The organism is Sinorhizobium sp. BJ1, assembly GCF_002531555.1.
Classification (GTDB): Bacteria; Pseudomonadota; Alphaproteobacteria; order Rhizobiales; family Rhizobiaceae; genus Sinorhizobium; species Sinorhizobium fredii_B.
The window spans coordinates 1-112,479 of the sequence record NZ_NWTH01000022.1 but is presented as its reverse complement, the minus strand read 5'-3'; the positions used below and the strand labels follow the sequence as shown (position 1 = coordinate 112,479).

Here is a 112,479-nt window from a genome sequence, read left to right as displayed (position 1 = left end):
AATCCCCCGCTCAACTGGAGGTAGACTATCATGAGCGGGAGTTTTCACACAGCCTCCACCCGCAACCGAGACCTCGATGTCGGAGGCGTCGAGCCATGGGTCTTCGGTCAGCCGATCGTTGACGTCTTCCTCGATCCGCGAGTCTGATCGTTTGTACCCGCGCGGTCCTTTGCCCCGGAAGCGCCCCTCTTCGTCGCGGCCCCTGCGGGCGCCTGGCCAATCCTCCTGACCGGACCGGTTCCGGAACGGCGGCGCATTCTCGTAAGGATCGAAGGAACCGAGCTCCTCGATGCGGCGCTTTAGATCGGCGCGTCGGCCGCGAAAGTCGCGGCCACGATCCGAATGTCGCAGCGCGTCCGCGAACCAGGCGCCTTCGCCACTCTGGTCGCCGCTGCGAAGCCACCGCTCCTCGTCAGGCGCCCTGTCGCGGAACGGTCCACCCTGTCCGCCGTAGTCATGGTGGCGCCGCGGCTCCGCGCGCGTCGCGTTCCGCCTGTTGTGGCCATGCCAATCGTCTTTCATCCACCCTCCTCCATCTGTGTTCGAAAAGAGGCCCGCCGGACGATCCGGCGAGCCTAGTTCACGCTCAAATCGCTAGGCCAGGATGATGACGATCTTCAGCGACGACGGCTCGACGATGACGATCCGGCCGTCCGCCAAGACGAAGAACAGATAGCCCTCGTATCTCGGCACGATCTTGATGATGCGGGCCGGAACCGGCCTCAGCTTGACCTTTACGGTTTCGGGAACGGCAACGCCGACGGAAACGTCGAAATCAACGTCGATGGGCTCGATCTTCTCTTCCTTGATGATCTGAGTGATCTCGGTCTTCTGCTCCACCGTCACGTCGACATCCGTGGACGAGCCGGAGGCCTGACCCTCCTGGGTCTGCTGCGATTCGCCTTCGCCCGACTGCTGCTGGGTTTCGCCCTGCTGCGGCTCCGTCTCGGATTTGGATGCATCACCATCGGACTGCTGCTGATCGGAGCCATCCTGGCCTTGCTGCTGCTTCGGTTGTTGCTGGGTGCCGGTTTCCTCTTGCTGCTGCTGATCCGGCTGCTGCTGTTCGGTGCCGCCCTGCTCGGCCTGCGGCTGTTGCTCGCCTGACTGGCCCTGCTGGCCCTGGCCGGTCGCCTCGCCACCCTGTTGGGTTGCTCCACCCTGTGCGTCGGGCTGCTGACCCTGTTCGGCGCCGCCTTGCGGACATTCCGTGCCCTCCGGGCATTCCGTGGACTGACCTTGCGCCGGTTGCTCCGTCTGCGCGAGCGCCGGCCCATAGGCCACGCCCAGACTCAAGGCAAGGACACTCTTGATGAGGATACCTTTCATCGACTGTTCTCCAACCTAACAGTCCCTTCCGGTCGCCAACCACGAGGCGAAAGGTTTGTTCCCTAGAGGTTCCGCACCTGTCGTAATCCGTAAGGAGTAGGGCAGGTTATTTCGTTCCCGAACCGTTGCTCCGCTGTTCGTACTTATTTCAGCCATTCATTGTGGAGGCGGCGAGCCGCGTCGATGGCGCGGTTTCGCCCGGTTGGAACGTGCGCAGGCCGAGTTGAACGCCAGGCTCAAGACGGGAAGGAAAATGAGGTAAGATCTGGCGGCGATCGCTTCGGCATTGAAACGGCGGCATGCGGGACTATTCGTGTGCGCACTCTGCTCGTAGGCCGGCCGCTGCAATCCCGCGCCGACTCTTGCGCGGGCCCTTGCGCGAAGATGATTGGTCTTACACGGAGCGGGTCAGCCCGCCGTCGACACGGATATTCTGGCCGGTGATATAGCCGGCGCCCTCGGAGGCGAGGAAGGCGACGGTGGCGGCGATCTCCTCGCTCGTCCCGTAGCGCTTCATCGGCACGCTGTCGCGCCGGGATTCGGTTGCCGGCAGGCTGTCGATCCAGCCCGGCAGCACGTTGTTGATGCGGATGTTGTCCTTCGCATAGCTGTCCGCATAGATCTTCGTGTAGGCGGCGAGGCCGGCGCGGAAAACCGCCGAGGTCGGGAACATATCGGAGGGCTCGAAGGCCCAGGCCGTCGAAATGTTGATGATCGAACCCGAGCCTTGGCTCTGCATGACCGGGGTCACCAGCCGCACCGCGCGGATGACGTTCATCAAATAGGTCTCGAGGCCTCTGTGCCAGTCGTCGTCGCTGACTTCGATAATCGGCGCGCGCGGTCCATGGCCGGCGCTGTTGACGAGCACGTCGATCCGCCCCCAGGTGGAAACGGCAAGGTCGACGAGCGTCTTCAAGTCCTCGTTCGACTGGTTCGAGCCGGTGACGCCGACGCCGCCGAGTTCCTGCGCCAGCGCCTCGCCCTTGCCGGAGGAGGAGAGCACCGCAACCCTGTAGCCATCCGTGGCGAGCCGGCGCGCCGACGCCGCCCCCATGCCGCTGCCGCCTGCCGTGACGAGCGCCACTCTATTCTCTGCCATGTTCAACCCTTTCGCGAGAGATCGCCTGAAAATTCCGGCCGAGTTTGACATGGCGCGCGGTCCGGGTCTAAGCAGAAAAATGCTTTCGTGCCTGTAGGAAAACTACTGGATGGCTGGCCGACAAGGACCCTACACATTTCCCCCTCTGAACGCGCTCCGGATGTTCGAGAGCTCGGCGCGCCACCTGAATTTCCGCATCGCGTCGGAGGAGCTGGGCGTCACACAAGGGGCCGTCGCGCAGCAGGTGCGCGCTCTCGAGCAGCATCTGAACACCAGGCTCTTCGATCGCCGCGCCCGGGGTCTCGAACTGACCGAGGCAGGCCGGCGCTACATGAAGCCGCTGCAGCGTGCTCTGTCGCTGATCTCGGACGCCACGCAGGAACTGAAACCCGCAACGACCGTCGTGACGATCAGCGTGACGCCGTCCTTTGCGGCGAAATGGCTGATCCCGCGCCTCGGCAAATTCTCCGATTCGAACGCCGACACGCAGGTGCAGGTGCTTGCGGGCAACGGGCTTGCAAATTTCCAAAGCGACGGGGTCGATCTCGCCGTCCGCCAGACGAAGCCGCCCTTCGGGCCTGGGCTCACCGGCGAGTTGCTGTTTCCGATGCGCTTCATTGCGGTCTGCAACCCTACCATCGTCGCCGAAAGCCCGATCCGTACCGTCGAGGATCTGACGCGGCACGTGCTGCTCCACGACGCGCACGGTATGTGGCCGGTGTTCCTCGAGCGCGCCGGCGTTGCGGCGGACGTCAGGACCCTCAAGTCGCTCCGGTTTTCGCACAGCTCCTTGGCGATCGATGCCGCCGTGTCGGGCCAGGGCATCGCGCTCGCCACCGAGGCGCTCGTTGAGGATGACCTTGCCGCCGGGCGCCTATGCCGCCCCCTCGACTTTGCCGTGACCGACGAGCTCGGCTTCTACATCGTCCATCCGCGCAGTCCCCGCAAAGCCGAGCCTGTCCGATCGATGCGGGATTGGCTCCTCGCCCAAAGCCACGGCAGCCGCCAGACGCCATGAAGACCTGGACAAGGACTATTCCCGGTCGGCGCCGGCGACATCTGCGCAAATCGGATATTCCGGCGCGATCCGGTCATCGCCGACGCGTATTATTTACCGAAGTCTAATGTTTTCAATGGACCATAGGCTCGGTTCGGTCTTGCTCGCATTGCTGATGGGTTTGACAACAGATCGCTGCGGCCCTGCCGCGGAGCGGAGATCGGACCGGAATTTAAGGCCGCAGGTGAACCTCGCGTTGCCTTCTCGGTGCGGTGTTGTCCTGGGCATATAGATGAATACGCATTCGGTAGAGAGCCGCTTCATACTGATCGTTTCCAGCGCTCTCTTGCTGTTGATCGCGCCGCTCTTCGTGCTTTTTTTCTATCTATCGAATGAGCGCGCCTATCGCGACGTCATCGATCATGGGCAGGTGCTGCTCAAAGCCAATTCGCTGGCCCTTGGCAAGCCGCTTTGGGATTTCGACGAGGAGAGCGTCCGACAGATCGCCAGCACGATCCTCGCAGACCGTTCGGTGGTTTCCGTCCGTGTTTACGAGGTCGCCGGCGGGCTCAACGTCAGGCTGCCGGAGCGCTCCCGCGATATGGATCCGCCCGGGCAGATTCTCTCCACCCCCGTCCATTATCACTCGGTCGATGGAATCAAGACGGTCGGAAGTCTGGAGATTGCGCTGCGTCAGCGCGACCTGCGCTCGGATTTCGAGGTCGATGATGCCGTCTATATCGGCATTTTCCTGTTTGCGATCGTGATCATCACGGCGGCGGCAATCCTGGGCAACCGCATGATGGTTACGCGGCCGCTGCTCCGCCTGACACACGCTATCGACGCGACGCGCCGGCTCGGATCCCGCCATCTGGTGGACTGGGTATCCGCCGACGAAATGGGAATGCTGGCCGCCAACTTCAACGAGATGCAAGCGCGTCTCGCCCAGGAGGAAAACGATCTCAAGCGCGCCCACCAGAAGACGACGCGCATCTACAATCTAACGCCGGCGAAGCTCTATTCCATCGACGACGACGATCGCCTGACGGCGGTGAGCGACTATTGGCTGCTCGCCACCGGCTACGACCGCCAAACCGTTATCGGCCGCGCCTTCACCGATTTTCTCGACCCGGCGACGCGCGCCGCCTACGAGGACCGCAAGCGGCAGGCGAGCGAAGACGTGGAAGCCGCCACCGTTACTGTCAAGTTCCGATGCGCCGACGGCCGCCTGATCGACGTTCTGATCAAAGAGGTGCAGGCTCTGGAGGCGGGCGAAACCCTGTCGCTGGCCGTGATGACCGACGTTACGGAACTGAAGACGGCGGAACAACGCAACCATGTTCAGGCGATCACCGATCATCTGACCGGCCTCCTCAACCGCCCTGGCTTCGAGATGGCGCTCGATGCGGCGATCCGGCAGACCGCCGAAGACGGCGGAGAACTCGCCTGCCTGCTCATCGACCTCGACCGCTTCAAGCAGATCAACGACAATCTCGGCCATGCCGCCGGCGACGAAGTGCTGCGCCAGATCGCCGGCCGCATCCGGGCGCAGGTGCGCGGCGAGGATACGGTCGGGCGACTGGGCGGCGACGAATTCGTCGTGTTGATTCCGGCAAGCAAGGCGCAGAACGCCGCGCTGCAGATTTCCGAGCGCATCGCCGCCGCCTGCGCGGAGCCGGTCATCGTCGACGGCAACACGCTGTCGCTGAGCGCCAGCATCGGCATCGCGCTCTATCCGAGACAGGCGATAACCGCCGCCGAACTGCTGCAGAAGTCGGACATGGCGATGTATGCCCGCAAGCACAATGGCAAGAACGGCGCGAAACTGTTCGACCCGAGGATGGCAAGCCTTGCTCAGGAACGGCTGAAGATCGACACCTATATCGAGGAGGGGCTGCGGCAGGACTGGTTCGACGTGCATCTCCAGCCGATCGTCGATCTCAAAGTCGGGCGGATCGCCGGCTTCGAAGCGCTGATGCGCCTCAACCATCCCGAACACGGCGTGCTGCCGCCGGCGGATATCATACGGGTCGCCGAAGAAACCGGCGCGATCCTCAGGATCGGCGAGCGCATCTTCGAGAAGGCCGTCGCCCACCTGGCCCGCCTAACATCCGTTGCGGGCCTGGAAAATGCCTATCTGGCCGTCAACTTCTCGCCCCTGCAATTTTGCCCCAAACTGCCGGCGAGCACGGTTTCCACCTTGATGAAATGGGGGATCACCCCCAGCCGCATCGTAATCGAAATCACCGAAGCGGTGTTGATGCACCACAGCCCCGATATTCGCGACGTGCTCGGCGCCCTGAGCAGCGCCGGAATGAAGATCGCGCTCGACGATTTCGGCACGGGCTATTCCTCGCTCAGCTACCTCGTTCATTTCCCGGTCAACATCATCAAGATCGACCAGGCCTTCACCCGATCGCTGACGGACGAAAGCGAAACGGTCCGCCGGCGGGTCCGTAAGCTGGTCGCCGGCATTCACAGGGTGGCGAAGGAGCTGAACTGCCAGGTCGTCGCCGAGGGGATCGAAACCGAGGAGCAGCTGAACGCGCTCCTCTCCTTGGACGTGAACTCAGGGCAAGGTTATTTCCTCGGGCGCCCCCAGCCCGTCGGCGCAATTCTATCCGGACTCGAATGCGAGCAACGGCCGTTGCTGGCCGTGCCAAGGACCTGACAATGAAACAGCTCTTCTTCTGGATACCATTTCTCTTCCCGCTGGTCGCCCAATCGGCGGACGTGAAATTCGTGACCGAATCCTACCCGCCCTTCAATTTTCGCGAGGGCGAAGTCTATAAGGGCGCTTCCGTCGAGCAGGTCCGGCTTCTCATGGAGGATGCCGGCCTCCCATATACGATGGAGATGATGCCGTGGGCTCGGGCGCTTTTCCTGGCCGAGAATCGCGAGATGCATTGCGTCTTCACCACTGTCCATAACAAGGAGCGCCACGGCCGCTTCAAATGGGTGGAACCTTTGCTGAAGAGCCGCACGGTGCTGATCCGCAAGGCCGGTTCGCCCGCCAATCCGAAGTCGCTCGACGAGGCCAAAGCCTTCAAGGTCGGCACGCAGCGCGACGACTTCACCCAGACCATTCTCGAGGAAAACGGCTTTCAGCGGATCGACCTCGCCACGGACCTGGAATTGACACTCAAAAAGCTTCTGACCAGCCGCATTGACCTGATGCCGATCTCGGAGAAATACTTCGACAAGCTGAAGCGCGAGGGAACACCCATCGAATCGACGGTGGTCCTTGCCGAGGACATCTACTCGATCGCCTGCAATCCCTCTGTACCGGACGAATTGATCGGCCGCATGCAGAAGGGCCTCGACAAGGTCATTGCCGATGGAACGCAAGCGCGTCTTTTCGAGACATATGGCCTCGCGACCGACGAGCAGAAGTAAGCCGCTGTCTCAGCCTACACCGTCGTGCGTCGTTTCAGACGCACAACGCTTCAAGCACTCACCGCGCATGGACTGACGCTCCCGATTTTCGCCGGCATATCCGGCGATGTGCGATCGCTGGTGGCGTGGGTGAGCGCCGCCACCGCTGCCGTACCGACGGCAGTCTTGGTGAAACCCGACAAGCGATTTCTCGCTGCCGGATCAAATCCGGATCGTTCGCTTCGAATTTACTGTGCCTTGGAGGCTCTTTGTGCGAAAGTCGAAGTCTCATCAGCATATTGCATGGTAGCACGAAGGTTTCCCTGACGGCGGGACGAACATATCGAGCCGCAAGCGTATACGAAGTGCTCCTATCTGCCGCGATTGCGGTTCCCGCTCGTGATGAATGCTGAGCGTGGCGAACATCCAGTGACGAACGTCCAGTGATAATGATTTCGCGACAGCAATTGTGCCTCGGCCTTAGAACGCGTTCCGGTAATCCGAATTGGCTTGCAAGTTCGTGCAGGCCGCAAGTGGGATGACCCGTTCTCCTCTTCCAGCGGAATGGGTTCTCGACGGCGGAGGTTCCCATGGTTTCGCTTAACACGGCACGGCAGTCAAAGCTCGCACTCAAGGAGCGGTCGGAAACAGGCGGTCCGCTTTCTCAAGAAGAACTGCAGTCAATGGATGCTTACTGGCGGGCATCGAACTATCTTTCGGTGGGCCAGATCTATCTCCTCGATAATCCTCTCCTGAAGGAGCCGCTGAAGCGCGAGCACATAAAGCCGCGACTGCTCGGCCACTGGGGCACGTCGCCAGGCTTGAACCTGCTTTACGTCCATCTCAACCGCGTTATCAAACGCGACGACCTCAACATGATCTATATCATCGGACCGGGGCACGGCGGGCCTTCATTGGTTGCGCACGCCTATCTCGAAGGCACCTACAGCGAAGTCTATCCAAATATCGGCCAGGACGGGGAGGGCATGAAGCGGCTGTTCAAGCAGTTTAGCTTCCCCGGCGGCATTCCTAGCCATGTAGCGCCGGAAACGCCCGGCAGCATTCACGAAGGCGGCGAACTTGGCTATGCATTGAGCCACGCCTACGGGGCGGCGTTTGATAACCCGGATCTGATCGTCGCCTGTATTGTCGGCGACGGAGAAGCGGAGACAGGACCGCTGGCGACCGGTTGGCACGGCAACAAGTTCGTCAATCCGGCCCGCGACGGGTGCGTGCTCCCGATCCTCCATCTCAACGGGTACAAGATTGCCAACCCGTGCTTCCTCGCCCGCATCCCCAGGGACGAGCTGCAAAAATTTTTCGAGGGCATGGGCTACGCCCCGTATTTCGTCGAGGGCAGTGACCCGGAGAGCGTGCACCAGCAGTTGGCCGGTGTGCTCGATACCGCCGTGGCGGAAATTCGGAAAATCTGGACCGATGCGCGCAGCAACGGCAACGTGAAACGTCCCACCTGGCCGATGATCGTCTTCCGTACGCCGAAGGGCTGGACCTGCCCGCGGGAAATCGACGGCAAGAAGTGCGAGGACTACTGGCGCTCACACCAGGTGCCAATGGGCGATATGGACAAGGCCGAGCATATCCGAATTCTCGAAAAGTGGATGAAGAGCTATCGGCCAGAGAAACTGTTCGACGACGGCGGCCGCCTCAAGCCCGAACTGGAGGCGCTCGCGCCGACGGCCCGACGGCGGATGAGCGATAATCCGCACGCCAATGGCGGCCTATTGCTGCGCGACCTGAAGATGCCGGATTTCCGCGACTATGCGGTCTCCGTTCCCAAGCCCGGGGCGACGACGGCCGAGTCGGCACGGTTAATGGGCAAGTTTCTCCGGGACGTGATGAAATTGAACATGGAGAGCAAGAACTTCCGTCTGTTCAGCCCGGATGAGAACAATTCGAATCGCTGGCAGGATGTGCTCGAGGTCACCGATCGCTGCTACATGGCAGACATCTATCCGGAGGACGATCATCTGGCGCCGGACGGCCGGGTCATGGAAGTCCTCAGCGAGCATCAATGCCAGGGATGGCTGGAAGGCTATCTGCTCACCGGGCGCCACGGCTTCTTTTCCTGCTACGAGGCGTTCATTCACATCATCGACTCGATGTTCAACCAGCACGCCAAGTGGCTGAAGGTTTGTAACGAAATCCCGTGGCGACGTCCCATCGGCTCATTGAACTACTTTCTGAGTTCTCATGTCTGGCGCCAGGATCACAATGGTTTCAGCCATCAGGACCCGGGATTCATCGATCACGTGGTCAACAAGAAGGCGGACGTTATCCGGGTCTATCTGCCGCCGGATGCCAACACGCTTCTGTCGGTGACGGACCACTGCCTGCGCAGCCGCAACTATGTCAACGTCGTGGTCGCGGGCAAGCAGCCCGCGCCGCAATGGTTGACGATGGACGAGGCGATCAAGCATTGTACCGCGGGACTTGGCATCTGGGAGTGGGCAAGCAACGACAAGGGGGCCGAGCCTGATGTCGTGATGGCCTGTTGCGGTGACGTTCCGACCCTGGAAACACTGGCTGCCGTCGAATTGATCCGTGAGCACCTGCCGGAATTGAAAGTGCGGGTGATCAACGTGGTCAATCTCATGAAGCTCCAGCCGTCGGAAGAGCATCCGCACGGCCTGTCAAACCGCGACTTCGACGCATTCTTCACGAAGGACAAGCCGATAATCTTCGCCTTCCATGGTTATCCGTGGCTCATCCATCGGCTCACCTATCGTCGAACGAACCACGACAATTTGCACGTCCGCGGCTACAAGGAAGAGGGAACGACGAGCACCCCGTTCGACATGGTGGTCATGAACGAAGTCGACCGCTTCCATCTCATCGAGGACGTCATTGACCGGCTGCCGCAATTGGGTGCGCGCGCCGCTTATTTCAAGCAGGCAATCCACGAGAAACTCATCGCCCATAAGCTGTACATCGAGAAGCATGGCGAAGACATGCCCGAAATCGCCGGCTGGGCGTGGGGACAGGCGGCGGCCGTGGGTGGTCGGCGGGGTTCGACGGAAGCGGACAACGTCTGAGCCGGGAAGGCCTGGACGTGAACATATTCGTCATCAGGCATGGGGAGACCGAGCGGAGTCTGAGCGGGGCGACACACGGCAACGACAGACCTCCCCTTGACCGACAACGGACGACGGCAGGCGGAACGGATGCGGCCGGTGCTGGCCCGGCAAACCTTCGCCCTCGTGCTCGTAAGCCCGCTGCGGCGGGCACGGGAGACTTGCGACCTGGTGGGCCTCGGCGCCAAGACCATCGCCGACGGAAATTGATGGTGTGGAACTACGGCGAATACGAGGGGCTGACGCCCCAGCGGAAGCGCTGGAGGCTCACCAGGAGGACTTTCAGGGCTCGAACTTGACCGCCGCCGAAGTATCACTGTTCAACCAGCTTGCCGGGCGTATCCTGTTCGCAAATCCGCCATGCGGCTGGCGAGTGCATTCAAGAAAACCCGCCTGGATCGGGAAGCGCTCTGGTCACGTGGGATTTCCGGGTACCTTCCGATCGTTCTGGTTCGCGTCGATGGCGACAGGGACAATGCTCTCATTCGAGATGTGACAATGGCGCACGACTTTGCCCGTCGCCGCGGTTTGGAGCTCGACTCGTCTTGTATGACAAGCGTGGCGCTCATGTCCGAAATGATCGCGACTGCCCCCGAGCTCGATCGTTTACCGACGGACCAAGATCTGGCGCGGCTGCAATTCACCACCTTGTTGTACTATCTCCAATGTACGAACCCGGACAACGGCCTTGTCCGCGACAAGACCGAGCCGCATGCGCCGGCAAGCATCGCGGCAATCGGCATGGCGCTGGCGACGATCCCCGTCGTTGTCGAGCGGGGGGTGGTCATCCGCGAATTCGCTGCCAAGATCACCCGCAGGCGAATGCGTTTCCTGCTGGATTGCCGGCAGGGGCCGGAGCCCGATGCATCCGGGTACAAGGGCTTTTTCTATCATTTCCTGGATATCGAAACGGGCCGCCGGCCTGGCAATGCGAATTGTCCACCATCGACTCGGCTTTTCTGTTCGCCGGCGCTCTGACGGCAGCCACCTAGGGGCTGGCTTTTAGGTCGGATGCATCGTCTTGCGCGGAAACATGCAGTAGGCCATCGGCGGCAAGCCCTATATGATCCGTGCAGTCTTCGCTTTTCGCGAGCCCGGACAGGCACAGATGTCCCGTATCCTGATCATCATCGGCCTCATCATCGTCGCCGTCGGTATTCTCTGGCCCTGGCTCATGCGCATCGGCTTCGGCAGGTTGCCGGGCGACATTCTGATCGTGCGCGACAATTTCACCATCTACATCCCGATCACCACCGGCCTACTCGTCGGCATCCTCCTGACCGTGATCCTCTGGCTGGTTAACCGGTAGAGCTTCCTGAAGGGGAACCAATCCGATTTGGCTCGGTTAGCTTCAGGACGATAACATCCTGAATCCCAAGGGAGCTTTCCATGAGCGACCCGCTCCACACGAGTCCCGCAACAGCGCCCGCCGAGCCTCTGGTCGCCATCGCGCCCAACAAGCTTTCCTGGGCAGCGATCTTCGCCGGCGTTGCCTTGGCGCTGGCAGTCCAGCTTCTGCTCAATCTGCTCGGCGTCGGCCTCGGCGCGGCAGCCTTCGACCCCGGCAGCGGCGACAATCCCGGCCCCGGCACGTTCTCGATCGCGAGCGGTATCTGGTTCGCTCTTTCCGGGATCGTCTCGGCCTTTGCCGGCGGCTATCTGGCCAGCCGGCTTTCGGGGCGATCCGGTACGGCGACCGGAGCCTATCATGGGCTGACATCGTGGGCCGTCACGACGCTCATCGTCGTCTATCTGCTGACGACTTCCGTCGGTGCGCTGCTCGGGGGGGCGCTCAGCGGTCTCTCCTCTGTCGTCGGCGGCGCCGGGCGCACCGTCGCGACGGTCGCAACGACGGCGGCTCCCACGCTTGCAACGGCCGACGACCCTTTCGCAGATATCGAGCGGCAGATCCGCGAAACGATCGGAGGCAATGATCCGGCCGCGATGCGGGATGCGGCCGTCGCGTCGATCCGCGCTCTCGTCACCGGCGACGAGGCACAGGCGGAGGAAGCGCGTAACCGAGCAGCCGACGCCCTTGCGCGTGCTCAGAACATTCCCCCGGATCAGGCGCGCGCCCGCGTTGAAGACTACGAGCAGACCTACCGCAGGGCCGTTGAGGATGCGCAGCGGAGGGCCGCCGATGCGGCAGATACGGCCGCCACCCTCGTCTCCAGCGGCGCATTTCTGGGTTTCTTCTCGCTGCTGCTCGGGGCGGCTGCCGCCTGGCTTGGCGGCTGGTACGGCACGCGTCGCCTCGACGGGCTGTCGGACGTGTCGTAGGCCAGGTAGACCGGCGCCCCGCGGGACAAGCTCCAGATCATTCAGACGATCGCCCGATCCCAGCCGCCATAATGCTCCTCGCTGCGCGTCCCGCGCGGCAGGCTGAGGGCAATCAGACCCAGGCCGACCAGCACATCCGCTAAGCTTGCAACTGTGCCGCCGCCGGAAAGCAGGAACGGCGAGGCCGCGACCCAGGCGCCGAGCGCGACATTGAGGAAACGCACCGGTCGGGCGACCTCCGCCATCGCAGTGACTGCGATCATGATGACGAGGCAGCCGATCACATGGTCGCTGTAATAAAGCGGCGGAGCGCTGCCGAAGATGAGCGGCGTCGTCATCAGGACCGCACCGAGAACCACGCTCGCCACCAGCGTCCACGGGAAGTTCACGCCGCCGGTAATGAATTCCTTGATGAGTTCGGAAGCCGGCCGCTCGAGATCCGGCTCCGGTGACTGGTTTTCCGAAAGGGCTGGGCCGCCCCGCCAGAAGGTGCGCCAGAACGGCTCGCCAGCCTTTGTTGCCCGCCAGAGGTACTGGACGGCTGCCAGCACCTCGTCGATCGAATAGGGGATCAGCACGATGGTGACGGCCGCCTGGATGATGCAGAGCGTGCAGAGGGCGCCGATCAGCGGCGGCTGGATGATGATGAAGGAGACGCTGACTACGCCGAGCGGAATGATCAGCAGGCCGAAGAGTAGCACCATCCACGGCATGGTACGCCAGCGGCGCCGATCGCCGATCGCGCCGGCGAGGATGTCGAGTGCATAGGCGAAGGCGCCGAACCCGGCATCGGCGATCGGGAAGCCCTTCGATACCCAAGAGGTCACTACCGCTTCGCTGCCATTGCCGACGGCAGCCCCGCCGGGTCCGAAGAACGGGTCCCAGAGGCCATCGATATGCCCCATCTGGTAGGCGGCGAGATAGCGCGAGACGAACAGGCCGACAAAGGCGAGCGCCACGATCGGAATGCGTTGCGTGAAGGCGGAGGGGGAATAGCTCCAGCCGAGCGGCCGGTCGCCATCTGCCGCGAGCGCCCGCCTGCTGATGCCGGGCGTCGGCGGGATCATCACAGCGAAGGCCGGAATCAGCAGGCCGGCAAGCGTGTCGATGGCGTAGGCGGCAGCGCTGGTCGTCCAGAAGATCAGCGGCGCGAGCATGATCCAGACGCCGAGAGCCGCCGTGATCCATTGCGTCCAGGCCCAGCGGCGGTACATGCCGAGAAACGCAAACAGCACGACGAGCAATCCCGACGCGATCTCGCTCATGCCGAGACGCGTATTGCGGAAGGCGGCCGCCGCGATCTCGTGCCCGAGGGCAGGCGGTAGCGGCGCGACGACCGGATCGAAAAGGCCGAGCGTCAGCGGCGAGGCGACGAGCCACAGCCCCAGCGCGACATTGACCATCGGCGCCCAGAGGGTGCGAAGCCGCTGGCGCTCGATGGCGGCCTCGATCTGCCTGTTGCTGCGTTCCAGCGGCGCTTGGAGCCGTCTTTTGGCCTGCTCGATCTCCGGCTCCGAAGCTGCAACGGTGGCGGGTTCGAGCTTGTTCTTCTCGTACCAGTCGGTCGGATCGTCCTTGAGGCGCCGAATCATCTCCGGCAGGGTGCGGGTGAGGCTGTGCTTCGGCTCCCAGCCGATCAGGCTGCGGGCGCGGGAAATGTCGATCTCGAAATGGTCGTCGGAATTCTCAACCATCCACGGTTTTATGTCGCTCTCCTGATCGAGCACCTCCGTCTGCATCCACGACCCGGTCTTGGCCAGGCCCTTTGGCAGGACAAAGGTGCGCCAGTCCTCGCCATGGAGAAGCCGTCCGATGCGCTTCTGCAGATCCCCGTAGGAAGGCGTCTCCTCCTCGCCGACCAGCATCACGCTTTCGTCCGGCAGTTCGGCGCGGCGGTCGACCGTGCGTACGAAGGCCTCGACGAGATCGTCCTTGTGCAGATAAGGCTGTCCCGCCTCAAGATCGCCGGTGAACAGATAAGCGGTCGGCAGCCTTTCGAAGATGCGGGCAATCTGCTGGGCGATGAAGGCGGCCCGGCAATCCTCGTCATAGACGCCGGCGAGCCGCAGGATCACCGTCTTGATCTGCCCGCGCTCCTTGTCAATCACCGCTTCAGTCTTCGCCTTCGATTGCGGATAGACCCAGGAAGGCTCGAGCGGCGAGTCTTCATTGATCCTCACGCCCTTCTCAGGGCTCGGCGCATGCACCAGCAGAGTGCTGGAAAAGATGAACTGCTCGGTCTCAAGTCCTTTGAGTGCAGCGAGCAGCCGACGCGTCCCATGAACATTGACCGCATCATATTTCGGATCGTCCTTGCCGGTCGTATCGTAAAAGGCGGCGAGATGGATCACCGAGGCGACCTGCCCGCCGCTCCGCTTGCCCACCTCCTCCACCGCCTTTGTGACGCTTTCGTCGGAGGTAAGGTCGATCTCGATTGTCTCGAGGCGGTCCGACGAGCCTTTCGGTGCAGCCACATCCAAGCCGATGACGCGGTAGCCGTCCTTGAGGCCGCGCGCGATAGCCTGCCCGAGGAAACCACTCGAGCCAGTGATGAGAACAGTTGGTCTCTTCGTCTCGTCCGGCATCTTTAAACCTTCGCGGGAGTTTTGTTCGCAAACGTCCCTTCGAAGAGGAAGGTTCCAACCGATTGCCCGGACCGCTCGCAACACCTCGGAAGCTTGACACCGATCGGCGAAGTCACCTGCCGGAGGCGAGCTTCCAGGTCTTCTTGGCTCTCGACACAACCCTCTTGCGAAGCGAGCATCCCGTCTGCAGCCACAGGCAGCCAGCCTCTGCGCTTCGGGAACAAGAGCGGCTCTCGGCAATTGTTGCAGGTGAGATCGGCCTTGCCCTTCTGAGCGCACGCACCGCGCCGCTCCTTGGCGCGGTCACAGGAGTTTAGCAATGAAAGTTGCCCAGATCGCCCCGCTTGCAGAACGCGTTCCGCCGAAGCTTTACGGAGGAACGGAGCGGATTGTTTATTGCCTTACCGAAGAACTCGTCAGGCTCGGCCATGACGTCACGCTTTTTGCGAGCGGCGACTCGCTCACCTCTGCCGAGCTGGTACCCTGCTCGGACGTCGCCCTCAGGCTCAACCCGGATGTCACCGACTTCCTTCCCCACCACGTCGTCATGCTGGAGGAGGTCCGGCGTCGTGCGCGGGAATTCGACGTCCTGCACTTCCATATCGATCTTCTGCATTTTCCCCTGGTCAGGGATTTCGCCGACCGGACGGTGACGACACTTCATACACGTCTCGACCTAATGGACCTCCAGCCTTTCTATCGCCTCTTCACGGATATTCCCGTCGTGTCCATATCCGACGATCAGCGCCGGCCGATCCCGCCCATTAACTGGAGGGGCACCGTCTATCACGGCTTGGACGAGGCGGTGTTGCCGTTTACCGAAAAGCCCGCCGGCAATTATCTCGCCTTTCTGGGACGGATTTCGCCCGAGAAAGGTCCGGAGAGAGCAATCGATATTGCCACCCAAGCCGGCATGCGCTTGAAGATCGCCGCAAAAGTGGACAAGGCGGATCGGGCCTACTGGGAGAGCGTGGTCGAGCCGTTGGTGGCAAGCCATCCGAATGTCGAGTTCATCGGCGAGATCGATGAACACCAGAAGGCGGACTTCCTCGGCAACGCGGCCGCCCTCCTCTTTCCGATCAATTGGCCGGAACCCTTCGGCCTGGTGATGATCGAGGCCATGGCCTGCGGCACGCCGGTGCTCGGATTTCGGTACGGCTCCGCCCCGGAGGTGATCGAGGACGGCGTATCGGGGATTCTCGTGGATTGGGTAGAGGAGGCCGTCGGAAGGATGGATGAAGTCTTGAGCCTCGACAGGCGACTGGTGCGCGAGGCCTTCGAGCGACGCTTCACCACCGAGCGAATGACACGCGACTACCTGGAAATTTATCGTAAGCTTCCTGGCGTCCGGACCGAGACGAGCGCGACGCGCGCGGCGGCCAGCGATCGGATCGGCCTCGAGGTCGCGCAGCAACCCTGGCGGAACTCGGTGGAGCAGGTTCCGCGGCTGGGCGATCGGACCAACAGCAGTGATGCCATCCCGGTGGCCCTGGAAGGCTCCAAGACCATCGGCACGGAACGACCCGGCGGCGGACGGCCCGGTCAGTAAGACTTCTGCAGGTGTGAGAATGAGGCGACCTGTTCGCCGCCCTTTTCCGCCTGCCGTAGTGCCCGGTATTCTGCCATCGCGGCCAGACCGGCGTCGCGCAGCAGCGCCACGTCATGCGGGCCGGCGATGACGCGGTAGCCGCGGTCGATCAGTTCGGCGACGGAGGCGCCGGCATTCGGCACGCTGCCCATGATCTTGCCGGAGGCGAGAATCGCCTTCTCGGCGCGATGAACCAGTTCGCGCACCTCCGGATGGCCGGTCTGTTCGAGACGGCCGATCGAACCGGCGAGATCATTGACGCCGATGAAGATGATGTCGGCGCCTTCTGTTGCCGCGATCGCATCGGCATTGTCGACTGCCGTGTGGGACTCGATCTGCACGGCGATCAGCATGTTCTCGTTGGCCTTGTGGACATAGCCGGGCTCAAGTCCGAAGGTCGAGGCGCGCACCACGCCCGCCGCATAGCCACGGATGCCTTGCGGCGGATAGCGGCAGGCCCGAACGGCCGCCAGCGCCGCTTCTGCCGTATCGACGGAGGGGATCATCACCGATTGCACGCCCGCATCGAGCACCCGCTTCAGGAAAACATGGTCGTTCCAGGGGACCCGTACCAGAGCCGGCGAGGGCGTCGTTTCGATGGCGCGCAGCGTGTCGATGATCTCGCTGGTTTCGCCGACGCCATGCTCGTGATCGACGAGCAGGAAATCGAAGCCGGCATGGCCGAGGATTTCCGCATTGGTCGGCGAGCCGCCACCGACCCAGCATCCGAACGCGACATGACCGGCGGCGAGGTGGGCTTTCAGGCGGTTTTTTGTGTACATGGACAGTCAGCCTCGAATTGGAAAAGGGAGGAAGGCACGGGAGCTTGGCGCCCCATGCCAAGTTCAGATCTCAGTTTGCGGCGCGCACCCGCTCGATCGTTTCCATGAGCGCCTTGACGAGGTCCGGATTGGCGGAAGCCGCAAATTTATCGGCAACCGGCTTGGTCTTCTCGCGGAACCGGGCGATTTCCTCCGGCGGTAGCTTGGTGACCGTCATGCCCGAAGCGGCAAGCGCGTCGACCGCCTTCTGATCGGCATCGCGGGAGAGCTGGCGCTGGAAGGCGGCCGCCTCGCTTGCCGCTGCCTGCAACAGGTCCTTTTCGTCCTGGTCGAGCTTCTCCCAGAGGGGCTTCGAGAATAGCAGCACCATCGGATTATAGGTGTGGCGGGTCAGCGTGATGTATTTCTGCACCTCGTTGAGCTTTGCCGTCAGGATGCTCGGCGCCGGGTTCTCCTGGCCGTCGACCGTGCCGGTCTCGAGCGCCGTATAGACTTCCGGGAAGGGCATCGGCACCGCATTGGCGCCGAGCGCCTGGAACATTTCCAGATAGATCGGCGACTGCACGACGCGGATCTTCAGGCCTTCGATGTCGTCGACCTTCTCGACGGGGCGGCGGCTGTTGGTGAGGTTGCGGAAGCCGAGTTCCCAATAGGCGAGCACAACGAGGTTCTTGCCGTCAAGTTGCTTGGCGAAGGTCTTGCCGACCTCGCCATCCATCACCGCATCGGCTTCCTTGGTCGATTCGAACAGGAAAGGAAGGTCGAGCACGGCGAAGTCCGGCGCAAGGCTCGCCATCAGGCCGGCGTTCATGACGGACATCTGCAGAAGCCCACCCTGCAGCGCGGTCACTGACTGAAGGTCGCCGCCGAGCATGCCGGCCGGGAAGACCTTGACGTCGATCTTGCCGCCGCTCTTTTCCTTGACGATCTCGGCGAACTTGCGCTGGCCGATGACCAGCGGCGAGCCCTCGGCGCCGGCGCTAGCAAAGCGGAGCGTCTGCTCGTGGATCTCGGCGCTTGCCGAGAGCGGCGCGGCTGATGCCAGCATCAGACCGGTTATCACTGCCATCAATGTCTTACGCATGTCGTTTCCTCCTTGATACGATGCGATTTTTTCGGAAATCAGCGCCCCAGCCAGGCGGCGGGCCAGGTGACGAGTTCGGGGAAGGCGATCATCAGCGCCAGCACGACGAGCTGGGCGACCATGAAGGGCGTGACGCCCCGGATCACCGTTTCCATGTTGAGCCGCGAGACGCCGGCGACGACGTTCAGCACCGTGCCGACCGGCGGCGTGATGAGGCCGATGGAATTGTTGATGATGAACAGCACGCCGAAATAGATCGGATCGATGCCGGCTGCCTGCACCACCGGCACCAGCACCGGCGCAAGGATCAGAATGGTCGGCGCCATGTCCATCGCCGTGCCGACGATGACGACGAGGATCATGATCGCCAGCATCAAGAGCTTCGGGCTGTCCATGAAGGGCGACAGGAGTTCGATCACCTGCCCCGGCAGATCGGCGATGGTGATCAGCCAGGCCGAGACGAGCGCCGCCGCGACGAGAAAGATAACGACGCTCGTTACCTTGGCGGAGGAGACGAAGACGGCGTAGAGCTGGCCGAAGCTGAGCTCGCGATAGATGCAAGTGGCGACGAAGATCGAATAGACGGCGGCCACCACGGCGGCCTCGGTCGGCGTGAACAGACCGAATTTCAGCCCGAAGATGATGATCACCGGCAGGCCCAGAGCCCAAAGGCTTTCGCGAAGCGCCTTCAGCCGCTCGGCGCCGCTGGCGCGCGGCCGCAATTCGATCTCCTCCTTGCGCACCATCAGCCACCAGGCGACCGCGAGACCGGCACCGATCATCAGACCCGGCGCAATGCCGGCCATGAACAGCTTCGAGATCGAGAGGTTGGCGGTGACGCCGAACAGGATGAAGGCGATAGACGGCGGGATAATCGGTCCGATGACCGAGGCCGAGGCGACGAGGCCGGCGGAGCGCGCCTTGTCGTGGCCGGCCTTGACCATCATCGGCACGAGCAGCGCCCCGAGCGCTGCCGCGTCGGCGACGGCGGAACCGGAGAGTGCCGAGAGGACGCAGGCGGCGATGATCGCCACATAACCGAGCCCGCCGCGCACATGGCCCACGAGCGTCAGGGCGAGCGCCACGATCCGCTTCGAGAGCCCGCCGGCATTCATCACCTCGCCCGCCAGCATGAAGAAGGGAACGGCCAGCAGCGTGAAGCTGTCGGTGCCGCCGACGAGGTTCTGCGCCAGGATCTGCGGATCGAACATGGCAAGCTGGACCATCAGCGCCACGCCGCAGAGGAGCAGCGCATAGGCGATGGGCATGCCGATCGCCATGGCGGCGAGGAGGGCGGTGATGAAGACCAGAATTGTCATCGCGGACCAACCTTTGCCGCTGGTGCTGAAGGGGATCACGCCCCTCTGATCGCGGCTGCAACTTTCGGAAAGCGCCGGCGCGGCGCATCGAGACGGCTCGGCAACACCCTCAGCGCGGCGGCGCGCTACCAGGTGGCAATTGCGCGATATCGAAATCCTCCTCCGATTCCTTGACGCCGATCAGCTCCTCGTCGCTGATCCGGCCGCTCAGCGAACGCAGGAGCGAGAGGCAGAACCAGGTGGCCGCGAAGGCCGTGAAGATCAGCACCGGCACGAAGAACCAGACCTGGGAAATGCCCATGACCGGCGTCGTCATGCCTAGATTGATGCCGGCCTGCTGCCAGGTACCGGAAAAGATTAGCCATGTCGTATAGAGCATGAGCAGGTTGGAGAGCACAAAGCAGACGAGGCGGCCCTTGCGGGAAAGGCGCCTGATCAGCGTGTCGACGCCGAGATGCGCCTGCTCGAACAGCGTCACCGCGGCGCCGAGAAAGACCAGCCAGACGAAGAGCAGGCGCGACAGCTCCTCCGACACGGAAATGCCCGTGTTGAAGGCATAGCGCAGCACGACATTGCCGAAGACCAGAACCAGCATAGCCGCGAGACAGGCGGCGAGCAGGAACTGCACGGGGCTTAGCAGGAATTTCCGAATCGCGTGCATGGCGGCTCCTCCTCCGATGACGGCTTTCCCGATCATGCGCCTCGGCACATGACCGCCTCCGGAAGCCGGTCAGAATGTAAGCGCTTACATAGCACTTCCATGCGGCGTGTCAAACCGAAAGTAAAACTGTTGGAAAATGCGATGTAACCGTATACATACCTATCGATTGAGGAGAATCGGCCCCATGGGACGTGGAGGAAGAGAGCGGAACAGACAGGCGGGGGCACGCGCCCTCGACGTGGCGGCGCTGGCCGGCGTTTCGACCGCCACGGTGTCGCGGGCCTTCAATGCGCCGGAGAAGGTCGCGCCGGAAATTCGCGAAAAAGTGCTGAAGGCGGCGGCCGAGCTTGGCTGGATGCCGCATCCGGCCGGCGCGGCGCTCGCGAGCCGCCGCACCTGGCTTGCCGGCGTCCTCATTCCGACGCTCGACAACGACGTCTTTGCTTCGCAGGTCGGCGCCTTACAGACCCGCTTGTCCGGAGACGGCGTCACGGTGCTGATCGGCTGTTCGAACTACGACGCCGATCAGGCCGCAAACCAGGTCCGGACCATGCTGGCGCGCGGCGTTGAGGCGCTGGCGATCGTCGGGGAATCGCATCGCCCCGGCCTATTCGAGACGATCGCGGCGCGCGGCGTCCCCTACGTCGTCACCTATTCGCACCGGCCCGGCTCCCCTCACCCGAGCATCGGTTTCGACAATGCCGCCGCCTTCCGGCGGATCGCGCGCCATCTGCTCGATCTCGGCCATCGCGATTTCGGATTTATCCATCAGCCGTCGATCGACAACGACCGTGTAGTGGCCCGAATTGAAGGCCTGTGCGCAGCACTTGCCGAAGAAGGCGTGGCGCTGCGGCCCCAGCACGTACGCGAGGGGCCGGCGAGCATTGCCTTCGGCCGCCAGAGCCTGCGCTCGATCATCGAAGCCCCCGGGCCCCGCCCGACGGCAGTCGTCTGCGGCAACGACGCGCTGGCGATCGGCGCGCTCATCGAGGCGCGGGGGCTCGGCATCGACGTGCCGGGAGAGCTCTCCATCACCGGTTTCGACGACGTGGCGATGGCGGAACAGACCGACCCGCCGCTCACCACCATGCGCGTCGACAATTCCGAGATCGGACGGCGGGCGGCGGATTATCTGCTAGCTTGCCTTGCGGGTGAGCAACCGCCGCCGCCGCCGCCGCTCGAAAGCCGCCTGATCCTCAGAGGGTCGACGGGTGTCGCCCATTCCGCTGCCTGACCCCTCTCCCTCTCATTCCGGATGATTACCATGACAGACGCTGCAAGCACCTTCGATCCCGCTGAACTCGCCCAGCGCTTCGCGACCGCAAAGGATCGCATCGCCGCCGCGCAACTGCCGGGACCCGAGACCATTGCCGAGGCGATCGCCGTGCAGGCTTTGCTCGTCACGCCCGAGGAAGCGCCTGCCAGCGGATACAAGGTGGCCCGCTCGCCCGAAGGCGTCGGCGTCGCCGGCCGCCTCTCGCCGGTCGCGATCGCCGGGCCGGATGGGCAACCCGTGACCTTCCGCTGGCGGAAAGGCCTGCGCGTCGAGGCGGAGATCGGCTTCCGTCTCGCCTCGGACCTGCCGCCGCGACAGACCGGCTACAGCCGGGGCGAGGTGATCGCCGCGATCGGCGCGGTCCATCTCGGCGTCGAGGTGCTCGACAGCCGCATCGAGGAAGGCGGCAAGGCGCCGTACCTTCTCTTCCTCGCCGATCGTCTCGGCAATGCCGGCTATGCGCTCGGGCCCGAACTGCCGCGCAATCTTCTCGATGGCGCGGAGGGGCGGAGCCTCGAAGTGAGCCTCGACGGAGCGCCGCTCTTCGCCGGCGAGGCCCACCACCCGGCTGGCGACGTGCTCGCCTGGCTCGTCGGCTGGGCCAATGAAACGCAAAGGGCGGAAGACACACTCGCTACCGGAGAGATCGTCACCACCGGCAGCCTGTGCGGCGCCCTCGATGTCGCTGCACCCGGCCGCCTCGAAGTAAGGCTCGATGGCAGCTGGACCCTGCCGGTTCGGTTTGAATAGCTAGAACCGCATCCGATCGAATTGCAGCGGCGGATCGGGAGTGCGGATGTCGACACCCCCTCTGCCCTGCCGGGCGTCTCCCCCACGACGGGGGGAGATTCGACTAAAGCAAGCGGTCAAGCAGCCGAGCGCGGGCTGGGAGCCAACGACGTGTGCACCGATGCCGCGCCTGTGCCGATATCGAACTGGCGCAGCAGTTGGAACAGCGCGTCCGCCTCCCTGGCAAGACCGTGGGCGGCGGCCGTCGCTTCCTCGACCATAGCCGCGTTCTTCTGCGTCCCCTGGTCCATCGTGTTGACGGCCGTGTTGATCTCCTTCAAGCCCGTCGCCTGCTCCTTCGAAGCTTCGACGATGGCGCCGACATTGCCGTCGACCTGTTGGACCTGCTCGACGATTTCCCGCAGCGCCTTGCCGGTTTCCCCGACGAGGGCCACGCCATTCTTGACGTGGTCGTTCGAGGTGTTGATCAACTCCTTGATCTCCTTGGCGGCCTTGGCGGAACGCTGTGCCAGCTCGCGTACCTCCTGGGCAACGACGGCGAAGCCCTTGCCGGCCTCGCCGGCACGAGCCGCCTCGACGCCGGCATTCAGTGCCAAGAGGTTGGTCTGGAAGGCGATCTCGTCGATCACGCCGATGATATTGCCGATCTCGACCGCCGAGGCTTCGATCTTGCCCATGGCGTCGACCGCGTCTCGGACGACGCGTCCGGAACGCTCCGCACTATCCTTCGTCTTGCGAACGAGTTGCCCCGCCTCCTGAGCGCGGTTGCTGGAGTCGGCGACCGTGGTGGTGATCTCTTCGAGTGCGGCGGCCGTCTCCTCGACGGAAGCCGCCTGCTGTTCCGTCCGTTTGGAAAGATCGTCGGATGCCGATCGGATCTCCTGCGCGCCTCCTGCGATGGCGCTCGCATTCTCGGCAACCGCCTGCATCGCCTCGCGCAGCTTTTCGACCGCGGCGTTGAAATCGAGCCTGAGTTTGTCGAGCGACGGAATGAACGGCGTATCGATCCTCTGGGTCAGGTCGCCGTCGGCCAGATTTTGCAGCGCGGCGGCAAGCTGATGGACGGCCTCACCCGTCTGTTCTGCCAGGGCATCGCGCTGCTTCGCATCCTCTTCGAGCCGCTGGCGCGCCGTTATCGCCCGTGTCGCCTCTGCATCCGCCTCGCGCTCAGCCTTTGCGGAGATCGCATCCCGCAGCGCGGCGACCGCACGGGCCAACATCCCGATCTCGTCGTGGCGCGCCTCAAGGCGGCGGTCGCCGCTCAAGTCGCCCTCGGCCATCGCCTTCAGTGACAGTTGAAGCTTGGAAAGCGGGCCAATGATCGAGCGCGCCGTCAGCGCGGCGGCGACGATCGAAAGAAGCGCCGCGACACCGAGCGCCGTGAATGCCACGGATTCGAAACCGCTCACGGTGTCGCGCACGTCGCTGCCGATAGATTTGTTCAAGGCTTCCTGGTAGTCGATGAATTTGTTGATAGCGCCGAGCCAGGCCTCGAAAAGCGAGCTGGCGTGTTCTAGCAGGATGCGGCGCGCCGCCTCTCGGTCCCCCTTCTTCTGCAGCGCGATGATTTCTGCGACGAGCGGATTGGTCTTGGCCTGGATCGCGGCGATTTCGGCGAGGATGGTTCGCTCCTGTTCGGTCGCGCCGGCCGGAGAGGCGATCATTTCGGCCATCCGCTTTTCGTTTTCGGCGTAGGTGGCGGCGAGTTTCGCGATCGTGGCGACCGCCGTATTGTGGTCCTCATTGGAGGTCACCAGCGTGACGTCGCGGATAGCGATGGCCCGGTCATGGACGCTGCCGCGATAATTGATCGCAAAGCGTTGCTTCGCACTGTTCACGTCATTGATGGTGGCGAGATTGCCGTTGATCTCTTCGACCTCAACGGCGGAATAGATGGTCAAGCCGACCATCATGAGAAGCAGGAAACCGAAGCCGGTGGCGAGGCGTGCAGCGATCCCGAAGCTATTGAAATGGCTCATCGATGTTTCCTTGTCCCTGACGCTTCGCGATTGCCCACAGCCGGATCGCGCCGCTCGCCTGCCCTCGATATCCAATGAGATGAATACGTGCGATCTGCATGGCATGCAGGTGCTTCACCACATCTCGCCATGCCGACGCTGCCGCCGTCATCCGTCCGACGCAGTGAAAACCCAGTTCATGCGGGCGAGTTGCTCGTTGTTGGTCACCGCCTTCATGTCGGCTGAGACGCGCGTTGCGTCGCTCCGTTCAGCCTTAAGAAATGGCACCTCTTGGTTTCGAATTGGTGAAGAATTCGCGGCTGCTACAGAAGATAACACTAATATTAAGCGCGCAGCGATCACACCGCCTGTCCGGCTGTGACGAAGCGGACGAGCATCAGGCCGGCCACCAGCCCGAGAAGCGAAAAGGCCAGGGAGGCAGCGGCGTAGGTTGCCGCGCCTGTCCACTCGCCGCGCTCCCAGAGACTGATCGTGTCGAGCGAGAAGGCGGAGAAGGTCGTGAACCCGCCGAGCACGCCCGTCGCCAGGAACAGCCGCACATCCTGAGGCAGATGGCCGCGCAAGGCGAAATATTCGGCAAGGAGGCCCATCGCGAAGGAACCAGTGACGTTGACCGCCAGCGTGCCATAGGGGAAAGCGACACCCAGGACCTGGGTGGCCAACTGGTTAACGCCATGGCGCATCGCCCCGCCCAGTCCGGCACCGAGAAATACCAGCAGATAGGCCATCACTATGCGTTTTTCCTTCTACAGCGCCGCTCGTCTTATCAGACGCGCAAAGGCCGCTAGCACTTTGAATTGCTGCTTGTCTCCTTAGATCGAGGTCGATTTAAGGAGAACATGCAGAGTTCGGGACAATAGGCGGACAGGCCGCCGCCGGCAATCGCCCGAAGCGGCGACGTCCGCCGCGGCATTGCCGGCCGTTTGCACGGGGTGGGGCCGATGCGGCTTCGGAACGAAACACTGGTCCTATCCACTTTCTGCACGGACGTGTCCACTTTCCGCCGCGAACTGTTCGACATGCGTTGCATTTAAGCGTTTGTTTACTCAACACCGCTTGGGTGGTGATTGCGACGGCGATCGCCATGCAACCGGAGGACGGTGTCCGATTCCTCGGAGTCTCGATCTCCAAAAGGCTTCGGCCTTTCCTCCGTTCGCTCCTGCGGGATGAGCCCGCCGGATTTTCAAGACCGCATGATTTCGAGGATCGGCTGGCCGCGCTCGGCAAGGGGCGCGAGAGGACGGCTGCGTGCTCGGGCTCTGAAGCTGTCCCCGCTGCCTTCGAAGGACAATCCTCCCGTTGTCCTGGCTTCGAAGCGACCGGGCAAGCTATCGCGGCAAAATTCTCGACCACGCGGAGATTCGTCTCCCGAATACAGTTCAGAGGTAGTCATAGTGAAACGACCAAGTGTGAAATTGTCGCTGATAGGCTCGATTGCCGGTATGGTCCTGACGACCGCCGCTATCTCCTGGGTATCGATCAGCTCGCTCTCCACCATCGACGTCAAGAGCGATGAGATCGTCGATAATTGGTTGCCGAGCGTCGAGCGATCCAAGGAGATCGATACCGCTCTTTCCGACCTGAGGGTGGCCTTTAATCGCCATGTCCTGGCGACGACGGACGACGAGGAACAGGCGGCCGAAACGGCGATCGAGGAGGAGAAGAGCCGCTTCTTCAAGGCGATCGACGACTACGCGGCGCTCGTGACCGAGGCGAACGAACAGACCGAACTCGCGAAGATCAAGAACGCGGCCGGCCAACTGATCGACTCGGGCCGCCGGATGGTCGCTGCTTCGGCCGCAACCAAGGATGAGGAGGCCAAGCAGATCATTTCCAAGGAAATGGCGCCGCGCTTTGCCGAGATCGCCAAGTCGGTCGACGTCATCGTCGGCCTCAACAAGGAGGGCGCCGCCCGTTCCGGTGCGGACATCCAGAATCTCCTGGAAAATGCCCTGAAACTTATCTCCATTCTCTGTGCGATCGGGGTGCTTGCCGGCGGCGGCGTCATCGCCTTTGCCGTCTCTGGTATCGCCAATCCGATTTCCCGCATTACCGGCGCAATGCGCAATCTCGCCTCTGGCGACGCACAGTCACAGATCCCCTTCGCCGGCCGTCAGGACGAGATCGGTGCGATGGCCGAGGCCGTCGAGGTGTTCCGCCAGAACGCGCTCGCCAATCAGCGCCTCGAAGTGGAGGCGGCAGATTCGCGCAGCCGCCAGGAAGCCGAGCGCGCCGAGGTCCAGCGCCGCAACGAGCGCGGGGCCGAAGCGCTGCGCTTTGCCTCCGACAATCTCGCCGCCGGCCTGAAGCGGCTTGCAGCCGGCGACCTTGCCTTCCAGCTTAACGACGCCTTCGCGCCGGACTTCGAGCCGCTGCGTCACGACTTCAACCAGTCGGTCCGCCAGCTCGGCACAGCCTTGTCCTCCATCGCCGAAAGCATCGGCACGATGGAGAACGGCACCCGCGAGATCGCCTCCGGCGCCCAGGATCTCGCCAAGCGCACCGAACAGCAGGCCGCTTCGCTGGAGGAGACCGCCGCTGCCCTCGATCAAATCGTCGCCAATGTCGGCTCCTCGACGAAGCTGACCGAGGAAGCCCGCACGGTCGCGACCCAGGCCAACCACAGCGCGGCGAAATCCGCGGAGGTTGTGTCGTATGCCGAGGAGGCGATGCGCCGCATCGAGGAGAGCTCGCAGCAGATCTCCAACATCATCGGCGTCATCGACGAGATCGCCTTCCAGACCAACCTCCTGGCGCTCAACGCCGGCGTCGAGGCGGCCCGTGCAGGCGATGCCGGCAAGGGCTTCGCGGTCGTCGCCCAGGAGGTGCGCGAGCTTGCGCAGCGCTCCGCGCAGGCTGCCAAGGAAATCAAGGGGCTGATCCAGAACTCGACGACCGAAGTCGGAAGCGGCGTCAGGCTGGTGCGCGATACCGGTGAGGCGCTGAACGTGATTGGCGGCTTCATCGGCCAGATCAACAGCCACATGAACGCGATCGCCGTCTCCGCCAAGGAGCAGTCTACCGGGCTTGCCGAGATCAACACGGCGGTCAATTCGATGGACCAGAGCACCCAGCAGAATGCCGCGATGGTCGAACAGTCGACCGCAGCGGCCTCAAGCCTCGCCCTGGAAGCGGCCAAGCTGCGCGATCTTGTCGCCCGCTTCAAGCTCGGGGGAGCTACCGGCCCGCGTGCCGCCGGTGAAACGGCAAAGCCGGTCGCTTCCCCGGCACGTGCGCTCGGCAGCCGCATCGCCCGCGCCTTCGGCAGCAAGGCCGCGACCGCGGCCGCCGTCGACGAGTGGGAGGAGTTCTGAGCGCTTCCCCGGGATGGGGAGCTCGCCCCCTCATCCCGCTGCTGCGACCTTCTCCCCGGCGGGGCGAAGGGACTCGCCCTCCACGCCCCTCTCCCCGCCCGCGGGTAAAGGCCAGGGTGAGGGGCGGGTGTCGCCGCGCCGCCGTTCTAACAGCTCATGGAATTCCGAAATGTCAAATATCGCCGTTTTTTCGCCCAGAACCTCCGAAGACCGCGCCCGCGTGGCCGACCTCGTGAACGCCAGGGATCGCATGCTCTCGGTTGCCGACGAGCTCGACCGCATCATGACAGCCTTGTCACAGAAATCCGTGCGAGGGGCCTACGAACAGCCAGCAAGGACCAGCTCCTGACGGAGGCAAGGCGGGGGCGACAAAGGTAGGAGCGGAGGCAGGATGACGAGATGACTGGAAAACCGCTGAGCAAGCCGCGGCAATCGCTGGAGCAGTATATTCGGTCGATCGGCCGGCATTATCTCCATGCCGTCATCGTGATGACTCTGCTGATCGCTGCCACCTATCTGACCATGCTGGTCGCCCTCGACCGCCATTCGCTTCAACAGAAAATCAGTTTTCTCACCAGCAATCAGTTCATCCGCTTCCAGCAGCTCGCCAACCACACGCGCGCGCTGATGCGCGCCTCGGCTGATCCGAACCTGCCGGACTACATCATCGGTCCGATGCGCGACGACATCCATCGGGCGATCGGCGATATCCATGCGATCAGCGGAGAGTTGCACGAGCTGGATCGGAGCATCGGCGGCAATCTCCTGGAGCGGCTCAACCCGCGCGACGAGATTTCGGTTGAATTGCGCCACGAACTCAATGTCCGCCTCGAGGACTTTCTCGAGCGGGCGGCGCGGATTGCCGATACCAGCGCCGAGGACCGCCGGCAGCGCTATTCGTTCTGGGGGCCGATTGACTTCGCGGTCGCCGCCGACAGCATGCTGATGCGCCAGTTCGCCGACCTGATCAGCCACGCGCACGACCGCAGCGACGTCAGCATCGATAATGCCAAGCGTATCAGCACGGGTCTCCTCGCACTGATCGCCGCCACCGTTGTTCTGGCGAGCACCTTCCTCTTCAGTCCCCTCCTGAAGAAGCTGCGCAACGAGCAACGCCGGACGATGGCTTTCGAGCAACAGCTAACGATTCTTGCCCACACCGACGCTCTGACCGGTCTCAACAACCGCTCGTCCTTCAACGCCGCGCTCGGCGATCTCTTTGGCGAACTGGAGCGGACCGGCGCCGTCTTCTCCATGCTGCTGGTCGATCTCGACCGCTTCAAGAGCATCAATGACGGCCTCGGCCATCCGGCCGGCGATGCGGTGCTGTGCCACGTCGCGAGCGCCCTCCAGGAGACGTTGCGCGCGAGCGACTTCATCGCCCGGCTCGGCGGCGACGAGTTCGCCGTGCTGCTGCCTGGAATTGGCGATGCATCCGCGCTCGAATCGGTTGCCGAGCGGGCGATCGAGGCGATCGCCGCGGCCATTCCCTTCGAGGGACGCGACCTGCAGGTCTCGGCAAGCATTGGCGGTGCCATCGTGCCCGATCATGCCTCGGACGAGGCCGGATTGATGCGCATCGTGGACCTGGCGCTCTATACGGCGAAGGCCGGCCGCAACACCATGGTTATATTCGACGAGGCGGCGCTGGCGCGGCGGCTCGAAGAGAACCAGCTTTCGCTAGCCCTGGTCCTTGCGGCCGATCGCAACGAGTTCGTCGTGCACTACCAGCCGAAGGTCGATCTCATGACCGGGACGCATCTGGGCTTCGAGGCGCTCGTGCGGTGGCAGCACCCCGAACTCGGTCTGCTTCCGCCCGGGCGCTTCCTGCCCTTGATGGAAGGCACGCAGCTGATCCGCGGCATGACCCGCGCCGTGATCGCCGCTGTCGGCCGCGACCTCAAGACCTGGAAGAATGCCGGCCTTGTTCCCGGCCCCGTTTCGGTCAATCTTCCCGAGGTCCTTCTGGTCGGCGGCGAAGGCTACGAGTTTTTCGCCGCCACCGTCCGGGAGAACCGCCTGGAGTGGCAGGATTTCGCGGTCGAGATTACCGAGGACGTTTTTCTCAATCGCTCGGCCGACCAGATCCTGGCGACGGTGGCGCGCTTCCGCGAGCACGGCCTTTCGATCTCGCTCGACGATTTCGGCACCGGCTTCGCCTCGCTCGTGCATCTACGCGATTTCCCCTTCGACGAATTGAAGATCGACCGGAGCTTTGTCGACGGCATAGGCCGCGACGCCCGCAGCGAGCAGATCATCCGCGCCATGATCCATCTTGCCCAGAGCCTCGGCAAGCGCTGCGTCGCCGAGGGCATCGAGACGGATCAGCAGAGACGCTTCCTGATGGAGGCCGGCTGCGACGTCGGCCAGGGATACCATTTCGCCAGACCCGAGCCGGTCGCCCTTGCAGGCAAGCGGCTGCCGCAACAAGCCGCTGCCATCCACCGGCGCACGGACTCAGGACCTGCGACGGCGCTGCTCAGGCGGATCGCGCGGCGGTGACCTAGAAGGATGGAGGATGTTGTGAGAAAAGAAATCAAGGGTGCCTGGCTTGCGGCGGCACTCCTGCTGGCGACTTCCCTTCCCGCTGCGGCGGCCGATCAGCGCGGCGCCGTGGATGTCGTGCATTTCTGGATTTCGAAGAGCGAGTCGGCGGCACTTGACGTATTGCGGAAGGCATGGGCCGAAGCCGGCCATCAGTGGGTCGATCTTCCTGCGGAAAACAAAGTGGCGGTGCACAGGATCGTCAGCGATCGCATCGCCAACGGCTATGCGCCCGCCGTCATGCAATGGAACGCCAATGAGGGCTCCCGCGAGCTGCCGGAGATGGGCATCGTGCTCGACATCGAAGCGGTCGCCACGGCGGATGACTGGCGCCCCGTCCTGCCGGCAACTGTGCTCGATCGCATTACCTACAAGGACAAGGTCTTCTTCGCGCCGACCAGCATCCACGCGGAGAACTGGCTTTGGACCAGCGAGGCCATCTTCCGCGAGGCCGGCCTGAAAGCGCCCGAGACATGGGACGAGATCTTCGCCGCCGCCGAGAAGATCGAGGCCGCGGGCCACCTGCCCATCGCGCTCGGCGAAGGCCCGTGGGAGATCTCCTTGATCTTCAACGGCATCGTCTATTCGAAACTCGGTGCCGATGGCTACGCGCGGATCATCCGCGGCGACCCGGCGCTGGTCAAAGATCCGCGCATGGCAGAGGCGCTCGGCATGCTGCGGCGTCTGTCGCGCTATACGGAACCGGCGGCAGCTCGCCGGCACAGGACCTGGGCGGACGCCACGGCCGCCGTGGGAGCCGGCAAGGCGGGCATGCAGTTCATGGGGGACTGGGCAAAGGGTGAACTGGTGGCGCGCGGCTACGCCGTCGACAAGGATTTCGGCTGCAGCCTGATACCCGGCACCGAAATCGCCTATTTCATGGTCATCGACGCCTTCGCCTTTCCGCTGACCAACCGCGAAGGCGCCGCCGAAGCGCAGCGCGCCTTCGCGCGCATGGTGCTCGATCGCGACAATCAGGTTGCCTTCAGCCGTATCAAGGGTTCCCTGCCGGTCCGCACCGACGTCGATCCGAGCGGGCTCGACCGCTGCGGCCGGCTGGGCCTCGAGAAGATCGTCCGGAACAGCGGCGTCAGCGCCCAGTCGATGGCCATGCCCACGCAGATGTCCGACGGCTGGATCGGCGTACTGGCTGCATTCTTCAGCGACGAAAACATGTCCGTCGAGACCGCCCAGCAGCGCCTATATGACGTCGTGAACCACCAATGAGGTGGGTGAACTTAACAACTTGTTTCTGCGGCGCTTGAAACTTACCAATAGATTCGTTGGAGGCGTTGGGAGGCGTCATGCTGACTTTGCGACAGATCGAGGTGATTCGCGCTATCATGGTCACCGGCACAGTCGCCGGTGCGGCGAAGCTCCTCGGCGTCGCGGCACCCGGTGTCAGCCGGCTGATGAAGTATACGGAAGACAGTCTTCGGGTTCGTCTCTTCAACCGCAGCCACGGGCGATATGTGCCGACGCCCGAAGCGCGGCACATCTTCGGATTGCTCGACACCGTTTATCGACAGGTCGAGGATCTGCAGTTCGCGGTGCAGCGGCTGGAAAAAGGTGATGGGCTCGAGCTCAGCATCGGCTCCGTTCCGAGCATCGCCAATGTGATGGTGCCGCGAGCGATCGCCAAGCTGCGCCAGCAGTATCCGGGGCTCTATGTCGATATCAACATTCTTAAAATTGAGGAAGCGGTCGATTACCTGCTCGTCGGCCGCGGCGAGGTCGTTGCCATCAGCTCCTATCTCGAACATTCGATCATCCATTTCGAACCGCTCGCGACCGGCCGGCTGCTCTGCATCGTCCCGCAAAACAGCGAGCTCGCCGCGAAGGACACGATCGCACCGGCGGACATTGTCCGCCATACGTTGATCGGCATCGATCCGAACGATCCCTACGGGCGGGTGATGACCGAGATTTTCCGTCGTCAGAACCTCGCCTATGATATGAAGATCAAGGCGCGTTTCGGCACGACCGTCTGCGCCCTCGTCGCCGCAGATCTCGGCATCGCCATCATCGACGAGTTCACCGTCGCCGGAGGCAGGGTGCCAGGAATCAAATGCCTGGAGATCGAAGCGGACACGACCTTTCCGACCTTCGTCGCGTACCGCCGGGACGTGCCGCGATCGATCTTCGCGGAGCGCTTCATCGACACGCTGAGAGCCGAAATGGCCCGCGCCAAAAGATAACATGATGTTATTGACTCTACACAACTTGGTATTTGCCGTTATGCCGGAGATCGGACAGTATCACGAAGCTGGGCGGGGGAGGTTCGCCGCTCATAGAAGAATGGACTAAGGAGGAGAACATGACAAAGACAGCTATTGCGTCGATCGCGATCGCCATGGCGATATCGGCCGGTCTGCCGAACATATCCTGGGCCGATACGATAAAGATTGCGAACGTGATCGAGCTTTCGGGCGCCGGCGCCACCGTCGGAAGCAACTGGCGCGATGCGCTGAAGCTCGCCTTCGAGGAGATCAACGCTGCCGGCGGCATCCTCGGCGAACAGGTCGAGGTGACGGATTACGACACGCAGACCGATCCGACCACCTCGCGCGCCATGGTTCAGAAGGCGATCGACGACGGTGCCTATGTCATCATGGGCCCGATCTATTCCGGCTCGGTCAAGGTGAACATGATGGTCGCCCAGCAGAACGGCGTGCCGCAGCTGACCGGCGCCGAGGCCCCGTTCATTACCGACATGGGCAATCCCTATATTTTCCGCACCTCGTTTGGCGCCCAGCAGTCGATGCCGAAACTGGTCAAGTACCTGACCGAGGAAATGAAGGTGAAGTCGGTCGCCGTCGCCTGGGTCAATGACGATTTCGGCAAGGGCGGACGCGATTCCTTTGTCGCCGAGCTGGAGAAGAGCGGCATCGCGGTCAATGCCGACGTATCGAGCGAGGTGGGGCAGGCCGATTTCGCGGCCGACGTCATCAAGCTCAAGTCGAGCAATGCGGATGCGATCTTCGCCTATCTGCATGAAGAGGAAAGCGCCCGGCTTCTCAAAGAAATCCGCAAGCAGGGCGTGGCCCAGCCGGTCTTCGGCGAAACGACGCTGATGAACCAGAAGGTCGTCGACCTTGCCGGCGATGCGGTCAACGGCGTGCGCGGCCATGTGGGCCTCAGCGCCAATGCGCCAATCCCCGGCATCGAGGAATTCGCCAAGAAGTTCGAGGCGAAGTACAACTACAAACCCGATCACAATGCGATCAAGGCCTATATGGGCGCCTATGTGGTGAAGTACGTCACCACCAAGAACGGCAAGGTCGACCGGCAGGCCTTTGCGGATGCGCTGCACGGCATGACCATCAGCCCGGCTGACGAACCCGGCATCCTGATGGAGACCAGCTGGGACGACAAGGGCGAGGTCAACCGCGAAAGCTTCCTCGTCGAGGTCAAGGACGGCAAGCAGACCGTCGTGACCACGCTGCCGAAACTGTAAAAAACGGGCAGGCTTCCGGCCCGCTGGGAGCCCCCCTCTTTGGGACATCTTCAATGGACACGTTTTTCCAGTTGTTCGTCTCCGGACTGGCAACGGGGTCGATCTATGCGCTCGCGGCGATCGGCTTCACCCTGCTCTGGCAGGCGTCGCAGACGATCAATTTCGCCCAGGGCGAGTTCATCATGCTGCCCGCCTTCCTCGTTCTCGCCGGAACGCAGTTTCTCGACCTGAGCTTTCCGGTGGCGATGGCGATCGCGCTTGTTCTTTCGCTGCTGCTGCTCGGCCTCGGCTTCAAGCGCATCATCATCGATCCGCTGCTGCCGCACGGCGTCCTGCCGATCGTCATCGCCACGATCGCGCTCGGCATCCTGATGAAAGAAAGCGTCAAGCAGTTCTATACGGCCGAGGCGCAGCCATTCCCGGCGCTGTTTTCCGACCGCACCCTCAACGTCCTCGGCGCCGCCATTTCGGTACAGGACATCGCCGTTCTGCTGATCGCGCTCGGAGCGGTGGCGTTGCTGCAGCTCTTCCTGAACGGGACGAAGATCGGCCGCTGCATGCAGGCGACCGCGCAGAACCCGAACGTGGCCGAAATCCTCGGCGTCCCGGTCGGCCGGATGATCCTCTACACGTTCCTGATCAACGGTACCCTCGCCTTCCTCGCCTCCATCCTGATCTCGCCGATCTATCTGGCGAAGTTCTCGAACGGCGAGACGCTCGGCCTGATCGCCTTCATCGCGGCGATTGTCGGCGGCTTCAACCAGATCCGCGGCGCGCTTGCCGGCGGTCTCCTGATCGGCGTCATCGACAATCTCTCGGCAGCCTACGTTTCCGCGTCGTATCGCTCCGCGGTCCCGCTGATCCTGCTCATCATCATCATCCTCGTGCGGCCGCAAGGCCTGCTCGGAAAGGCCGAAGGACGCACCGTATGAGCAAGCACACTCTCGCTACACTGGTCGCCGGTCTCGCGATCCTGATCCTGCTCCCCTTCACCCAATCCAACTACGGCGTGTTCGTGCTGTGCTCGTGGCTGGTCTATTCGATCTCCGCCATGGGGCTCAACCTGACGCTCGGCTATGCCGGCCAGGTCTCGCTGGCCCAGGCCTCCTTCATGGGCATCGGCGCCTATATGACGGCGCTCATGACCATGGCCGGCGTGCCATGGCCGGTCGCGATGATCGCGGCGATGGTCTCATGCTTCGTCATCGGCTTTCTGCTCGGCTACCCGGCCCTGCGCGTCCAGCATCACTTCCTGGCCTTCATCACGCTGGCCTTCAACGCTCTCGTGGTGCTCGTGCTGCGCAACGAGGAATGGCTGACCGGCGGCACCTACGGCATCGTCGGCATTCCGCGGCCTGAGGTCCTCGGCTTGCCGACGCAGACGCCGGTGGCCTTCTACTTCTTCGTTCTTGCGCTCTTCGTGCTGATGGCGGCCGCGCTTTACGCCATCATCCGCTCGCCCTGGGGCCGCACCTTCAAGGCATTGAGGGAGAACCCCATTCGCGCCAACAGCCTTGGCGTCGACATCCGCAAGACGACGCTTCTCGCCTTCGCCATCGGCTCCTCCTATGGCGGGCTTGCCGGCAGCCTCCTCGCACAGCTCACCCAGTTCATCGATCCGCATTCTTTCGGCCTGACCGTCTCGCTCAAGGTCCTGCTGATGGTCATAGTCGGCGGCGCCGGCTTCTTCTTCGGCCCGATTCTGGGCGCGCTGCTGATCGTTCTCGCGCCGGAGTTCCTGCGCTTCACCGAGGGATACTACCTGATGATCTATGCCACGCTGGTCATCGTGCTGATGGTCTTCTGCCCGACCGGCCTACTCGGACTGGTCGAGCGTGCCCGCACGGCCCTGAAGCTTAAGCAGAACCCGAATGCCACGACCTGGGAGGCGGGACGATGACGCCGGTCCTTTCCGTACGCAATGTCAGCAAGTCCTTCGGGGGCCTGAGAGCCGTGGACGACGTGTCGTTCGATGTCCACCAGGGCGAGATCCTCGGGCTGATCGGCCCGAACGGCAGCGGCAAGTCGACCCTCTTCAACTGCGTCCTCGGGCAACTGCCCGCCTCGACGGGAACCGTGCTGGTCGATGGCAAGGAGGTCGCAGGCAAACGCCCCTGCGACCTCAACAAGCTCGGCGTCGGCCGCACCTTCCAGATGCTGCAGGTGTTTCCGGAGATGACGGTGCTCGACAACATCATCCTGGCCGGCCAGGAGCACAAGGGCACGATGCTCTCGCGCCTCTTCGGCAAGTCGGATGCGGGCCTCACCGAGGAGGCCTTGAGGATGATCGACTTCTTTCGGCTTGGGCACCAGACCCACGCAAAGGCGGGATCGCTCTCCTATGGCCAGCAGAAGCTGCTCGACGCCGCCATGGCGTTCATGGCGGGACCGAAGCTGGTGATGCTCGACGAGCCGGCCGGCGGCGTCAACCTCACCATGCTCGCCGACCTGAAGGAGCGCCTGAAGGCCTTCAACCAGGAACGCGGCGCCACCTTCGTCGTCATCGAACACAACATGGAATTCGTGATGTCGCTCTGCACGCGCATCATCGTGCTGGCGAACGGCAGGATCATCGCCGAAGGCGACCCGGAAACGGTGCGCAACGATCCGACCGTCATCGAAGCCTATCTCGGAGGTTGAGCCATGCTGGAACTCAAGCAGGTCTATGGCGGCTACGGCAAAATGACGATCCTGAACGGCACGTCCTTCAAGATCGACAAGGGTACGATCACCACGGTGATCGGTCCGAACGGGGCCGGCAAATCGACGGTCTTCAAGGCGATCTTCGGGCTCCTGAAGATCCGCTCGGGAACCGTGCTCCTGAACGGCGAGGACGTGACGTCCTTGCCGCCGGCGAAGATGCTCGCCAAGGGCGTCACCTATGTGCCCCAGGGACGCAACCTATTCCCGATGCTGTCGGTGCGCCATAATCTCGAGATCGGCGGCATTTCGTCCAATGATCAGTCGAGGATCGCACGGCGCATCGACGAGGTGATGGAGCAGTTCCCGATCCTGAAGGAGAAGGCGAAGGAACAGGCGATCACGCTTTCGGGCGGCCAGCAGAAGCAGCTCGAGATCGCCCGTGCACTGCTGCTCGATCCGTCGCTGATCCTCATCGACGAACCGTCGATCGGGCTCTCCCCGCAAATGATCAACGAGACCTTCCGCACGCTGATCCGGCTGCGTGACGAGGGCGTGACCATCCTGATGGTCGAGCAGAATGCCAAGGCGGCGCTCGCCATGTCCGACTACGGGCTCGTGCTCGAACAGGGCCGGAGCCGGATATACGACAAGGCCGACAAGCTGCTCGCCGATCCGCGCGTCGGCCAGCTCTTCCTCGGCGCCCATCTCGAGGAGGCGTGAATGCAGCCGGTCCCCGAGATTACCGGAAAGACCGTCTTCATTCCGCTGATCGGTCATCCGGTCGAGCAGGTGAAGTCGCCGAGGCCGGTGAACGCGTGGTTTTCCGACAATGATGTGGCTGCGGTGCTCATCCCGGTGGATATCCTGCCGGACAAGGTAGCATCTTTCCTCGACGCCATCCGCGGCACCGGGAACTGCCCCGGCCTTTCGGTGACGATGCCGCACAAACAGGCGGCCTATACCGGCGTGGACGCGCTGACGGATCGGGCCCGCCGGGCGGAGGCCGTCAACATCATCCACAGGAGGCCGGACGGCACGCTTCTCGGCGACATGGTCGACGGGGAAGCGATGGTCGCGGCGCTGGCGAAGAACGGCGTCAGCGTTCGCGGCAAGTGTGTGCTGGTCGTCGGTGCCGGCGGCGCCGGAACGGCGATCATCTACGCGCTTGCCGAGGCGGGAGCGGCAACCATCGTCGTCATCGAACGCGATCGGGCGAAATCGGACCGCCTGATCGGGCAGCTGCGCCGCGACTATCCGCAGCTTCAGGCACAGGACTCCCTGCCGGACGACATCGACGTCGACATCGCCATCAATGCCTCGCCGGCAGGCATGAACGCCGCTGATCCCCATCCCTTTCCGCTGGAACGGCTGACGCAGGCGGAAATCATTGCCGACGCCGTGACGAAGCCGCCGGTAACCCCCTGGCTCGAAGAGGCTCGGCGCCGCGGCATAGCAATCCAGGCCGGCGCCGAGATGACGCTGGCGCAACTGCCGACGCAGATCGCCTTCTGGGGCCTCGACAAGGCCGGCCGGGACGACGGAAAGGGACGATGAGGACCTCGATCGCAACAGTGTCGATCAGCGGCGAATTGCCGGACAAGCTCGCGGCGATTGCAGCGGCCGGCTTCGATGGCGTGGAAATCTTCGAGAACGATTTTCTCGCCTTCGACGGCAGCCCCGCGGATGTCGGACGGATGGTGCGTGACCATGGCCTGGAAATCACTCTCTTCCAGCCGTTCCGCGACTTCGAAGGCATGCCTGAACCGCACCGGACGCGCGTCTTCGACCGAGCCGAGCGCAAGTTCGACGTCATGCAGCAGCTCGGCACCGATCTCCTGTTGGTCTGCTCGAACGTCTCGCCAATCGCGCTCGGCGGCATCGACCGGGCGGCGGCCGATTTCCATGAACTCGGCGAACGCGCCGCCAAACGCGGCTTGCGCGTCGGCTATGAGGCGCTCGCCTGGGGCCGCCACATCTCGGATCACCGCGACGCCTGGGAGATCGTCCGGCGCGCCGATCATCCGCATATCGGCCTGATCCTCGACAGCTTCCACACGCTGTCGCGCAAGATCGAAGTGAATTCGATCCGCTCGATCCCCAAGGAGAAGATCTTCATCGTCCAACTCGCCGATGCGCCGCTGATCGACATGGACCTGCTCTATTGGAGCCGGCACTTCCGCAACATGCCCGGCGAAGGCGACCTCCCGGTCAGCGAGTTCACGCGCGCAATTGCCGAAACCGGCTACGATGGTTATTTCTCGCTGGAAATCTTCAACGATCAGTTTCGCGGCGGGGCCGCCAAACCGATCGCCGCCGACGGCCATCGATCGCTGGTCTATCTCGGCGATCAGGTGCGACGGCATCCGAATGCAGGCTCTCTCACCGTTGCGCCGATGCCGGGGCGGGCTCCGGTCCAGCGAGTCGGCTTCGTCGAATTCGCGGCTGCCGACGACGATGCCGCTGACCTGACCGCCATCCTGAGGACGCTGGGCTTCCGCAAGGCCGCTACGCACCGCTCGAAGAAAGTCGACGTTTACCAGCAGGCCGACATCCGCATTCTGATAAATACCGACGAAACCGGATTTGCCGGCTCCTCCTATGCCGTTCACGGCAGCTCCGCCTATGCAATGGGTGTCGTGGTCGACGACGCGAAGGAAACCATGGAACGCGCGCTGGCGCTCGACGCCGAGTCCTTCAGCCAGCCGGTCGCAAAGGGCGAGGTCGAGGTGCCGGCGATCCGCGGCGTCGGCGGCGGGCTCCTCTACCTCCTCGACGACAAGGGCGACCTCGGCCGCATCTGGGAGATCGACTTCGAGCCGTTCGAGGAGGAAGGCGCGGAGGAGGACGCCGGGCTCCGGCATGTCGACCACGTCGCCCAGACGGTCGCCTACGAGGAAATGCCGACCTGGCTGTTGTTCTACACCTCGATCTTCGCGGCGGAGAAAACGCCGATGGTCGATATCATTGATCCTGCCGGGGTGGTGCGCAGCCAGGTCGTAGAGAATGCCGCAGGCACGCTGCGCCTGACACTCAACGGGGCGGAAAACCGCCGCACGCTCGCGGGCCACTTCATCGCCGAGACATTCGGCTCCGGGGTCCAGCATCTCGCCTTCCATACGGATGACATCTTCACAACCGCGGCGGCGCTCCGGCGGAACGGCTTCCGCCCGCTGCAGATCTCGCCCAACTATTACGACGATGTGGAGGCGCGCTTCGGCCTGGAGCCGGACATGACCGAGCGGCTGAAGGCGGAAAACATCCTCTATGATCGCGACGAGCACGGCGAATTTTTTCAGCTCTACAGCCCCACCTACGGCGAAGGCTTCTTCTTCGAGATCGTCGAGCGGCGCAGCTATCGCGGCTATGGTGCGGCCAATGCCATCTTCCGCATCGCCGCGCTAAAGAAGCACCTCAGACCGGAGGGCCTGCCGAAGCAGTAGCGGGAGGGGAGGTCCCAGCACTCTTGAGAACGGCCTTAGTGATCGGCCAAGAGCCCACGCTGCCTATCCCGCATCGCGAGCGCTGGTCGACAGCAACCGTTCGCACATCACCGCCGCCTGGGTGCGGCTGACGACGCCGAGCTTCTTGAGGATTGCCGAGACGTGCACTTTCACCGTCTGCTCGGCGATGTCCATCTCGCCGGCGATCTGCTTGTTGAGCTTGCCCTCTATGATCTTCGTCAGAATGCGCAATTGCTGCGACGACAGCGAAGCGAGGCGGGCACTCATCGCCACATCCGGATCGGCCGTCTCCGCCCCGAAGCGCGGCGGCGTCCAGATCTCGCCGTCGAGGATTGCGCGGATCGCGCTCGCCATTTCCGGCAGGTCCAGCGATTTCGGGATATAGCCGGAAGCGCCGAAGGTGATCGCCTTCTGGATCGTCGCCGCGTCCTGCCTTGCCGAAACGATCGCCACCGGAAGGGTCGGATAATGGGCATGCAGCAGGAACAGGCCCGCAAAACCATCCGTGCCGGGCATGGTCAAATCGAGCAGGACGAGATCCACCTCATGCCGCTCGCTCGAGAGCACCTCGAGCACCTCGTCGACCGACCGGCAGGCGATCAGTTCGAGCTCCGGCAGCACCGCGACGAGAGCGCTGCGCAAGGCTGCCTGGACCATCGGATGGTCATCCGCGATGACGATGCGCGTGCTCATGTTCTTCCTCCCCCTGCAGCCCGGCGCCCTTGAGCAGGGCGACGGCATCCAGATATCGTCTCAAGGCGGCCGGCTTCACCGGCTTCGCCATGACCTCGCAGCCAAGCGCTTTCGCCTTTTTGCTGACCTCCTCGCTGCGATCCGCGGTGATCACCAGGCCCCTGACCTCCCGGCCCCAGTGCTTGCGCAGCCCGTCCAGCACTTCGATGCCGGTCGTGCCGTCGAGATGGTAATCCACGAGCGCCAAATCTGGCACCAGGCCGTTGCAATTGGCAAGCGCCGTCCTCTCGTCGCTCGCAACAATCGGCCGGTGTGCCCAGCGGGAGAGCAAGGCCGACAGCCCCTCCCGTATCGCCGCATCATTGTCGATGCAGAGCACGGTAAGCGCGGTGTGGCTTGCGACCGAGGCCCCCGTCGTCTTTTCCGAAGCGGCGACCGCGGCAGCTTGCGCCGCGAGCGGAACGGTAACGACGAAGCACGTTCCGTGGCCTGGTCGGGAGCGCACTTTTAAGGGAAGATCGAGCAAGCGGCAGATGCGCTCGACGATCGCCAGGCCGAGGCCGCTTCCCTTCTCCCGCTCCTCGCCCGTATCGAGCCGGCGGAACTCCTCGAAAATCTCCTTCTGGCGCTCCGGGGCAATGCCGATGCCGGTGTCGCGGACCTCGATGCGCAAGCCGTCCTTCCGACGCCGGCACCCCAGCAGAACCCTTCCCCTGGGCGTGTAGCGTATCGCGTTCGAGAGAAGATTCTGCAGCACACGACGCAGGAGCTGCGGGTCGGTGCGGACGAAACGCGTCGAGGCGACGACCTTGAGTATCAGGCCGCGCTGACGCGCCAGCGCGGAGAATTCCAGCTCGAGTTGGGCGAGAAGCGAGCCGACCGAAAAATCGACGGGCTGCGCCCGAACCGCACCGGAATCATAGGACGAGATGTCCAGCAGCTCGTCGAGCAGCCGCTCGGTCGAGGAAAGTGCCGCCGCGGCGTTCTTCGCAAGCGCCCGCTCCTCTGTCCGCAGGTCCTTTTCGGCTTCGTCCGGCTTGAGGCGCAGGCTCTCGTCGAGCGCCGCCAGATAAAGCCGCGCCGCATTCAGCGGCTGGAGCAGATCGTGGCTTGCCGCGGCGAGAAAGCGCGTCTTGCCGATATTGGCGCGCTCTGCCTCGGCCTTGGCCTGCTCAAGCGCCTGCGTCCGCTCCTGGACACGCCGCTCCAGCTCCTCGTTGGCGCGGCGCAGGCCGGCCGCGGCCCGATGCCGCTCGGTCACATCCGTGTAGGTCGAGATATAGCCGCTCTCCGCCATGCGGTCGTAGGCGATCTCCAGCACCATGCCGTCCGGCCGTTTGCGCTCATAGACATAGGGCCAGGATTGTCTGGCGAGATCCCGGTTGACGAGCAGGGCCTTGAGGTCCTCGGCGTCGTATTCGCCGCGCTCGCGGTTGAAGTCGACGAGGTCGGCGAGCGGCAGGCCGACGCGGATCAGGTCCTTCGGCAGGTCGAGCAGCGTAAGGAACCGGGCGTTCCACGCCTCGATGGCGAGGTCTGCGTCGAAGACGCAAATGCCCTGCGGCACGCTTTCAAGCGCCCCTTGCAGGAGCTTCCGGTTGAAATGCAGCGCCTGCGACGCCTCGTCCAGCATCCCCACGGCTGCCTTGCGCGACAGCGAACGGCTTTCGAGCGCCGCGGCCATCACCACGCGGGCCGAGGCCGCACCGAGCGCGCCGGCGATGAGGTTCTCGGTGAACCGCATCGCATCCACATCGGCAAGTCCGTCCTGTCGCGCGCGGCGCTGTTCCACGAAGTCATCGAAGGCGGAAACGCTGCGCTCGGCTCCGACGAAGCGAGCGGCGAGCGTCTTCAGGTCGTCAAGCCGCGTGACGAGCGGCAATGAGGCGAGCGGCGGCGGCGCCGGGACCCGCTCGGCAAAGGCCTCCGCCTGGAGACGCTCGAGCGGCGAACGATCCGCCAGCAAGGACACGGCCGCAAAGACGGCGAGATTGGCACCGAGGCTCCAGAGCGTCGCATGCGAAATCGGATCGAGGCCGACGATGCCGAAGAGCGATTGCGGCCTGAGCCAGGCGAGCCCGAGTGGCCCGTTGACGACCACGGCGTCGACGGCGGGCACGAGCGGCGCAATCGAGGGGAGGAGCAGCGTGTAGATCCAGAAGGCGAAGCCGACGACAATGCCGGCGCCCGCCCCGGCGCTCTTGGCGCGCCGCCAAAGCAATCCTCCGAGGAAAGCGGGGCCGAACTGGGCGATCGCAACGAAGGAGAGCAGCCCGATAACGGTCAGCGGATAGGCCTGATCGACCAGGCGGTTCATCATGTAGGCGAGCAGCAGGATGGCCGCGACGGAGATCCGCCGCACCAAAAGCAGGGCCGAAGGCGACGGCCAGATTGCACCGCCGCGGCCAACGAGGCGCGAGCGCAACAGCAGGGGGACGATGACGTCGTTGCAGAGCATCGTGCTCAGTGCCACCGAGGCGACGATCACCATGCCGGTCGCCGCCGAGAAGCCGCCGAGAAAGGCGATCAGCGCCATCAGGGGGGCATCGGCGGCAAGCGGCAGCGAGATCACGAAGGTGTCCGGGTTTACCGTGTCGGCGAAACGGGCGATGCCGGCTATGGCGATCGGCACCATCAGGACGCTGAAGACGATGAGATAGGCGGGGTAGAGCCAGGCGGCGGCGCGCACCTGCGACAGCGATTTGTTCTCCACCACGGCGACATGGAACATGTGCGGCAGGCAGAGGAAGGAGATCGCGGCAATGATGGTGTTCGATATCCAGGTCGGATCGGAAAAGTCCGGCGCCAGCAAGGACCCCATGCGCGGATCCGCCTCGGCGCGGGCGACGAGGTCGCCGAGACCGTCGAACATGCCGAAGACAATGAACAGCGCGACGATGACGAAGGCCGAAAGCTTGACCAGGCTTTCGAAGGCGATCGCCGCCATCAGCCCCCGATGGTGCTCGCTCGCATGAATATGCCGAACGCCGAACATGATGGCGAAGAGCGCCATCGAGGCGGCTACGGCAAACGTGCTGTCGCCGCGGATCGGCCGGACGCCTTCGGGGGCGACGGCGGGCGACGTCAGGATGTCGAAGCTCGTGCCGACCGCCTTCAACTGCAGCGCTATGTAGGGCAGCACGGCGAGCAGAGCCGCCATGGTGACGAGCGCGGCGAGTGCCTGGCTCTTGCCGTATCGCGCCGCGATGAAGTCGGCGATCGAGGTGATGTTCTGGCTCTTCGCGACCGTGACGATCCTGGCGATCAGCCGCTGCCCGAAGATCAGCACGAGGGTCGGACCGACATAGATCGACAGGAAGTCGAAACCGCTCAGGGCGCGCCCGACCGAACCGTAGAAGCTCCAGGACGTATTGTAGATGGCGAGCGTCAGCGCGTAGCCGAGTGCCGCCATCCACTCGGTGGGTACGGCCAAGCGCCGGCCCGCACCTTGCCGATCCGTCCACCAGGCGATCAGGAACAGGATGACGACATAGGCTGTAGAAACGGAGAGGACGACCCAACCGGGCATGGCACCTCGCTGCCCAACTGCATGGCCACATAAGTCGCGACCGACTAAGGACAAATCATGCAGCAATTCAAAGTGCTACAGCGCCTTGCGGGTCCGGCCAGACACGCGTCGCTGTAGCGCGGCATACCCTTCGCCGCCGCTCTTGGTTCATTGCCATATCACCCGCCGAATGGCAACGCGACGTGGAAGCCGGCACCGGCGAGGGAGCGATCGGCAAGGGGCCGGCCTGATCCGGCCGGCCCCTTGAACTTAGCTGCGCGAGTCGGCCTCGGCGACATGGAGATCATCGTCGGCGGTTTCTTTCGCCGGCACGATGAGGTTGACGACCACCGCCACGGTAACGTTGAGCGCCAGCGCCAGCAGCCCGGTATAGACCGAGACGGTCACGCCGTCGAAGGCCAGCGCGTGCAGCGGCTTCAGCCCGTCCGACCAGACGAGAGCCGAGCCGCCGATGAAGCCGGCCGCCCAGCCGGCAAGCAGCGCCGGAGCGCGGAACCAGCTCGTATAGAGGCCGAAGACGAGGGCCGGCAGCGTCTGCAAGATCCACAGGCCGCCGAGCAGCTGCAGGTCGAGCGCGAACTGGGTCGGCAGCAGCAGGATGGCGACAAGCGCCCCCACCTTGACGAGCATCGAGGTGATCTTGGCGACCTGCGCCTCGCCTGCGGGGGTGACATCCGGATTGACCCAGACCTTCCAGAAGTTGCGGGTGAAGAGGTTCGCTGCGCCGATGCTCATGACGGCCGCCGGGACGAGCGCGCCGATGGCGATCGCCGAGAAGGCAAAGCCTGCGAACCAGCCCGGGAACAGCGTCTTGAACAACGTCGGGACGACGTCGTTGTTGCTCTGAAGCTGAAGCCCGGCGGCGTGGCCCATATAGCCGAGCAGGGCGAGCAGGCCGAGGAGCAGCGTATAGGCGGGCAACAGCACCGCATTCTTGCGGATCGTGTTGGCGCCGGACGAGGCGAAGATGCCGGTCAGCGTGTGCGGATACATGAAGGCGGCAAGCGCCGAGCCGAGTGCGAGCGTCACATAGGGAACGAGCTGCGTCGGATCGAGCAGGATGCCGCCCTTGCCCTTCGCCTCGAAGGCCGCGTCGGCTGCCGAAAAGACGGCGCTATAGCCGCCGAGCTTGGAGGGAACGACGATGATCGCCGCGAGCACCACGATATAGATCATGATGTCCTTGACGAAAGCAATGAGCGCCGGTGCCCTGAGGCCAGACGAATAGGTGTAGAGTGCCAGCACCAGGAAGGCGAGGATGATCGGCATTTCGCCGGTGAGCCCCAGCGCCTTGATCGCCACCTCCATGCCGATGAGCTGCAGCGCGATGTAAGGCATCGTCGCGATCACGCCGGTTGAGGCCACGGCAAGCTCCAGAGCGCGCGAGCCGTAGGTGCCACGCACCACGTCGCCGGCGGTCACGTAGCCGCGCTCCTTCGCTGCCTTCCACAGGAGCGGCATGACGGCAAACACCAGCGGATAGACGATGATCGTGTAGGGCAGCGCGAAGAAGCCGTAAGCCCCGATCGCATAGACCAGCGCCGGCACGGCGATGACCGTATAGGCGGTGTAGAAGTCGCCGCCGACGAGGAACCAGGTAATCCAGGTGCCGAACTTGCGGCCGCCGAGGCCCCATTCGTCGAGGTGATCGAGCGATTCGCCCCGGCGCCAGCGCGAAGCGAAGAAGCCCATCGCCGTGACGAGCACGAAGAAGAAGATGAAGACGGCGAGCGCCGACATGTCGATGTTAGCTGTCATGACGCACGCTCCTGTAGACGAAATAGGTGAAGAGCGACGTCAGCGGCACCCAGGCAAGCTGGTACCAGTAGAAGAAGGGAAAGCCGAAGAGCTTCGGCTCCTCGAAATTATAGAAGGGGACCCATAGCAGCCCGATATAGGGCGCCAGCAGCAATAGACGTATCACGTTATCCTCCCGCGATGTCTGGTCTAAGCGGGATGAGGAAAAGTGTGCGCGGTTTCCCGCCCGCCTCCCGCTCGAGCTATCGATGGCCACGTGATCCTCGGCACGTGTCCCTCTCGCATAGCGCCAAACGCCGCGTCGCGGCCTCCCTACTTTCGCTCCGGCGCCCCCTACTTTCGCTCATCCCTGTCGCTGGAATCTGTTGCCGGCGCTACAGCACGATCACCTTCGCACCGATTTTCACCCGCTCATAAAGATCGATGACGTCGTCATTCGTCATGCGAAAACACCCCGAAGAGGAGGATTGGCCGACGCTTTCCGGCTCGTTCGAGCCGTGGATGCGGTAGAGCGTATCGCCGAGATAGATGGCGCGCGCGCCAAGCGGATTATCGACGCCGCCAGCCATGTGGGCCGGAAGCTCCGGCCGCCTGGCGCGCATGTCGGCGGGCGGCCGCCACTCCGGCCAAGCGCGTTTGCCGCTCACCATTTCGGTTCCGTGCCAGCCATAGCCTTCGCGCCCGACGCCGACACTGTAGCGCAGCGCCCTGCCGTCGGCGACGATGTAGTAAAGGGCGTAGCGGCTCGTATCGATGATGATCGTTCCGGGCGCCTCCTGGGTGCGGTATTCCACCAAATGCCTCGGTACGAACGCCCCCGCGTGCGGAGAGATCAGCGCTCCCCGCTCGTGGCGCGGCGGGTAGGCTGGCGGCGACATCAGGAACTCGATATAGCCGCTGTCGATCCAGACCCGCTTGTTCTTCTTGTCGAGGATCGGCGGCCAAGGCTGGTCCGCGGTCGCATGCCCGCCCGACGGCGTCAGAAGGAGGAGAAGAAGCAGCAGCCTCAGAGGCTGCATTCTCGGCGGCAAATCCGACATGTGAAGTCTCCTCTGACGTTGCGGGCGTTCAAATCAGACCATTGGCGACCAGGGCATTCGCCACCTCTTGGAAGAGCCGGTCCGGAACCGGCGCCCCGACGGGTGTCTTGCCAAGCTCGGCGGCGAGCTCCGCTTCGGCCATGAAGGGAATTCCCTGGCTTCTCGCCTGTGCTCGCATCGAGGAGGCGGCCGGGCCAACGGCACGACAGACGACGATCGGCACGGGCGTTTCGCCGCGGACATAGCGAATGCCGATAGAGACCGACCGCTCCTCGCCGATCAGCAGCACGGCACTCGCAAGTCCGGTCCTCGTCGTTCCGAAGAGACGCGCCAGCTTGCGGCGCTCCTGCCTGATCAGCGGATCGCCTTCCGTATCCTTGTGTTCGCGCTTGCTCTCCGACCGGGTCATGCGCATTTCGCGCATGAACAGCCAGCGCTGCAGGAAGACATCGACCACGCCCATGACGACAAAAGCGGCAATCGCGATTGATGTGATGGTCTTCAGCATGGAGAGCGACGTCGCATGCAGGCAGGCAAAGCCGCAGGTCGGCGACTGGAAAAGCGCTCCGAGCCCCGCATGGAAGACGACGGCAAAGGCGATGGAAAGCGCAACGATCTTGAACAGCGCCTTGCCGAAATCGACGACGCTCTTCAGCGAGGCGATCCGCTTCAGCCCGGATGCCGGATTGATGCGGTTGAAATCCGGCTCGATCGGTTTGGCCGAGAAGACGAAGCCCTTGGTGATCGCGACGTTGGTGGCGAGAATGGCGATGATCGTGATGCCGAGGATGGGCAGCACCGTCGTCCAAAGCGCATCGGCGGCGATCGTGCTCAGCCGGTACCAGACATCGGCGAAGGGGCGGGCGTGGATCTGAGACGCCTCGTCCAGGAGCCGGTCGATCTTCACCTCAAGATTCGGCGCGATATAGAACAGAAACAAGGTGGAGAACAGGACGACGATGCCAGAGACCATGTCCGGGCTGTGCAGCACCTGGCCTTTGCGGCGCGCGTCCCGGATCTTCTTGTCGGAAGCGGGAAGCGTCTTCTCCTCGCTTGTTTCGCTCATGTGACGTCGTCATCCCTGGACGACGCCAGCAGACCGATTTCCTGTGCACGCTTGGCGACATCCGGGATGGAGCGCAATTTTGCCGCCTTCGCGAGGATCTGGCTTTTCTGCCTCGCCGACATCTCGGGCACGGCGACGGACCGCGCCTTTTCCGTTTCGCCGGCCATGGTTAGAACGATCAGGTAGTTGACGAAATGCCGCCGTTCGGCGAGCGGCGAGCCCACGACGGTCGTCATATGCGTTACCGCCTGCGTCAGGTTGTTCGAGAGCGCTTCGGCAAGCGCCAGATTTGTCGTGGTGTCGAGGTTGGAGGGCTGCAGCGCCAGAGCCCTCGAAAATGCACCCTCCGCCGCTCCGCCGTTGCCGCTGAAGACAAGCGCCGTTCCCAGCCTGTTATACGCCACCACCGAATTCAGCGCCTCGGCGGCCGGTGCCAGACTTCGTGCCGCCGACTCCGCCTCTCCCTTCTGCAACTGAGCGGTTCCGAGCCCAAGCAGCGCGTCGGCGTCCTTGGGATCGATCTCGAGGGCGGCGCGGAAGGCTTGCTCGGCCCCCTCGGCGTCACCCGCCTTGAGGCGCGCATTGCCGAGCCGGACGCGCATCGACGCATCGTTCGGCGCATTAGCAGCGGCGCGCTCGTAGAGCGCCAATGCCGTTCCGCTTTCTCCCTTCGCCTCGATGCTCTGGGCGATGCTCAGCAGCTTCGTCTGGGCGCCCGCCTGCTTGTCCTTCTCCTTGTCGGCAGGAACCGTGTTGCAGGCAGATAGCACCAGGAGCGCAGCAACGGCCCCGATCCCCCGCCCCATGCTGCTAGGCCGGCAACGGCCCGGATTCAGAAACCAACACGTCTTCATTCTACCCCCGTCTGATTCGCCGCGTTGCGGTGGCCGTCTTCCCCGTAGCGATCGATGTAGTTTTTCGCTGCGCGCGCCACGGGCGCGGCCATCGCCGGGCCCATTTCGCGACCCTTGAGCAGATGCCGTTGATCCGCAGCCATGAGCTGCAGATTGAGGTTGTTGGCGCAGCCGGACGGCAGGTAAAGCGGCTGGTCGGCGGTATCCGGCGTGATGCACGCATCCGGCACCAGCGTCTGGGTCGCGGTCGTGTCGTAGCCCTTGCGAACGAACCCGCCCTTCGCCGGCGGGGCGCTGTGCATCGAGAGGTAGCTGTAATTGGGGGAATAGGGTTGCGGATGCGAACCGCTGCAGCCCGCCGCGGCGAGCAGGCCGGCCATCAACGCCGCCCGCATCTTCGCCACTCCCGAAGGAATTTCATTCAACATAGAAGCCGTATCCATTGTTGACCGCCGGCTTCGCCTTCTTGCGCGGCGAGGTAATCACACCGGAGGGGCTGTCCAGCGGCGTTTTCATGTTTCGCTCGGAGGTGGGTGACACGAGGTATGGGGTGATCAGGATGACGAGTTCCGTCTCATTGCGCTGGAACCGCTTGGACTTGAACAACTCGCCGAGGATCGGCACGTCGCCGACGACGGGCGTCTTGTTCAGCGTCTGCGATTCCTGCCGTTGGAACAGGCCGGCGATCGCAAAGGTCTGGCCGCTGCCGACCTCGACGGTCGTGTCCGCACGGCGGATGCGCAGCGACGGCACCACCAATCCGGCGATCGAGACGACGCTGTCCTGCGAAACGCTGCTGACCTCGGGACGAACCTGCAGGGCGATTCGGTTGTTCGGCAGCAGCGTCGGGGTGAATTGCAGCGACACGCCGAATTGCTTGTATTCGATGCCGATCTGACCGTCGCCAGCCGGCACCGGCACCGGTATCTCGCCGCCCGCCAGGAAACTTGCGGTCTGGCCGGTGACGGCGGTGATGTTGGGCTCCGCCAGGATGGTCAGGATGCCGTTTGCCTGCAGCGCGTCGAGCAGCACATTGACGTTCACATTATCGCCCCGTGCACCGATGGCGATACCCGTATCGTCTTCATTGCTGGCGCCGCCGGTCCGAACGATGCCGAAGGAGAAGGATCCGCTGTTGACGAAAACGCTCCAATCGATGCCGAAGCGCGTCAATTCGTTGCGGGCGACTTCGGCAAAGCGGACGCGGATATTGACCTGGTTCGGTCCGGTAATCGTCGTGTTGTTGAGCGCCGGCTTGTCGGGTGTCGAATAGCTCTGCAGGACACTTTCCATGTCCATCGCCTCGCCGACATTGCGGGTCTGGCCGGTGCCGACATATTGCCCACCGAAGAGGCTGATATCGACCCTGGTCGTCGGCTGCAGCGCCAGGGCCGACTGTTCCGCGGCTCTCGGATTGCCGCTGACGCGCACCTGCACGGTGCCGCGCGTCATCTGATCGGCGCTGAGCGCGATCAGATTGGTATCGCCGGTCTTCGTCGCGTAGATGTAGACGACGCCGGGCGAGACGACGCGCACGTCGGCGATTGCCGTGTCGGCGAGAAACACCGACTCGACCGGTTCGTCGAAGCGAAGAATCGTGCCCTCGCCAACGGTGAGTTCCAGAACCTGGCCGTTTATGGCGTCGACCTTAACCTGCGCAATCGCCGATCGCAGCGCACAGTGGACCGCAAGTGCGGCCAGCAAGATAAACAGAAAGAGTTTCCCCGCCTGGACAAAGCGAAGGCTTCGCAAAACTAGCATTCCACTCCCTATTCGTTCCCCTCACCCCGCGCCCCCGCGCAAGCGAGACATGGATCTTCTCGATGTCGATTTCCGAAAGCTCATCCGCGACCGGCACCTCCAAGCTCCGGCGTTCCGGCGACCGGAAGCGCGATATAGCCGAGGCATTGGACGCTGAACTCCGCGGAGATTTCCTGATAGGACAGAACCGCCATAGGGACGTCGTGGCGCATCAGGAGGTTTCGGATGTGCCGACGAATGTCCATTGAGGTCAGGATCGCGGTGCGCGACTGCGCATCGGCCTTCTCGCGCCGCCTCTTGAGCTCGTCGAGGATCGGTGCCGCCAGACGCTCCGGCACAGTGCCGGCCGGACCGCTATTCTTCTCGATCGCCGCTCGCACTTCGTCTTCGAACGGCCGCGTCAACAGATAGGCCGAAACGATCCGGTTGCTGTCGGCAAGACGAAAACAGATCTGCCGCCCGAGGCTCGCCCGCACATTGTCGGTGAGCGACTGCAGGTTCTGGACTTGCGCTGCACGTTCGGCGATCGTCTGCAGAATGATGCGCATATTGGTGATCGGCACGTCTTCCTCGATCAGCCTGCGGAGCACGTCGGCAAGCCTCTGCACCGACACGACCTCCAGAACCTCCTTGATCAGATCGCCATAGGTCTCTTCCAGCCGGCCGAGCAGCGCACGCGTTTCCTGCGCGTCGATGAAGTCCGGCGCATAACGGCGCAGGACGCGCTCGACGAGCGTCATCACCACGTCTGCCTGCTCGCAATAGCCGACACCGGCAGCGTCGAGAGCTGCCACATGCGACCGTTCGATCCAGACGAGCTTCAGCCCCAGGAGGTCCGGCTGCATCACATAGGGAATCGACATGATGTCGAGATCGACGGTTTCGTCCCAGACCATGAGGTGGTCAAGCAGGAGCGCACCCTCGACGACGGGAACGCCCTCGAAGTCGATGCGAAACTCGGCCGGCGCGAGGCGCGCGGCGGTGTGCAGGCCGATCGCCGGAACGCGAATGCCGAGATCCTCGAGGATCGCTTCGGCGAGGCCCTCCGCCCGCTCGGTGAACGATGGCTGAGGCAGACACCCGGCCAGTTCCTCCCCCATCGTCACAGTAATCCTTTGCGGCATTCCAGCGGGCGTGCCCGAAGTCCCGGGCAGGTTGCCCGCTATGTGATCGACGACACGTCCACCGGGGGACACGGAGCGAGGCGCTTCGCGTCGGGTCGAAGCAGTCCGTGCAACCTCTTCGGCAGCCTGGCGTCTGCGGGCGGCGTAGGCGAGCAGGCTGGCCACGCCGGCAAGCGCCCAGAAGACGATGAGCGGAAAACCCGGCACCAGTCCAAAACCGAAAAGGATCGCCGCCGCCAGCGCCAGCGCACGCTCGCTCGCACCGAGCTGCCCGAGGATTTCGGAGCTGAGGTCCTGCGGGCCGCGGCCGGACGGCACGCGCGTCACCACCGCCCCTGCCGCCACAGCCATCATCAGGGCCGGTATCTGCGAAATGAGGCCGTCGCCGACCGTCAGAAGCGAATAAGTGTGCGCCGCTTCGCCGACCGACAGGCCGCGTTGCAAGGATCCGATCGTCAGCCCGCCGATGAGGTTAATCGCAATGATGATCAGCCCAGCCACCGCGTCGCCCTTGACGAATTTCATAGCGCCGTCCATGGCGCCGTAGAACTGGCTCTCGCGTTCGAGGTCGTCGCGCCGGCGCCGCGCCTCCTGCTGGTCGATGTCGCCGCTGCGGGCCTCGTTGTCGATGCTCATCTGCTTGCCCGGCATCGCGTCGAGAGCGAAGCGGGCCCCGACCTCGGCGACGCGCTCGGCGCCTTTGGTGATCACCACGAATTGGGCGATGGTGATGATCAGGAAGACGATGAGCCCGACGAGCACGTCACCACCGACGACGAAGGAGCCGAAGGCAGCGACGATCTGTCCGGCATCCGCGTCAGTCAGGATCAGCCGCGTCGTGGTGATCGCCAGGGCCAGCCGGAAGAGCGTACCGAGCAGGATGATAGACGGCAGCGAGGAGAATTGCGCCGGGCTTGAAATATAGAGCGCGCCGACGAGAATGAGCAGGCTGTAGAAAAAATTGAAGCCGATCAGCACGTCGACGAGAAAAGTCGGCATCGGGATGATCATCATGGTGATTGCCAGCATCACCACGGCTGCAACGACGATGTCCGACCGCCGGGATGCCGCCCTGGCGAACTGGTTGACCGCGGCGATCGCGCTCATTCCGCCACCCTCGCCCGAAGATAGGCCTCGAACGCTTCGCGGGCCCGGTCCTTCTCTCCGCGTAGCCACTGTGCCTTGCTCCTCAACCGCCCAACGGCTGGATCGACGGCTTCGGAAATGTCCTCTATCCGATCGATGGCGGCGATCGCACGCAGGCCGGCACCGCTCTCGACGAATGCCTCGGCCAGCGAATGCAACACCGCGACATTGTCCGGGGCGATTTTTGCCGCAAGCAGAAGAAATACCAGGCCGCGCTCATGGTGGCCGGCGCGACAGTAGAGCGAACCGAGCGCATGAAGGAATTCGAGGCTGTCCGCGTGCCGCTGCGTCAACTGCTTTGCGCCTGCATCAGACGGTGCTGTAGATCGCGTCTGCTTTCGATCTCGTCGTTCAGCATCGATGTGGTGAGCTTGGCGATGTCCTCGTCGAGATCCAGCCCGGGCAAGACTTCCCGGACGATATACGTCAGGATCTCCTGGGATCGCGACAGATCGAACAGGCTGGCGTTCGAAAGCCTGGCCCGCTCGGCGGCGCCGGACCGAACATTGCCGGTCGACGGCTTCTGGCGGGTCTGGCGGATCGATTGCAGGAGCCTGGCGTCGAACTCTTGAGATTGGGCGCCTCCGGCCGCGTCCGGCCGCAACGACACCGCGCCTGATTGAGCGCGGTTGCGATTGTCGTGCCGGCGGACCTCGATACTCATCTGTTGTCCCCTCTCGTCGCGCCTCAGAAGCGGAGGACGAATTCTTCGCCTTGCCGGGCGGCCGTCAGGCTGCCGTCACGGATGTCCTTGATGTACCAGCCGTCCTCGAGTGCGGCTCCCCTGTAGAGACGCGCGCCGTCGGCGCCGATCGCATAGGGCGTCTCGCCGAACCAGACGGCTCGGAGATTGAATTTCGGTGCCGCCTTGGGCACGGCGTCGCCGACCAGGCTCGTCAGAACGTAAGCCGTGCCATAGGAACGGTCGAACCAGGCCTGGACCTCGCCCCAGTTCTTGCGGGCCTCGTCATCGACGGCACCGGAAACGGAAAACCGCGTCCCCTCGACGTCGACCTTCAGGTCCGACAGACCGGTGTCGCGCAGCCTTGCCGAAAGTGCTGCCGAGACATCCTGTGGCGAGGCAACCGTGGACGCGACCGTCCCGGTCGTCATCGCCTTCTCGTCGAGAGCCGCCATGGAAAGCCGGTGATCGACGTCCGCAACTCCGGCCTGGACTGCCGCTATGGTAAGCAGCGAGAAGGCCGCCACGCCGCCGAGCATCCAGCTGGCGCGCGACGACTTTTCCGCCTTTCGAGGCGTCGCTTCCCGCGCCGGCCGGGAAAGGCTGAGGCTTGCGCCGCCGAGCGTCACCGTCACGGGGGTGGGAACCTGAAGCCCATGTCCGACCGGGACGGTCGTGTCGTCCACCACGAGATCGGCGCCGATCGCCTCGATCATCACGTCCGCCCCGGCAAACTGCAGGCGCATGTGATGCGCCGACACATCCCTGTCGCTGAGCATCAGGTCGCAATCGGCGCCTGAACCGATCAGATAGGCGCCCTTATCCAAAGGCAGTGAAACGCCGCTGTGAACGCCCTTCAAGACATCGAGCGTCAAAGCGGCAGGATTCCTCAAGACCAGATTGGATGCCATGGAACTATCACCTCGCTGGCCGGATAGCCGAGACACCGACGCCGCGCGCAAGGCGCAGCCCGGTCAAGTCAGGTTTCTCGCAAATGTGGATGAAGGGCGGCGCTAAGCCGCCCTTCGGCCGCTTAGCCGTTCGGACGCTGCTTTGCGGCGTCCAGGGCGACCTTCTTTTCGGTCGTGATTTCGGTGATCTTCGCGGACTTCTCAATCGCCTTGTCGAAGGCGTCCGTCATCTTATCGATCGAATTGTCCGAGGTTTGCGTACCGCCTACACCGGAAACAGCCATTGTCTTCTCCTTGAGAAATTCGGGCCGGTCGGGGCAAGGCCCTGGCGCCGGCGTACAGTTCTTATCGAGTCGACCCCCCATATCGGGGCGGTGCAATGGTTAAAGTCGAAGCCAGGGAATGACAATTTGCAAGGGCATCACATAATATTTCTGTGTGTAATACTTCGTGATTATAAACGATTAGATCGCGCCGACAACTGTCATAAAATTGCTACCGGCTCGGAGAAATCAGTTACTTTCAAAGCATTTTCAGCCGGTGCTTGTTTAGCAAAGGGCGTTACTTGTATTTTTTCGGAACCTCGAGTTGCACCTGTCGATCTACTGTTATAGTTTTCGGCCGCTGACGCGAACAATCGGAACGTTTGACATGAAGAACGTCATGCTCATGGGGAGGTTCTGTATGTTTGCTATCGCTATATTAGCGAGCACGTATCCGGCATTTGCCGGATATCCGGGTTGGTATGGCAGCAAATACAGCTATGTCCTGATCAACCAGGACGTTCGCGACGCGCTGCAGGAGTTCGGCCGCAACCTCTCGATTCCGGTGCTTCTGTCCGATAAGATCCGTGGCCAGGTGCGCGGCGAAATCCGCTCCGAAACCGCGGGCGGCTTCCTCGACAAGCTGACGCAGGGGAACGGTCTCATCTGGTATTTCGACGGCTCGGTCCTGCACATAAATACGAGCGACGAGTTCTCGACGCAGATCATCAACATCGGCAGGGCGAACGGCAAGGCGGTGATAGATGAGATCGAGCGGCTCGACCTCATGGATGAGCGCTTCTCCGTACGAGCCACCGCCAACGCCCCCGCGCTTCGCGTGTCGGGTCCGCCCCCATTCATTGCAATGGTCAAGCAGGTCGTTTCGTCCGTTCAACCGCCCCCGGCGGCCCAGATGGACGATCCGCGGGTAAGGATCTTCCGCGGCGGCCAGCACGACGAGGTTGCGGACGATCTGACCGAGAACGGTCGCAAGACGGCCGCCAATTCAAAAACAAGCGACACCTCAGCAGGAGAGCAATAGATGGCTGGACCGGTAAACCCGACCACACAGGCGCCCGCGCAGACACAGAATGTGGACCCCTCTCAGGCACAATTCGAGGAAGCGCTGCAGCAAGCCGCCGCAAGCGGCGGCAGCCAGCTGATCGGGCAGGAAATGATGAAGATCGCCCAGGAAGTGCTGTCCGACGAAGAATAGTTCCCCTCTTTGCCAACAGGAGAAGCAATCATGACGGTTGTCCCGCCAGTGGAGACTGCCACGCTCCCAATGTCCCCTGCTCCGCAGGAGTCGGTCCCGCTCGCTTCGCAGAACCTGTTCGAGCATTCCGCGCTGAACGCCAATACGCTGCCGCACGGTGCGAGCCCGGCGGATCTCGGCCGGACGATCATCGACAAACTCGAAGGCTTCGTCGAACGGGCCGGAAAATTCGCCAGCAGGACCGGGCTTTCCGCCGAAACAGGCCAATCGCCGACATCGCCGTCTTTTGCGCCGAACGCGGCTAATGCTGAAGCGAATGTCGCACGCACGCCGGACAGCGAGGCCGGACGGCTGGTGGAAGCCTTGGGCAGGATCTTCGACCATGCGATCGAGACGCAGATGGTCGTCCGCGCTCCGACGCAATTCACCAGCGCGACGATGACGCTCACCAAAGGTCAATGAATATCTTGCTGTGTTCCCCGGCAATTGCGCGCGGACTGGTGCTCGCATTTATGGTTCTGACGCTGCAAGCCTGCAGCGTCGATCTCTACACGAACCTTGATGAGCGCGAGGCGAATGAAATGGTCGCGACGCTGCTCTCGAAGGGAATTGCCGCGGGCCGTGTCGCGCAGAAAGACGGTAAGCTGACGGTTACGGTCGATGAGGATCAATTCTCGCAGGCCGTTACCGCGCTCAACATGGCGGGTCTCCCCAAGGAAAAATTTGCCACGCTCGGCACGGTGTTCCGGCAGGAGGGGCTCGTCGCCTCGCCAGTGCAGGAACGCGCGCAGATGATCTATGCGCTCAGCGAAGAGCTTTCCCGCACCGTTTCCGAAATCGACGGCGTCCTGTCGGCCCGTGTCCACGTCGTCCTGCCCGACAACGACCCGCTGCAGCGCAACGCAATTCCCGCTTCCGCCTCCGTATTCATCCGGCACGAAGCCGATCTCGACGTCAATCCGCTGATCCCGCGGATCAAGACATTGGTCGCCAACAGCATATCGGGCCTCACCTACGAGAAGGTCTCGGTCGTGCCCGTCGCCAGCCAGCGGACGCGCGAGCCTGTTGCCGCTGCCGAGCTGACGTCCTTCCTCGGGATCTGGATGCTGCCGGCGAGCGTCGCCAAGGCCAGATTGATCTTCGGCTGTCTCCTCGGCGGCCTGCTCGCGGCGATCGGCTGCCTCGGCTGTCTGGCATGGCGAAAGCAGAGCCGGCGCCGGAAGGTCTATCCGCTGCAACCCTATGGCCCGGCGAAATGACGGGTCCTTCGCTGGCAGAGGGTTTGGCGGACGCCGATCCGGAAAGCGTTTGGGCGATTTTCCAGACGGCTCCGGCCCGCCTCGTTCACCCGCGCCATATCGTTCATGCCTATGACGAGGCGATCTCCCTCGAAGCCGCGGCGAGGCTGCAGCAATCCCGCCGGGTGCAGCGGCCGCTCGCGCGCTTGCTCTCCGAAAAATACCGGCTTCCGGAAGCCGGCTCCTGTCAGCGCCCGGCAGAGGAGGATCTCGAGCTCCTCGAACTGTCGCCCGAGCAGATAAAGCAATACAGCCGTCTGGCGGGCGCCGTGTTCTGGGGCCATGTGCTGGCCAGCGAGATCCGCAACCGCGCGGTTGCCGAGATGAAGTCGCGGATCGGCGACCTCTCCTTTCAACTCGCCGTCCACAACCGCGAGCTGGCCGCCGGCCATCTGCCACCCGGCGACCTCGATCTCTTGGTGCAGGCGATCGAAGCCGACGGCCGGAAATGCTGGGCGAGCTGGCAAGTCTCGCTGCCGGAGCCGCTGGCGGCGTGGCTGCGGCTGAGAGACGAGACCGCTGAAGGCATCGCTTTTTCCGCGCCGACCGATTCGGAGCGCGGCGCGGTGATCGTCAGGCGTCTCGTGCGGGACAAGAATGTCGGCGCGGCGTTGAGGGAGGTCCAATGAACGAGATCCCTTCGAGCCCCACCAAGAAAATTCTCCGGCAAGCCGAAGCAGAGCAGTGGCTCGAAGGCTTTGCCTTCCTGGAGGCGGCAAAAGCGGAGGCGCACCGGCAGCGCGCAGAGCTGCGCGACCTCGTCGAGAAAAGCAGGAAGGAGGGCTATGAAGCCGGGCGGGTCGAGGGCGAACGCCAGGCGGCAGCGCTGCTTCTGAGGACCACCGCCGAAGTCAACGCCTACATGGCCGGGTTGGACCGGCAGGTAGCCGAGCTCAGCCTGGCCGTCATCGAGAAACTGCTCGGCCGGTTCGATCAGGCCGAGCTCGTCGCCAGGCTGGCGCAGCAGGCGCTGCAATCGTTCCAGCATGAGCGCGACGTCACGATTACCGTTGCTCCCGCGCTTGCCGACCGTGTCGCCGAGCTCGTGCATCAGCACAGCAACAACGGCACGCTGAAGATAGCCGTTCTCCCCGATCCTCGACTGGATGCGAACAAATGCGTGCTCGCCAACGCCGTGGCCGTCGTCGATGCGGGCCTCGACACGCAGCTCTCGGTGATACGCGATGCGCTGCGCGGCGCCCAGCCCAGCGGCCCGGGCTCCGCCGCATGAACGAGCATCTCCTGACCGATCCGGGCGATCTCATCCGGCGGCTGCGAGAGCGGGCGCTCGGCAGCGAAACACGGCCCCTGCATGGCCGTGTTCGCCGGATAACCGGCGTCATCGTCCACGCGACCGCACCGATGGTGCGGATCGGCGAACTCTGCCATCTGAGGGACCCGGTTTCGGGCGCCACGGTACCGGCGGAGGTCGTCGGCTTCGAGGACGAGGAGGCGGTGCTGACGCCGATCGGCGATCTCGACGGCATGTCGACACGCGCCGAGGTCATCGCGACCGGCAAGACCCTGCAGATCCCGGTTTGCGACGACCTCCTCGGCCGGGTCCTGAACCCCTTGGGCGAAATTCTGGACTTCTCCGCCGAGCGGACACTGCCGGTCGTCACCGACACATACTACCCGACGCACCGCCCGCCGCCCCCCGCCCTTCACCGTGACCTGATCACCGAACCGCTGCAACTCGGCATTCGGGCGATCGACGGGTTGCTGACGGTGGCGCGCGGCCAACGCGTCGGCATCTTTGGCGAGCCGGGCGTCGGCAAATCCTCGCTGCTTTCCGCCATCGTCCGCGGCACCAAGGCCGACGTCATCGTCATTGGTCTCATCGGTGAGCGTGGCCGCGAGGTGCGGGAATTCATCGAGGGACAGCTCGGCGAAGAGGGGCGCCGTCGCTCTGTCGTCGTGGTTGCGACCTCCGACCGCCCGGCGATCGAGCGGGTGAAGGCCGCCTATGCCGCGACGGCGATCGCCGAATATTTCCGCGATCAGCGCCGCGACGTCCTGCTGCTGATGGACAGCGTCACCCGTTTCGCCCGTGCCCAGCGGGAAATCGGCCTGGCGGCCGGCGAGCCGCCGACGCGCCGTGGCTATCCGCCGTCGCTCTTCGCCGCCCTGCCGCGCCTCTTGGAGCGGGCCGGTCCGGGGCAAGGCGGCTCGATCACCGCCCTTTACACTGTGCTGACCGAGGGTGACGGCACGCTGGACCCGGTTGCGGAAGAGACGAAGGCCATTCTCGACGGGCACATCATGTTGAGTTCCGATCTCGCCGAGCGCAACTTCTTCCCGGCCATCGATGTCCTGAAAAGCCGCAGCCGGCTGATGGACACGGTTACCGGCAGGACGCACCGGGACGACGCCGCCCATATCCGGACGCTGCTTGCCCGTTACGAAGAGATCGAACTCCTGCTGCGGGTCGGCGAATACGAACGCGGCGCAGACGCCCTTTCGGATGAAGCGATCGACAAGCGCGACGCCATCGACGCTTTTCTGCGACAGGAGAGTGACGCGTTCTCGCCGCTGGAGGCGACCGTCGAACAATTGAAGAGGTTGGCTGCGTGACCCGGAAAGGCGATTTGCGGCAGCTTGTCGAATTGAGGGCGATGCGGATGCGGCGGGCGGAGGAGCAGGCCCAGCGCCAGCACAATCGTCATGATCAAACCGTCCGAGCACTGGAAGCGGCAAAGGCTGAAAACCTTGCCCACGATGAACAGCGCAGGCGGGAAGAGCAGGCTCTCTATTCCAATCTCGCTCAAGGGACCCTCGATCATGGCGACCTCGAACGTTATCGCGGCGCGCTGTCCGACCTGGATCACCGTGCCCGTGAGCTGGAGGAGCACATCCACGATGCGGACCGCCACGAAAGACAGGAAGGCCGCAAAAGGGAAGAACTCGCCGCCGAGTATCGGCGGAAACAAGAACTGCACGACCGCATTCAGATCCTCTGCGAGCAGAAACAGCGGAAGGCGACGAAGCGCGCCGACCTCATCAACGAGATCGAGGACGAAGAGGCGATCCGTCCAAAGGGCAGGAAGCGGTAGACGATGAGGCTGTCGACCCAGACCCCGCCCGCCCCGGACATCCGCTCGCTCACGGAGGACCCCTCCTGGCTGCCGGAGGTCGCTGCGGCACAAATCGACCTCGCCAACATGCTGTTGAGCATCCGGGGCGCCTTCCGGCTCTCACTGCCGTCTGTCCATATTGACCTCGAACCCGGCAATGGTATGCGGCGTGTGATGGATCCGGTCCAGCTGGCGTTCCTGATCGGCGCCTCGCCGGGCCGATGGCTGATTCCCGCATCCGCGCTCGACCGGCTTTCAGCGCACCTCGGAGTAAGGGGAAGCCTCGTCAACTTCACCGCCCTGCAACGCAACATCCTCCTCGAGGAGGCTCTCGCCCCCGTGCTCGAGGAACTGGAAAAGCGCATCGGAGAACCGCTGCGCCTGGAGCCGCCGGACGAGGCGGCCGACTATGCGATCAAGCTCCCCTGGACGATCGATAGCGGCGATTTTCCGCTCCCTGCCGAATTGCATTTGAGCGCCGCGGCGGCGTCGAAGATCGGCAAGGCCTTCGGCACCAGGACGAGTTTTCTGAACGAGTTCACTGATAATCTCGTCCAGCCGATCCAGCTCCGCGCCGGCGGCCAGCAACTGACCCTCCGCGAGTTCAAGAGCCTTCGCCCCGGCGACATCGTCATGTGCGAGCAAGCGGACGAGCCGTTCGCCGTCCTTGGCAACCACCTCATCGCGCCTCTGCGCCGGAGCGAAGCCGGCCTCGCCTTCGCCTCCGGCTGGCAGCCACTGAAAACAAGTTGGGAATTCTCCGCCATGTCAAAGCAGGAAACGCCTTCGTCCGAAGAGCTCGAACCGCTCGCAGATCTGCCGATCGAGCTCGTCTTCGAGATCGGCCGCGCCGAATTCCCGCTGAAGGAAATCGCCAGGATGGGCGAGGGAACGGTGCTTCAAGCCAGCCCGAGCCTTTCAAGCCCCGTCAATATCCTGGCGAACGGGCGGCTGGTCGGGAAGGGTGAGTTGATCAGGATCGGCGAGGGCCTCGGCGTGCGCGTGGTGCGGCTTTCGACCGATGGGTGAGACGACCACCAATCTCATCCCGATCATCATCATCGTCTCGACGATCGGGCTCATCCCGCTCGCCGTGGTGACGATGACCGGGTTCCTGAAAATCTCGATCGTCCTGTTTCTGATCCGCAACGCGCTCGGCATCCAGCAATCGCCGCCCAATCTGGTGCTTTATGGTGTGGCGCTGATCCTCACCGTCTATGTGACGACGCCGCTCGTCGGTGAAATGTACCGGACGCTCTCGAGCGAACAGGTCGACGTGCAATCGATGGACAGCATGGTGCGGGCGGCCGATCAGCTCAGGGCACCGCTGCAGGCGCACCTTACCCGCTACACGGATGAGAACGAGCGCCAGTTCTTCCTGCAGGCAACCGAGCGCATCTGGTCGGAGGAAGCGAGAGCCTCGGTGAAGACCGACAGCCTGCTAATTCTCGTTCCGGCCTTCGTCAGTTCGGAGCTGACCCGCGCCTTCGAGATCGGCTTCCTGCTCTACCTGCCGTTCCTGGTGATCGATCTCATCGTCTCGACCGTGCTCATGGCAATGGGGATGATGATGGTCTCGCCGACGCTGATCTCCATTCCGCTGAAGATATTCCTCTTCGTCGCGGTCAACGGCTGGTCGCGGCTGATGCACGGCCTAATCCTGAGCTATGGGTAGCGTCGATGGATCAAACCGCCTTCCTCGCCCAGATGCAGAAAGCGATGCTGACCGTGCTGATCGCCTCGGCCCCGGCGCTTGCCATCGCGATCGTCATCGGCGTCAGCGTCGGTCTCATCCAAGCGCTGACCCAGATCCAGGACCAGACGCTCCCGCAGGCCGTCAAGCTGGTCGCCGTGATGCTGGCCCTGGTCGTTCTCGGACCGGTGCTCGCCGTCCAGGTCGCCAATTTCGCCAGCAACACGCTCGACATCTTTCCGGCCTTGACGCGATAGGGGAGCGGCGTGGACTTCCTCTCCGCCACGTCCTCGCTGTTCGACGTCGTCTACCCAGTGCTCGCCGGCACCGCGATCGCGATGGCTCGCGCCCTCGGCATGATCGTCATCACCCCGGCTTTCGTGCGGCTCGGGCTTACCGGACTGATCCGCTCGGGCGTGGCCATCGCCATCGCCCTTCCGCTGATACCGAGCTTCACGGCGACGCTCGCGGAGGGACAGAGCTTCTCGACCCTGGTGATGACCGGCCTGATCCTAAAGGAAATCATTCTCGGGCTCATCATCGGCGTGGTGCTCGGCATTCCGTTCTGGGCCGCGGAAGTCGCCGGCGATCTCGTGGACCTGCAACGCGGCTCGACATCGGCGCAGCTCGTCGATCCGCTGCAGGCGACGGAAACCAGCATCGCCGGAACCTTCTTCGTTCTGACGCTGGTCGCCCTATTCTTCAAGTCAGGCGGCTTTTCCCTGCTCGCCGAAACCTATTACCGAAGCTACGAGGTCTGGCCTGTCACTAGTTTCGCACCAAGCCTCGGTTCCGGCGCAGCCGAGGCCGTGCTCGCCATTCTGGACCGGGTCATGCAAATCGGCGTTCTCCTGATTGCGCCGATCGTGCTCGCTCTGCTCATTGCCGATCTGATGCTTGCATACCTGTCACGCATGTCGCCGCAGTTGCATGTCTTCGATCTGTCGCTGGCGATCAAGAACCTGCTCTTCGCGATCCTGATTGTGCTCTATCTCAACTATCTCCTGCAATACATGGTTGCGGAGCTCGCCATCCTGAAAGAGGCCCCGGCAATGCTGCGCGGCCTCCTCGGGACGACGCCTGAATAAGGCTTCGCGCCGGCCCACAAAATCCAGTCCCTGTCATCAAACGATTAAGCAGGCCCGCCATAGTGGCCCGCGCGCGCTGGCGCGCAACCGACCAGCGTCTTGATTTCAGAGACCATTCTTCGCTTTCCGCGCCATTCGCCGGATGTGCACCTCTCGCGCGCCGCATAGAGCCGAGGAGACCCCGCCCATGTCCTATCGCATCGATATCGACGGCAAGAACCGCTACGACGCAAACGGCGGTCGCGCAACGTCCGTCTCCGAAGAGCAGCGGCGCTTCTTCATTGAGCAGATCAACCAGGCCGTGCGCGAGCGGGCCGAGGCCGGTGGGCCGAGGACGATCGATCCTCTTACCGAGAAGGCGATCGTCGTCGAGAAGGGCGACAGTCTTTCGGAGATCGCTGAGGAGAACCATGTCAGCCTGGACGACCTCATGGCCGTCAACCGCATCAAGCTGACGGCGAACTCGGCGGCGATCGACCCCAATGACGTGGTGATCGTGCCGCTCGCCTCGCCCGAGCTTGTCGCGCAAGGCCCGGTGGACGGCAAGGGCGTGCCCAAGGGCGAGGCTGCGTTCATCGATGATCTCTATGGCCGCGGCAACAAGCTCGCCTATGCCGACGACCCTTCGAAAATCGACTACGACGCCGAAGGCAAGGACATGCAGCGCGACGTCGGAGCCTATCTCGACAACCTGCCGCAGGCGGAACGCCAGACCGCCGCTCTCCGGCTGATGAACAGCGATTGGCTGGATGCAAGGCCGGCCGGCAACGCCGTCAAGGCAGCAATCGAGGAGCGCGGCCTGAAGACGAACGGGGAAGCGGTGATAGCGGACGAGATCTATGATCGCGGCAATCGGATCCAGTATTCCGACGATCCAAAGATCGACTATCAGGCGAAGACCGGCGAGATCGCCAAGGACGTCAGAAGCTATATCGACAAGCTACCGGAGAAGGAGCGATCGGAGACGCTGCAGCGCCTCTACGACCGCGACTGGACCGATGCGGCGCCCGCCCAGGCGGCGATCGAAAACACGGCGAAAGCGCTGAATGTCAGCTTGCGTCCCTCGACGCATGCCGGCGTCGACGTCGAAGACAAGGCACGCGAGATCATCGACAACGCAAACGCCGCTGGCGGGCCGGATGAAGCGTTCCGCAAGCTCGCTTCGGGCTATGGCTCGGCCACGCCGGAGGTCCAGCGCGTCCTCCTGCGCTCGGAGGACGCGAAGGCTTTGATCGACCGGGCGGCAAACTGGGCATCGGAGCCGCTCGCCAACTATCAGCCAGAAGAGGCTTTGAGCGATCAGGGCGATGCTGCAACGACGATGGCCAATCTCGAGCGGCTGACCGCCGGCGTCGATCCGCGGCTGGCGGTCGACCTCGTCTCTTCCGCGATGCCGACCATGGAAGCGGCAAACGTCAGGAAGCAGGAAACGATCGGCGCCGACCTGATCGGAATGAACGGCCAGGCGAACATGATGGCGATCATCGACCGCATCGGCGACAGTCCGGGTGCCGATCAGATCGTCGAGCGCTTTGCCGAGATCGGTGGCTACCACCCGAACTCCATCCCTGTGGCGATCAGCAACGGCTCCCGCCTCGACTATCCGATCGCTGTCGGCGCCAAGAGTGCGGCGGCCTCACCCGACTTCGTCGTCGAGAACATCGTTCCAAACGTCAAGCAATATGCCTCGGCCAAGGTCAACCAGGACGTCATCGCCTATTCGGCGCATATGCAGGAGCTTCAGTGGCTAGTTTCCAACCACGGAGGGACAATGACCCCCGAGCAGCTCACCAAGGCGGTCGAAGACTACAAGAAGGAAAAAGGCCCAGAATGGGCCAAAACGGAGCAGCGCCTGGAAGACAACATCGCCACGAGCGGCGAAAAATTGCTGCATCAACTGACGGCGCTCGGCAATCTACCGCCGGAACTTGCCTCACAGCAGCAAGCCGTCAACGACGAGATCGGCAAGATCCTGTCGGACGAAAAGACTGCGATGGCCATCGAGATCGCCATGAAGAAGTATCCAGCACTCATAGACAATCCGGCCGTTCTGAACCTGATGGGCTACCAAGCCCGCCTGACCGACCGGGGCAGAAAGCTCGCCGAAGAGGCTACGACCCAGATCATCCGCCACAAGGTCCTGCCGTCGTTTCCCGAGCTGCAGTCCGGCGGCCCGGCAGGCCTCGGCAAAGCCAGGGCCAGCCTGGAGGAGCTTAAGGACGGCAAACTCTCGCAGATGCTCGGCATTCCCAAGGCCGACATGGATCGGGCGATCGACGCAGTCGGCAAGTCCTTGCCCGAACCGGGCGAGACGGTCGAGCAATCCCGAGCAAAGATGGCCACCCTCAACGGCGATCTGAACGACCTCAAGAGTTCTAGCGGCGTCAGGTCCTTCGCCAACACGACCGGACCGGGTCAGATGCTCCGCCTGATCGGCGTTGCGGCCACCGGAGCGAGCATTTCAAATTCGGCGACCGTGGCGCAGAACAACCCCACGCTCAGAAACAATCTGAAAGTGGTGATCGATGCGGTCGGGCTCGGCCAGCGAACGGTGGAGATACTCGGCGGAATGGACCACCTCAACGCCGACTCCGCCGCCGTCAAGCATTTCGGCAGCAGCAGCCGGCCGGCGGTCAAGTTTCTCGGCGCGCTGAGCGGCGGCTTCGATGCCTGGGTCGCCTTCGACTACTTCAAGGCCGGCGACCCGCTGATGGGCAGCCTTTCAGCCGCGGCGGCGGGTGGAACCATCATGGCGGCGCTCGGAACCGGTACGATGTTCGGCCCGGCCGGGCTGGTCATCGTCGGCGCCGCAGTGATCGGCCAGATGATCGTTACCGACACGCGCGATTCGAACAAATACATGACCGACACCTCAAAGCGTTTCCTCGCCCATTCCGACCTCAACGAAACCGCTGCCGGCGCGCTCGTCGACCAGAGCGGCGATGGCCATAGCCCGGTGCCGATCCTCGCCAGATACGCGGAACTCAAGGGCTATCGTCTCGACCAGCCGGCCGACCGCCAGCAGTTCATCGACTGGCTGAACGGCATTGCGAAGGAAGGGCTGGAGACGTTGCGCGACAATCTACACCATGCGCTCGATGCGTTCGGTGGCGACCCGGCGAAATTGGCTGCGACCGCCGGTTCGGACGAAAGCTACACGGACACGACACGTCTGAACGAGCGCTATGTCAGCGGGCAGGTCTATATACCGAGCCTGGCCGACAAAATCAGAAACGGCGATGCCGCTCCTGCGTCGGCAAAACAGATCGATGTGGTCCTCGCAGAATTGGGAATTGGAATTCCGGTGGCCTGAAGTCTCGTTTCTTTGGATCGGAGGGGCGCCGCCAGGCTGGACGGCGCCCCTTGGGACAATATGGCGGTCACTGCAAATACAAAAAGCATCAACTCGTCAGAACGAGATTTTCGCGAGTCCATTCGGCCAATTCCGGAATAGTGCGGGGGCGACCAAGTGATGGATCACGGTAAATCGTTTCGCCATCGGGCAACTCCAAATTCTCCAGCCGCTTGGGAGCCGTCGTCGGATAGGTCCCATTTTTATCCGGTTTGGTTTCGTGAACGCCCGCCACGAATTCTCTTAGCTTCGCCATGTCCTTGGTCGCTCGCAGACTTTCGGTAAGGGCCTCGGGCGTCATGCCCAGTTCCTTGGCGAGAGGCTCGATGACGGAACCGACACTGTTTCCATCCTCGTCGTGATTGGAAAGTAACTTCGCCGCTTCCTGTCCGAATCCGGCCTTAATGAGGAATTTCTCGGTCGGGCCTTCGTAGTAACTTGCGATCTTGCCTCTGCGGTAATCGTTATAGATAGCCTCGCCGATGATGCCGACAGCCGCGAGGCCAGCCCCCCACAAACCGGCCTTCGGTGACTTCATCAGCGAGAGAAACGTTCCGACGGTGGTTGTCGCAGCGAAGGCCGAGTTTGCCCATTTGCCCTTCGCCGCATAATCGAGAGTATAGGCGACCATCAACGCTCCGCCGGCGCGGTCAAAATACTTGGAGAACCATCCCCACTTCGAGGTGCCGCCGACTTCGGCAAATCGCGTGGCTCGGTCCAGGAAGCCGCCCTTTGCGACGGTGCCACGTTCGATCAGCGAACGAACGCCGCCGGCGGACAGTTGAGCTGCCTCCTGCGCGATCCCGGCCGTCAGCCAGACGCCGAACGACTGGGTGAGGAGGCCAGGTGTGGCGAAATTGTCCTTCGCGCTCCCCAGATAGAGGAGACCCTGAACCGCGGCCAATCCCTTGCCGAAGCCGGACGTCGTGGTTATGCCGGCGCGGGGATCGAATTTCGATCCATCGAACGCCTTGCTGAGACTTTCGATTGCAGCCTTGCGCGCCTTCGGGTCGGTTGAGGCGTTGGGCCCGTGGAGAAGCAGGGATGCGCTTTGTGCCAGCTTCGGATCGTACTGACCGGGACTCATGCGCTTAGCCGTTTCGATGCTGCCTGGAGTCGGTGGCTTGTAGGCCTTGTTGCCGCCAAGGGCCTCATAGGCAGCCACTGTTCTGTGCATGCCGATGATAGCCCGACCGGACCAGTACAAGGTGGGGGCGGCGGGAACCGCTTCGGTCTCTGGCTTCGCGGTTGCCTCGATGTAAGCCTTGCCCATTTCCGTCCAGGCCTGTTCGCTATTGCTCACCGCGAACTGACTTTTCTCGTCCTGTTCCAGATGGTTGGTGGCCTGCTTGTAGCGATTGAAGCCATCGAGCCCTTTCAGGTCTTTCAGACTCCCTTCGGCCTCGTGGAGCGCACTGAGGGTGCGGAATATGCGCGCACCCTGGTCGTCCATCTTGTCTTTGCTGCCCCTGTTTTTGGCAATCGAATCGTCGAGCCCATCGGTCAACTGCTTGGCAGAGAGCGACGATTTCCAGTCATTGGCGACAACGAGGTGATCCTTGGCGAATTCGCCAACGGCATTCTGACTGTTCTTGGTCAGGTCATCCGTGCCTTTGATCACAGCATCGAAGACGGCATTGGCGCCGCTGAGATTGCCGGATTTGTTGAGCTCCTTGACCACCGCGAGACTCAAGGTCGGGTCGTTGCCGCCCGCGATGGCCTTGCGGAATGGGTCGCCAGCGGCCTGCGGGTCGGCAGGTTTGATCTCCGGGTAAGGGATGCCGATTTCCTTGCCGATCTTCTTCTTGTCTTCGAGCGAGAAGGTTCTTGCCTTTTCGGGAAGCTTGGCTTCCCAATCCGAAAACGTCTTGTCGGTCGTGTCCTTTACGGCTTTGGCAATCGACTTTGCGCTGTCATCGATGATCTTGGCGCCGCCAGGAGCCTTCGAGATCCTACCGAGGGCTTCGGAATAATGCGCGATCGTATCGTGCTGCGCCATGTTCCGCGACAGGTTGACTTCCTGGTTAACGTAGCGACCGGCCAGACTGTCGGGAAGTGCACCTGAATTGATCGCCGTTTGCTGACCGATCGTCTGCTGGATGACATCCAGCACCTTTGTGTCCTTCGTCCCAAACGCCTCGGTCGGTTGATTTGCTTGCTGGACAATCAGAACCGCCGTTTCGTCGGTGACGTTCTTGGTCACTTCGTCGAGCACCTTGGCAGCTCGGGCCGCACCATCCTCTTTCTTGAACTGTGTGGCGTCCTCGCCATCGAAGCCCTTGAAATCGTTCTTGCCTTCGCGGAAAGCATCCTGCACACGTTTGGCCGGTCGGTTGACCAGAACCTCTCGTCCGCTGGCATCGAGCGCCTCGAGAAAGCCCTTGTCCGTCGGACCAAAGGCTTTCAACGTTTCCCGGGCACTGTTGATCGCAGCTTCGCCGCCATCGGGTGCATTCTTGGCAAGTTTTTCGAACTGACCGGTAAGTTCGGTTTGGACCTTCTGCCATTCTGCAGGGTTTTGCTGCGCTGCCGTCACCAGCTTGCTGATCGGCTCGAAAACAGCATTCAGATTAGTCTCCACAGATTTCCGCTCGCCCTGCACGAGCTTCTTGTATGCGTCCGTGTCAGGGCCGAGCGCAATGAGGTCCGCCTCTCGTTGATCGAGGGAGGCCTTGAGCTTCTCGGGCGTGTAGGCCTGGTTCTTGCCGGCCGATTGAAGGTCCGTCTCGATCGCGAGCGTCAGCGCCTTGGTCTTCTCGTCTTTATCAGCCGGGCTCGAAGCCTTATCGATGTCCGCATGCAGATCCTTGATGGTCTCAAGGCTCGTGCGCCGCTCTTCACTCAATATCCGCAACGACTCGCCTTCGCTAATGACGTCCGGGTTACGAATGGCTGGATTCGTCAGCAGGATATCGGGGATGCTCTGCTCGTAGAGCGGCGCAATACCCGTAAGCGTTTCGTCCCTCTTGATCTTGTGATCGACGCGACCGTCCTGCTCTTTCTCAGGATTGCCCTGCGGCACCAATGGCTTTTTGGCTTTCTGTACGGCGTCTGAAAACTGGCTCGCCTTTGGATCATGCAGGTCAGCCGTATTGCGATGAAACGATGTGCGCAAAAGACGATTGAAGTCGAAAATGCCCATGCTGTCACCTCCCGCAACTGTCACAAAAGCGTCGGAGGTTTATCAAACGCTCGCACCAGTGGCAAATGGCATTGTAGATGCTGGAAGATTTTTTAAGAACTACCCGCCTCACTTGAGCATTTTCTGCAGTCATTCTTATAACGAAAATTAGGTAGTGCTGATCGTCCGTCAAACAATTTTGTACGCTCCGCAGCCGTGCACGCATCTCTATTATTTCATTACTTTACGCAATTTACTAAAAGAGCTAATTCGAATATATATGATGCTGGCTTTTAAGCATGTCGTGCTCAGGGCGATGACGTCCCCTGGCCCTGTTCCTGCCAGACCCAATTGCAGGTGCGGCGCCGGGCGAGCCAGGCTGAGCCTGCACGCGACGGAAAATCGTCAGGGCAATTTCCTTCAATAACCACGGTTGGCTTTGTCATACCTTCCAGGCGACTGGGACCACGCTTGAGGAAGACCGTGACACGCTGCGCATTCATCATCGACCACACTTTGCCGCGGGGCCTGATCGCCAACACCGCCGCCATATTGGCCATGACTCTCGGCAAGGAGCGGCCGGATCTGATCGGCCATGCCGTCCACGATGCCGACGGTAACTGTCATCAAGGGATCACCACCATCGTCATGCCCATCCTGATGTTTAACGCCGACGGCTTGATGGAACTGAGGCGGCGGGCGGCATCGCAGGAAACATCGGGATTGGCTGTGATCGACGTGACCGAGACGGCGCAGCGCGCCAAGAGCTATCAGGCCTATGAGCACGGCATCGGCGAAATGCGGCATGATCACCTGCGCTATCTCGGCCTTTGCCTTCACGGTCCCGAGAAGCTGGTCCGCTCGCTGACCGGCGACCTGCCGCTGATGAAATAGAGGCACCCATGTCGCTGGCACACTATCTTTCGATGGGCTCCTTCGCGCTTGCCGCCTCCATCTCGCCGGGACCGGTCAACATCGTCGCCCTGACCACCGGCCTTCGCCATGGCTTTCGGGCCAGCGTGGGCCACGTGACCGGCGCGACGGTCGGCTTCACAGCGCTTTTGCTGCTGAGTGGGCTCGGTCTTGCCGAACTGCTGTTGCAATGGCCGGGCGTGACAAGGATCATCGGCGCGGCCGGCGTGGCCTTCCTAATCTATCTCGCCTGGAACCTCTGGAGGGACGACGGACGCATTTCGGACGGCAAGGTGCGGCGGCCGCCCTCGCTTCTCTCCGGTGCCGTGCAGCAATGGCTCAATCCGAAAGCCTGGATCGCCGCGATCGCCGGCATGGGAGCCTTCGGCATGGGCGGTGGAACGGCCCGGATTTGGCTGTTTTCGGCGCTCTACTTCGTCGTCTGCTACGCCTCGATCGCCGCCTGGGCCTATGCCGGGGCGCGCCTGCGCCATTACCTCGACGATGCAGGGCGAATGCGCGCCTTCAATCGGGCGATGGCGGCGCTCGTCGCGCTCAGCGCCCTCTACCTCGCCTTCGAGAGCTGATCATCGCCGCGCGTCGGCGGTCGGATGCGCGCTCCGCAGCCGCGCATATTGGCGCGGTGTCGCCGCCACATGCTGCTTGAAGACCCGCTGGAAATGGGCCTGGTCGGCAAAGCCGGCGGAGAGCGCAACATCGACGACGGATCGGCCACGACGCAGTTCGCTCTGCCCGAACTGGATGCGGCGGTTGAGCTGGTAAGCATGCGGCGTCATGCCGTAGCGCGACCTAAAGGCCCGCACCAGATAGGACGGCGACAGGCCCGAGACGTCGGCGATCTCGCTGAGCCGCAGGCGGCGCGTGCAGTGCTCGGTGATGAAGGCGGCAGCACGATCTAGGCGGGGCGCCGCCAGCGCCCATCGCTCCTCGATCCTCTCGAGACGGTTTTCGAGTTCGCCGAAGAAGGCCGCCGCCGCGCATTCCTTGGCGAGCACCTCGATTTCCGCGTCGAACAGCACGTCGAACAATCGGTTGAGGCTGCGATAGAGGTGAGGATCGGTGCTCACCACGGCAGCATAAGGGGTGAAGTCTGCCGCCTGCTGCATCTCCGTCAGCCAGGAAACGTCCACATAGAGCATGCGATAGCCCCAGGGCACGTTTCGAAGCGGGTTGCAGGCATGCGCCTCTTCGGGGTTCATCAGAACGACCGTGCCGGCCGCCACGTCGTGCCGATGGCGCCCGTTGCGGTAGTTGCTGCGGCCATGTGTGACCGCGCCGATCGAAAAGGTCCGGTGACTGTGGAGACCATAACAGACGTCGCGCCCGTCGGCGACCTGGCGCGCCTCCAGAAAGGGGAGCGCCGGATCGCGCCAGAATATGTGGGCGTCGACGGGCCGGGGAGCCATGTGCCTCGCACTGCGAAATTGGGACTGGGCACACCGTCATAGGCCAGTTCGCCACCACAGACAAATGGCCCCGGGCCGGCTTATTTCCAACGGGAAGGAAGGCATCAACAGAGTTCCGGCAGGCAGGAAAGCGTATTGCCGATGCCGAAACAACCCTCGCACGACGGGCGTTTCGGCGGCCCCGCACGGTCATGCGCAGCGGGAATAACCTGCAAAATCCGCATATTGCGGGAGTCCTTGAATCGAAACCGATTTAAGGATAAAATTACCCCAGCAATTCAAGGCGTTACGGCAACCGTGCGATCCCAAACGACCGGAGCTGGAACGTGTGTTGCACGCGAGTGGTAACGCTTTGATCAAGCTTCATACGTGGAGGTTGTCATGCCCAACACCCTTATGGCAGGAAGAAGAAGTCAGGATTGGGCCAATCTGGTCCTGGCCGTCTGCCTGTTCCTCTCTCCCTGGGTCATCGGCTTCGCATCTGATACGACGCCGACCTGGAACGCTTGGATCGCCGCAATCGTGCTCGGCGCCCTTGCGGTCGCGACCCTTTCGGCCTTCGCCGAATGGGAGGAATGGGCCAATATGGTGATCGGTCTGTGGTTGATCGTTTCTCCCTGGATCCTCGGCTTCATGGCGAATGCGAACGCGATGTGGACTCACGTCATTCTCGGCGTGCTCGTCGCCGCAATCGCCGCCTGGGCGCTCTGGGATTATCGTCATCACCTGCATGCCTAGACTTAACGGCTTCGGGTCGAGCCGGAGCCGCTAAGTCACAGCACTGGGATCGAGCGGCCCACGAGAAACGACGACCGCTCGAACATGTCGCGCGTTCGCTATGAACGCTGTGCCGACTATCTCCCGCTTTTCGGGAATGCCGGAAAGCGGGAGCAGCTTTGAGTTATCCTCCGACGACGAGCCGCCCGTCCGCGACCCACTCCATATCCGCGACCCCGAGTTCCCGCCGCTCACGCTCTGTTTCGATCGCGAGATCGAGGACCTTCTGCAGGTCGGCGGCATGGCGGAAGCCGGGCTCGGTCACCTGCCCGGCCTGAACCGCGGCGACGAAGCGCTCGTAATTGGTCGGCACCGTGCCCGCATCGACCTCGCGCCAGATGGCCTTTTCGACGTCGGGCCCAAGGCACGCCCGCAGGCTAGAGCCATCCGGCGTGTGGATCACCTCCAGCGCACCCTTGTCGCCATGCAGCCTCAGCCTCAGCTCGTTAAGATGGCCGGTTGCCCAGCGACTCGCATGAATGACGCCCATGGCACCGCTGTCGAACTCCACCGTCATGGCGAAACTGTCATTGGCATCGAGGTCGTATTCGCCGATCCGGTTACCGGGCACCTTGTCGAAGGCCTTCAGCCGCGCGAACACACGCTCGACCGAAATGCCGGCCCCATAGCCGGCAAAATCAAGAATATGAATGCCGACATCGCCGAGCACGCCGTTCGAACCGTGCCTGGTCGAAAGCCGCCACAGCCACTTGGACTCGCTCGCCCAGTCGCCCCAGGCCTTCGACACCAGCCAGCTCTGCAGATAGGAGGCTTCCAGATGCCTGACCTCGCCGATGGCGCCGGAGAGTACCAGTTCGCGCGCCTTCTGAAGCGGCGCCACATTGCGGTAGGTGAGGTTGACCATGGCGATGAGACCGGAGCGCTCGGCCGCCGCGGCCATTTCAGCGGCCTTTTCATAGTTCTCCGCCAGCGGCTTCTCGCAGAGCACGTGCTTGCCGGCGGCAATCAGAGCAAGCGTCGTCGGATGGTGCGCCTTGTCGGGGGTGACGTTGGTCGCAGCATCGAATTGCCCCCAGGCGATCGCCTCCTCGAGCGACGTGAAGGTATGCTCGATGCCGTGCTGCTCGGCAAAGGCCTTGGCGCGGTTCGGGTCGACATCGACGGCGCCGATCATTTCGACGCCGTCTATCTTGGCGAAGGCGTTGGCATGGCTGTTTGCCATGCCGCCGGTTCCGAGTATCAGCAGACGCATCGGCACGCTCCTCATCTGTAGCCCGCTTCGCCGGCGCGGTGCAGTTTCGGGCCGCGCTCGACGATCGGCTCCAGCGCCTTTTCCACCGGCACGTTCGGCGCCTCGTGGATCGCCTTGTAGGACCCTTGCGGGTTATGCGCCCATTTCACCGAATTGCGCAGCACATGCTGCACCGTTTCATCGTGATAGGTCGGATAGGTCTCGTGGCCGGGACGGAAATAGAAGATGTTGCCGGCACCGCGCCGCCAGGTCAGCCCGGAGCGGAACACCTCGCCGCCGGCAAACCAGGAGATGAACACCGTCTCCAGCGGCTCCGGCACGGAGAATTGTTCGCCATACATCTCCTCGTGCTCGATGACGAAATTGTCGCCGAGGCCTTCGGCAATCGGATGGCGCGGGTTGACGACCCAGACGCGCTCGCGTTCGCCCGCCTCGCGCCATTTGAGTGCGCAGGGCGTGCCCATCAGCCGCTTAAAGACCTTGGAGAAATGGCCGGAATGCAGCACGATCAGTCCCATGCCTTCCCAGACCCGCTTGGCGACCCGCTCGACGATCCTGTCGTCGACGGCGCCATGATCCTTGTGGCCCCACCACAAAAGCACATCGGCCGAAGCCAGCCGCTCCTCGCTCAGCCCGTGCTCCGGCTCCTGCAGCGTCGCCGTCGTTGCCTTGATCGCCGGATCGGTGTTCAGCGCCGCGGCGATCGTGTTGTGCATGCCGTCCGGATAGATTTCCCGCACGACGGCATTCGTCTGCTCGTGGATGTTCTCACCCCATACGATGGTGTTGATAGACAAGGTCGTTCTCCTGCTGATTGGGGCATCCGCCGCGGGTGCCCGCTGTCCGTGAATTGAGTCTGTCGACCGGGGTCGGGCTGGGATTTCGCCCTACGGGGTCTAACGTCTGGCATTTGGAAATGATCCGAAATCGATGCGATCTACAGCGCCATGCGTCTTCTCAGACGCACAAAGGTCGCTGTAGCACTTTGAATGCTGCATGTTTTATCCTTAAATCGGCGACGATTTTAGGAAGCATGCATTACGCGGCACCTCGCAGAATGTGGCGTCCTATCGACCGCCCCGCCGCATCGAAGCGGTGGATCTGGCCGGCCTCCGGAGCGATCCGCACCGTCTCGCCCGGCTGATGCCGGGACGTGCCGGTCTCCCGGACGATTACCGGTTCGCCGGCGCCGATGTCGAGGTAGATGTAGCTGTCGGATCCGAGCATCTCGGAGTGGACGACGGTTCCGGCCCATTGCCCGTCCTCGCCGGCGATCTCCAGATGTTCCGCCCGGATGCCGATCGTCTCGGCTTCGTGGAGCGCGGCGAAAGGCCCCGAGAGGAAGTTCATCTTCGGCGAACCGATGAAGCCGGCGACAAACACCGAGTTCGGATTTTCGTAAAGCTCGAGCGGCGTGCCGATCTGTTCGACGCGCCCGTCTCTCAGCACGCAGATGCGATCGGCGAGCGTCATCGCCTCGACCTGATCATGGGTGACATAGATCATCGTCGTCTTGTGCATGCTGCGATGAAGCTTGGCGATCTCAATGCGGGTGGCGACGCGCAGCGCCGCATCAAGATTGGAAAGCGGCTCGTCGAACAGAAAGACTTTGGGATCGCGGACGATCGCGCGTCCGATTGCGACGCGCTGCCGCTGGCCACCCGAGAGCTGACGCGGCAGCCGCTCAAGATAAGGGGTGAGTTGCAGCATCTCCGCCGCCGCCTCCACGCGCTTGCGGCACTGCTCCTTGTCCTTGCCGGCGAGCTGCATCCCGAAGGCCATGTTCTCGAAGACCGTCATGTGCGGGTAAAGCGCATAGGACTGAAAGACCATGGCGATACCACGTTTCGACGGGACGAGATGGTTGACGACCTCACCATCGAAGGCGAGCGTGCCGGAGGTGATCTCCTCGAGGCCGGCAATCAGCCTCAAAAGAGTGGACTTCCCGCAACCGGAAGGGCCGACGAAAACCATGAATTCGCCCGCCCGGATATCCATGCTGACGCCCTTGATGACGTCGTAGGCGCCGAACGACTTGCGAATGTCGCGCAATTGCAGCTCTGCCATCTCTTAACTCCTAACCTTTGACGCCGCCGGCCGTCAGGCCGGAAATGATCCGCCGCTGAAAGATGAGCACGAGCACCACCAGTGGCACCGTGACGATCACCGATGCGGCCATGATGTTGCCCCAGGGGATTTCGAAGTTGCTGCTGCCTGAAAGGAGCGCGATCGCCACCGGCACCGTGCGCTGCACGTCCGACGAGGTGAAGGTGAGCGCGAACAGGAATTCGTTCCAGGCGGCAATGAAGGCGAGCAGGCCGGTCGTGACCAGGGCCGGCCACATCAGCGGCATGAACACCCGCGTGATGATCACCCAGGGCGAGGCGCCGTCGACGATCGCCGCTTCCTCGATCTCCACCGGCAGGTCGCGCATGAAGGTTGTCAGCACCCAGACCGTAAACGGCAACGTGAAGATCATGTAGGAAAAGATCAGCGCCAGCGGCGTGTTGAAGATCCCGATCCCGCGTATCAGCTCGAAGAGACCGGCAAGAACGGCGATCTGCGGAAACATCGACACCGACAGGATGGTCAGCAGCAGCAGCGACCGGCCGCGGAAGCGCACCCGTCCGAGCGCATAGGCGGCGGTGACCGCGAGCAGCAGCGAGATGGCGACGACCAACGTCGCCACGAGCAGCGAATTTCCGAGATTCCGCAGGAAGCTGCCGCTCGAGACGACGTTCGTGTAATTGGCCAGCGACAGTTCGCTTGGCCAATAGTCGACGCGGAAGAGGGCGGTGCCGGATTTGAGGCTCGTCAGGACCGCGTAGTAGAAGGGAAAGACCGCGATGACGATGATCGTCGCGACAAGCAGGTAGAAAGCGGTGCGTTTCGCGAGTGTCGCAGCCATCAGCGTTCTCCTCCGTCGAAGTTGACGCGCCCGAACCACATGTAGAGGACGGTGATCGAGGCGATGATCAGGAACAGCATGGTCGAGGCGGCCGCGCCGTAGGCGAACTTGTCGAAATCGAAAAGGTTCTCGCGGGCCAGCACCGACATCGTCTTCGTCTGCGCATTGTTGGGGGTGAGTACGTAGATGAGGTCGAAGATGCGCAGCGCGTCGAGCATCCGGAAGATCACCGCGACCATCAGTGCCGGCCGGATGAGCGGCAAGGTCACCCGCCAGAACACCCGGAGCGGATGGACCCCGTCTATCCTGGCGGCCTCATAGATGTCGATCGGCACCATCTGCAGGCCGGCGAGGATCAAGAGCGCCATGAACGGCGTCGTCTTCCAGACGTCGACGATGAGCACGGCGATCATCGCCGTATCGGGACTGGCGGTCCAGGCGATCTTCTGGCTGATCAGGCCGAGCCCGAGGAATATCTCGTTCAAAATGCCGAACTGATCGTTGAGCATCCATGCCCACATCTTTGCCGAAACGATCGTCGGGATCGCCCACGGAATGAGGATTGCCGCCCGCACCAGGCCGCGCCCGGAAAAATGGGCATTCAGCACCAGGGCGACGACGAGCCCCAGCGCCGTCTCGATGCTGACGGAGATCACGGTGAATTTCAGCGTGTTCCAGACGGCGTTCCACCAGGCCGGGTCGGCGAGCAGGCCCTTGTAGATGGTGCGGCCGCTCTTCAACGTGATCCAGGAAAGATAGTTTTGAAAGCCGACGAAATCGGCGCCGGCGAGGTTCGTCAGCGACGCATTGGTGAAGCTGAAATAGATGGTCCGGACGAGCGGCCAGCCTGCGACGAGCGCCAGCACCAGCAGGGTCGGTGCCAGGAACACCCAGGCGGAGCGGACGCGCTGGACCTTGAGGTCCGAATTGATATGGCTCGGATGCGCAAGCGCGGCCGGTGGGTCCGCGACGGTGAGATCGGTCATAAGGTTGGCTCCCCATTGCCGTTCGGCTTTCGCCGCTAGGTTTCAGGGGGGATGGCGGCCGGAGTGGGCCGCCATCCCCGGCGACGGCTGCAAGGCGGGGAGAGAGGTACAAAGTTTTACAGGCTTCCCCGCCCGGGGAGGTTTACCAGCTGTCGCCTTTGAGCTCGGTCAGCTCGACTTCCAGCAGTTCGAGGTTGTCGGCAGCGGTGCCGTCGCCGGAGAGCGTGTTATGGACGGCGCTCCAGAGTTTCGAGGAGACTTCGTTATACTTGACCTTCGTGACGGCCGACGGGCGCGGCACGGCACTTTGGAAGATCGCTTTCCAGTTCGGCATGAAGGGGTGGGTGGCGGCAATTTCCGCGTCGTCGTAAAGGGCGGCAACCGTCGGCAATTGCGACAGTTGCAGGGCACGCGCTTTCTGCACTTCCTTGGACGAGAGGAACTTTACGAGCTCGATAGCCGCTTCCTGCTCATCGGAGTATTTCGACACCGCGAGGTTCCAGCCGCCGAGCGTCGAGGACGGCCTTTCGCCGTCGGTCGCGGTCGGCAGCGGCATCACGTCGAATTTTCCCTTGACGGCGCTGTCGTCACCGTTCCCGAGCGCATAGGCATAGGGCCAGTTGCGCATGAAGACGGCATTGCCGGTCTGCCAGACGCCGCGCGATTCCTCCTCCTGATAGGCAAGCACGCCCTCGGGCGCGATCGTGCCGATCCAGCCCTTGGCCCGCTCGATGGCCGCAGCCGCCTTTTCGTTGTTGACGGAGATCGTCCCGTCGGCCTCGACGATTTGCCCGCCACCGGAGGACTTGATCCATTCCAGCGCGTTGCAGGTCAGCCCCTCATAGGCATTGCCCTGGAAGACATAGCCCCAGAGATCGGTCTTCCCGTCGGCCCGCTCCTTTTCCTGGATCTCCTTGGCGGTCGCCGTCAATTCGTCCCAGGTCTTGGGCGGCGTCTTGCCGTATTTCTCCAGCAAGTCCTTGCGGTAGTAGAGCGCCGGCGCATCGGTGAAGATTGGCAGCGCCACCAGCTTGCCGTTGACGGTCTGTGACTGGATGATCGACGGGAAGTGATCGCCGACCACGTCTTTGGCGGCCTCGGTGAGGTCGACGAACTGGTTGTCGAGCTGCGGCGCCCAGATAACGTCCGTCTGGTAGACGTCGACGTCCTTGTTTCCAGCCGCCAGCCACAGCCGGTATTGGCTGAATTGCTCGCTGCTCGACGGCGGCATGGTGACGAGACTGACCTTGTGGCCGGTCTTTTTCTCGAAGGCGTCGAGCTGTTCGCGCATGAAATGCACGTTCTTGCCGGTGGTGTTGGCGGCAAGCGCTAGCTCCGCAGCGACGGCAAGGTCGGCGGCGCCCAGAGCGGCGCAGAGAGTCAAGGTTCTCAGAAGCAGTGTCATGATCGATGGCTCCTCCAAATCCCCCAACCGCTCGAAAGCTCCTCAGCAAATTCGAAAACGGTTTGGCTGGAAAAAAGTGTCAGAAGCGCGAAATGATGTCAATATACTGCCGGACGCCAGTTTGCAGGTACGAATTCAGGCGGTTAAATGTCACAAATTCAGGAGCTTATCCTGTTTACAACCTTGTTTCGCGTTCGTTTGACTCAAAGCTCACGATGCGTGTACGCCTCATAAAATTTAAAGCGATTTGGCTGAGGTGACCGCGCAAGATAGACTCTGCTTCTCGCCAGATGCGGCAACCGGGCGATCGGTTGTCCCTTGCGGCAAAGGCGTATATTCCTCATCGAGGCAACCGGGGTTAAGGGAATAGTTAGGCCGCATGAAGCTCAAGGAGTTCGCCCGCCAATTGGGTCTTTCGCCGACAACGGTCAGCCGTGCGCTGAGCGGCTATCCGGAGGTGAGCGAAAAGACCCGCAAACGGGTGGCGGAAGAGGCCGTCCGGCTCGGCTATCGGCCCAACATCAATGCGGTGCGGCTGGTGACCGGGCGCGCCGGTGCGATCGGCGTCATCATGGGCCGCACCGGCGAGTTTCACTTCGCCGAATTCATGAGCGGCATGGCCGAGCGCCTGGACGGCGAGGACATCGACATCCTCGTCAGCCCGACGACGGATCGCGACTCCACCGACGAGATTTCGCTCTACAGCAGGCTCGTCACCAGCGGCCGGGTCGATGCGGTGATCGTCCATTCGCCGAAGCCGACCGACGAGCGCATCGCCTTTCTTCACGAGCTCGGCTTTCCATTTCTGGTCCACGGCCGTTCCGAGACTGACGTGCCGCATGCCTGGATCGACATCGACAACGAGAGCGCCGTCCGGCGCGCCACGTCCCATCTGCTCGACCTCGGCCACAAGCGCGTTGCGATGATCAACGGCCGCCACGGGCGGACCTTCTCGCTGCATCGTGACAAGGGTTACCGCAATGCGCTGCAGGAGCGCGGTATTCCCTTCGATCCACGCCTTGTCGCCCATGACCACTTCACCGACGAGCTCGGTTTTCGCTATGCCCGGTCGTTTCTCGAACAATCGCCGCGGCCGACCGCCTTCGTTGCCGGCTCGATGATGACGGCGCTCGGGATCTATCGCGCGGTGCGTTCCCGCGGGCTCGTCGTCGGACGCGACATTTCGGTGATCGCCCATGACGACGTGTTCCCCTATCTGACGGCCGACAACATGGTCCCGTCGCTTTCGGCGACCCGCTCCTCGATGCGGGCGGCCGGGGCACGATCGGCGGATCTCGTGCTGCAACTGTTGGGCGGACGGTCGGCCGAGGAGATCCACGAGCTCTGGCCCGTCGAACTCATCCTGCGCGAGTCGACCGGCCCGGCGCCAGCGGAAGCACAGTCTTGAGCGAGCAAGTCATCGCACGCAAAGAGGTCGCGATCATCGGCGGCGGACCGGCCGGCCTGATGGCGGCCGAGACTCTGGCGGAGCTCGGCAATGCGGTGACGATCTACGAGGCGATGCCGACAGCCGCGCGCAAGTTACTGCTTGCTGGCAAGTCCGGGCTCAACATCACGCATTCCGAGAGCTATCAGCGCTTCGCGATGCGCTTCGGCCACGCGTCCGATCGCCTCCGCCCTGCCCTCGACGCCTTCACGCCCGACGACATACAAACCTGGGCGGCCGGGCTCGGCACAGAAACCTTCGTCGGCTCCTCCGGCCGCGTCTTTCCGAAGGCGATGAAGGCCTCGCCGCTGCTGCGGGCCTGGCTGCGCCGGCTGGAGGCCAAGCGCGTCAGGCTCCTCACCCGCCACCGCTGGATCGGCTTTGCGGAGGACGGCTATCTGTTCGAGACGCCGGAGGGACGGAAGACCGTCCACTGCAACGCCGCGCTGCTGGCACTTGGCGGCGCAAGCTGGCCGCGGCTCGGCTCCGACGCCGCCTGGGTGCCTTGGCTGGCCGCCAAGGGAGTAGAAGTCCACCCGTTTCGCCCCGCCAATTGCGGCTTCGACGTCGCCTGGAGCGAGGCATTCGTGGGGCGCTTCGCCGGCGAACCCTTGAAATCCGTCGCCGCCACGTCCGGGGCCGGCGCTCTTCCGGGCGAATTCGTGGTGAGCCGCCACGGGATCGAAGGCAGCCTCGTCTACGCCCATGCGGCGGCCCTGCGCGACCAGCTGGAGCGGGACGGCAAGGCCGCGCTTACGCTCGATCTCGCGCCGGGTCGAAGCTTGGACCGCCTGACGCGGGATCTGGCGCGCCAGGATGGAAAGGCGAGCTTTGCCAATCGCCTCAGGAAGGGTGCCGGCCTCGAAGGCGTCAAAGCGGCGCTGTTACGCGAGCTCGTGCCGGCGGTATCGAAGGCCGATCCAGAAAAGCTGGCAGTCACCATAAAGGCCTTGCCCATCCCGCTGCTGCGGCCGCGATCAATCGTCGAGGCGATCTCGTCGGCCGGCGGCATCGGCTTTGATCAGATCGACGCTCACTTCATGCTGAAGGCGCTCCCCGGCCTCTTCGTCGCTGGCGAGATGCTCGACTGGGAAGCGCCAACCGGCGGTTACCTGCTGACCGCCTGCATTGCGACGGGCCGTGCCGCGGCGCGCGGCATCGAGGCCTGGCTGGCTCGCGACTAATCGGGCTTTGCGACAAACCTGTCCGTGAGCGGAACGCTCATTCGATCTACATTCATGAACTGAATTCACAGGCGTTTCAACAAGGCAGCGGCTTATCGCGGCGGCGCGGCGCTAGCATATTGCACTGCGAAAAACCAACCGTCGTCAACGCCTCTTCAAGCCTCCGCTCGCACTCCGAACGGCGGGCGGAAACGGATTTGCCATGCCTCTCGCTATCTTCGCCCTGACGATCGCCGCTTACGCGATCGGCACCACTGAATTCGTCATCGTCGGTCTGTTGCCGACGGTCGCGACCGACCTCGACATTACCCTGCCGCTCGCCGGCCTTATCGTCAGCGTTTATGCGCTCGGCGTCACCTTCGGCGCCCCCATTCTTACCGCGCTCACTAGCAGGATCGAGCGCAAGCCGCTACTGCTCGGTCTGATGGCGCTCTTCATCGTCGGCAATACGGGGGCTGCACTTTCGCCGAGCTATGAAATGCTGCTCGTCGCCCGCGTGTTCTCGGCCTTCGCCCACGGTGTGTTCTTCTCGGTCGGCTCGACCATTGCCGCCGATCTCGTTCCGGAAAACCGCCGCGCCTCGGCGATCGCCATGATGTTCATGGGGCTGACTGTCGCAATCGTCACCGGCGTGCCGATCGGCACCCATATCGGCCAGATCTTCGGTTGGCGCACGACCTTCTGGGCCGTTGCGGCGCTCGGCGTGATCGCCTTTGCCGGCATCGCGGCGCTCCTGCCGAAGTCGCTCTCCAGGGCTACCCCGGCAAGCCTTGTCGACCAGCTCCGCGTGCTTTCCTCCGGCCGCCTGCTGATCGTCTTCGCGATGACCGCGCTCGGCTATGGCGGCACCTTCGTCGCCTTTACCTACCTCGCGCCGATCCTTCAGGAAATCACCGGCTTTTCGCCCGAAAGCGTCAGCCTGATCCTGGTTCTCTACGGCGTCGCCATCGCCATCGGCAATATCTCCGGCGGGCGGATCGCCAACACCAATCCGGTGAAGGCGCTTATCGGCCTCTTCCTCCTCCAGGCGCTGGTACTCTTCGCCTTCTCCTTCACGGCGGCTTCCCCGGTGCCGACGCTCGTGACACTGGCCGCGCTCGGCTTCCTCTCCTTCGCCAATGTTCCAGGGCTGCAGCTCTATGTCGTCCAGCTTGCCAAGGAGCATCGACCCGGCACCATCGATGTCGCCTCGGCGCTCAACATCGCCGCCTTCAACCTCGGCATCGCGCTCGGTGCCTGGCTCGGCGGCAAGGTGGTGGACTCCGCCCTCGGTCTCGCTGCGACGCCCTGGGTCGGCGCCGTCCTCGTGTCCCTCGCACTGCTCTTGACCCTCTGGAGCGGTGCACTGGATCGGCGCTCCACCGGCGCATTGCAGGCCGCCTGATCCTTGTTCATCAGGCTTCCAGCGGCCCGGTGCATGACGCGCCGGGCCGTTCTTGTATACTTCCCCTCTGCGCGCCGATCAGTCGTCGATCCGGAACCCGACCTTCATGACCACCTGATAGTGGGCCACCTTGCCATTGACGATCTGCCCGCGAATCTGGTCGACCTCGAACCAGTCGAGGTTACGCATCGTTTTCGAAGCCCGCGAAATCGCCGTTTCGATGGCTTCGTTAACCGAGTTCGGAGAACTTCCGATCAGTTCAACTTTCTTATAGACGTGCCCGCTCACCGTATCCTCCTCAAAAGGTTTCCGATCTGGCATCCTTGGCATCTAGGTCGACAGCAGCATACGTCGCCGCTGACGAGCCGATCATGCCTCCGTTGCGTCCCCGCCGCCAGCGAAAGCTCGAAATTGCGGTCGACCGCGCCGGCAAAACGCATCGGCAGGGCGAAAATCAATTCACCGCGGCACCGGCGCAGGCTATAGCGGGTTTCATTCGATGCCGCTCTGGAGCTCGCCTTGACTGATACCGTCACCGACCGTTTCTTGCGCTACGTCGTCATCGACACCCAGTCGGACCCCACGTCACCGACGCAGCCCTCCACCGAAAAGCAGAAGACTCTCGGCCGTTTGCTGGTCGAGGAGTTGCTGGCGATCGGCCTTGCCGACGCCCATCTCGACGAGCACGGCTACGTCTATGCGACCATTCCGTCGAACGTCGACAAGCCGGTGCCGGTGATCTGCTTCTGCTCGCATATGGACACGGCGCCCGACTTCACCGGCACCAACGTCAAGCCGCAGATCGTCCGCAACTACGCGGGCGGCGACATCCGGCTTGCGGGCGATCCGGCGCAGGTGATCCGCGTCAGCGACAATCCGGCGCTCGCCGACCAGATCGGCAACGACATCATCACGACCGACGGCACGACGCTGCTCGGCGCCGACGACAAGGCCGGTCTCGCCGAGATCGTCGCGGCCGCCCAGCGCCTCGTCGACAATCCCGACATCCGGCACGGAACGATCAAGATCCTCTTTACGCCCGACGAGGAGATCGGCCGCGGCGTCGACAAGGCGGACCTGGAAAAGCTCGGCGCGGCCTTCGCCTACACGGTCGACGGCGAGACGGCCGGCCATATCGAGGACGAGACCTTCTCGGCCGACAGCGTCGATATCACCATCCACGGCGTCGCCATCCATCCAGGCTTCGCCAAGGGCAAGATGGAAAACGCCATCAAGATCGGCGCGGCGATCGTCGATCGGCTGCCGAAGGACATGGCGCCGGAGACGACGGACGGCCGCGAGGGCTTCGTCCATCCGACCGGCCTGACCGGTTCGATGGAGAAGGCCACCTTGAGCTTCATCGTCCGCGATTTCGAAGAGGAGGGCCTCGCCGCCAAGGAGCAGATGCTCGATCACCTGGCGAGAAGTGTCATGAAGGACTATCCCGGCTCCAGCTACAGCTTCGAGATCAAGGAGCAATACCGCAACATGAAGGCGATCCTCGACCGCCATCCGGAGATCGTCGAGAATGCCGTCGAGGCGATCCGCCGCGCCGGCATGACGCCGGTTCGTGGCAGCATCCGCGGCGGCACCGACGGGTCGCGGCTGTCCTTCATGGGCCTGCCCTCCGCCAACCTCTTTGCCGGCGGCCACGCCTTCCACTCGCCGCTTGAATGGATCAGCCAGCAGGACATGGAGAGAGCGGTGGAGACGATCGTCGAACTGGCGAAGGTCTGGGCGGAGCGGCGTTAGGACGCTCGCTTGTCCACAAGGGCGCATGAGTTCTTTTGGCCAGACGTGGGTGGTGACCCGAAGTTCTCAGCCAAAGTGCCGAAGAGTTGCATCGCGGACCGAGCGGACATCGCTTGCATGTTGGCCCGACGACATTCGCCATATGTACCCATCGGTACCCGTTCTCACAGTTGACAATCGCGCCTGATCCATCGCCGCCACTATTCCAGAATGACGACGGCTTCGACCTCGAAGAGCATGGGGTCAATTGCAAGCTTGGGGACAGGGATCAGAGTCTGCGCCGGCAGTGCCTCGCCGAACATTTCCTTGACGTTCTTGGTCAACACCTCAAGCTTGGACATATCGTGATCGACCACGAAGACCGTGAGCTTGGCGACCTGATCCGGCCTTGCACCGAGCGCATCGAGGGCGGTGCGCAGATTTGCGTAGGCCTGCTTCACCTGGACAGCGAAGTCGGGCGACAAGGCTCCAGTGCTGTCTTGGCCGCCCTGTCCGGAGATGTAGGCTAGCCGGGCTTCGCGGGGCACAATCACCGCCGTGCTGTAGCCATTCGGCGTCGGATCATAGAGGTTTCGTGGATTGACGATGGTCAGCTTGAGATCATTCTCATTCGCTGTCGTCGCATTGGGAACTCCCATGGTCATGATGATTAGCCCTCCGATAAGCAGATGCTTGATTGCGCGTGACATGATTTTCTCTTGGCGCTGAGGACAAAACGTGCCCCCGCGGTGCAGGATTGAACTTTAACCCATCGCCCATATGATTTACTCGTACAGCGTACGATTCAATCGCATCGTACGCTGTACGAGTCAAGCGCTCAGGATCGACATTCGTCGCATCGTCGGCTTAAATCGACGTTCTGATCAGCAAGGAAGACGGATGGCAGCCAAACGCAGCGGCGCTCAGAGCAAACGGTCTCAGCGGATAGGTGTGTCACTCCGGTCCGCGCAGGAGCCACGCAGTGAACCGCCTCTCTCACTGGAACGGATCGTGGCGACCGCGGTAGAACTGCTGGACGCCCAGGGAGTCGACGGATTGAAGATGCGTCGGCTGGCAGATCGCCTCGGCTCGGGCGCAATGAGCCTTTATTGGCACGTCGACAACAAAGAGGAGGTCTTTGATCTGGCCCTCGACTCGGTCCTCGAATATCGCGGACCGCCGCAAATAGTTGAGTCTCAAGACTGGCGCCGGGAAGTCATTCATATGCTCGAAGACTGGCGCGCCAGCATGCTGCGCCATCCTTGGTCGGCATCGCTGTTGCCGCGCCGGGCGCTCGGCCCGAATATGCTTAGTCGCCTAGAGATGCTGAGCAAGACCTTGTCCAGAGCCGGTGTAGCGGACGCGGATTTGAACGTCACGATATGGTCGCTCTGGAACTATGTGATAGGCGCTACCGTCACCCGGGCGAGCTTCGACCTCTCGGACGACGACAGGGCCGCCGCGCAGCAGCGCCTCACACGCCTCAGCGAACACTACCCGACAATCGAACGCTCTCGTCTGCTGCTGGATAACGATTGGGACGGCGCTTTCAGGAAAGGCCTCGACTTCCTGCTTGATGGCCTCGCTCCGAGATAATGAACATTCGGCATCCCCTGGACGAGACGGTGCCGGATTGCCTCGGCATGCTGCCTACTACATGTTTCCTTCAATCGGAGCCATTCCAAAACATGCAGCAATTCAAAGTGCTACAGCGACCTGCGCGTCTGACAAGACGCGCTGCGCTGTAGTGGTGTTGGTGATCGCGGCTACTGCGCGTCCTCTCCTCCCCTCGCCTCTCAATGCTCGTTCACATGTGTGCCATGCGCATGGATGATCGCCTGCGCCTCCTTCCCGTAGAGCTCTTCGAAATGATCGAAGCTCTTGGCAAAATAGCCGATGCCCTGCGTTGCCGATCGCAACGATCGGGCCAGTTCTTCGAACGCGCTGCCGGGGATGAGGGCACGGAAGATGTCCCATCCCTTCGCCGCCTCGTCGCGGTCGAAGCCGAGCACCTGGCCCTTGAGGGTCGAGACGACCGGCACGAGCGCGCCGGAATAGATCGACGGCACATGGATCTCCACCCGAAAGATTGGCTGCAGCAGCACGGCGGCGGCTTGCGACAGCGCCTGCCGCACCCCGAGCTTTCCAGCCGTCCGAAAGGCATATTCCGAACTGTCGACGGAATGGTGCTGACCGTCGGTCAAAATTACGCCGACGTCGATCGCCTTGAAGCCGAGCGAGCCCTTGTCCATCGCCTCGCGGGCGCCGGCTTCGACTGCCGGGATGAAGTTTCGCGGCACTGCACCGCCCTTGACGGTTTCGGCGAAGGAGAACCCCTCACCGCGGCCATTCGGATGGACGCTCAGCTTGACGTCCGCGAACTGGCCGGCCCCGCCGGTCTGCTTGCGGTGGCGGTAATGCACCTCCGCCGACTTCGAGATCGTCTCCCGATAGACCGGGCTCGGCGGCCGCTCGCTGACCTGCACATGGAAGACATCGGAAAGCGTCCGGCAGATGTCGCGCAGGTGCACCGGCCCTTGGACGCTGACCAGCTGCGCACCGGTGCCCTCCTCCTGCATGACGGTCAGGCCGCGATCTGTCTCGGCGAGTTTCGCCAGCGTTTCGGAGAGCTTGTTCTCATCGCGTTCGCTTTCCGGCACCAGTATCCGCTCGAGGATCGGCGTGGGCGGCGCCGTCCACGCTGGCGGGGCCACAGTCGCATGGGGCGTCAGCAGGGCCGGAACGGTGAGGTGATCCGATTTTACCGCCGCGAAAATCTGGCCGGCGACGGTGATGCCGCTTGCCATCGCCCGGCCGCTTGCCGGGTCGTGGAGCGCGCCGAGGCCGGCGCCGCCGAGCACCGCCCCCTGCTTGACGCCGTTCTGCAGCGCCCGGGCGACGACTGTCTTACCGACACTCTGCCGGTGGTAGGCGTGGAAGCTGACAGCCGTGAGTGTCGCTTCGTCGATGCCGGCGGCTGCGGCCAGGCGCTTGCGCAGCGCATCGGCGCGCGGCGCTTCGTGGCGTAACGCCTTCATCAGTCGCATGATGCCGTTGCTGTGGCTTGCCGCGCCGAGCAGCACCGGGATGATCCTGTTCTCGTTGAGCACCCGGGTCGAGATCGCGTAGATCGTGTCGCTCGCCGGCTCGCGGTCTTCGATCAATTCCTCGAGCAGCCAGTCGTCGAACTCGGAAAGATGCTCCAATAATTCGGTGCGCGCCTCGTGTTCACGCTCGATCGTGCTTTCGGGTATCTCGAAAAGCGACGATGTCTGGCCTTCGCGATAGCGCCAGGCGCGCTCCGAAATGAGGTCGCAGCTGCCGATGATCTTGTCGCCGTCGCGGATCGGTATTTGGCGCAGAACCAGCGGACGGGTGCAATAGTCCTGCAGCGCCGCGACGACGTCGCGCAACCGGCCGCGCGGCTCATCCATGCGGTTGACGAAGAGGATGCAGGGCGTACCCGAGGCCTCGATCGCCCGCAGATAGGGAGCGGCGAGCACCGCCTCGTCGACGACGGGCGAAACGCAGAGAACGCAGGCGTCGCTCGCCAGCAATGCATCCTGCGTATGGGCAAGCGCCTCGTTGTTGCCCGGCACGTCGAGAGCACACCAGGCCTCGCCGCCAAAATCGAATTCAGTGACACATAAACCGTACGGGGAAACTGACTTTTTCGGCTCGCCTTCCAGCGAGCCCAACCTTTCCACGAGCGTGGATTTTCCGATCTGCGAAGGACCGAGTACAGTAAAGCAGCGCATCCGCGTTCCTCCCTCTGCCAGGATGACACTTCTATGAAGATAGGATGCCCCTCTCGAAGGCAAAGTGCCAGAGATTGCTGTTTTTTCTTGGCGAGGCGGTTGAAAGCGGAAGGACGAGCCGGATGCGCTATGAATGCTGCTTTGCAGCAAGATGGGCGCCGAGCCTCAGCGCCAAGGTGACGGCCGGAAGCGTCGAGGCCGAACGGCCCAGCGCCGACGATGCACACATCGGCAGATCCGCAGCTGCGCCGCTCGCAATCATGCCTGCCCCCTTCCAGAGCACATCGCCCTGCCGCAAATTAGCCGAGCATAAGCGCAAGCGAGCCGCGGCGCGTTCATGCTTTGACGGATGCGATCTGAAAATGGAGGGTTACTCGAGGCCGCGACTTATCCATTCGCGCCGGGTGCGAATTCGGCGACAAGTTCGTGCCGATCGCCGGGATAGGTGAGCCGTACGCTGGTAACGGGGGCGCCGCCGATCCAGGTCCGCCGCTCGATCACCAGACACGGGGTGCCGATCGCTATATCGAGGGTCTGTGCCGCCTGGCGGCTCGCCGCCACGGCCCGGATCCGATGCTCGGCGGTGCTCCAGGGGATCTGGCCGAGCAGCCACGAGCCCGGTGCGACCGCATCGAAAGGCTCCGTTTCGGCTTCCGGCACGGCCGCAAGGTTGATAAGCCGCTCTTCGAGGCAAAAGGGCCGGCCGCCGGCGAAATGCCGGCAGGTGATTTCGAGCAGGCGCGCCGAACCCGGAAGATCGATCCGCGCCGAATCGCCGGGCTTGACCTTGCGCAGCACGCGTTCGTCGAGACTGTAGCCGTAATCGAGGCCGAGCGATTCGACCTCGAGCCTGACGTCATGGATCTCCATGACGGCCGACTGGACGTGCGGAAAGGTGACGTAGCTGCCGGATTTGCGCCGACGCTCGATAAGGCCTCGCTTGACGAGATCGCCGATCGCCTTGTTCACTGTCATCCGGGAGCAGCCGTATTGCTCCGTCAACTCGTGCTCGAACGGAATCCGATGGCCCGGCGGCCAGACGCCGGAGAGGATGTTCCCTTCAACGTCGTTCAGGATCCTCTGGTGCAGCGACAGCTGCTCGGGGCGGTCTCTGTCTTCTAAAGGATGATCGTTCGAAATGGCCGGGACCTCGCTGATAACCAGCCCGGCACCTTAGCGATTTCCGTCGCCGGCAACAGCCCCTGCGCCTCGGCCTCGTGTTTTTCCACCGAGGGCCCCGGATCCCGCACGCAAGCCGCGCAGAGGGCTATGCATGAATCGCTGCCAAGGTGCCTCGAATAGCGGCGCCTCGTTGTCCGCGGACAACCTCTCGGCTGAAGTTGTCCGCGGACAACTCTGAGCGGAGATATTCATGAAATCATGAGGCGGCGGAGCAAAACGGGTCTTTTTGCCAAGCGTTTGTCAATCGGCAACGAATCGGCGCATAGTATAACTGCGCAGATTCGCTCCTATTGCAGATTTTTGCGCAGTTTTCGGAGATCATGATGTTGCAGCCGAGAGTCCAGAGCGTCGACGAGCAGGAGCATTTGCCCTCCCTGCTGGCTGCCGACGCTCAGGAACTTGCGCATCAACTGCAGGAACATCAAAAGAAGATCTTCTCACCGACGGCTCAGAAAACCATGCGGCTGTTCAGCCCGGCGGAGGCTGCCGCCTTCATCGGAATCGGTGAAGGCTATCTGCGCCAGATCGCCTCAGAAGGCCACGGCCCGCAGCCGCTGTCAAACGGCCGGCGCATGTATGCTGTCGAGGACATCGAGCGGATCCGCCGCGTTCTCGACGAGGGCAGCAAGACGGGCAAATACATTCCGCACCGGCGGCCGGGCGAAAAGCTGCAGGTCGTTTCGGTGATGAACTTCAAGGGCGGCTCGGGCAAGACGACGACCGCGGCGCACCTGTCGCAATATCTTGCGCTGCGCGGCTATCGCGTGCTGGCAATCGACCTCGATCCGCAGGCATCGCTCTCGGCGCTTTTCGGCCATCAGCCGGAGCTCGACGTCGGCGAGGCCGAGACCCTTTATGGCGCCATTCGTTATGAGGACCCTCGTCCGATCGCCGACGTGGTGCGCTCGACCTACACGACCAATCTCCATTTGATCCCCGGCAATCTCGAATTGATGGAGTTCGAGCACGAGACCCCGAAAGCCATGATCGACGGTTCGGCGGAGACGCTGTTTTTCGCGCGGATCGGCGAGGTACTGACGGAGATCGAGAGCTTCTACGACATCGTCGTCATCGATTGCCCACCGCAGCTCGGCTTCCTGACCATGTCGGCGCTCTGCGCCGCAACGTCGGCGCTCATCACCGTGCATCCGCAGATGCTCGACGTCATGTCGATGTCCCAGTTCCTGTCGATGACGAGCGAACTCATGGCCGTCGTAGAGAAGGCGGGCGGCCGCACCAGCTATGACTGGATGCGCTACCTCGTGACGCGCTTCGAACCGAATGACGGCCCACAGAGCCAGATGACCGGCTTCATGCGGGCGATCTTCGGCAACCGCATGCTGCACAATGCCATGGTGAAATCGACCGCCATCTCGGATGCCGGCGTCACGAAGCAGACGCTCTACGAGGTCGAGCGGTCGCAATTCATCCGCGGCACCTATGACCGGGCGATGGATTCCCTCTCGCTCGTCAATGCCGAGATCGAAGAGATGATCGGCAGTGTCTGGGGAAGGAAGTAATCGATGGCCCGCAAGAACCTGATCGGCATCTCCGATAGCCCCGCCGCTCCGCTCGACGGAGAACGGCCGGTTGTCGAGCGCCCGATCGCAGGGCTTGCGCCGGGGCACCGGACCAATGGGCTGGTCGGCGGCATCACCAGATCGCTGACCAACATCACCCAGAAGGTTGAGCGGGCCGAGGAGCTGGAGCGCCAGCTGGCGCAAGGTCACGCGATCGTCGAGCTCGACCCGGCGACGATCGATGCCTCCTTCGTTATCGACCGGCTCGGCGTCACGCCCGAAGCGCAGGCTGCGCTGGTCCAACAGATCCGCGACCACGGACAACAGGTGCCGATCCTGGTGCGACCGCATCCGGAGTTCGAGAACCGCTATCAGGTGGCTTACGGCCACCGGCGGCTGGCGGCGCTGCGCGAGATCGGCGGCAAGGTCAAGGCCGTCGTTCGCGAGCTGAGCGACGAGCAGCTCGTCATCTCCCAGGGGCAGGAGAACAACGCCCGCACCGACCTCTCCTACATCGAGCGGTCGTTGTTCGCGGTGCGGCTCGAGGACCGCGGCTTTTCGCGTGAAACCATCATGTCGGCGCTCGGTGTCGACAAGGCGGCGCTGTCGAAAATGATCACCGTCGTGCGCCGCTTGCCGGTAGAGGTCATCGAGGCGATCGGTGCCGCGCCCGCCTTCGGCCGGCGGCGCTGGATGGAACTGGCCGACCGGCTTGAGAACGACGGACGTCGCGCCAAGGCGCTCGCTCATGTCCGACAAAACGCGTTTTCGGAGATGGACAGTGATCGACGGTTCGAAACGCTCTTCGCCTTTCTGACCGAGACCAAGGCTCGGGCTAGAGCCGAGACCTGGCTTGCGCCGGACCGGACGCGGCCCGTACGCATCCGCGACACCGATACGGAGACGACGCTTGCTTTCAGCAACAAGGCGGCACCGGGGTTCGCAGAATTCGTGAGGCAGAGGCTTGATGCTCTGTACCTCGAATACCAACAGGAAACAGGAGATTAAGCAGAGCAAAAGAAAAAGGCTTCCGAACGACTAGCGCTGCGGAAACCCTTCTCTCGTGTAGCAACTTGAGATTCCCATTTCCGCGAATCAGTGTCAAGCCCTTTTGGCGTCGTTTCGGCGAACGGTTTTCTTTTGCCTTGGAAAAGGTGAAGAGAAATGGAACGTGGAAGTGTGACGACGCCTTTCGGGCGCCGGGCGATGACGCTTGGCATGCTCGCAAGGCAGATCGCTGCCGGCGATATTCCGCCGAAGCAGTCGGTCGACAAATGGAAATTGTTTCGCACCGTCTGTGAAGCGAAGTCGGAGATCGGCGTCTCCGATCGCTCACTTGCCGTGCTCAATGCTCTCTTGAGCTTCTATCCCGGTGCCGAACTCTCGAGCGAAAACGGCCTCGTCGTCTTTCCCTCGAATACACAGCTCTCGCTTCGCACGCATGGCATGGCCGGCACGACGCTCCGCCGGCATCTCGCCTGCCTCGTCGAGACCGGCCTGATTGTCAGGCGCGACAGCCCGAACGGCAAGCGCTACGCCCGCAAGAGCCGCAACGGCACGATTGGCGAAGCCTTCGGTTTCGACCTCGCGCCACTGCTTGCACGGGCCGAAGAGTTTAAGGTCTCAGCCGCCAAACTCGCCGCCGAGAAACAGCATCTCCGACTCGTTCGCGAACGACTAAGCCTCTGCCGGCGCGACATAACAAAGCTGCTCGAACTCAGCCGCGAGATCAGCCCGGACGTTGATTGCCAAGACTTCGATTCCGAGTTTCATCAGCTGATCGCCAGCCTGCCGCGCAATGCGCCGGTCGGATGCTTCGAAGCCCTCCTCGACAAACTCGCAATGCTCCGTGACGAACTTACCAATCGATTGGAAATATTGCTGAATTCGCAAAAAACGGCTACCAATGATCACCAGAATGGATGGCACAAACAGAATTCAGACCCAGACTCTAAATTTGAATCTGAACCGAGCTTGGGAAAAGGCGAGGGGATTGGTTTGGCGGACGACCCGTGCCAAACCGAAAGAGCCACTGTCAGTTCGAACCTGCCTCACCAGAGGCGCTGCGGAGACCCTCCCCTGGCGCTGAACAGGTTCATTCCTCCGACTGATTCCATCGACCGCCCTCGCCGCCAGATCCCCTTGCCGGCGGTGCTTCAGGCCTGCCCGCAGATTGCCGACTACGGACCGTCCGGCCGTGTCGCGAACTGGAAAGACCTGATTACCGCGGCCATTGTCGTGCGCACCATGCTGGAGGTAAGCGCCGACGCCTATGAGGATGCCTGCTCGGTCCTTGGTTACGAGAACGCCGCAGCTGTCATGGCCTGCATTCTCGAAAGAGCCGATCAGATCAACTCGCCGGGCGGATATTTGCGGGATCTCACCCGACGCGCAAGGAAGCAAGCGTTTTCGCTGGCACCTATGGTCAGCGCCCTGTCTCAGGCTAGGAGGGTGAGCGCACCGATGACAAGTTAGCGCAGGGACGATAGGGCAGGGCAGAGGACGACGACAGCTGTTTGGAGGGCAGGGCCACTCGCGCGACTGCATATGCGGAGTGCTCTCATACCATTCGTTTGCCGCTGTAAAGCATCGACGATTTCTTATGCAAGAAGTCGGCCCGCATCGATCCGACACCTCTTCTTAACAAATTTGCCGTTATCGTAACGCATTGATGGAAAGCGGTCCGGTGGACTACACGGAAGCTAACTCGGCAGTTACTTCCGCTACATCGGGCCCGGAATTTCAGCCATTCAGCTTCCGATGATGGTGAGCCCCTCACCTACAGCGCCGAGCGACTTTTCAGACACACAAAGGTCGCTGTGCACGTTAGACTGCTGCATGTTTCCATCCTTAAATCTGCTTCAATTTGGCGAGACATGCGCATAGTCGAAGTTTTCAGTCCGCGTTCCGAAAAGCTCGGCTGGAGACCGATATGGCGTTTTGGCAGGGGTCTTTCGTATTCGCGAACTAATAGCCGTCCGCGCGTGGATTGGACCGAACTCGAGACCGTTTTCTGCAGATCGCCGGCAGAAAGCCTCGACATCCGCCACGTCGAAGACAAGCTTGATGACGGACTGACCATCCCGCTGCCCTTTCGCGGCCGGATGAATCATGATGTTGGCACCGCCATCCGAGGCGAACAGCTCGACAATTCCGTCGCGGGCAACCTTGTCACTTTGAAGCCGAAGTGTTTCTCGTAAAAGCGAGCCTTTGATATCTCGCGGATAGATAACCAGTCTGTTTAGCGGCACGTCCGCTTTCCTTTCCGGGTGACCTGTGCATCCGCGCGTGAATGTGGTCTCCAAGCGTGTTGACAGCTGTCAACAGTACATGGGCTGGCGATCACTCGCGCCAGTGCTCAGCGACCCAGGGGGTCGGGCGAATATAATGGCGCAGATAGCGAAACGGGTTCTTCTCCCTTCGCTCGGCAGAAAACATTCCCCATAAATGGCCGAGCGGTGTCGCGGCGCGGCCCTTGTAGCCGAACTGACCGTCGATCGCGTGCTGCGGCAGCAGGCCGCGCGGGAAGAGAACGATCCGGCAATCGGCGGGCAGGCGCGGCGCCAGATAGTAATTCAGCGGAAACGGCCAGCGGCAATCCTGGCGGAAATGCAGGACGTGCCGACGCGGGAAGAACTTAGCCCCGCCCGGCGCGTTGCGCGTTACGAAGCGCTGTTCGAAACGATATTCATCCGCCACGCCTTGGGGATCGGCGCGAAACTTCTCCTGCAAGGGCACTAGCTTGCCGACCGGGAAGCGGAACACCGACGTCTGGCCGAGCCGCTCGAACGGCGTCGTCTGGTTGACGGCCAGCACCACGTCATCCGGCCCGCCGATTTCGAAGAAGCTGTCGAGCGACCCGACGATCACCACGTCGAGGTCGAGAAACAGCACCGGTCCCTTGAGGCTGCCTAGCTTCGGTCCCCACAGGCGGGCTTTCGGCCAGATGCCCTTGGTGTTCTTCGGCATCTCGACATCGAGGGGCGGCAGGTCCTCGCAGAGAATTTCCGGGCGGAGGTTGTCACGGCTGTCGGTGAAGCAGGTGAAGGTGAAGGGCGGCGTTATGTTGCGTGCCACCATGGCATAGAGCCGATTGATGAAGGGCGCGCCATATTTGGTCCCCCAGCTGATGCAGATCACTTGCTTGACCCCGCCGCTTGCCGTCAGAACGCTTGCCATGGACTATTGCTTCTCTCGTATCTGTGCCTGCGGAAAGCGCCCAACGCCGAACGGTGCAGAACGGCGTTCCGGGGAGAGCGGCGAGGATATTGCAGGCAATCGATCAAACCCCGTGGGGTCTTAAAGCAGGAATTGCCGACAGATGGCAAGGTGCGGAGTCGCGCAGCTTTCGGGGAGACGTGGCTACGCCTGGGCAACCGGGGAGGGGAGCATTGCTGGCAGTGCCGTAAAGTGTCTAAGTTGACAGCTGTCAACAACGATCAACTTGGCGTCGCAGGGCTGTGAAAGTGGAGCGGCTGGAATACTTCGTCTCTTCCAACATCAAGGTGCACCGGCGAGAGGGGCCGGATCGATGCTGTTGACAGCTGTCAACTAACCCAGAAGGCGCCTTTTTGCCGGCCGCGACCAGCTAAAGTTCCGGGGATTGAACATTTATGGAGACAAGCGACGCAGTGCGCGAAATTTCGGTGGGTAATATCGCGTCGCCCTGTGACGGAAGGAAATAGCGTGTTAGCTTCCGTTTCAGCGAAAGGCTTCGTCTTTTTAATGAGATACGAGACTCCCGATCCGCTTCATCAAACGCTGCTTCCGGGCATAATCGCCGCGGAGGACGGGCTCGCCCGGCTCGATGAACGCGCTTCCCGCCACGCTGTTGCCGATGGGTTTCGCGAACGCGGGCAGTTCTTCGACGCAGCGGCGGCCCTCTGGGTGGCGGGCGAACTCGTCCATGTCGAGGATCTGGTTTTACATGATTCGCACATGGATACGCGAGCCCCTTCTCACGAATTGACGATCGCCCACGCGGTGTTGCGGGTGCGGCGCCGATTGGAGCTGGCCGAACCCGGCTGGGCATTGACCTCGCCCGGGTTGAATGCGCTGAGGGGAGAGCCGGGCGCAGCCCTGGCGAATGAGAACTATTGCGGGGCCCCGAACGCTCACACGGGCCCCGACGAGACGCCCGAACTGGCGGACGATGGGAATCCGCTCGCCAGCGAGTTCGCCGAACTCGATGCCGCCCTCTCACGGTCGCAGCGGCTTCTGGATTTTCACGTAGGCAGCCTTCAGGAAGCCGATCCCGCCATGTCGAAGGAGAGGCCGGCAGCGGAGCCTTCGGGCCAGCTGGGCCTGCTCTTCGATGAGGAATGGGACGAGGCCGCTCGGCTCGATGCCTGGCGCGGCGTTCTCGTCGCTGCCGATCAACTGCCCGCCTGCCTTGGCGCTGCGGTCCTCTATGACGCCTGGGAGAGGGTCGAGCCGCTGCGTCGCCAGCATTGGCTAGGCTCGCTTCTCGTTGGCGCCTATCTGCGCTCTCGCGGCAAGGTCGCCTCGCATGTGCTGGCCTTCAATTCGGGGCTGAAGACCATCCGGCATGAGCGGCGCCGTTCGAAGGACCGGCTGACACGCCTCAGCGCCTTTCTGGAGGCGATGGCGGTGACAGCTGATCTCGGCCTGAAGGAACTCGACCGGCTGTCGCTCGCAAGGACGCAGATGGAGATGCGCATCAAGGACCGCCGCTCCAACAGCAATCTTCCGGGGCTGATCGATCTCGTCCTTTCCCGGCCGATTGTTTCGACGGCGATGATCGCCCGGCATCTGAGCGTCACCCAACGCGGCGCGCTCAATCTGGTGCGCGAACTGGGAGTGCGCGAGATAACGGGCAGGGGCCGCTATCGCGGCTGGGGCGTAATTTGACGTTCAAACTTCGGGGAGCGGCGCTGCGGGGCGCCATCGGAGATCCTCGGTCAGTTACCTCTTCTGCAGATTGATCTCGCTGGTGACGACGCGGTTACCGGTCCTCGGATCGACGTCGACGGTTACAAGCTTCATGCCGTTCTCGCCCACCCTCTGCAAAGTGAGGTTGGCGCGCCGATCGCCGTTCACTTCCCTCGCCCAATGAATGGTGAGATTGATGGCGCTGCCACGGCGCTTGCCGATCAGCGTCGACTTGCGGCCACTCGGTCCGACATAGGTGCCGCTATAGTTGACACCGGTAAACTGAAGGTCGGCGCCGATCGAGCGCGATACGACGATGAGGCCCCGACATGTGCCTTTCAGCGAAAGCGCAACGTCAGTCGCTTGCGAATCGAAATTGCAGGAGACGTTGATCGGCGTCCTGTCGACGCGAACCCTCACCATGCCTCCCCCGGCCCATTGGCCCTCCAGCGATCCGAGAAAGGCCGATTCATCGGCCTGAACCGTGCCCGCAAACAGGGACAGCATGACTGCTACGAATAGATGCCTGATCATCAGTGAGTGCCTCCCCCAATCGTCCGAGGCCGGACGCGTTTCCCATCCGGTGCAACGCGCCGTCCGGCTGGAAGTTCCTCTCGCTAGGACACTAACATCGAGCGTTCGGGCAGGACACCATTTGTAGGGTGATGGGAGAGGGGCATCCTGCGACCGCCCGGCCGTTAGCTTGCGAATTTCTTCGCGCCGGCAACGCAGGCGACGATGGCGAGCGTCGCGGCGAGCATCGTCCAACTCACCGTTTCATCGAGCAGGGTCGCGGCCAGAGCGAGCCCGAAGAATGGCTGCAGCAATTGCAATTGCCCGACGGCGACAATGCCGCCCTGCGCCAGGCCGCGATACCAAAAGATGAAGCCGACAAGCATGCTGAAGACGGAGACATAGCCGAGGCCGAACCAGGAGGCGAGGCGCGATTCGTCGAAGCTCACCGGCATGGTCGCAAGGGCCAACCCCAGCATGGCCGGAAGCGACAGGACCAGCGCCCAGGAGATCACCTGCCAGCCGCCGAGCTTGCGCGACAGTTTCGCACCCTCGGCATAGCCGAGTCCGCAGGCGAGAATGGCGGCAAGCATCAGGAGATCGCCGACGGGCGAGGCGGAAAAGTCCTGGCGAAGCGCGAAACCGACGACGATGGCGCTGCCGAGGCCGGAAAACAGCCAGAAGGCCGGGCGCGGCCGCTCACCGCCGCGCAGCACCCCGAAGATTGCCGTTGCCAGCGGCAGCAGCCCGACAAAGACGATCGAATGTGCCGACGTCACGTGCCTCAGCGCCAGCGCCGTCAACAACGGAAACCCGACGACGACGCCGAGCGACACGACGCCGAGCGGCAGGAGATCGCCGCGCTGCGGCCGCCTTTCGCGGAAGGCGAGTAGCAGGCAGACGGCGAGTATTCCGGCAATGGTGGCGCGCGCCACCGTCAGGAAGACGGGATCGAAATCCATCACCGCGATCCGCGTCGCCGGCAGCGAGCCGCTGAAAATCAGCACACCCACCATTCCGTTCATCCAGCCGCTCGTCATCCTGTGCATGCCCTGCTCCTTTGCACTGTATCGGTTTTGTATCTGCGCAGGCGGCTGGCGCTTCCAGATACGGTGAGGTACAGTTCTGCCAAACTGTCATGGTAGTGGAGCCGGTACGGATGAGACCGCAGACCGCAGATGCAGACGGAGAGACGCTGATCGCCAAGGTGATGGCGACGGTCAGCAACCGGATCGCCGGGCGCAGCCTCACGCCCGGCGCCAGGCTGCCGTCGATCCGTGCCTTCGCGACGAGCCTGAAGGTTTCGAAGTCAACGGTGGTGGAAGCCTATGAGCGGCTCGCGGCGGAGGGGCTGATCCGCTCGCGGCCGGGATCCGGCTTCTTCGTCGCCGCGCCGCTCGCGCCCTTGTCGCTCGCCGAAATCGGCCCACGGGTCGAGCGCGAAGTCGATCCCTTGTGGATATCGCGGCAGGCGCTCGAAGCCGACGGCAATGTCCTGAAGCCCGGCTGCGGCTGGCTGCCGGCCCCGTGGATGCCGGACGAGGGATTGCGGCGCGCTTTGCGCGCGATCGCGCGGGCGAGTGCCTCGACGCTTGTCGAATACGGCCCGCCATTGGGACTGTTGCCGCTCCGCCAGCTTCTCACGCGTCGTCTGGCGCAACACGGCATCGAGGCATCGCCGGACCAGATCATGCTGACGGAATCCGGCACCCAGGCGATCGACTTGCTCTGCCGCTTTCTCGTGGAGCCGGGCGAGGCGGTTCTCGTCGACGATCCGTGCTACTTCAATTTCCACGCGCTGCTGCGGGCGCATCAGGCAAGGATCGTCGGCATCCCCTACAGGCCGACCGGGCCCGACATCGAGCGCTTCGCCGAGGCGCTCCGGGAGCATCGGCCGCGCCTCTATATCACCAATTCCGCCCTCCACAATCCGACTGGCGCGACGCTCTCGCCGCTCGTCGCCCACCGCCTGCTGAAGCTCGCCGATCAGTCGGGATTGACGATCGTCGAGGACGACATCTTCGCCGATTTCGAAGAGGCGCCGGCGCCTCGGCTCGCCGCCTTCGACGGCCTCGAGCGGGTCGTGCATATCGGCAGCTTCTCGAAGTCGCTGTCGGCGGCGGTGCGCTGCGGCTTCATCGTGGCGCCGCGCGACTGGATCGAGCCGCTGACCGACCTCAAGATCGCCACGAGTTTTGGCGGTGCCGGATTTTCCGCGGAACTCGTGCTGACGCTCTTGAAGGACGGCAGTTATCGCAAGCACATGGAGACGGTGCGCCAACGATTGTCGCGGGCGATGGCCGAGACCATCGCCCGGCTCCGCGAGATCGGACTTGTGCCCTGGATCGAGCCGCAGGCGGGCATGTTCGTCTGGTGCCGGCTGCCGGACGGCAGCGAAGCGGCGGAACTTGCGAGACGGGCGCTCGCGAGCAACATCGTTCTTGCCCCAGGCAATGTCTTCAGCCACGCGCAAAACGCCGGCAGTTTCCTGCGCTTCAACGTGGCACAGTGCGAGGACGAGCGGCTGTTTCGCGACTTGGCGGCTCTTCTGCGCCGGTAACCTCGGCCGGTGTCCTCATTATGATTTCACGCGGGTCGGGCGTCGAAATACCGGCCGTCTCGAACGCGTCCCATAGCGCGATAAGCACCTGGCCGCGTATATTCGTCAGCCCGTTGCTCGGATCGGAAATCCAGAATCTGAGCTTGAAATCGAGCGACGATCCGCCGAAACCCGTCATCCAGCAGACCGGTTCCGCGTAGGCGCTGGCGACCCGCGGAATGGCCTTGGCGGTTTCGATCGCAAGGCGGACCACCTCGTGCGGATCGCTCCTCGGGGAGGTTCCGAAGGCGACGTCGATGCGGACATAGTCGCTGGAAAACGACCAGTTCACCACCTGCTTGGAAATGAAGTCCTCGTTCGGGATGAGGTATTCCTTGCCGTCCCTGGTGATGACCGAGACGAAGCGGGAGCGCAGGTCGCGGATCGAGCCGAAGGTTTCCCCGAGCGTGATCGTGTCGCCCGGTTTGATGGACTTGTCGAGCAGGATGATGATCCCGGAGATGAAGTTCGAGACCACCTTCTGCAGGCCGAAGCCGATGCCGACGCCGACGGCGCCCGAAAAGACGGTGAGCGCAGTCAGGTCGATGCCCGTGGCCGACAGCGCAAGCGTGCCGGCAAGGACGATGAGCCCGATCTTGATCAGCTTGCTGATCAGCACCTTGAAGGACGGCGTCAGGTCGGCGGATTTCTGGATCCAGTTCGAGGACATGTTGCCGAAGAGGACGGCCAGCCAGATCATCGCGGCGGAAAGGATGACGGCCTTCAGGACGAGCAGCATCGAGAGGCGAACGGCCCCGAGGTTGAGGGCGACGCTGTCGAGCGCCGTCAGCACCGGGCGATCCATGCCGAGCGCGTAAAGGGCGAAGTAGAGCCAGCCGACCACGGCAACGACACGCGCCAGCACCTGGTTCCGGATGATGCGGGTCAGCACCGCGATGATGAACCAGGCGGCGACGAGGGTCAGCACCGTGCCCACCAGCCAGCGATAGGACGGCCACCCATATCGCGACAGGACGACATCGGCGACCCATAACCAGACGATCAGGAACAGCCACTGCAGCCGCCGCATGAAGGCGATGATGACGCGCAGTAGATCCGGATTTCCCTTGATCGTTCGCGCGCGAGCCTCCAGGGCCGGCTCTATCCGCTTTGCAAGCAGGCCGGAAACGAAATAGCCGACGACGATCAGCGCAAACTGATAGAGCGTCCACTCGTTGAGCACGAACGTTTGGAGCCATGATGCGGCAGCGTTGAGCGCATCGACGAATTCCATCGTCTTTCTCTTCGCAATCTGTTTGCTGCCTGTTCCGGAATATGGCGGCGATCTGGACGGGGAACAAGCAGCGGACGTCACGCGCTCGAAAGGCGCACGGCGCAATCGTATAACCAGCCGGGCAGTGTTTTGTTCAATATGGCGGCCTAAGCGGGACGGCGCTTGGGACGCGACCAGGTCGAAGGTCCGGCTGCGTGGCGACTGCCTCTCTCCGCGCCTGAATCGGACTTTGATACAAGAGGTCGGGAAAATCACGATCCGATCCGTTGCGGTCGTTATGGTTACGACTGATGAATGGCTCGATTGCGCGCGAAACGGTCCTTCCATGACGCGCCAACATCTCACCGCAGCGCGGCAGTACTCGGTGGCAATGGGCCTTGCTCTGGCGGTCGCCGGACCGGCAGCGGCACAGCCTCTGGAGCGGGACACCTTCGATTCACCGAGAAACAGCCATAGGCATTTCGGCGGACGAAATCCCCATCACCTCCGATCTTCGCTGCGCCAACCTGACGATCTTCGGCGCCATCGACGCCGATCTTTTCGCTCAGGGCAAGTACAACGTCATCGTTACGCTCGAGGGGCCGAAGGACAATGCGACAATGCGAAAGAAGCAGCGCGTCTTCGTAGCAACGGGCCTGACAAAAAACCGGCGGCGACAGGCACTGTCACCGGCGGTTCTTTGGCGCAACAGTTGGAGTCCACTTCTGCACGGTCGGTCCCGTGGCCGACCGTGCAGTCGAAAGATCTCAGATCGACACTGCGTCTGGCACAAGCCCGGCAGCCTCGACATTTTCCGTTTCCGGCGCAGCGGACGCTGTCACCGGTCGATGCTCCCTTCCTTCTTCGAGCTCATCGAGAAGGGCATGCCATAGCGAAACGCAAAGCCCGACCATCACCAGCAGGAACGGTGCAGCCGCGATGATCGACGCGGTCTGAAGGCCCTGGAGCCCGCCCATGACGAGAAGCACCGCGGCCGAAGCACCGGCAAGCACGCCCCAAAGGACGACAACGCCGGGCTTTGGATCCAGTGCCCCGCGTGATGAAAGCATTCCCATCACGACCGAGCCTGCGTCCGCGCCCGAGATGAAGAAGATCGCGACCAGAAAGATGGCGATCAACGATGTCAGCCAGGCGAAGGGATACTGCGCCAGAAGCGCAAAGAGCGAGACTGCCGCGCCCTGGTTGTTGACCGCATCGACGATGCCGCCGGCGCCGAAGAGTTCGGAATGGAGCGCAGTGCCACCCATAATCGTGAACCAGATGAAGGTGACGCCGCTCGGGATCAGCAGCACGCCGATGATAAACTCGCCGATCGTGCGACCGCGCGAGATGCGGGCGATGAACACGCCGACGAAGGGCGCCCAGGAGACCCACCAGGCCCAGTAGAAGATGGTCCAGCTGCCGAGCCACTTGCCGTCACTGAAGGCAGCCGTGCGGAACGACATGGTCACCAAATCGCTCAGATAAAAGCCCAGCGATTCCGTGAAGGTGTTGAAGATGAAGATCGTCGGTCCGATGCACACCAGGAATGCCAGCAGTACCATCGCGATGATCATGTTCATGTTGGAGAGGAACTGGATCCCCTTGCCCACGCCCGATACCGCCGAAAGAATGAACAGCACCGTCATGACGCCGATGATGGACAGCGCGATGCCGTTGGAAACGCCCGTGCCCCAGAGGAAGTTCATGCCGCTGTTGATCTGCTGCGCGCCGAGGCCGAGCGAGGTAGCGGTTCCGAACAGTGTCGCGATGAGCGCAAGCACGTCGATCGCCTTGCCGATTGGTCCGCTTGCGGCCTCGCCGAGGATCGGCGTGAAGGCAGCGGAAATCAGGTTCGACTTTCCCTTGCGGAAGGTGAAATAGGCGATAGCGAGGCCAACCACCGCGTAGATGGCCCAGGGGTGAAGCGCCCAGTGGAAGTAGGAATACTTCATCGCGACGAGGGCCGCTTCGAGGCTCCTCGGCGCGGCCTGCCCATGCGGCGGGCTGTCGAAATGGTAGATGGGTTCGGCGACGCCCCAGAACATCAGGCCGATGCCCATGCCGACGCTGAACATCATGCAGATCCACGAGGCGGTGCGGAACTCCGGCCGCTCGTCATCCTGTCCGAGCCGGATCTTGCCGAAGCGGCTCAAGGCCAGGAAGAGTGCGAAGATCAGAAAGCCGGCCGAAGAAACGACGAAGCCCCAGCCGAAGCCGTCGATGATGCTGTTGAGAACCACCTTGGAAATCGAGGACAGGCTTTCAGGAAACACCGTCCCCCAACCGACGAAGCCCAGGATGATGAACATGGCCGGCCAGAATACGGCCGGATCGATCCGACTAGGTCGTGATTGCTGCATTTTTTTCCTCCTCCTAGTAAATCCCTCGGCGGCCCGGTGCTACCGCGCAGCCCATCCACTCATGAGACCCTGTCCGGCGGATCGCGGCCGTCGACAAAGGCGGTGATATTCTCGACCACCTTCATCCCCCATGGCTGTCCGCGTCTGTTTTTGTCGCGCTGCCGACGGGCTTTCCCATTCAGGCAGCCTTGCCCATTGCGGACAGCACGACTGCCACCGTGTCGCCGAAGGACGACGGAGTCGGAACGATCGCGACACCCGCACTCTTGAGGATTTCGACCTTTTCCTGCGCCGATTCGCCGAAGGCGGAGATGATCGCGCCGGCATGGCCCATGCGGCGGCCCTTCGGCGCCGAGAGGCCTGCGATATAGGCGATCAGCGGCTTCTTCATGTAGTCGCGCGCCCAGAGCGCGGCTTCCGCCTCCTGCGGGCCGCCGATCTCACCGATCATCAAAACCGCATCGGTATCCGGGTCCTTTTCGAACAGCTCCAGCATGTCCTTAAAGGACGAACCGTTGACCGGGTCGCCGCCGATGCCGACCGAGGTCGACACGCCGATGCCGAGCGCCTTCATCTGGCTCGCGGCCTCATAGCCGAGCGTGCCGGAGCGGCCGACGATGCCGATGCGGCCGGGCAGATAGATGGAGCCGGGCATGATGCCCATCATGGCTTGGCCGGGCGTGATCATGCCGGCGCAGTTCGGGCCGATGAGCGTCATGCGGTCCTCGAAGCGGTAGCGCCGCATGTATCGCTTGACCCTGATCATGTCCTGGGAGGGAATTCCGTCGGTGATGCAGACGCAGAGCCGGATGCCGGCATCCGCCGCTTCCATGATCGAGTCGGCCGCAAAGGGCGGCGGCACGAAGATGATCGAGGCCTCCGCACCGGTTTCCTGCACGGCGCCCTTCACCGTGTTGAAGACCGGCATGCCGAGGTGGGTCTGGCCGCCCTTGCCGGGGGTGACGCCGCCGACCACGTTGGTGCCGTAGCGCTTCATGTCCTCGGCGTGGAAGCTGCCGATCTTGCCGGTGAAGCCCTGGACGATGACGCTGGTGTTCTTGTCGAGCAGAATGGACATGTCTCGCCTCTTTAAGCTGCCTTGCCGGCGGTGAACGAACGCCATGCGACGACTGCCTTCTCGGCAGCTTCGGCCAGTGTTTCCGCCACAATGATGTTCTCGCCGGATTCGGCGAGGATGCGCCGGCCCTCTTCCATGTTGGTGCCGGAGAGGCGGACGACGAGCGGAACCGGCACGCCGACTTCGCGCAATGCCTTGATCACGCCTTCCGCCACCCAATCGCAGCGGTTGATGCCGGCGAAGATGTTGACGAGGATCGTCTCCACGTTCTTGTCCGTGAGTACGGCGCGGAAGGATTTCGCCACGCGATCCGGCGAGGCGCCGCCGCCGATGTCGAGAAAGTTCGCGGGCTCGCCGCCGGCGATCTTGATCATGTCCATGGTGGCCATGGCGAGGCCCGCCCCGTTGATGATGCAGCCGATATTGCCGTCGAGGCCGACATAGGAGAGGCCGCGATCGGATGCGTATGTCTCGCGCGGATCCTCCTGGCTCTTGTCGCGCATCTCGGAGATATGCGGCCGGCGGAAGAGCGCGTTCTCGTCGAAGCTCATCTTGGCGTCGAGGGCCACGAGGTCACCCCGGCGGGTCACCACCAACGGGTTGATCTCGAGCATCGAGGCGTCGTAGTCGACGAAGGCGCGGTAGCAGCCGAGCAGGGTCTGGGTGGCGCGGCCGATCAGGGCATTGTCGATGCCGAGCCCGAAGGCGATCTCGCGGGCCTGGAAGTCCTGCATGCCGACGCCCGGATCGACGGTCGCGCGGATGATCGAATCCGGCTCGGCCTCGGCGATCTCCTCGATCTCCATGCCGCCCGAGGACGAGGCGACGATCATGATGCGCTCGGATTTGCGGTCGAGCACGAAGCCGACATAGATCTCGCGCGCGATATCCATCGCCTCTTCGATATAGAGACGGCTGACCAGTTTTCCCTGCGGCCCGGTCTGGTGCGTCACGAGTGTGCGGCCGAGCATGGAGTCGGCCGCCTCGACGATCTCGTGGTCGGACGAGCAGAGCTTGATGCCGCCCGCCTTGCCGCGCGCACCAGAATGGATCTGCGCCTTGACCACCCATCGGTCGCCGCCGATCTCCCGGGCACGATAAGCTGCCTGCTCGGGACTATAGGCGAGACCGCCGCGCGGGATATCGATCTCGTAGCGGGAGAGAAGTTCCTTGGCCTGGTATTCGTGAATGTCCATGGGATCCTCCTTCAGCGGCGGCTAGCGATGATTGCTTCATGGGTGGCGAGCACATTGCGGGCCATCCGCTCGGACGCAGCGTCGATCATCTTGCCGTCGAGCGAGGCTGCGCCCTTGCCCTGACTCTCGGCGAGCTTCAGCGCCTCGATGATACGGCGAGCGCGGTCGACCTCCTTCTCCGGCGGCGAGAAGATGTCGTTGGCGAGCGCGATCTGGCTCGGATGGATCGCCCACTTGCCTTCGATGCCGAGCGCCGCGGCACGGCGCGCAGCCGCCGTGTAGCCGTCGGGATCGGAGAAGTCGCCGAAGGGTCCGTCGATCGCGCGCAGGCCATAGGCGCGGCAGGCGACGGTCATGCGCGACAGGCCGAAATGCCACTGGTCGCCGGGATAGTCGGGGTTGAGGCCACCGATATTGACGGTGCGGGCCTTGAGGCTCGCGGCATAGTCAGCAACGCCGAAATGCAGCGCTTCGAGCCGCCCGCCGAAGGATGCGATGGCCTCGACATTGGCCATGCCGAGAGCCGTCTCGATCAGCGCCTCGAGGCCGACGCGGGTCTTGTAGCCCTTGGCGATCTCGATCTGGTTGACCATGGCCTCGACCATGTAGAGGTCGGAGGGCACGCCGACCTTCGGCACGAGCAGCGTGTCGATCCGGTCGCCGGCCTGCTCCATGAGGTCGACGACGTCACGATACATGTAGTGTGTGTCGAGGCCGTTGATGCGGACCGAGATCGTCTTGCCGCGGCCGCGCCAGTCGATCTGATTGAGGGCAGCGACGATGTTGGCGCGAGCGCGCTCCTTGTCCGGCGGCGCCACGGCATCCTCGATGTCGAGGAAGACGTAGTCGGCGTCGGAGTTGGCGGCCTTCTCGATCATCTCGGGATTGGAGCCCGGGACGGCGAGTTCGCTGCGCTGCAGGCGCAGCCGGCGGAGATGGTTTATCGTGTGGCTCATGGAGTTCTCCCCTTCCGGTCTCTTCAGGCTGCCTTGGCGGTCGACGCCGTGGCAGCAGAGCGAAACTGCTTGATCGCCGCGCCCACGCCCGAGCCCGGCTCGATCTTCACACCGCAATCGAGCAGCGTGAGTTCAGCGGCCGAAAGCGCACCCAGAACCATGACTTCGTTCAGCGAGCCGAGGTGGCCGATGCGGAAGATCTTGCCCGCCACCTTGCTGAGCCCGCTGCCGAGCGAGGTGTTGTAGGTGCGGTAGGCGTGACGGATCACTTCCACGCCATCCACGCCTTCGGGGAGCCGGATCGCGGACACAGTGTCGGAATGCCATTTCGGCTCGGTCGCGCAGAGTTGCAGGTCCCAGGCGGAGACGGCGGCGCGGACGCCGTTCGCAAGATGATGGTGGCGGGCGAAGATATTCTCGAGGCCTTCTTCGAAGATCAGGTCGAGAGAGGCGCGCAAACCCCGCAGCAGCTGCGTCGGCGGCGTATAGGGGAAATAGCCCGCGTCGTTGGTCTTGATCATATCGTCAAACGAGAAATAGCAGCGCATATGACGCGCGGTCCTGGCCGCTTCGAGCGCCTTCGCGCTGACCGAGAGGAAGCCGAGGCCGGCGGGCAGCATGAAGCCTTTCTGCGAACCGGAAACGGCGCAATCGACGCCCCATTCGTCCTGGCGAAAGTCGATCGAGCCGATCGAGGAGACGCCATCGACGAAGAGCAGCGCCGGGTGGCCGCAGGCGTCGAGCGCTGCCCGGACGGCGGCCACGTCCGAGGTGACGCCAGTCGCGGTTTCGTTGTGCGTCACGAAGACAGCCTTGATCTTGTGTGCCTTGTCGGCGGCGAGGCGCTCGGCATAGAGCTCGACCGGCACACCCGTGCCCCATTCCCTGTCGATGCAATCGACCTCGAAGCCGAGGCGCTGAGCCATATCGACCCAGAGATGCGAGAACTGGCCGAAGCGGCTCATCAGCACGCGATCGCCGGGCGAGAGCACGTTGGTCATCGCCGCTTCCCAGGCGCCAGTGCCTGATGAAGGATAGATGAAGACGCGGCCGCTGTGGTTCTTGAAAACCTTCTTGACGTCGGCGAAGAGTGGCAATGTCAACTCCGGATATCGAGGGGAGCGCATGTCCTCCATCGGCAGGTTCATCGCCTGGCGAACCTGTTCGGGAATGTTGGTGGGGCCGGGAATGAAGAGATGATTGTAGCCTGACATCGTTCCTCCAATGGCTGCGTCCGTGGACGGCGTTTCCTCGGCACCAATGCTGCCTTTCGGCTCATGCCCGCACAACACTCGCTCAGGCGGAAAAGAATGCCCGACGGGCAGCGCGGAGCGGCCCTGACGGGTGGTCACTTGGAAGGGGTGGGTAGGGAAAAGACTACCCGCAGGTAGTCATTCCGGATTGCGCCGGCGCTCCTTGGCGTAAAGGGCGACCGCCATGGCGCGATTGCGCACTTCGAGCTTGTCGTAGAGGTTTTTGAGGTGGTATTTCACTGTATTCTCGGAAATGCCTGTCCGCGCTGCGATCTGAATGTTGGTCCAACCATTGGCCAGCATGCCGAGCAGCTCGGTTTCGCGAGAGGTGAGCTGTTGGAACGGCGTGTTCGAGATTTTTGAGAGCACCGTATAGGGGATGCAAATCCGACCCTGCATTACGGCGGTGAGCGTCGCGAACAGGATTTCAGGATCTTCGAACTGGTAGCAGAGACCATTGACACCGAGGCGGATTGTCTCGTTGACGACTGAAGGATTGCTGGTGTCGGCAAAGAGAACGACCCGGGGGTCGAACCCGAGGCGGCCGAGATCGGCGAGCACCTCGGGCGCCTCGGCATCGTCGAGTTGCCAACTGAGCAGCACGCAGTCGATCTCGATGATGGCAAGTTTCTCGCAAAGTTCGGCCGATGTCCGCGCCGTATCGACGATGGAAAACCTGGCATTCTCGGAAAAAAGTCCACGAAGAGCGGCAATCACCAAGGGGTTGCGCTCCGCGACCAAAACTCGGCCTCCACCCGCCTGCGACATGTGCCTCCCTGCGTCTTATGCCGTGACATGCGCCCATGAGCGATGGCCTGAACACTACCATCAGACGTCGCGCGCACTTCACCGTCGAGCGACGAAACGTGTCCTAAAACGTCTTCTTCCGAGGGTAATGTGCAAAGGGTTCCGCACATTTCCTCTTCTGAGTGCCAGCAGAAGCACGAGTAGACGTCGATCTACGCGAGCACGCCGCGCCCGGTCATCCCAATCCGTTCCACGTCTCGCTCCCACCTTCTCAATGCCGACAAAGGTACCTGCATCGGGGGTATCCTTCCGCCTCTTCCGTTCGATGTACGCAGTCAGAACGGCCAGCAGATTGCAGCCGTTTTTCTCGGAGGACCGTTCATATAGGTGCTCCGAGTGGTTTCGACACTCGAGCTCGTTTTTAGTCCCACTTCATTTCGCCGGTCGCGACCCTGGAGCCGATATCGAGAGCAGACCTCGAAAGCGACGAGATAGCTTGGGCGAACGGCGGCTTTGAAAGGAACGGGAACGACCGCTCATCGGGCAACCTGTCCGTTCCGAGGAGCGAGGCGAAGCACGGCCTTCCCCCTTAATGGAGACTTCCACGTCCCGGTCTGACACCATTGCGTAAGACGGGAGCGCCTTTTAGTTTTCGCGTGGGATTAGTCATTCACGCCAGGACATGCGAAACGGCCACCAGCGAAATACAAGCTGCAGTTCAATTGCTCGAGATCGTTGTCACGCCGGCTAACCGAACGCAAGGTAAACTGGGGTATTGATTGTGAGAACACTTGTCGTTGGAGGAACTGGTTTTTTAGGCGGCGCGATTGCTGAGACAGCCGCCGGAGCAGGCCATGAGGTGACGATCTTGTCGCGTGGAGAAACGAGGCGCGACTTGCCAGGAGGAACACGTGTAATTCATGGCGATCGTTACGGTTCGCTCAAAGCTCTGCGGAATGAGCGTTTCGATTTCGTCTTCGATACCTGCGCCTTTTCGCCCGATGCCGTAGAGAATCTGCTTGGTGTCGTGGGGGCAGATCTCGGGGGGTACGTTCTGATCTCATCCATTTCCGCGTACGGGACGTTCTGGAAGCCTCGCCTGAATGAGCGCGAGCCCGTGCCGACAGCGAGCGGAGCCGACCTGGCGCTTGCCCGGAGCGTCCCGCAGGACCGGCGCGCCAGCGCGGCTGCCTATGGTGCCTCTTACGGGCCGCTCAAGCGCGCATGCGAGATTTCTGCTCAAGACTCTCTGGGTGAGCGGGCGATCGTTTTGCGGGTCGGATTACTTGTCGGAGCAGGCGACTATACCGATCGTTTGACCTGGTGGGTGCGGCGGATCGACGAAGGCGGCGTGATCGCCGCTCCGGCTCCGCATAATCGCTCCATCCAGTTGATCGACGCGCGTGATGCCGCCGAATTTGCTGTTCACGCTGCAATTTCAGGGTGTTCGGGGATCTACAATGTTACCGGGCCGGAAATGCCGCTGTCCGCGGTTCTTGATGAAGCTGTCAGGATCTCAGCTTCCGATGCGGAATTCGTTTGGGTTAGCGAGGAGAAACTCGCGAATGCGGGGATAGATGCCTGGACGGAAATGCCTCTGATGGCACCACCCGTGCCGTCGTTCCGCCACTTCATGCAAGTCGACATCGATAAGGCCCATCGCGACGGCCTCCGCCATCGACCACTGACCGACACTCTTGATCAGATCCTGCACTGGGACCGGCAAAACCGCGATCGCCCGTTGAAATGTGGCGTGCCACCGCAAAAGCAGGCGGCTGCTTTGAGGTGATACCGCGTGCTTCGGAGCGGGGGTGGCTCATGGTGATCGCTGTCGATCCGTTCCGGTCGTTTGGCGGTGAGCGCCGGATGACTTGAGTCTGCCCCTCTCCGGGCGGTGGCCAACGCAGAGCCAGTCAACATCTTTGTCACCACCTGCAAAGCGGAGGTAGCGCGCTCTCAACCCAGCGAAGTGTCCACAGAAACAATGCGGTTTGAGGATACCAACCCGCAGGCGCTTCGGGTAGCGTGCGCATCAGCGTTAGGAGGGCACATGGGCCTGTCAGATATTTTCGGTCGACTGGTCGCACTGATCGGCGCCGTAGCCATCCTTTTGAGGCGCCAGGACGGCGATTCTCTGGAACCGGCCTATGGCAGCGCCCCGAAAATCCCGAGAGCCAAGCCGCAGGGCATTCCGACCCTGAAGATGCCGACAGCCAAGGGATGGACCGCGGAGCAAATGCCCACTGCGGCGGCCGGGCTCAAGGTGAACGCATTCGCGGCCGGGCTCAAACATCCCCGTTGGATTCACGTGTTGCCGAATGGCGACGTACTGGTCGCTGAGGCACTGAGCGAGCCGGGGGGCATTAAATCTGCCTTCGACTACGCCATGTTCAGCACAATGAAGCGCGCCGCCGCAGTGGGCGCAAGTCCGAACCGCATTACGCTGTTGCGTGATGCGGATGGCGACGGCGTGGCCGAAATCCGCACCGCATTTCTCGACGGACTCAATCAGCCGTTCGGCATGGCGTTGCTGCGCGATACCTTGTATGTCGGCAACACAGACGGGGTGGTTGCGTTCCCGTATACAACCGGCGACACGCGTATCAGCGCGACAGGGCGAAAGCTGACCGACTTCAAGGCCGGTGGGCATTGGACGCGAAGCCTGCTTGCTAGCCGCGATGGACGAAAGCTTTTCATCGGCGTCGGTTCGCTCAGCAACATAGGCGAGCGCGGCATGGCGGCGGAGGAAGGACGGGCCGCTATCCACGAGCTTGACCTCGAGAGTGGTGAGCACCGCATATTTGCCTCCGGTCTGCGCAACCCGGTGGGCGTGGCGTGGGAGCCAACGACAGGTGCACTCTGGACGGTGGTTAACGAGCGCGATGGCTTGGGCGACGAGACGCCTCCCGACTATCTGACATCGGTGCGCGACGGCGGCTTCTATGGATGGCCCTATTGTTATTGGGGGCAGATCGTGGACGACCGGGTGCCGCAGGACCCGGCGATGGTCGCAAGCGCCATAACACCGGACTATGCCTTGGGCGGGCACACTGCATCGCTCGGCCTTTGCTGGCTTCCCGCAGGCACTCTGCCGGGCTTCCCGGACGGCATGGTCATCGGGCAGCATGGTTCCTGGAACCGCAGCACGTTGCGCGGCTACAAGGTTGTCTTCGTGCCGTTCGTGAATGGACGTCCAGCCGGGCCGCCGCGCGACATTCTGACCGGTTTCCTTTCGCCTGACGAGCGGTCGTCCTATGGACGGCCAGTTGGAGTTACCATCGGCCCGGACGGCTCCCTGTTGGTGGCGGACGATGTCGGCGATGTGATCTGGCGCGTCACCGGCAAGGCAGAGCGCGGCTGAACGCTAAAGGGGGTGCCGCACCGCAGGGGGGCATCGACAACGTTAGCCGACGTAGTGACCTTCGCCCTCCATATCGAGAGCCATATAAGAGCCATATAGTTGTCTTCGCCCGAAAGATTTGTTCCGCCTTTTGACCTTGCTATCGTATATCCGTGCCCCATGTTGAGAGGGTCTATTTGGCGGCCAACTG

The 112,479-nt window shown here is 62.9% G+C and carries 95 protein-coding genes and 3 pseudogenes; 51 read left to right on the top strand and 47 right to left on the bottom strand.

Features of this window, described 5'->3' with window-relative positions; all coding sequences use genetic code 11:
- From CO676_RS24050 to CO676_RS24040, 3 genes are all read right to left on the bottom strand, one after another.
- Window positions 1-522 (bottom strand): BON domain-containing protein (locus CO676_RS24050; RefSeq protein WP_097522932.1); only part of this gene is annotated, 522 nt, incomplete at its 3' end.
- Window positions 523-594: 72 nt separating this feature from the next.
- Window positions 595-1,329, bottom strand: coding sequence for a DUF1236 domain-containing protein (locus CO676_RS24045; RefSeq protein ID WP_097522931.1), 735 nt, complete (start codon window positions 1,327-1,329; stop codon window positions 595-597).
- Between the two features lie 394 nt (window positions 1,330-1,723).
- On the bottom strand, window positions 1,724-2,428 hold the full coding sequence (locus CO676_RS24040) for an SDR family oxidoreductase (protein ID WP_097522930.1): 705 nt from the start codon (window positions 2,426-2,428) through the stop codon (window positions 1,724-1,726).
- A gap of 109 nt (window positions 2,429-2,537) precedes the next feature.
- Between CO676_RS24040 and CO676_RS24035 the strand changes: the two genes are divergently transcribed.
- The 8 genes and pseudogenes from CO676_RS24035 to CO676_RS23995 all read left to right on the top strand — a co-directional run bounded on the left by CO676_RS24035 (window position 2,538) and on the right by CO676_RS23995 (window position 12,172).
- Window positions 2,538-3,446: a LysR substrate-binding domain-containing protein gene (locus CO676_RS24035; protein ID WP_097522929.1), complete on the top strand. Its 909-nt coding sequence runs from the start codon at window positions 2,538-2,540 to the stop codon at window positions 3,444-3,446.
- A 271-nt stretch (window positions 3,447-3,717) separates the two neighbouring features.
- A complete protein-coding gene (locus tag CO676_RS24030) occupies window positions 3,718-6,096 on the top strand; it encodes an EAL domain-containing protein (protein WP_097522928.1) in 2,379 nt (792 codons plus the stop codon).
- A gap of 2 nt (window positions 6,097-6,098) precedes the next feature.
- Complete coding sequence (locus CO676_RS24025) at window positions 6,099-6,821, top strand: transporter substrate-binding domain-containing protein (protein ID WP_097522927.1); 723 nt, start codon at window positions 6,099-6,101, stop codon at window positions 6,819-6,821.
- 569 nt (window positions 6,822-7,390) lie between these two features.
- Window positions 7,391-9,853, top strand: a complete 2,463-nt coding sequence (locus CO676_RS24020; RefSeq protein ID WP_097522926.1) for a phosphoketolase family protein — start codon at window positions 7,391-7,393, stop codon at window positions 9,851-9,853.
- A 96-nt stretch (window positions 9,854-9,949) separates the two neighbouring features.
- The gene (locus CO676_RS36230; protein ID WP_245424403.1) at window positions 9,950-10,102 is read left to right on the top strand and encodes a histidine phosphatase family protein; all 153 of its coding nucleotides are present in this window, start codon (window positions 9,950-9,952) and stop codon (window positions 10,100-10,102) included.
- 357 nt (window positions 10,103-10,459) lie between these two features.
- Window positions 10,460-10,872 (top strand): annotated as a pseudogene (locus tag CO676_RS24005) (hypothetical protein); the annotation flags it as partial.
- A 128-nt stretch (window positions 10,873-11,000) separates the two neighbouring features.
- Window positions 11,001-11,201 (top strand): DUF2905 domain-containing protein, encoded by a 201-nt coding sequence (locus tag CO676_RS24000; protein WP_041415112.1) that lies wholly within the window; start codon window positions 11,001-11,003, stop codon window positions 11,199-11,201.
- A gap of 80 nt (window positions 11,202-11,281) precedes the next feature.
- Entirely contained in the window at window positions 11,282-12,172 is an 891-nt protein-coding gene (locus tag CO676_RS23995; RefSeq protein WP_097522925.1) for a PhnA-like protein, read from the top strand.
- A 41-nt stretch (window positions 12,173-12,213) separates the two neighbouring features.
- Here CO676_RS23995 and CO676_RS23990 read toward each other — a convergent pair whose 3' ends face one another.
- Entirely contained in the window at window positions 12,214-14,757 is a 2,544-nt protein-coding gene (locus tag CO676_RS23990) for an NAD-dependent epimerase/dehydratase family protein (protein WP_097522924.1), read from the bottom strand.
- A gap of 319 nt (window positions 14,758-15,076) precedes the next feature.
- On the opposite strand from CO676_RS23990, the gene CO676_RS23980 reads away from it, so the two are divergent.
- On the top strand, window positions 15,077-16,306 hold the full coding sequence (locus CO676_RS23980) for a glycosyltransferase family 4 protein (RefSeq protein ID WP_097522922.1): 1,230 nt from the start codon (window positions 15,077-15,079) through the stop codon (window positions 16,304-16,306).
- On the opposite strand, the gene CO676_RS23975 is transcribed toward CO676_RS23980, so the two are convergent.
- The 4 genes from CO676_RS23975 to CO676_RS23960 form a co-directional block, all read right to left on the bottom strand.
- Window positions 16,300-17,127 (bottom strand): aldolase/citrate lyase family protein, encoded by an 828-nt coding sequence (locus CO676_RS23975; RefSeq protein ID WP_097522921.1) that lies wholly within the window; start codon window positions 17,125-17,127, stop codon window positions 16,300-16,302. The genes CO676_RS23980 and CO676_RS23975 overlap by 7 nt on opposite strands.
- Window positions 17,128-17,197: 70 nt before the next feature.
- Window positions 17,198-18,211: a TRAP transporter substrate-binding protein gene (locus tag CO676_RS23970; protein ID WP_097522920.1), complete on the bottom strand. Its 1,014-nt coding sequence runs from the start codon at window positions 18,209-18,211 to the stop codon at window positions 17,198-17,200.
- Window positions 18,212-18,249: 38 nt separating this feature from the next.
- Complete coding sequence (locus CO676_RS23965; protein WP_097522919.1) at window positions 18,250-19,530, bottom strand: TRAP transporter large permease subunit; 1,281 nt, start codon at window positions 19,528-19,530, stop codon at window positions 18,250-18,252.
- A gap of 109 nt (window positions 19,531-19,639) precedes the next feature.
- The gene (locus CO676_RS23960; RefSeq protein ID WP_097522938.1) at window positions 19,640-20,191 is read right to left on the bottom strand and encodes a TRAP transporter small permease; all 552 of its coding nucleotides are present in this window, start codon (window positions 20,189-20,191) and stop codon (window positions 19,640-19,642) included.
- Between the two features lie 184 nt (window positions 20,192-20,375).
- On the opposite strand from CO676_RS23960, the gene CO676_RS23955 reads away from it, so the two are divergent.
- Together CO676_RS23955 and CO676_RS23950 are read left to right on the top strand one after the other, a co-directional pair.
- Complete coding sequence (locus CO676_RS23955; protein WP_097522918.1) at window positions 20,376-21,425, top strand: LacI family DNA-binding transcriptional regulator; 1,050 nt, start codon at window positions 20,376-20,378, stop codon at window positions 21,423-21,425.
- A gap of 30 nt (window positions 21,426-21,455) precedes the next feature.
- On the top strand, window positions 21,456-22,217 hold the full coding sequence (locus CO676_RS23950; RefSeq protein WP_245424402.1) for a fumarylacetoacetate hydrolase family protein: 762 nt from the start codon (window positions 21,456-21,458) through the stop codon (window positions 22,215-22,217).
- Window positions 22,218-22,333: 116 nt separating this feature from the next.
- Here CO676_RS23950 and CO676_RS23945 read toward each other — a convergent pair whose 3' ends face one another.
- Both CO676_RS23945 and crcB read right to left on the bottom strand, forming a co-directional pair.
- Window positions 22,334-24,196, bottom strand: coding sequence for a methyl-accepting chemotaxis protein (locus CO676_RS23945; RefSeq protein ID WP_097522916.1), 1,863 nt, complete (start codon window positions 24,194-24,196; stop codon window positions 22,334-22,336).
- Between the two features lie 338 nt (window positions 24,197-24,534).
- On the bottom strand, window positions 24,535-24,924 hold the full coding sequence (gene crcB, locus CO676_RS23940) for a fluoride efflux transporter CrcB (RefSeq protein ID WP_097522915.1): 390 nt from the start codon (window positions 24,922-24,924) through the stop codon (window positions 24,535-24,537).
- 666 nt (window positions 24,925-25,590) lie between these two features.
- On the opposite strand from crcB, the gene CO676_RS23935 reads away from it, so the two are divergent.
- From CO676_RS23935 to CO676_RS23880, 11 genes are all read left to right on the top strand, one after another.
- Window positions 25,591-27,510, top strand: coding sequence for a HAMP domain-containing methyl-accepting chemotaxis protein (locus CO676_RS23935; protein WP_097522914.1), 1,920 nt, complete (start codon window positions 25,591-25,593; stop codon window positions 27,508-27,510).
- A 399-nt stretch (window positions 27,511-27,909) separates the two neighbouring features.
- Complete coding sequence (locus tag CO676_RS23925; RefSeq protein ID WP_097522912.1) at window positions 27,910-30,012, top strand: EAL domain-containing protein; 2,103 nt, start codon at window positions 27,910-27,912, stop codon at window positions 30,010-30,012.
- Between the two features lie 9 nt (window positions 30,013-30,021).
- Window positions 30,022-31,281 carry an ABC transporter substrate-binding protein gene (locus CO676_RS23920; RefSeq protein ID WP_179875622.1) on the top strand — a complete coding sequence of 420 codons (1,260 nt, stop codon included), beginning with the start codon at window positions 30,022-30,024 and terminating at the stop codon, window positions 31,279-31,281.
- 77 nt (window positions 31,282-31,358) lie between these two features.
- The gene (locus tag CO676_RS23915) at window positions 31,359-32,252 is read left to right on the top strand and encodes a LysR family transcriptional regulator (protein ID WP_097522911.1); all 894 of its coding nucleotides are present in this window, start codon (window positions 31,359-31,361) and stop codon (window positions 32,250-32,252) included.
- A gap of 119 nt (window positions 32,253-32,371) precedes the next feature.
- Entirely contained in the window at window positions 32,372-33,511 is a 1,140-nt protein-coding gene (locus CO676_RS23910) for an ABC transporter substrate-binding protein (protein WP_097522910.1), read from the top strand.
- Window positions 33,512-33,564: 53 nt separating this feature from the next.
- Window positions 33,565-34,443 carry a branched-chain amino acid ABC transporter permease gene (locus tag CO676_RS23905; RefSeq protein ID WP_097522909.1) on the top strand — a complete coding sequence of 293 codons (879 nt, stop codon included), beginning with the start codon at window positions 33,565-33,567 and terminating at the stop codon, window positions 34,441-34,443.
- A complete protein-coding gene (locus tag CO676_RS23900) occupies window positions 34,440-35,411 on the top strand; it encodes a branched-chain amino acid ABC transporter permease (RefSeq protein WP_097522908.1) in 972 nt (323 codons plus the stop codon). Before CO676_RS23905 ends, CO676_RS23900 begins: the two co-directional genes overlap by 4 nt.
- Complete coding sequence (locus tag CO676_RS23895; RefSeq protein ID WP_097522907.1) at window positions 35,408-36,151, top strand: ABC transporter ATP-binding protein; 744 nt, start codon at window positions 35,408-35,410, stop codon at window positions 36,149-36,151. Before CO676_RS23900 ends, CO676_RS23895 begins: the two co-directional genes overlap by 4 nt.
- Before the next feature lie 3 nt (window positions 36,152-36,154).
- Entirely contained in the window at window positions 36,155-36,874 is a 720-nt protein-coding gene (locus CO676_RS23890; protein WP_014762890.1) for an ABC transporter ATP-binding protein, read from the top strand.
- A complete protein-coding gene (locus CO676_RS23885; protein ID WP_097522906.1) occupies window positions 36,875-37,708 on the top strand; it encodes a shikimate dehydrogenase in 834 nt (277 codons plus the stop codon). It abuts the gene before it with no gap.
- Window positions 37,705-39,594, top strand: coding sequence for a sugar phosphate isomerase/epimerase and 4-hydroxyphenylpyruvate domain-containing protein (locus CO676_RS23880; RefSeq protein ID WP_097522905.1), 1,890 nt, complete (start codon window positions 37,705-37,707; stop codon window positions 39,592-39,594). The genes CO676_RS23885 and CO676_RS23880 overlap by 4 nt, the downstream gene beginning before the upstream one ends.
- A 63-nt stretch (window positions 39,595-39,657) precedes the next feature.
- Here CO676_RS23880 and CO676_RS23875 read toward each other — a convergent pair whose 3' ends face one another.
- The 14 genes from CO676_RS23875 to CO676_RS35425 form a co-directional block, all read right to left on the bottom strand.
- Window positions 39,658-40,308 (bottom strand): response regulator transcription factor, encoded by a 651-nt coding sequence (locus CO676_RS23875; RefSeq protein WP_097522904.1) that lies wholly within the window; start codon window positions 40,306-40,308, stop codon window positions 39,658-39,660.
- Entirely contained in the window at window positions 40,280-43,837 is a 3,558-nt protein-coding gene (locus tag CO676_RS23870) for a PAS domain-containing hybrid sensor histidine kinase/response regulator (RefSeq protein WP_097522903.1), read from the bottom strand. The genes CO676_RS23875 and CO676_RS23870 overlap by 29 nt, the downstream gene beginning before the upstream one ends.
- 249 nt (window positions 43,838-44,086) lie before the next feature.
- Window positions 44,087-45,595: a sodium:solute symporter family protein gene (locus CO676_RS23865; protein ID WP_097522902.1), complete on the bottom strand. Its 1,509-nt coding sequence runs from the start codon at window positions 45,593-45,595 to the stop codon at window positions 44,087-44,089.
- The gene (locus CO676_RS23860) at window positions 45,585-45,761 is read right to left on the bottom strand and encodes a DUF3311 domain-containing protein (protein ID WP_179875621.1); all 177 of its coding nucleotides are present in this window, start codon (window positions 45,759-45,761) and stop codon (window positions 45,585-45,587) included. The genes CO676_RS23865 and CO676_RS23860 overlap by 11 nt, the downstream gene beginning before the upstream one ends.
- A 208-nt stretch (window positions 45,762-45,969) precedes the next feature.
- On the bottom strand, window positions 45,970-46,635 hold the full coding sequence (locus CO676_RS23855) for a L,D-transpeptidase (protein WP_097522900.1): 666 nt from the start codon (window positions 46,633-46,635) through the stop codon (window positions 45,970-45,972).
- A 28-nt stretch (window positions 46,636-46,663) separates the two neighbouring features.
- The gene (locus CO676_RS23850) at window positions 46,664-47,701 is read right to left on the bottom strand and encodes an EscU/YscU/HrcU family type III secretion system export apparatus switch protein (protein ID WP_097522899.1); all 1,038 of its coding nucleotides are present in this window, start codon (window positions 47,699-47,701) and stop codon (window positions 46,664-46,666) included.
- Entirely contained in the window at window positions 47,698-48,507 is an 810-nt protein-coding gene (locus CO676_RS23845) for a tetratricopeptide repeat protein (RefSeq protein WP_097522898.1), read from the bottom strand. The genes CO676_RS23850 and CO676_RS23845 overlap by 4 nt, the downstream gene beginning before the upstream one ends.
- Before the next feature lie 44 nt (window positions 48,508-48,551).
- Window positions 48,552-48,983: a hypothetical protein gene (locus tag CO676_RS23840; RefSeq protein ID WP_097522897.1), complete on the bottom strand. Its 432-nt coding sequence runs from the start codon at window positions 48,981-48,983 to the stop codon at window positions 48,552-48,554.
- Window positions 48,973-50,316, bottom strand: coding sequence for a type II and III secretion system protein family protein (locus CO676_RS23835; RefSeq protein WP_097522896.1), 1,344 nt, complete (start codon window positions 50,314-50,316; stop codon window positions 48,973-48,975). The genes CO676_RS23840 and CO676_RS23835 overlap by 11 nt, the downstream gene beginning before the upstream one ends.
- A gap of 80 nt (window positions 50,317-50,396) precedes the next feature.
- Window positions 50,397-52,547, bottom strand: coding sequence for a type III secretion system export apparatus subunit SctV (gene sctV, locus CO676_RS23830; RefSeq protein ID WP_097522895.1), 2,151 nt, complete (start codon window positions 52,545-52,547; stop codon window positions 50,397-50,399).
- Complete coding sequence (locus CO676_RS23825) at window positions 52,544-52,879, bottom strand: type III secretion protein (RefSeq protein WP_097522894.1); 336 nt, start codon at window positions 52,877-52,879, stop codon at window positions 52,544-52,546. The genes sctV and CO676_RS23825 overlap by 4 nt, the downstream gene beginning before the upstream one ends.
- Window positions 52,876-53,250, bottom strand: coding sequence for a hypothetical protein (locus tag CO676_RS23820; RefSeq protein ID WP_097522893.1), 375 nt, complete (start codon window positions 53,248-53,250; stop codon window positions 52,876-52,878). The genes CO676_RS23825 and CO676_RS23820 overlap by 4 nt, the downstream gene beginning before the upstream one ends.
- A gap of 23 nt (window positions 53,251-53,273) precedes the next feature.
- Window positions 53,274-54,179, bottom strand: a complete 906-nt coding sequence (locus CO676_RS23815) for an FHA domain-containing protein (RefSeq protein ID WP_097522892.1) — start codon at window positions 54,177-54,179, stop codon at window positions 53,274-53,276.
- 122 nt (window positions 54,180-54,301) lie between these two features.
- Window positions 54,302-54,463: a hypothetical protein gene (locus tag CO676_RS35425; protein WP_014762906.1), complete on the bottom strand. Its 162-nt coding sequence runs from the start codon at window positions 54,461-54,463 to the stop codon at window positions 54,302-54,304.
- A gap of 400 nt (window positions 54,464-54,863) precedes the next feature.
- Here CO676_RS35425 and CO676_RS23810 point away from each other — a divergent pair, with 400 nt between their 5' ends.
- The 13 genes from CO676_RS23810 to CO676_RS23750 all read left to right on the top strand — a co-directional run bounded on the left by CO676_RS23810 (window position 54,864) and on the right by CO676_RS23750 (window position 66,124).
- Window positions 54,864-55,484, top strand: a complete 621-nt coding sequence (locus tag CO676_RS23810) for a type III secretion protein (RefSeq protein ID WP_179875619.1) — start codon at window positions 54,864-54,866, stop codon at window positions 55,482-55,484.
- Window positions 55,485-55,658: a hypothetical protein gene (locus CO676_RS23805; RefSeq protein ID WP_097522890.1), complete on the top strand. Its 174-nt coding sequence runs from the start codon at window positions 55,485-55,487 to the stop codon at window positions 55,656-55,658.
- Window positions 55,659-55,688: 30 nt separating this feature from the next.
- Window positions 55,689-56,120, top strand: a complete 432-nt coding sequence (locus CO676_RS23800) for a hypothetical protein (protein ID WP_097522889.1) — start codon at window positions 55,689-55,691, stop codon at window positions 56,118-56,120.
- On the top strand, window positions 56,117-56,917 hold the full coding sequence (gene sctJ / locus CO676_RS23795) for a type III secretion inner membrane ring lipoprotein SctJ (protein WP_097522888.1): 801 nt from the start codon (window positions 56,117-56,119) through the stop codon (window positions 56,915-56,917). Before CO676_RS23800 ends, sctJ begins: the two co-directional genes overlap by 4 nt.
- Window positions 56,914-57,585 (top strand): type III secretion protein, encoded by a 672-nt coding sequence (locus tag CO676_RS23790; RefSeq protein ID WP_097522887.1) that lies wholly within the window; start codon window positions 56,914-56,916, stop codon window positions 57,583-57,585. The genes sctJ and CO676_RS23790 overlap by 4 nt, the downstream gene beginning before the upstream one ends.
- Window positions 57,582-58,187, top strand: a complete 606-nt coding sequence (sctL, locus tag CO676_RS23785; protein ID WP_097522886.1) for a type III secretion system stator protein SctL — start codon at window positions 57,582-57,584, stop codon at window positions 58,185-58,187. Before CO676_RS23790 ends, sctL begins: the two co-directional genes overlap by 4 nt.
- Window positions 58,184-59,530 (top strand): FliI/YscN family ATPase, encoded by a 1,347-nt coding sequence (locus tag CO676_RS23780; RefSeq protein ID WP_097522885.1) that lies wholly within the window; start codon window positions 58,184-58,186, stop codon window positions 59,528-59,530. Before sctL ends, CO676_RS23780 begins: the two co-directional genes overlap by 4 nt.
- On the top strand, window positions 59,527-60,009 hold the full coding sequence (locus CO676_RS23775) for a YscO family type III secretion system apparatus protein (protein WP_097522884.1): 483 nt from the start codon (window positions 59,527-59,529) through the stop codon (window positions 60,007-60,009). The genes CO676_RS23780 and CO676_RS23775 overlap by 4 nt, the downstream gene beginning before the upstream one ends.
- A gap of 3 nt (window positions 60,010-60,012) precedes the next feature.
- Window positions 60,013-61,059 (top strand): type III secretion system cytoplasmic ring protein SctQ, encoded by a 1,047-nt coding sequence (sctQ, locus tag CO676_RS23770; protein WP_097522883.1) that lies wholly within the window; start codon window positions 60,013-60,015, stop codon window positions 61,057-61,059.
- On the top strand, window positions 61,052-61,705 hold the full coding sequence (gene sctR / locus CO676_RS23765; protein WP_014762916.1) for a type III secretion system export apparatus subunit SctR: 654 nt from the start codon (window positions 61,052-61,054) through the stop codon (window positions 61,703-61,705). The genes sctQ and sctR overlap by 8 nt, the downstream gene beginning before the upstream one ends.
- 5 nt (window positions 61,706-61,710) lie before the next feature.
- Complete coding sequence (locus tag CO676_RS23760) at window positions 61,711-61,980, top strand: flagellar biosynthetic protein FliQ (RefSeq protein WP_014762917.1); 270 nt, start codon at window positions 61,711-61,713, stop codon at window positions 61,978-61,980.
- A gap of 9 nt (window positions 61,981-61,989) precedes the next feature.
- Complete coding sequence (gene sctT / locus CO676_RS23755; RefSeq protein WP_097522882.1) at window positions 61,990-62,811, top strand: type III secretion system export apparatus subunit SctT; 822 nt, start codon at window positions 61,990-61,992, stop codon at window positions 62,809-62,811.
- 187 nt (window positions 62,812-62,998) lie between these two features.
- A complete protein-coding gene (locus tag CO676_RS23750) occupies window positions 62,999-66,124 on the top strand; it encodes a LysM peptidoglycan-binding domain-containing protein (protein ID WP_097522881.1) in 3,126 nt (1,041 codons plus the stop codon).
- 88 nt (window positions 66,125-66,212) lie between these two features.
- On the opposite strand, the gene CO676_RS23745 is transcribed toward CO676_RS23750, so the two are convergent.
- Entirely contained in the window at window positions 66,213-69,305 is a 3,093-nt protein-coding gene (locus CO676_RS23745) for a LysM domain-containing protein (protein ID WP_097522880.1), read from the bottom strand.
- A 462-nt stretch (window positions 69,306-69,767) separates the two neighbouring features.
- On the opposite strand from CO676_RS23745, the gene CO676_RS23740 reads away from it, so the two are divergent.
- Together CO676_RS23740 and CO676_RS23735 are read left to right on the top strand one after the other, a co-directional pair.
- Window positions 69,768-70,178 carry a DUF2000 domain-containing protein gene (locus CO676_RS23740; RefSeq protein WP_097522879.1) on the top strand — a complete coding sequence of 137 codons (411 nt, stop codon included), beginning with the start codon at window positions 69,768-69,770 and terminating at the stop codon, window positions 70,176-70,178.
- 8 nt (window positions 70,179-70,186) lie between these two features.
- On the top strand, window positions 70,187-70,783 hold the full coding sequence (locus CO676_RS23735; protein WP_179875618.1) for a LysE family translocator: 597 nt from the start codon (window positions 70,187-70,189) through the stop codon (window positions 70,781-70,783).
- Here the strand turns inward: CO676_RS23735 and CO676_RS23730 are convergent, their stop codons facing one another.
- Complete coding sequence (locus CO676_RS23730) at window positions 70,784-71,623, bottom strand: AraC family transcriptional regulator (protein ID WP_097522878.1); 840 nt, start codon at window positions 71,621-71,623, stop codon at window positions 70,784-70,786.
- Between the two features lie 381 nt (window positions 71,624-72,004).
- On the opposite strand from CO676_RS23730, the gene CO676_RS23725 reads away from it, so the two are divergent.
- On the top strand, window positions 72,005-72,361 hold the full coding sequence (locus tag CO676_RS23725) for an SPW repeat protein (RefSeq protein WP_014762924.1): 357 nt from the start codon (window positions 72,005-72,007) through the stop codon (window positions 72,359-72,361).
- 163 nt (window positions 72,362-72,524) lie between these two features.
- On the opposite strand, the gene CO676_RS23720 is transcribed toward CO676_RS23725, so the two are convergent.
- The 6 genes from CO676_RS23720 to CO676_RS23695 form a co-directional block, all read right to left on the bottom strand.
- Window positions 72,525-73,613: a Gfo/Idh/MocA family oxidoreductase gene (locus CO676_RS23720; RefSeq protein WP_179875617.1), complete on the bottom strand. Its 1,089-nt coding sequence runs from the start codon at window positions 73,611-73,613 to the stop codon at window positions 72,525-72,527.
- Window positions 73,614-73,624: 11 nt separating this feature from the next.
- Entirely contained in the window at window positions 73,625-74,410 is a 786-nt protein-coding gene (locus tag CO676_RS23715; RefSeq protein WP_097522876.1) for a ThuA domain-containing protein, read from the bottom strand.
- Window positions 74,411-74,651: 241 nt separating this feature from the next.
- The gene (locus CO676_RS23710; RefSeq protein WP_097522875.1) at window positions 74,652-75,680 is read right to left on the bottom strand and encodes an ABC transporter ATP-binding protein; all 1,029 of its coding nucleotides are present in this window, start codon (window positions 75,678-75,680) and stop codon (window positions 74,652-74,654) included.
- Between the two features lie 10 nt (window positions 75,681-75,690).
- On the bottom strand, window positions 75,691-76,521 hold the full coding sequence (locus tag CO676_RS23705) for a carbohydrate ABC transporter permease (protein ID WP_014762928.1): 831 nt from the start codon (window positions 76,519-76,521) through the stop codon (window positions 75,691-75,693).
- A complete protein-coding gene (locus CO676_RS23700) occupies window positions 76,521-77,507 on the bottom strand; it encodes a sugar ABC transporter permease (protein ID WP_097522874.1) in 987 nt (328 codons plus the stop codon). Before CO676_RS23700 ends, CO676_RS23705 begins: the two co-directional genes overlap by 1 nt.
- Window positions 77,508-77,649: 142 nt before the next feature.
- Window positions 77,650-78,912 (bottom strand): ABC transporter substrate-binding protein, encoded by a 1,263-nt coding sequence (locus CO676_RS23695; protein ID WP_097522873.1) that lies wholly within the window; start codon window positions 78,910-78,912, stop codon window positions 77,650-77,652.
- A 379-nt stretch (window positions 78,913-79,291) separates the two neighbouring features.
- Here CO676_RS23695 and CO676_RS23690 point away from each other — a divergent pair, with 379 nt between their 5' ends.
- From CO676_RS23690 to CO676_RS23680, 3 genes are all read left to right on the top strand, one after another.
- The gene (locus CO676_RS23690; protein WP_014762931.1) at window positions 79,292-80,320 is read left to right on the top strand and encodes a substrate-binding domain-containing protein; all 1,029 of its coding nucleotides are present in this window, start codon (window positions 79,292-79,294) and stop codon (window positions 80,318-80,320) included.
- Window positions 80,321-80,331: 11 nt separating this feature from the next.
- Window positions 80,332-81,543: a TIGR03862 family flavoprotein gene (locus CO676_RS23685; RefSeq protein ID WP_097522935.1), complete on the top strand. Its 1,212-nt coding sequence runs from the start codon at window positions 80,332-80,334 to the stop codon at window positions 81,541-81,543.
- A gap of 202 nt (window positions 81,544-81,745) precedes the next feature.
- Window positions 81,746-82,927: an MFS transporter gene (locus tag CO676_RS23680; protein ID WP_097522872.1), complete on the top strand. Its 1,182-nt coding sequence runs from the start codon at window positions 81,746-81,748 to the stop codon at window positions 82,925-82,927.
- Window positions 82,928-83,005: 78 nt separating this feature from the next.
- Here CO676_RS23680 and CO676_RS23675 read toward each other — a convergent pair whose 3' ends face one another.
- On the bottom strand, window positions 83,006-83,215 hold the full coding sequence (locus tag CO676_RS23675; protein WP_014762934.1) for a dodecin: 210 nt from the start codon (window positions 83,213-83,215) through the stop codon (window positions 83,006-83,008).
- A gap of 231 nt (window positions 83,216-83,446) precedes the next feature.
- Between CO676_RS23675 and pepT the strand changes: the two genes are divergently transcribed.
- The gene (gene pepT / locus CO676_RS23670; RefSeq protein WP_097522871.1) at window positions 83,447-84,679 is read left to right on the top strand and encodes a peptidase T; all 1,233 of its coding nucleotides are present in this window, start codon (window positions 83,447-83,449) and stop codon (window positions 84,677-84,679) included.
- Window positions 84,680-84,879: 200 nt separating this feature from the next.
- Here the strand turns inward: pepT and CO676_RS23665 are convergent, their stop codons facing one another.
- On the bottom strand, window positions 84,880-85,368 hold the full coding sequence (locus tag CO676_RS23665; RefSeq protein WP_097522870.1) for a RidA family protein: 489 nt from the start codon (window positions 85,366-85,368) through the stop codon (window positions 84,880-84,882).
- A gap of 190 nt (window positions 85,369-85,558) precedes the next feature.
- On the opposite strand from CO676_RS23665, the gene CO676_RS23660 reads away from it, so the two are divergent.
- Entirely contained in the window at window positions 85,559-86,254 is a 696-nt protein-coding gene (locus tag CO676_RS23660; RefSeq protein WP_097522869.1) for a TetR/AcrR family transcriptional regulator C-terminal domain-containing protein, read from the top strand.
- A 200-nt stretch (window positions 86,255-86,454) separates the two neighbouring features.
- On the opposite strand, the gene CO676_RS23655 is transcribed toward CO676_RS23660, so the two are convergent.
- Both CO676_RS23655 and hutC read right to left on the bottom strand, forming a co-directional pair.
- Complete coding sequence (locus CO676_RS23655; RefSeq protein WP_097522868.1) at window positions 86,455-88,416, bottom strand: elongation factor G; 1,962 nt, start codon at window positions 88,414-88,416, stop codon at window positions 86,455-86,457.
- A 387-nt stretch (window positions 88,417-88,803) separates the two neighbouring features.
- On the bottom strand, window positions 88,804-89,511 hold the full coding sequence (gene hutC, locus CO676_RS23650; RefSeq protein ID WP_097522867.1) for a histidine utilization repressor: 708 nt from the start codon (window positions 89,509-89,511) through the stop codon (window positions 88,804-88,806).
- A gap of 413 nt (window positions 89,512-89,924) precedes the next feature.
- Between hutC and repA the strand changes: the two genes are divergently transcribed.
- The 3 genes from repA (at window position 89,925) to repC (ending at window position 93,593) form a co-directional block, all read left to right on the top strand.
- On the top strand, window positions 89,925-91,118 hold the full coding sequence (repA, locus tag CO676_RS23645) for a plasmid partitioning protein RepA (protein ID WP_179875623.1): 1,194 nt from the start codon (window positions 89,925-89,927) through the stop codon (window positions 91,116-91,118).
- 3 nt (window positions 91,119-91,121) lie between these two features.
- Entirely contained in the window at window positions 91,122-92,126 is a 1,005-nt protein-coding gene (repB, locus tag CO676_RS23640) for a plasmid partitioning protein RepB (RefSeq protein ID WP_097522866.1), read from the top strand.
- A gap of 156 nt (window positions 92,127-92,282) precedes the next feature.
- Window positions 92,283-93,593 carry a plasmid replication protein RepC gene (repC, locus tag CO676_RS23635; RefSeq protein ID WP_097522865.1) on the top strand — a complete coding sequence of 437 codons (1,311 nt, stop codon included), beginning with the start codon at window positions 92,283-92,285 and terminating at the stop codon, window positions 93,591-93,593.
- 420 nt (window positions 93,594-94,013) lie between these two features.
- On the opposite strand, the pseudogene CO676_RS23630 reads toward repC, so the two are convergent.
- Both CO676_RS23630 and CO676_RS23625 read right to left on the bottom strand, forming a co-directional pair.
- Window positions 94,014-94,369 (bottom strand): annotated as a pseudogene (locus tag CO676_RS23630) (VOC family protein).
- A gap of 91 nt (window positions 94,370-94,460) precedes the next feature.
- Window positions 94,461-95,297, bottom strand: coding sequence for a glycosyl transferase (locus CO676_RS23625; RefSeq protein WP_097522864.1), 837 nt, complete (start codon window positions 95,295-95,297; stop codon window positions 94,461-94,463).
- A 546-nt stretch (window positions 95,298-95,843) separates the two neighbouring features.
- Between CO676_RS23625 and CO676_RS23620 the strand changes: the two genes are divergently transcribed.
- The gene (locus tag CO676_RS23620) at window positions 95,844-96,989 is read left to right on the top strand and encodes an RHE_PE00001 family protein (RefSeq protein WP_179875616.1); all 1,146 of its coding nucleotides are present in this window, start codon (window positions 95,844-95,846) and stop codon (window positions 96,987-96,989) included.
- Between the two features lie 54 nt (window positions 96,990-97,043).
- Here CO676_RS23620 and CO676_RS23615 read toward each other — a convergent pair whose 3' ends face one another.
- Together CO676_RS23615 and CO676_RS23610 are read right to left on the bottom strand one after the other, a co-directional pair.
- The gene (locus tag CO676_RS23615) at window positions 97,044-97,544 is read right to left on the bottom strand and encodes a hypothetical protein (RefSeq protein WP_014762947.1); all 501 of its coding nucleotides are present in this window, start codon (window positions 97,542-97,544) and stop codon (window positions 97,044-97,046) included.
- Between the two features lie 164 nt (window positions 97,545-97,708).
- Window positions 97,709-98,572, bottom strand: coding sequence for a DMT family transporter (locus tag CO676_RS23610; RefSeq protein WP_097522862.1), 864 nt, complete (start codon window positions 98,570-98,572; stop codon window positions 97,709-97,711).
- An 89-nt stretch (window positions 98,573-98,661) separates the two neighbouring features.
- Between CO676_RS23610 and CO676_RS23605 the strand changes: the two genes are divergently transcribed.
- Window positions 98,662-100,083, top strand: a complete 1,422-nt coding sequence (locus CO676_RS23605) for a PLP-dependent aminotransferase family protein (protein WP_097522861.1) — start codon at window positions 98,662-98,664, stop codon at window positions 100,081-100,083.
- Here the strand turns inward: CO676_RS23605 and CO676_RS23600 are convergent.
- Window positions 100,019-101,356: a mechanosensitive ion channel domain-containing protein gene (locus tag CO676_RS23600; protein ID WP_014762950.1), complete on the bottom strand. Its 1,338-nt coding sequence runs from the start codon at window positions 101,354-101,356 to the stop codon at window positions 100,019-100,021. The genes CO676_RS23605 and CO676_RS23600 overlap by 65 nt on opposite strands.
- A gap of 370 nt (window positions 101,357-101,726) precedes the next feature.
- On the opposite strand from CO676_RS23600, the pseudogene CO676_RS23595 reads away from it, so the two are divergent.
- A pseudogene (locus CO676_RS23595) lies at window positions 101,727-101,979 on the top strand (TIGR02186 family protein); the annotation flags it as partial.
- Window positions 101,980-102,102: 123 nt separating this feature from the next.
- On the opposite strand, the gene CO676_RS23590 reads toward CO676_RS23595, so the two are convergent.
- The 6 genes from CO676_RS23590 to CO676_RS23565 all read right to left on the bottom strand — a co-directional run bounded on the left by CO676_RS23590 (window position 102,103) and on the right by CO676_RS23565 (window position 108,949).
- A complete protein-coding gene (locus tag CO676_RS23590) occupies window positions 102,103-103,698 on the bottom strand; it encodes a BCCT family transporter (RefSeq protein ID WP_097522860.1) in 1,596 nt (531 codons plus the stop codon).
- 178 nt (window positions 103,699-103,876) lie between these two features.
- The gene (gene sucD, locus CO676_RS23585; RefSeq protein WP_014762953.1) at window positions 103,877-104,776 is read right to left on the bottom strand and encodes a succinate--CoA ligase subunit alpha; all 900 of its coding nucleotides are present in this window, start codon (window positions 104,774-104,776) and stop codon (window positions 103,877-103,879) included.
- Between the two features lie 11 nt (window positions 104,777-104,787).
- Window positions 104,788-105,972 carry a malate--CoA ligase subunit beta gene (locus tag CO676_RS23580; protein WP_097522859.1) on the bottom strand — a complete coding sequence of 395 codons (1,185 nt, stop codon included), beginning with the start codon at window positions 105,970-105,972 and terminating at the stop codon, window positions 104,788-104,790.
- 11 nt (window positions 105,973-105,983) lie between these two features.
- Window positions 105,984-106,928 (bottom strand): CoA ester lyase, encoded by a 945-nt coding sequence (locus CO676_RS23575; RefSeq protein WP_014762955.1) that lies wholly within the window; start codon window positions 106,926-106,928, stop codon window positions 105,984-105,986.
- Window positions 106,929-106,951: 23 nt separating this feature from the next.
- Entirely contained in the window at window positions 106,952-108,142 is a 1,191-nt protein-coding gene (locus CO676_RS23570; protein ID WP_097522858.1) for an aminotransferase class V-fold PLP-dependent enzyme, read from the bottom strand.
- A 177-nt stretch (window positions 108,143-108,319) separates the two neighbouring features.
- Window positions 108,320-108,949: a response regulator transcription factor gene (locus CO676_RS23565; protein ID WP_097522857.1), complete on the bottom strand. Its 630-nt coding sequence runs from the start codon at window positions 108,947-108,949 to the stop codon at window positions 108,320-108,322.
- Between the two features lie 760 nt (window positions 108,950-109,709).
- Here CO676_RS23565 and CO676_RS23560 point away from each other — a divergent pair.
- Complete coding sequence (locus CO676_RS23560) at window positions 109,710-110,717, top strand: NAD-dependent epimerase/dehydratase family protein (protein ID WP_097522933.1); 1,008 nt, start codon at window positions 109,710-109,712, stop codon at window positions 110,715-110,717.
- A 261-nt stretch (window positions 110,718-110,978) separates the two neighbouring features.
- Window positions 110,979-112,289: a sorbosone dehydrogenase family protein gene (locus CO676_RS23555; RefSeq protein WP_097522856.1), complete on the top strand. Its 1,311-nt coding sequence runs from the start codon at window positions 110,979-110,981 to the stop codon at window positions 112,287-112,289.
- Window positions 112,290-112,479 lie beyond the last annotated feature (190 nt).

Bases quoted from the DNA above. Each gene is read 5' to 3' on its own strand.
- CO676_RS23990 (WP_097522924.1), bottom strand. From the start codon at position 14,757: ATGCCGGACGAGACGAAGAGACCAACTGTTCTCATCACTGGCTCGAGT.
- CO676_RS23835 (WP_097522896.1), bottom strand. From the start codon at position 50,316: ATGCTAGTTTTGCGAAGCCTTCGCTTTGTCCAGGCGGGGAAACTCTTT.
- CO676_RS24040 (WP_097522930.1), bottom strand. From the start codon at position 2,428: ATGGCAGAGAATAGAGTGGCGCTCGTCACGGCAGGCGGCAGCGGCATG.
- CO676_RS23865 (WP_097522902.1), bottom strand. From the start codon at position 45,595: ATGACAGCTAACATCGACATGTCGGCGCTCGCCGTCTTCATCTTCTTC.
- CO676_RS23960 (WP_097522938.1), bottom strand. From the start codon at position 20,191: ATGCACGCGATTCGGAAATTCCTGCTAAGCCCCGTGCAGTTCCTGCTC.
- CO676_RS23620 (WP_179875616.1), top strand. From the start codon at position 95,844: ATGAGATACGAGACTCCCGATCCGCTTCATCAAACGCTGCTTCCGGGC.
- CO676_RS23615 (WP_014762947.1), bottom strand. From the start codon at position 97,544: ATGATCAGGCATCTATTCGTAGCAGTCATGCTGTCCCTGTTTGCGGGC.
- CO676_RS23680 (WP_097522872.1), top strand. From the start codon at position 81,746: ATGCCTCTCGCTATCTTCGCCCTGACGATCGCCGCTTACGCGATCGGC.
- CO676_RS23790 (WP_097522887.1), top strand. From the start codon at position 56,914: ATGACGGGTCCTTCGCTGGCAGAGGGTTTGGCGGACGCCGATCCGGAA.
- CO676_RS24035 (WP_097522929.1), top strand. From the start codon at position 2,538: ATGGCTGGCCGACAAGGACCCTACACATTTCCCCCTCTGAACGCGCTC.
- CO676_RS23995 (WP_097522925.1), top strand. From the start codon at position 11,282: ATGAGCGACCCGCTCCACACGAGTCCCGCAACAGCGCCCGCCGAGCCT.
- CO676_RS23840 (WP_097522897.1), bottom strand. From the start codon at position 48,983: ATGTTGAATGAAATTCCTTCGGGAGTGGCGAAGATGCGGGCGGCGTTG.
- CO676_RS23855 (WP_097522900.1), bottom strand. From the start codon at position 46,635: ATGTCGGATTTGCCGCCGAGAATGCAGCCTCTGAGGCTGCTGCTTCTT.
- CO676_RS23695 (WP_097522873.1), bottom strand. From the start codon at position 78,912: ATGACACTGCTTCTGAGAACCTTGACTCTCTGCGCCGCTCTGGGCGCC.
- CO676_RS23905 (WP_097522909.1), top strand. From the start codon at position 33,565: ATGGACACGTTTTTCCAGTTGTTCGTCTCCGGACTGGCAACGGGGTCG.
- CO676_RS23610 (WP_097522862.1), bottom strand. From the start codon at position 98,572: ATGCACAGGATGACGAGCGGCTGGATGAACGGAATGGTGGGTGTGCTG.
- CO676_RS23720 (WP_179875617.1), bottom strand. From the start codon at position 73,613: ATGCGTCTGCTGATACTCGGAACCGGCGGCATGGCAAACAGCCATGCC.
- CO676_RS23690 (WP_014762931.1), top strand. From the start codon at position 79,292: ATGAAGCTCAAGGAGTTCGCCCGCCAATTGGGTCTTTCGCCGACAACG.
- CO676_RS23730 (WP_097522878.1), bottom strand. From the start codon at position 71,623: ATGGCTCCCCGGCCCGTCGACGCCCACATATTCTGGCGCGATCCGGCG.
- CO676_RS23590 (WP_097522860.1), bottom strand. From the start codon at position 103,698: ATGCAGCAATCACGACCTAGTCGGATCGATCCGGCCGTATTCTGGCCG.
- CO676_RS23705 (WP_014762928.1), bottom strand. From the start codon at position 76,521: ATGGCTGCGACACTCGCGAAACGCACCGCTTTCTACCTGCTTGTCGCG.
- CO676_RS23750 (WP_097522881.1), top strand. From the start codon at position 62,999: ATGTCCTATCGCATCGATATCGACGGCAAGAACCGCTACGACGCAAAC.
- sctV (WP_097522895.1), bottom strand. From the start codon at position 52,547: ATGAGCGCGATCGCCGCGGTCAACCAGTTCGCCAGGGCGGCATCCCGG.
- CO676_RS24020 (WP_097522926.1), top strand. From the start codon at position 7,391: ATGGTTTCGCTTAACACGGCACGGCAGTCAAAGCTCGCACTCAAGGAG.
- CO676_RS23965 (WP_097522919.1), bottom strand. From the start codon at position 19,530: ATGACAATTCTGGTCTTCATCACCGCCCTCCTCGCCGCCATGGCGATC.
- CO676_RS23875 (WP_097522904.1), bottom strand. From the start codon at position 40,308: ATGAGCACGCGCATCGTCATCGCGGATGACCATCCGATGGTCCAGGCA.
- CO676_RS23655 (WP_097522868.1), bottom strand. From the start codon at position 88,416: ATGCGCTGCTTTACTGTACTCGGTCCTTCGCAGATCGGAAAATCCACG.
- CO676_RS23660 (WP_097522869.1), top strand. From the start codon at position 85,559: ATGGCAGCCAAACGCAGCGGCGCTCAGAGCAAACGGTCTCAGCGGATA.
- CO676_RS23810 (WP_179875619.1), top strand. From the start codon at position 54,864: ATGTTTGCTATCGCTATATTAGCGAGCACGTATCCGGCATTTGCCGGA.
- sctR (WP_014762916.1), top strand. From the start codon at position 61,052: ATGGGTGAGACGACCACCAATCTCATCCCGATCATCATCATCGTCTCG.
- CO676_RS23745 (WP_097522880.1), bottom strand. From the start codon at position 69,305: ATGGGCATTTTCGACTTCAATCGTCTTTTGCGCACATCGTTTCATCGC.
- CO676_RS23850 (WP_097522899.1), bottom strand. From the start codon at position 47,701: ATGAGCGAAACAAGCGAGGAGAAGACGCTTCCCGCTTCCGACAAGAAG.
- CO676_RS23600 (WP_014762950.1), bottom strand. From the start codon at position 101,356: ATGGAATTCGTCGATGCGCTCAACGCTGCCGCATCATGGCTCCAAACG.
- CO676_RS23555 (WP_097522856.1), top strand. From the start codon at position 110,979: ATGGGCCTGTCAGATATTTTCGGTCGACTGGTCGCACTGATCGGCGCC.
- CO676_RS23605 (WP_097522861.1), top strand. From the start codon at position 98,662: ATGGTAGTGGAGCCGGTACGGATGAGACCGCAGACCGCAGATGCAGAC.
- CO676_RS23570 (WP_097522858.1), bottom strand. From the start codon at position 108,142: ATGTCAGGCTACAATCATCTCTTCATTCCCGGCCCCACCAACATTCCC.
- CO676_RS23845 (WP_097522898.1), bottom strand. From the start codon at position 48,507: ATGGGGCGGGGGATCGGGGCCGTTGCTGCGCTCCTGGTGCTATCTGCC.
- CO676_RS23895 (WP_097522907.1), top strand. From the start codon at position 35,408: ATGACGCCGGTCCTTTCCGTACGCAATGTCAGCAAGTCCTTCGGGGGC.
- CO676_RS23890 (WP_014762890.1), top strand. From the start codon at position 36,155: ATGCTGGAACTCAAGCAGGTCTATGGCGGCTACGGCAAAATGACGATC.
- CO676_RS23780 (WP_097522885.1), top strand. From the start codon at position 58,184: ATGAACGAGCATCTCCTGACCGATCCGGGCGATCTCATCCGGCGGCTG.
- CO676_RS23980 (WP_097522922.1), top strand. From the start codon at position 15,077: ATGAAAGTTGCCCAGATCGCCCCGCTTGCAGAACGCGTTCCGCCGAAG.
- CO676_RS24000 (WP_041415112.1), top strand. From the start codon at position 11,001: ATGTCCCGTATCCTGATCATCATCGGCCTCATCATCGTCGCCGTCGGT.
- CO676_RS23955 (WP_097522918.1), top strand. From the start codon at position 20,376: ATGGGACGTGGAGGAAGAGAGCGGAACAGACAGGCGGGGGCACGCGCC.
- crcB (WP_097522915.1), bottom strand. From the start codon at position 24,924: ATGGCCTATCTGCTGGTATTTCTCGGTGCCGGACTGGGCGGGGCGATG.
- repC (WP_097522865.1), top strand. From the start codon at position 92,283: ATGGAACGTGGAAGTGTGACGACGCCTTTCGGGCGCCGGGCGATGACG.
- CO676_RS23725 (WP_014762924.1), top strand. From the start codon at position 72,005: ATGCCCAACACCCTTATGGCAGGAAGAAGAAGTCAGGATTGGGCCAAT.
- sctQ (WP_097522883.1), top strand. From the start codon at position 60,013: ATGAGGCTGTCGACCCAGACCCCGCCCGCCCCGGACATCCGCTCGCTC.
- CO676_RS23915 (WP_097522911.1), top strand. From the start codon at position 31,359: ATGCTGACTTTGCGACAGATCGAGGTGATTCGCGCTATCATGGTCACC.
- CO676_RS23975 (WP_097522921.1), bottom strand. From the start codon at position 17,127: ATGTACACAAAAAACCGCCTGAAAGCCCACCTCGCCGCCGGTCATGTC.
- CO676_RS23920 (WP_179875622.1), top strand. From the start codon at position 30,022: ATGGAGGATGTTGTGAGAAAAGAAATCAAGGGTGCCTGGCTTGCGGCG.
- CO676_RS23575 (WP_014762955.1), bottom strand. From the start codon at position 106,928: ATGAGCCACACGATAAACCATCTCCGCCGGCTGCGCCTGCAGCGCAGC.
- CO676_RS23885 (WP_097522906.1), top strand. From the start codon at position 36,875: ATGCAGCCGGTCCCCGAGATTACCGGAAAGACCGTCTTCATTCCGCTG.
- CO676_RS23760 (WP_014762917.1), top strand. From the start codon at position 61,711: ATGGATCAAACCGCCTTCCTCGCCCAGATGCAGAAAGCGATGCTGACC.
- CO676_RS23870 (WP_097522903.1), bottom strand. From the start codon at position 43,837: ATGCCCGGTTGGGTCGTCCTCTCCGTTTCTACAGCCTATGTCGTCATC.
- sctJ (WP_097522888.1), top strand. From the start codon at position 56,117: ATGAATATCTTGCTGTGTTCCCCGGCAATTGCGCGCGGACTGGTGCTC.
- CO676_RS23580 (WP_097522859.1), bottom strand. From the start codon at position 105,972: ATGGACATTCACGAATACCAGGCCAAGGAACTTCTCTCCCGCTACGAG.
- CO676_RS23710 (WP_097522875.1), bottom strand. From the start codon at position 75,680: ATGGCAGAGCTGCAATTGCGCGACATTCGCAAGTCGTTCGGCGCCTAC.
- CO676_RS24030 (WP_097522928.1), top strand. From the start codon at position 3,718: ATGAATACGCATTCGGTAGAGAGCCGCTTCATACTGATCGTTTCCAGC.
- CO676_RS23800 (WP_097522889.1), top strand. From the start codon at position 55,689: ATGACGGTTGTCCCGCCAGTGGAGACTGCCACGCTCCCAATGTCCCCT.
- CO676_RS23900 (WP_097522908.1), top strand. From the start codon at position 34,440: ATGAGCAAGCACACTCTCGCTACACTGGTCGCCGGTCTCGCGATCCTG.
- CO676_RS23805 (WP_097522890.1), top strand. From the start codon at position 55,485: ATGGCTGGACCGGTAAACCCGACCACACAGGCGCCCGCGCAGACACAG.
- CO676_RS23820 (WP_097522893.1), bottom strand. From the start codon at position 53,250: ATGAGTATCGAGGTCCGCCGGCACGACAATCGCAACCGCGCTCAATCA.
- sucD (WP_014762953.1), bottom strand. From the start codon at position 104,776: ATGTCCATTCTGCTCGACAAGAACACCAGCGTCATCGTCCAGGGCTTC.
- CO676_RS24045 (WP_097522931.1), bottom strand. From the start codon at position 1,329: ATGAAAGGTATCCTCATCAAGAGTGTCCTTGCCTTGAGTCTGGGCGTG.
- CO676_RS23910 (WP_097522910.1), top strand. From the start codon at position 32,372: ATGACAAAGACAGCTATTGCGTCGATCGCGATCGCCATGGCGATATCG.
- CO676_RS23625 (WP_097522864.1), bottom strand. From the start codon at position 95,297: ATGGCAAGCGTTCTGACGGCAAGCGGCGGGGTCAAGCAAGTGATCTGC.
- CO676_RS23945 (WP_097522916.1), bottom strand. From the start codon at position 24,196: ATGAGCCATTTCAATAGCTTCGGGATCGCTGCACGCCTCGCCACCGGC.
- CO676_RS23880 (WP_097522905.1), top strand. From the start codon at position 37,705: ATGAGGACCTCGATCGCAACAGTGTCGATCAGCGGCGAATTGCCGGAC.
- CO676_RS23950 (WP_245424402.1), top strand. From the start codon at position 21,456: ATGACAGACGCTGCAAGCACCTTCGATCCCGCTGAACTCGCCCAGCGC.
- CO676_RS23925 (WP_097522912.1), top strand. From the start codon at position 27,910: ATGACTGGAAAACCGCTGAGCAAGCCGCGGCAATCGCTGGAGCAGTAT.
- CO676_RS23970 (WP_097522920.1), bottom strand. From the start codon at position 18,211: ATGCGTAAGACATTGATGGCAGTGATAACCGGTCTGATGCTGGCATCA.
- CO676_RS24025 (WP_097522927.1), top strand. From the start codon at position 6,099: ATGAAACAGCTCTTCTTCTGGATACCATTTCTCTTCCCGCTGGTCGCC.
- CO676_RS23700 (WP_097522874.1), bottom strand. From the start codon at position 77,507: ATGACCGATCTCACCGTCGCGGACCCACCGGCCGCGCTTGCGCATCCG.
- sctL (WP_097522886.1), top strand. From the start codon at position 57,582: ATGAACGAGATCCCTTCGAGCCCCACCAAGAAAATTCTCCGGCAAGCC.
- CO676_RS23735 (WP_179875618.1), top strand. From the start codon at position 70,187: ATGTCGCTGGCACACTATCTTTCGATGGGCTCCTTCGCGCTTGCCGCC.
- CO676_RS23815 (WP_097522892.1), bottom strand. From the start codon at position 54,179: ATGGCATCCAATCTGGTCTTGAGGAATCCTGCCGCTTTGACGCTCGAT.
- CO676_RS23665 (WP_097522870.1), bottom strand. From the start codon at position 85,368: ATGTCACGCGCAATCAAGCATCTGCTTATCGGAGGGCTAATCATCATG.
- repB (WP_097522866.1), top strand. From the start codon at position 91,122: ATGGCCCGCAAGAACCTGATCGGCATCTCCGATAGCCCCGCCGCTCCG.
- CO676_RS35425 (WP_014762906.1), bottom strand. From the start codon at position 54,463: ATGGCTGTTTCCGGTGTAGGCGGTACGCAAACCTCGGACAATTCGATC.
- CO676_RS23565 (WP_097522857.1), bottom strand. From the start codon at position 108,949: ATGTCGCAGGCGGGTGGAGGCCGAGTTTTGGTCGCGGAGCGCAACCCC.